At 43.3% G+C, this 115,343-nt stretch carries 91 protein-coding genes, 1 tRNA gene and 8 pseudogenes (2 of these 100 only partly in view); 59 read left to right on the plus strand and 41 right to left on the minus strand.

What is annotated here, in order from left to right; genetic code table 11:
* The 4 genes from topA to V5G28_RS30765 all read right to left on the minus strand — a co-directional run.
* Positions 1-73 carry the beginning of a type I DNA topoisomerase gene (gene topA / locus V5G28_RS30750; protein ID WP_332987178.1) on the minus strand. Its footprint begins 2,102 nt before the window's first position, so 73 of the gene's 2,175 nt are visible here — the first part of the coding sequence; its start codon is at positions 71-73; its stop codon lies off the left edge, out of view.
* Positions 74-461: 388 nt separating this feature from the next.
* Complete coding sequence (locus tag V5G28_RS30755; protein ID WP_332987179.1) at positions 462-1,601, minus strand: ATP-binding protein; 1,140 nt, start codon at positions 1,599-1,601, stop codon at positions 462-464.
* Positions 1,602-1,603: 2 nt separating this feature from the next.
* Positions 1,604-3,844 (minus strand): hypothetical protein, encoded by a 2,241-nt coding sequence (locus tag V5G28_RS30760; RefSeq protein ID WP_332987180.1) that lies wholly within the window; start codon positions 3,842-3,844, stop codon positions 1,604-1,606.
* Complete coding sequence (locus V5G28_RS30765; protein ID WP_332987181.1) at positions 3,837-5,216, minus strand: hypothetical protein; 1,380 nt, start codon at positions 5,214-5,216, stop codon at positions 3,837-3,839. The genes V5G28_RS30760 and V5G28_RS30765 overlap by 8 nt, the downstream gene beginning before the upstream one ends.
* Positions 5,217-5,602: 386 nt before the next feature.
* On the opposite strand from V5G28_RS30765, the gene V5G28_RS30770 reads away from it, so the two are divergent.
* Both V5G28_RS30770 and V5G28_RS30775 read left to right on the plus strand, forming a co-directional pair.
* Positions 5,603-5,902, plus strand: a complete 300-nt coding sequence (locus V5G28_RS30770) for a TRADD-N-associated membrane domain-containing protein (protein WP_332987182.1) — start codon at positions 5,603-5,605, stop codon at positions 5,900-5,902.
* Between the two features lie 427 nt (positions 5,903-6,329).
* The gene (locus V5G28_RS30775) at positions 6,330-6,548 is read left to right on the plus strand and encodes a hypothetical protein (protein ID WP_073636335.1); all 219 of its coding nucleotides are present in this window, start codon (positions 6,330-6,332) and stop codon (positions 6,546-6,548) included.
* A 61-nt stretch (positions 6,549-6,609) separates the two neighbouring features.
* On the opposite strand, the gene ribD is transcribed toward V5G28_RS30775, so the two are convergent.
* The 4 genes from ribD to V5G28_RS30795 all read right to left on the minus strand — a co-directional run bounded on the left by ribD (position 6,610) and on the right by V5G28_RS30795 (position 10,986).
* Entirely contained in the window at positions 6,610-7,680 is a 1,071-nt protein-coding gene (gene ribD / locus V5G28_RS30780) for a bifunctional diaminohydroxyphosphoribosylaminopyrimidine deaminase/5-amino-6-(5-phosphoribosylamino)uracil reductase RibD (protein WP_442994309.1), read from the minus strand.
* 663 nt (positions 7,681-8,343) lie between these two features.
* A complete protein-coding gene (gene mreD / locus V5G28_RS30785; RefSeq protein WP_332987184.1) occupies positions 8,344-8,961 on the minus strand; it encodes a rod shape-determining protein MreD in 618 nt (205 codons plus the stop codon).
* A gap of 141 nt (positions 8,962-9,102) precedes the next feature.
* Complete coding sequence (mreC, locus tag V5G28_RS30790) at positions 9,103-9,897, minus strand: rod shape-determining protein MreC (protein ID WP_332987185.1); 795 nt, start codon at positions 9,895-9,897, stop codon at positions 9,103-9,105.
* A gap of 81 nt (positions 9,898-9,978) precedes the next feature.
* Entirely contained in the window at positions 9,979-10,986 is a 1,008-nt protein-coding gene (locus V5G28_RS30795; RefSeq protein WP_336231487.1) for a rod shape-determining protein, read from the minus strand.
* Between the two features lie 368 nt (positions 10,987-11,354).
* Between V5G28_RS30795 and V5G28_RS30800 the strand changes: the two genes are divergently transcribed.
* Positions 11,355-11,717: a single-stranded DNA-binding protein gene (locus tag V5G28_RS30800; protein ID WP_073636330.1), complete on the plus strand. Its 363-nt coding sequence runs from the start codon at positions 11,355-11,357 to the stop codon at positions 11,715-11,717.
* A gap of 119 nt (positions 11,718-11,836) precedes the next feature.
* Here the strand turns inward: V5G28_RS30800 and V5G28_RS30805 are convergent, their stop codons facing one another.
* Positions 11,837-12,589 carry an SIMPL domain-containing protein gene (locus V5G28_RS30805; protein WP_332987186.1) on the minus strand — a complete coding sequence of 251 codons (753 nt, stop codon included), beginning with the start codon at positions 12,587-12,589 and terminating at the stop codon, positions 11,837-11,839.
* A 399-nt stretch (positions 12,590-12,988) separates the two neighbouring features.
* On the opposite strand from V5G28_RS30805, the gene V5G28_RS30810 reads away from it, so the two are divergent.
* From V5G28_RS30810 to murI, 6 genes are all read left to right on the plus strand, one after another.
* Positions 12,989-13,402: an EVE domain-containing protein gene (locus tag V5G28_RS30810; protein WP_332987187.1), complete on the plus strand. Its 414-nt coding sequence runs from the start codon at positions 12,989-12,991 to the stop codon at positions 13,400-13,402.
* A gap of 86 nt (positions 13,403-13,488) precedes the next feature.
* Complete coding sequence (locus tag V5G28_RS30815) at positions 13,489-14,916, plus strand: cation:proton antiporter (RefSeq protein WP_332987188.1); 1,428 nt, start codon at positions 13,489-13,491, stop codon at positions 14,914-14,916.
* 917 nt (positions 14,917-15,833) lie between these two features.
* Positions 15,834-15,959: a hypothetical protein gene (locus tag V5G28_RS30820; protein WP_272937151.1), complete on the plus strand. Its 126-nt coding sequence runs from the start codon at positions 15,834-15,836 to the stop codon at positions 15,957-15,959.
* Between the two features lie 197 nt (positions 15,960-16,156).
* Positions 16,157-18,154: an N-acetylmuramoyl-L-alanine amidase gene (locus V5G28_RS30825; protein WP_332987189.1), complete on the plus strand. Its 1,998-nt coding sequence runs from the start codon at positions 16,157-16,159 to the stop codon at positions 18,152-18,154.
* Positions 18,155-19,387: 1,233 nt separating this feature from the next.
* A complete protein-coding gene (locus tag V5G28_RS30830) occupies positions 19,388-21,397 on the plus strand; it encodes an N-acetylmuramoyl-L-alanine amidase (protein ID WP_332987191.1) in 2,010 nt (669 codons plus the stop codon).
* A 272-nt stretch (positions 21,398-21,669) separates the two neighbouring features.
* Positions 21,670-22,533, plus strand: coding sequence for a glutamate racemase (gene murI, locus V5G28_RS30835; protein ID WP_332987192.1), 864 nt, complete (start codon positions 21,670-21,672; stop codon positions 22,531-22,533).
* Positions 22,534-22,593: 60 nt separating this feature from the next.
* On the opposite strand, the gene V5G28_RS30840 is transcribed toward murI, so the two are convergent.
* On the minus strand, positions 22,594-22,791 hold the full coding sequence (locus V5G28_RS30840) for a hypothetical protein (RefSeq protein ID WP_096565990.1): 198 nt from the start codon (positions 22,789-22,791) through the stop codon (positions 22,594-22,596).
* Positions 22,792-23,926: 1,135 nt separating this feature from the next.
* On the opposite strand from V5G28_RS30840, the gene sds reads away from it, so the two are divergent.
* A complete protein-coding gene (gene sds / locus V5G28_RS30845) occupies positions 23,927-24,898 on the plus strand; it encodes a solanesyl diphosphate synthase (RefSeq protein WP_332987193.1) in 972 nt (323 codons plus the stop codon).
* Positions 24,899-24,973: 75 nt separating this feature from the next.
* Here the strand turns inward: sds and V5G28_RS30850 are convergent, their stop codons facing one another.
* Positions 24,974-25,447, minus strand: a complete 474-nt coding sequence (locus V5G28_RS30850) for a hypothetical protein (protein WP_332987194.1) — start codon at positions 25,445-25,447, stop codon at positions 24,974-24,976.
* Between the two features lie 204 nt (positions 25,448-25,651).
* Here V5G28_RS30850 and hetZ point away from each other — a divergent pair, with 204 nt between their 5' ends.
* The 5 genes and pseudogenes from hetZ (at position 25,652) to gmk (ending at position 30,976) form a co-directional block, all read left to right on the plus strand.
* A complete protein-coding gene (gene hetZ / locus V5G28_RS30855; RefSeq protein ID WP_332987195.1) occupies positions 25,652-26,842 on the plus strand; it encodes a heterocyst differentiation protein HetZ in 1,191 nt (396 codons plus the stop codon).
* Positions 26,835-27,812, plus strand: coding sequence for a PatU (locus V5G28_RS30860; protein WP_332987196.1), 978 nt, complete (start codon positions 26,835-26,837; stop codon positions 27,810-27,812). The genes hetZ and V5G28_RS30860 overlap by 8 nt, the downstream gene beginning before the upstream one ends.
* Positions 27,813-28,041: 229 nt before the next feature.
* A pseudogene (locus V5G28_RS30865) lies at positions 28,042-29,478 on the plus strand (DUF3488 domain-containing protein); the annotation flags it as partial.
* Between the two features lie 464 nt (positions 29,479-29,942).
* Positions 29,943-30,212 (plus strand): extracellular matrix/biofilm regulator RemA, encoded by a 270-nt coding sequence (gene remA, locus V5G28_RS30870; RefSeq protein WP_017319267.1) that lies wholly within the window; start codon positions 29,943-29,945, stop codon positions 30,210-30,212.
* A 164-nt stretch (positions 30,213-30,376) separates the two neighbouring features.
* Entirely contained in the window at positions 30,377-30,976 is a 600-nt protein-coding gene (gene gmk / locus V5G28_RS30875; RefSeq protein WP_332987263.1) for a guanylate kinase, read from the plus strand.
* 982 nt (positions 30,977-31,958) lie between these two features.
* Here gmk and V5G28_RS30880 read toward each other — a convergent pair.
* From V5G28_RS30880 to V5G28_RS30890, 3 genes are all read right to left on the minus strand, one after another.
* Positions 31,959-32,477 carry a photosystem I reaction center subunit XI gene (locus V5G28_RS30880; protein ID WP_096571231.1) on the minus strand — a complete coding sequence of 173 codons (519 nt, stop codon included), beginning with the start codon at positions 32,475-32,477 and terminating at the stop codon, positions 31,959-31,961.
* Positions 32,478-32,817: 340 nt separating this feature from the next.
* Entirely contained in the window at positions 32,818-32,961 is a 144-nt protein-coding gene (locus V5G28_RS30885; protein ID WP_332987197.1) for a Photosystem I reaction center subunit IX, read from the minus strand.
* A gap of 124 nt (positions 32,962-33,085) precedes the next feature.
* Positions 33,086-33,589, minus strand: coding sequence for a Photosystem I reaction center subunit III (locus V5G28_RS30890; RefSeq protein ID WP_332987198.1), 504 nt, complete (start codon positions 33,587-33,589; stop codon positions 33,086-33,088).
* A gap of 321 nt (positions 33,590-33,910) precedes the next feature.
* Between V5G28_RS30890 and tsaD the strand changes: the two genes are divergently transcribed.
* On the plus strand, positions 33,911-34,954 hold the full coding sequence (gene tsaD, locus V5G28_RS30895; protein ID WP_332987264.1) for a tRNA (adenosine(37)-N6)-threonylcarbamoyltransferase complex transferase subunit TsaD: 1,044 nt from the start codon (positions 33,911-33,913) through the stop codon (positions 34,952-34,954).
* A 20-nt stretch (positions 34,955-34,974) separates the two neighbouring features.
* Here the strand turns inward: tsaD and V5G28_RS30900 are convergent, their stop codons facing one another.
* Positions 34,975-35,937 carry an alpha/beta fold hydrolase gene (locus V5G28_RS30900; RefSeq protein ID WP_332987199.1) on the minus strand — a complete coding sequence of 321 codons (963 nt, stop codon included), beginning with the start codon at positions 35,935-35,937 and terminating at the stop codon, positions 34,975-34,977.
* Between the two features lie 448 nt (positions 35,938-36,385).
* Here V5G28_RS30900 and V5G28_RS30905 point away from each other — a divergent pair, with 448 nt between their 5' ends.
* The 6 genes from V5G28_RS30905 (at position 36,386) to V5G28_RS30930 (ending at position 42,555) form a co-directional block, all read left to right on the plus strand.
* Entirely contained in the window at positions 36,386-36,937 is a 552-nt protein-coding gene (locus V5G28_RS30905; RefSeq protein ID WP_096566008.1) for a GNAT family N-acetyltransferase, read from the plus strand.
* Between the two features lie 307 nt (positions 36,938-37,244).
* A tRNA-Pro gene (locus tag V5G28_RS30910) sits at positions 37,245-37,318 on the plus strand.
* Between the two features lie 918 nt (positions 37,319-38,236).
* Positions 38,237-39,085 (plus strand): Tic22 family protein, encoded by an 849-nt coding sequence (locus V5G28_RS30915; protein WP_332987200.1) that lies wholly within the window; start codon positions 38,237-38,239, stop codon positions 39,083-39,085.
* A gap of 25 nt (positions 39,086-39,110) precedes the next feature.
* Entirely contained in the window at positions 39,111-40,025 is a 915-nt protein-coding gene (prmC, locus tag V5G28_RS30920; protein ID WP_332987201.1) for a peptide chain release factor N(5)-glutamine methyltransferase, read from the plus strand.
* A 204-nt stretch (positions 40,026-40,229) separates the two neighbouring features.
* On the plus strand, positions 40,230-40,856 hold the full coding sequence (locus tag V5G28_RS30925) for an L-threonylcarbamoyladenylate synthase (protein ID WP_332987202.1): 627 nt from the start codon (positions 40,230-40,232) through the stop codon (positions 40,854-40,856).
* A 766-nt stretch (positions 40,857-41,622) separates the two neighbouring features.
* Positions 41,623-42,555: a sensor histidine kinase gene (locus V5G28_RS30930; RefSeq protein WP_332987203.1), complete on the plus strand. Its 933-nt coding sequence runs from the start codon at positions 41,623-41,625 to the stop codon at positions 42,553-42,555.
* Here the strand turns inward: V5G28_RS30930 and V5G28_RS30935 are convergent.
* The 5 genes from V5G28_RS30935 to V5G28_RS30955 all read right to left on the minus strand — a co-directional run bounded on the left by V5G28_RS30935 (position 42,506) and on the right by V5G28_RS30955 (position 47,202).
* A complete protein-coding gene (locus V5G28_RS30935; RefSeq protein WP_332987204.1) occupies positions 42,506-42,979 on the minus strand; it encodes a GNAT family N-acetyltransferase in 474 nt (157 codons plus the stop codon). The genes V5G28_RS30930 and V5G28_RS30935 overlap by 50 nt on opposite strands.
* 106 nt (positions 42,980-43,085) lie before the next feature.
* On the minus strand, positions 43,086-43,499 hold the full coding sequence (locus tag V5G28_RS30940) for a hypothetical protein (protein ID WP_332987205.1): 414 nt from the start codon (positions 43,497-43,499) through the stop codon (positions 43,086-43,088).
* Positions 43,500-43,645: 146 nt separating this feature from the next.
* On the minus strand, positions 43,646-44,626 hold the full coding sequence (gene secF / locus V5G28_RS30945; protein WP_332987206.1) for a protein translocase subunit SecF: 981 nt from the start codon (positions 44,624-44,626) through the stop codon (positions 43,646-43,648).
* Entirely contained in the window at positions 44,623-46,035 is a 1,413-nt protein-coding gene (gene secD / locus V5G28_RS30950; RefSeq protein WP_332987207.1) for a protein translocase subunit SecD, read from the minus strand. Before secD ends, secF begins: the two co-directional genes overlap by 4 nt.
* A 183-nt stretch (positions 46,036-46,218) precedes the next feature.
* A complete protein-coding gene (locus tag V5G28_RS30955) occupies positions 46,219-47,202 on the minus strand; it encodes an alpha-ketoacid dehydrogenase subunit beta (RefSeq protein WP_332987208.1) in 984 nt (327 codons plus the stop codon).
* Positions 47,203-47,692: 490 nt separating this feature from the next.
* On the opposite strand from V5G28_RS30955, the gene V5G28_RS30960 reads away from it, so the two are divergent.
* Complete coding sequence (locus V5G28_RS30960) at positions 47,693-48,880, plus strand: hypothetical protein (protein WP_332987209.1); 1,188 nt, start codon at positions 47,693-47,695, stop codon at positions 48,878-48,880.
* A gap of 141 nt (positions 48,881-49,021) precedes the next feature.
* Here the strand turns inward: V5G28_RS30960 and V5G28_RS30965 are convergent, their stop codons facing one another.
* The 3 genes from V5G28_RS30965 to V5G28_RS30975 form a co-directional block, all read right to left on the minus strand.
* Complete coding sequence (locus tag V5G28_RS30965) at positions 49,022-49,357, minus strand: helix-turn-helix domain-containing protein (protein WP_073633821.1); 336 nt, start codon at positions 49,355-49,357, stop codon at positions 49,022-49,024.
* Positions 49,358-49,725: 368 nt separating this feature from the next.
* Positions 49,726-50,706 (minus strand): porphobilinogen synthase, encoded by a 981-nt coding sequence (gene hemB, locus V5G28_RS30970; RefSeq protein WP_332987210.1) that lies wholly within the window; start codon positions 50,704-50,706, stop codon positions 49,726-49,728.
* A gap of 356 nt (positions 50,707-51,062) precedes the next feature.
* On the minus strand, positions 51,063-51,404 hold the full coding sequence (locus tag V5G28_RS30975; protein WP_332987211.1) for a DUF4870 domain-containing protein: 342 nt from the start codon (positions 51,402-51,404) through the stop codon (positions 51,063-51,065).
* A gap of 131 nt (positions 51,405-51,535) precedes the next feature.
* On the opposite strand from V5G28_RS30975, the gene V5G28_RS30980 reads away from it, so the two are divergent.
* The 3 genes from V5G28_RS30980 (at position 51,536) to V5G28_RS30990 (ending at position 56,621) form a co-directional block, all read left to right on the plus strand.
* Positions 51,536-53,173 carry a peptide chain release factor 3 gene (locus V5G28_RS30980; RefSeq protein WP_332987212.1) on the plus strand — a complete coding sequence of 546 codons (1,638 nt, stop codon included), beginning with the start codon at positions 51,536-51,538 and terminating at the stop codon, positions 53,171-53,173.
* Between the two features lie 232 nt (positions 53,174-53,405).
* Positions 53,406-55,538, plus strand: coding sequence for a zinc metalloprotease HtpX (locus tag V5G28_RS30985; RefSeq protein WP_332987214.1), 2,133 nt, complete (start codon positions 53,406-53,408; stop codon positions 55,536-55,538).
* A gap of 573 nt (positions 55,539-56,111) precedes the next feature.
* Positions 56,112-56,621 carry an RNA recognition motif domain-containing protein gene (locus tag V5G28_RS30990; protein ID WP_332987215.1) on the plus strand — a complete coding sequence of 170 codons (510 nt, stop codon included), beginning with the start codon at positions 56,112-56,114 and terminating at the stop codon, positions 56,619-56,621.
* 86 nt (positions 56,622-56,707) lie between these two features.
* Here the strand turns inward: V5G28_RS30990 and V5G28_RS30995 are convergent, their stop codons facing one another.
* Positions 56,708-57,097 (minus strand): hypothetical protein, encoded by a 390-nt coding sequence (locus V5G28_RS30995; RefSeq protein WP_096566040.1) that lies wholly within the window; start codon positions 57,095-57,097, stop codon positions 56,708-56,710.
* A 413-nt stretch (positions 57,098-57,510) separates the two neighbouring features.
* Between V5G28_RS30995 and V5G28_RS31000 the strand changes: the two genes are divergently transcribed.
* Positions 57,511-58,098, plus strand: a complete 588-nt coding sequence (locus tag V5G28_RS31000) for a hypothetical protein (RefSeq protein ID WP_442994306.1) — start codon at positions 57,511-57,513, stop codon at positions 58,096-58,098.
* Between the two features lie 46 nt (positions 58,099-58,144).
* Entirely contained in the window at positions 58,145-58,345 is a 201-nt protein-coding gene (locus V5G28_RS36935; protein WP_442994307.1) for a DUF4351 domain-containing protein, read from the plus strand.
* Positions 58,346-58,419: 74 nt separating this feature from the next.
* Here V5G28_RS36935 and V5G28_RS31005 read toward each other — a convergent pair whose 3' ends face one another.
* Both V5G28_RS31005 and V5G28_RS31010 read right to left on the minus strand, forming a co-directional pair.
* Complete coding sequence (locus V5G28_RS31005; protein WP_332987216.1) at positions 58,420-59,469, minus strand: hypothetical protein; 1,050 nt, start codon at positions 59,467-59,469, stop codon at positions 58,420-58,422.
* Positions 59,470-59,680: 211 nt separating this feature from the next.
* Positions 59,681-60,967, minus strand: coding sequence for a hypothetical protein (locus tag V5G28_RS31010; protein WP_332987217.1), 1,287 nt, complete (start codon positions 60,965-60,967; stop codon positions 59,681-59,683).
* Positions 60,968-61,558: 591 nt separating this feature from the next.
* Between V5G28_RS31010 and ppsA the strand changes: the two are divergent.
* The 5 genes and pseudogenes from ppsA to V5G28_RS31035 all read left to right on the plus strand — a co-directional run bounded on the left by ppsA (position 61,559) and on the right by V5G28_RS31035 (position 70,482).
* Positions 61,559-64,038, plus strand: a pseudogene (gene ppsA, locus V5G28_RS31015) (phosphoenolpyruvate synthase).
* Between the two features lie 357 nt (positions 64,039-64,395).
* The gene (locus tag V5G28_RS31020; RefSeq protein WP_332987218.1) at positions 64,396-66,018 is read left to right on the plus strand and encodes a dolichyl-phosphate-mannose--protein mannosyltransferase; all 1,623 of its coding nucleotides are present in this window, start codon (positions 64,396-64,398) and stop codon (positions 66,016-66,018) included.
* Between the two features lie 449 nt (positions 66,019-66,467).
* Positions 66,468-68,774: an ATP-binding protein gene (locus tag V5G28_RS31025; RefSeq protein ID WP_332987219.1), complete on the plus strand. Its 2,307-nt coding sequence runs from the start codon at positions 66,468-66,470 to the stop codon at positions 68,772-68,774.
* Entirely contained in the window at positions 68,719-69,165 is a 447-nt protein-coding gene (locus tag V5G28_RS31030) for a response regulator (RefSeq protein ID WP_332987220.1), read from the plus strand. The genes V5G28_RS31025 and V5G28_RS31030 overlap by 56 nt, the downstream gene beginning before the upstream one ends.
* Before the next feature lie 147 nt (positions 69,166-69,312).
* A complete protein-coding gene (locus V5G28_RS31035) occupies positions 69,313-70,482 on the plus strand; it encodes a hybrid sensor histidine kinase/response regulator (protein WP_332987221.1) in 1,170 nt (389 codons plus the stop codon).
* A 19-nt stretch (positions 70,483-70,501) separates the two neighbouring features.
* On the opposite strand, the gene trmB is transcribed toward V5G28_RS31035, so the two are convergent.
* Positions 70,502-71,137, minus strand: a complete 636-nt coding sequence (trmB, locus tag V5G28_RS31040) for a tRNA (guanosine(46)-N7)-methyltransferase TrmB (protein WP_332987222.1) — start codon at positions 71,135-71,137, stop codon at positions 70,502-70,504.
* 134 nt (positions 71,138-71,271) lie between these two features.
* Between trmB and V5G28_RS31045 the strand changes: the two genes are divergently transcribed.
* Both V5G28_RS31045 and V5G28_RS31050 read left to right on the plus strand, forming a co-directional pair.
* Positions 71,272-72,315, plus strand: coding sequence for a glycosyltransferase (locus tag V5G28_RS31045; RefSeq protein WP_332987223.1), 1,044 nt, complete (start codon positions 71,272-71,274; stop codon positions 72,313-72,315).
* Positions 72,316-72,850: 535 nt separating this feature from the next.
* Complete coding sequence (locus tag V5G28_RS31050; protein ID WP_332987224.1) at positions 72,851-73,951, plus strand: metallophosphoesterase family protein; 1,101 nt, start codon at positions 72,851-72,853, stop codon at positions 73,949-73,951.
* 45 nt (positions 73,952-73,996) lie between these two features.
* Here V5G28_RS31050 and V5G28_RS31055 read toward each other — a convergent pair whose 3' ends face one another.
* The gene (locus tag V5G28_RS31055; RefSeq protein ID WP_332987225.1) at positions 73,997-75,211 is read right to left on the minus strand and encodes an FIST signal transduction protein; all 1,215 of its coding nucleotides are present in this window, start codon (positions 75,209-75,211) and stop codon (positions 73,997-73,999) included.
* Positions 75,212-75,604: 393 nt separating this feature from the next.
* Here V5G28_RS31055 and V5G28_RS31060 point away from each other — a divergent pair, with 393 nt between their 5' ends.
* From V5G28_RS31060 to guaA, 6 genes are all read left to right on the plus strand, one after another.
* Positions 75,605-75,835: a Calvin cycle protein CP12 gene (locus V5G28_RS31060; protein ID WP_096566296.1), complete on the plus strand. Its 231-nt coding sequence runs from the start codon at positions 75,605-75,607 to the stop codon at positions 75,833-75,835.
* A 305-nt stretch (positions 75,836-76,140) separates the two neighbouring features.
* The gene (locus V5G28_RS31065) at positions 76,141-76,737 is read left to right on the plus strand and encodes a DUF3177 family protein (protein ID WP_332987226.1); all 597 of its coding nucleotides are present in this window, start codon (positions 76,141-76,143) and stop codon (positions 76,735-76,737) included.
* Between the two features lie 90 nt (positions 76,738-76,827).
* Positions 76,828-77,127: a DUF7734 family protein gene (locus V5G28_RS31070; RefSeq protein WP_332987227.1), complete on the plus strand. Its 300-nt coding sequence runs from the start codon at positions 76,828-76,830 to the stop codon at positions 77,125-77,127.
* A gap of 261 nt (positions 77,128-77,388) precedes the next feature.
* Positions 77,389-78,342 carry an RRXRR domain-containing protein gene (locus V5G28_RS31075; RefSeq protein ID WP_332987228.1) on the plus strand — a complete coding sequence of 318 codons (954 nt, stop codon included), beginning with the start codon at positions 77,389-77,391 and terminating at the stop codon, positions 78,340-78,342.
* Positions 78,314-78,487, plus strand: a complete 174-nt coding sequence (locus V5G28_RS31080) for a hypothetical protein (RefSeq protein WP_332987229.1) — start codon at positions 78,314-78,316, stop codon at positions 78,485-78,487. The genes V5G28_RS31075 and V5G28_RS31080 overlap by 29 nt, the downstream gene beginning before the upstream one ends.
* A gap of 401 nt (positions 78,488-78,888) precedes the next feature.
* On the plus strand, positions 78,889-80,511 hold the full coding sequence (gene guaA, locus V5G28_RS31085) for a glutamine-hydrolyzing GMP synthase (protein ID WP_332987230.1): 1,623 nt from the start codon (positions 78,889-78,891) through the stop codon (positions 80,509-80,511).
* A gap of 80 nt (positions 80,512-80,591) precedes the next feature.
* On the opposite strand, the pseudogene V5G28_RS36940 reads toward guaA, so the two are convergent.
* Together V5G28_RS36940 and V5G28_RS36945 are read right to left on the minus strand one after the other, a co-directional pair.
* Positions 80,592-80,750: pseudogene (locus V5G28_RS36940) on the minus strand (cation transporter dimerization domain-containing protein); the annotation flags it as partial.
* Positions 80,749-80,910, minus strand: a pseudogene (locus tag V5G28_RS36945) (cation transporter); the annotation flags it as partial. The pseudogenes V5G28_RS36945 and V5G28_RS36940, both read right to left, overlap by 2 nt.
* Positions 80,911-81,167: 257 nt before the next feature.
* Here V5G28_RS36945 and V5G28_RS31095 point away from each other — a divergent pair.
* Both V5G28_RS31095 and V5G28_RS31100 read left to right on the plus strand, forming a co-directional pair.
* Positions 81,168-82,001: an RNA polymerase sigma factor gene (locus tag V5G28_RS31095; protein WP_332987231.1), complete on the plus strand. Its 834-nt coding sequence runs from the start codon at positions 81,168-81,170 to the stop codon at positions 81,999-82,001.
* 148 nt (positions 82,002-82,149) lie between these two features.
* A complete protein-coding gene (locus V5G28_RS31100) occupies positions 82,150-82,497 on the plus strand; it encodes a hypothetical protein (RefSeq protein WP_332987232.1) in 348 nt (115 codons plus the stop codon).
* A gap of 433 nt (positions 82,498-82,930) precedes the next feature.
* Here V5G28_RS31100 and V5G28_RS31105 read toward each other — a convergent pair.
* The 4 genes and pseudogenes from V5G28_RS31105 to V5G28_RS31120 form a co-directional block, all read right to left on the minus strand.
* Positions 82,931-83,166, minus strand: a pseudogene (locus V5G28_RS31105) (DUF4327 family protein).
* A 333-nt stretch (positions 83,167-83,499) separates the two neighbouring features.
* A pseudogene (locus tag V5G28_RS31110) lies at positions 83,500-85,091 on the minus strand (glycoside hydrolase family 3 N-terminal domain-containing protein).
* Between the two features lie 302 nt (positions 85,092-85,393).
* Entirely contained in the window at positions 85,394-85,819 is a 426-nt protein-coding gene (rbfA, locus tag V5G28_RS31115) for a 30S ribosome-binding factor RbfA (RefSeq protein WP_332987234.1), read from the minus strand.
* An 87-nt stretch (positions 85,820-85,906) separates the two neighbouring features.
* Positions 85,907-86,113, minus strand: coding sequence for a DUF751 family protein (locus tag V5G28_RS31120; RefSeq protein WP_096566278.1), 207 nt, complete (start codon positions 86,111-86,113; stop codon positions 85,907-85,909).
* 175 nt (positions 86,114-86,288) lie between these two features.
* Here V5G28_RS31120 and V5G28_RS31125 point away from each other — a divergent pair, with 175 nt between their 5' ends.
* The gene (locus tag V5G28_RS31125; RefSeq protein WP_332987235.1) at positions 86,289-87,143 is read left to right on the plus strand and encodes a DNA adenine methylase; all 855 of its coding nucleotides are present in this window, start codon (positions 86,289-86,291) and stop codon (positions 87,141-87,143) included.
* Here V5G28_RS31125 and V5G28_RS31130 read toward each other — a convergent pair.
* Both V5G28_RS31130 and V5G28_RS31135 read right to left on the minus strand, forming a co-directional pair.
* Positions 87,127-87,615, minus strand: a complete 489-nt coding sequence (locus V5G28_RS31130; RefSeq protein ID WP_096566274.1) for a PD-(D/E)XK nuclease superfamily protein — start codon at positions 87,613-87,615, stop codon at positions 87,127-87,129. The genes V5G28_RS31125 and V5G28_RS31130 overlap by 17 nt on opposite strands.
* Positions 87,616-88,394: 779 nt before the next feature.
* Positions 88,395-89,615 carry a HetZ-related protein gene (locus tag V5G28_RS31135; RefSeq protein ID WP_096571268.1) on the minus strand — a complete coding sequence of 407 codons (1,221 nt, stop codon included), beginning with the start codon at positions 89,613-89,615 and terminating at the stop codon, positions 88,395-88,397.
* On the opposite strand from V5G28_RS31135, the gene V5G28_RS31140 reads away from it, so the two are divergent.
* Positions 89,614-89,811: a hypothetical protein gene (locus tag V5G28_RS31140; RefSeq protein WP_332987236.1), complete on the plus strand. Its 198-nt coding sequence runs from the start codon at positions 89,614-89,616 to the stop codon at positions 89,809-89,811. The genes V5G28_RS31135 and V5G28_RS31140 overlap by 2 nt on opposite strands.
* Positions 89,812-89,991: 180 nt before the next feature.
* Here V5G28_RS31140 and V5G28_RS31145 read toward each other — a convergent pair whose 3' ends face one another.
* Positions 89,992-90,654 (minus strand): L-threonylcarbamoyladenylate synthase, encoded by a 663-nt coding sequence (locus V5G28_RS31145; RefSeq protein ID WP_332987237.1) that lies wholly within the window; start codon positions 90,652-90,654, stop codon positions 89,992-89,994.
* A gap of 147 nt (positions 90,655-90,801) precedes the next feature.
* Between V5G28_RS31145 and larC the strand changes: the two genes are divergently transcribed.
* Positions 90,802-92,133, plus strand: a complete 1,332-nt coding sequence (larC, locus tag V5G28_RS31150; protein ID WP_332987238.1) for a nickel pincer cofactor biosynthesis protein LarC — start codon at positions 90,802-90,804, stop codon at positions 92,131-92,133.
* A gap of 259 nt (positions 92,134-92,392) precedes the next feature.
* Here the strand turns inward: larC and V5G28_RS31155 are convergent, their stop codons facing one another.
* Together V5G28_RS31155 and V5G28_RS31160 are read right to left on the minus strand one after the other, a co-directional pair.
* Positions 92,393-93,124: a hypothetical protein gene (locus V5G28_RS31155; RefSeq protein WP_332987239.1), complete on the minus strand. Its 732-nt coding sequence runs from the start codon at positions 93,122-93,124 to the stop codon at positions 92,393-92,395.
* Between the two features lie 106 nt (positions 93,125-93,230).
* Positions 93,231-93,773: a DUF6658 family protein gene (locus V5G28_RS31160; RefSeq protein WP_332987240.1), complete on the minus strand. Its 543-nt coding sequence runs from the start codon at positions 93,771-93,773 to the stop codon at positions 93,231-93,233.
* 678 nt (positions 93,774-94,451) lie between these two features.
* On the opposite strand from V5G28_RS31160, the gene V5G28_RS31165 reads away from it, so the two are divergent.
* The 11 genes and pseudogenes from V5G28_RS31165 to V5G28_RS31215 all read left to right on the plus strand — a co-directional run bounded on the left by V5G28_RS31165 (position 94,452) and on the right by V5G28_RS31215 (position 110,800).
* Positions 94,452-95,369 (plus strand): lysylphosphatidylglycerol synthase domain-containing protein, encoded by a 918-nt coding sequence (locus tag V5G28_RS31165; protein ID WP_332987241.1) that lies wholly within the window; start codon positions 94,452-94,454, stop codon positions 95,367-95,369.
* A gap of 919 nt (positions 95,370-96,288) precedes the next feature.
* Positions 96,289-96,501 (plus strand): NAD(P)H-quinone oxidoreductase subunit L, encoded by a 213-nt coding sequence (gene ndhL / locus V5G28_RS31170; protein WP_096571266.1) that lies wholly within the window; start codon positions 96,289-96,291, stop codon positions 96,499-96,501.
* A gap of 24 nt (positions 96,502-96,525) precedes the next feature.
* A pseudogene (locus V5G28_RS31175) lies at positions 96,526-96,842 on the plus strand (DUF3007 family protein).
* Between the two features lie 37 nt (positions 96,843-96,879).
* The gene (locus V5G28_RS31180) at positions 96,880-97,032 is read left to right on the plus strand and encodes a hypothetical protein (protein WP_332987242.1); all 153 of its coding nucleotides are present in this window, start codon (positions 96,880-96,882) and stop codon (positions 97,030-97,032) included.
* Between the two features lie 85 nt (positions 97,033-97,117).
* Positions 97,118-97,240 (plus strand): annotated as a pseudogene (locus V5G28_RS31185) (tryptophan synthase subunit alpha); the annotation flags it as partial.
* A 365-nt stretch (positions 97,241-97,605) separates the two neighbouring features.
* Positions 97,606-98,250, plus strand: coding sequence for a heterocyst differentiation related protein (locus V5G28_RS31190; protein WP_332987243.1), 645 nt, complete (start codon positions 97,606-97,608; stop codon positions 98,248-98,250).
* A 1,739-nt stretch (positions 98,251-99,989) separates the two neighbouring features.
* Positions 99,990-100,913 (plus strand): hypothetical protein, encoded by a 924-nt coding sequence (locus tag V5G28_RS31195; RefSeq protein WP_332987244.1) that lies wholly within the window; start codon positions 99,990-99,992, stop codon positions 100,911-100,913.
* Positions 100,910-104,830, plus strand: a complete 3,921-nt coding sequence (locus V5G28_RS31200; RefSeq protein WP_332987245.1) for a hypothetical protein — start codon at positions 100,910-100,912, stop codon at positions 104,828-104,830. Before V5G28_RS31195 ends, V5G28_RS31200 begins: the two co-directional genes overlap by 4 nt.
* 3 nt (positions 104,831-104,833) lie before the next feature.
* Entirely contained in the window at positions 104,834-107,182 is a 2,349-nt protein-coding gene (locus V5G28_RS31205; RefSeq protein WP_332987246.1) for an OmpA family protein, read from the plus strand.
* Positions 107,183-107,347: 165 nt separating this feature from the next.
* On the plus strand, positions 107,348-110,068 hold the full coding sequence (locus V5G28_RS31210) for an MSCRAMM family protein (protein WP_332987247.1): 2,721 nt from the start codon (positions 107,348-107,350) through the stop codon (positions 110,066-110,068).
* Positions 110,069-110,251: 183 nt separating this feature from the next.
* On the plus strand, positions 110,252-110,800 hold the full coding sequence (locus tag V5G28_RS31215) for a hypothetical protein (RefSeq protein ID WP_332987248.1): 549 nt from the start codon (positions 110,252-110,254) through the stop codon (positions 110,798-110,800).
* Between the two features lie 243 nt (positions 110,801-111,043).
* Here V5G28_RS31215 and V5G28_RS31220 read toward each other — a convergent pair whose 3' ends face one another.
* The gene (locus tag V5G28_RS31220) at positions 111,044-113,050 is read right to left on the minus strand and encodes a protein kinase domain-containing protein (protein WP_332987249.1); all 2,007 of its coding nucleotides are present in this window, start codon (positions 113,048-113,050) and stop codon (positions 111,044-111,046) included.
* 163 nt (positions 113,051-113,213) lie between these two features.
* Between V5G28_RS31220 and V5G28_RS31225 the strand changes: the two genes are divergently transcribed.
* Together V5G28_RS31225 and V5G28_RS31230 are read left to right on the plus strand one after the other, a co-directional pair.
* Positions 113,214-113,699 (plus strand): hypothetical protein, encoded by a 486-nt coding sequence (locus tag V5G28_RS31225; RefSeq protein WP_332987250.1) that lies wholly within the window; start codon positions 113,214-113,216, stop codon positions 113,697-113,699.
* Between the two features lie 158 nt (positions 113,700-113,857).
* Positions 113,858-113,980 carry a hypothetical protein gene (locus tag V5G28_RS31230; RefSeq protein ID WP_332987251.1) on the plus strand — a complete coding sequence of 41 codons (123 nt, stop codon included), beginning with the start codon at positions 113,858-113,860 and terminating at the stop codon, positions 113,978-113,980.
* A 4-nt stretch (positions 113,981-113,984) separates the two neighbouring features.
* Here V5G28_RS31230 and V5G28_RS31235 read toward each other — a convergent pair whose 3' ends face one another.
* A protein-coding gene (locus V5G28_RS31235; protein WP_332987252.1) for a dynamin family protein crosses the window boundary here: on the minus strand, positions 113,985-115,343 show its 3' portion. The gene runs 1,011 nt beyond the window's last position; only the last 1,359 of its 2,370 coding nucleotides appear in the window; its start codon lies beyond the right edge, outside the window; its stop codon occupies positions 113,985-113,987.

Consider the following 115,343-nt stretch of genomic DNA (forward strand, 5'->3'; position numbering starts at 1 on the left):
ACTCCGAACCCAGAATTTGACTGAGCTTTTTGACTTTACCGGGGGATTCGACCACTAGAAGGCGTTTAGGCATGGCACCTTAGGTTTGGATGCAATCTACACAGTAGGCTCTTAGTTTTTTATAGTACACTTGTTTTGACTTTCGTTATCTGGTTTGATTGGTTAAACCTCTTGCAAAAGTTAATCTTTTGGAAAATCAAACCACAGATGCACACCGATTAACACTAGTTATTTATCTGTGTCCATGTGTGGTTCTAAATATCTATTAAGTAAGCGCACATAATTAAACGTAGGATGTGTTAGGCGCAGCCGTAACGCATCAATTCCTTCAGCATGGGTTACGCTATCGCTAACCCATCCTACGATGGTTCATTTTCATTCCACAAACCCACTTCATCATACTTTTGCAAAAAATCTCTTGATTTCGACTCATGACTCGATAATTCCTAATCTGTAAATCATTACGAGTTACTAATTTTTTTACCCAGCCAAACCCGAAAGTGAGAATGATATAAGCTGTAAGTGGTTTCTTTGCCGACGCCCTGCTGTAGGAACTCAAGCCAATGTTCTAGAATTTCCGCCACATCATATTCATCTTCATCAATTATTTGGGTAATCGCTTTTGCTGACATTCCTGCGGTTTCCCCAGAAGTCAGGACACCCAGCACTTTCAAAGCAACATCAGACAAACCCTCACCTTTTATCTTCTGCCAATGCTGCTGGTAATAGGCAACTAAACCTGGGGGAATTCTATCAAACTGGTAGGGTTCGGAGTAAAAACCCTCAGCAATGGCATTCAAAATATGGTGCAGATACATAAAATTATTTTCGCTTTCCGTAGTGAGGCGTGCAATCAATTCTTCCTCACGTATATGTGAACTATCCCCACTTTCTACTCCCCTCTCTGCTTGCCGAGAGGGGCTGGGGGTGAGGTACTGCCGAATGTATGCTTGCACATCTTCCCGATTCTGTTCCGGATATTCCGATAAATCAAGAACTTGCGACGGTACTTCAATCAACAAACCAGATTTTTCTCTTTTGAAAGGACGGCGTGTGAGAATAAAATAGACCCCATCCGGCAGATATCTGGGAAGATAAAACAGATTTGTACCTGGGGGTTGAACCGTACGGTCAATCGCGTCTAAGGCATCAATAGCAATTATCAAGCGTTGATGGGGTTCTAGGCGATCGCTAATTTTCTGGAGTAGCAGCGAAAGAAACCAACTTCCCTCTGTGGCGTTGTCAGGTATTGGGTGTAGAGACGTTTCATCTTGTAGAGACGTTACATATAACGTCTCTACAAGGTTGGTGCAGACAGTTGTGAGAAATTCTGAAGTCCGATTTTTGCCCTCAACTTGGGCGTTGTAATAAACAACATTACTGTTTTGAGTCACATACTTGCCGAGGATAGCACTTTTGCCGCTACCGGGTACACCAACAATGGTGAAGTAACCCCGCTTGTGACGGTGGAGAAAGTCGCTGATGGCGGTGAAGATAAAAGGGCGATCGATAAAATTTTGGCTTTTTTCGAGAATGACTTGTTGAAATTGGGTTGGGTAGGAAGCGGAATTGATGGGGGTTTGGGAAGGTGGAGTATTCATAGTTACGCCTCCATGCCTTCTAGACGGAGGAAATGCAAGCGCCCGGATGCTTCGCCTGCTACAATTGTTACGCCATCTGGGGCAACGGCGCAGCATCTAATTGCACTTTCTCCAGTGAAACTGGCAATTTTTTTTCTAGAGTGCAAGTCCCAGACTTTGAGTGTATCGTCAGATGAACCAGAAACCACGTATCTGCCATCAGGAGCGAGAGCGGCTGCATTAACCGAGTCACGATGACCGCTAAGGGTAAATTTTTCTTTGCCAGAGTGCAAATCCCAGACTTTAAGTGTACAGTCATATGAGCCAGAAATTACATATTTGCTATCAGGAGTGACGGCGACTGTATTAACCGTGGAACCATGACCCTCAAGGGTACACAATTCTTCCCAGGATTGAGAATTCCAGACTTTAAGTGTACAGTCATATGAGCCAGAAATTACGTATTCGCGATCAGGAGTAACAGCGACTGCATTAACTTTAGAACTATGATCTGTGAGGGTGAACTTTTGTTTGCCAGAGTAGAAATCCCAGACTTTGAGTGTGTTGTCATCTAAATTAAAAATCACGTATTCACCATTAGGAGTGATGGCGACTGCCTTAACCCAGTTAAGATGATGCGTGTGGTCACATAAATTTTCCCAGGATTGCAAATCCCAAACTTTGAGTGGAGCGTCAGATAAACCAGAAATTACGTATTCGTTATCAAAACTGACGGCAACTCCATTTATGTTGAAATTATCCTCCGTGAGGATAAATTTTTGTTTCCCTGAGTACAAATCCCAGACTTTGAGTGTATCGTCAGATGAACCAGAAATCACGTATTTGCTATTAGGAGTGACGGCGACTGCATTAATCTTGGAACTATCCTCCGTGAGGATAAACTTTTGTTTCCCAGAGTACAAATCCCAGACTTTGAGTGTATCGTCAGATGAACCAGAAATCACGTATTTGCCATTAGGAGTGACGGCGACTGCATTAACCCAGTCACTATGACCACTAAGGGTAAATTTTTCTTTGCCAGAGTGCAAATCCCAGACTTTGAGTGTATCGTCAGATGAACCAGAAATCACGTATTTGCCATTAGGAGTGACGGCGACTGCATTAACCCAGTTACTATGACCACTAAGGGTACACAATTCTTCCCAAGATTCCAAATCCCAGACTTTGAGTGTATCGTCAGATGAACCAGAAATCACGTATTTGCCATTAGGAGTCACGGTGATTGCATTAACCGCATAATTATGACCTGTGAGGGTACGTAGTTCTTCCCAGGATTGCAAATCCCAGACTTTAAGTGTATTGTCAGATGAACTAGAGAATATATCACCTGAACCAGAAATTATGTATTTGCCATCGCTAGTAACAGCGACTACATTAACCCTAGAACTATGACCACTGATGGTACATAGTTCTTCCCCGGAGTGCAAATGCCAAACTTTGAGAGTTTTGTCATCTGAACCAGAAATTGCGTATTTGCTATCAGGAGTGACGGTGACTGCATTAACCCAGTCACTATGACCATTGAGGGTACACAATTCTTCCCAGGATTCCAAATCCCAGACTTTGAGAGTTTTGTCATCTGAACCAGAAATCGCGTATTTGCTATCAGAAGTGATGGCAACTGCATTAACCTTGGAACTATGACCTGTGAAGGTGAACTTTTGTTTGCCAGAGCGCAAATCCCAGACTTTGAGTGTATCGTCATCTGAACCAGAAATCGCGTATTTGCCATCAGGAGTCACAGCGACTGCATTAACCCAGTCATTATGACCCGTGAGGGTGCGGAGTAAGGATCCACTAGGGGGAGTTAAGCTAGCTGTCAACGTACGCAAGCAAGTGGTTTTGGTTTGCGATATCTGTTGCAGCAACCCTTGAATTTCCGGTGCATCAAAGTACAGCAAACGCCCTGACAATTGCCCTGCTAATTCCTTTGTATCTTGAATTAAAATATGTGCCGATAGTCGCAACGCCCCTTGAATTAATTTCAGCGCTTCAACAATTTTGGAGTCGTATTCTGGGTGAGTTAATAATTCTGCATCTTCAATCAAATCATAATCTTCAATCAGCGCCAGCACGCCAAATTGAGGATGATTAATTTTTGCTTCTATAAAGTCAAAATCAGTCAACAAACAGCATAATTTATTAACTTGGCCACCTTCTAACCACAAACGTGGAACTTCACCCAAGAAATGTTCTTCTTCTTCCGATGACTTTTCAGCTAACCAGGCGCGAAGATTACTCATAGCCAAAAAGTCCTTCTGTCATATTATCGGCAACTTCGGCGCTGATATTTGGTAAATTCACCCCCGCCGCCTGCACAATATCCTGGCGATGCAAAAAATCTCGGAAACTTTCGTGATAAAACCTGTAACGCGGTGGTTGATAATTTTCCTGCTTCTGCAAAAATTGCGCCCACCCATCAAGAACTTCCTGCACAATCAAGTCATTCTGCTTAGAATATTTGGCAATCACTTCACGGGAAGCAGCGCTACGTAACGCACACATTACATAGACAATCTTGATTTTATTTTTCGGTAAAGGCTTGGTTGTCATACCCATGAGTTGCCAGTGGTTTTCATAATATCCTTGTAAACCTACAGGTAATTCATCCAGAGGTTTATTATTGTAAAAACCTTCAGCGATTGCTTGCAAAACCCAGCGCAAATACATAAAATTATTTTCGCTTTTCGTCGCTACTTCTTCCACAAAGTCAGCAGTAGAAACATGGTTTTGCTTTTGAATCCACAGACTCAAACCCTGTTTATATTCTCTATCATTGAGCAATAGCCAAATATACTCTTTCACATCCTGGCTACTCCTTTCGGCGTAGTCTCTTAAGTCTAATTGCTGGGTGGGAACACTAGGTGAAACATTCAACCTTTTCTCATTCTGGTTATACGGTCTTCTTGTTAGCAGAAAGTAAACGTTTTCTGGAAGAATAGTAGGCAAATATAAAAGGTTTCCGGTCGATTCTTGGTCAACTTCATCCAGTGCATCAACAACAATTATCAGGCGTTCACCAGCAATAATTTTTTCGCTAGCTTTGGCTAGCAAAGTTGATAAATCAGCATCTGCTGCATCCTGTAACTGGTAACGACTGATCAATTGTTGGCGAATTTTTTTCAAGAACAATTCCGGGCGATTCATCCCCTCAGCACGAACATTGAAAAAGCAAATTGCTTCTGGGTTGTCTAATATGTACTTAGCAGCGATCGCACTTTTCCCCATTCCTGCATCACCTACGACACTAAAGTAGCCATTGGGGTTTTTGCTGAAGAACTCTTCAATAGCATCAAAGACAAATTTTCTACCACAAAATGACTCTGTTTTGTCTTTGATTAATCGCTCAAATTCTGGTGGAATTTGCTGCGGATACCAATCTTTTGAATCAACTATATCAGTTGGTTTAATCTTTAAAACTTTAGCAATATTTATAACTTGTCGTTTTTCAACTCCATTTGGGCAGTCTTTTGTACCTAATAAACGTTTAATTGTGTCACTAGAAACTTGTGCTTCATCTGCAAGCTTTTCTATAGTCAAACCTGCTTCTTTATAGGCATTTCTCAGTCTATTTTTGCCTTCTTCGCTAGATTGAACCTTATCGGATTGCAGCATAGATAAAACAGATTGATGAATCCAGGCATTTAATACAATACGGTTCCGTTAGTGATGTTAATCCTTAAAGATCCCCCAACCCCCTTAAAAAGGGGGCTAGATTCCCCCCCTTTGTAAGGGGGGCTAGGGGGGATCTAGCCTTATCTGAACCGTATTAGCATTTAATAAAGCATACCGAATCTTAATTTACCTGTGTAGGGCAGTTAGGTTTTATTACCTTGCCCCTTCTGCCCCAAAATATAGGGCAAATCGTAAATCTACACTCAACCTGTCTGCTCTCGAATTTGAATTGTTGCCTCTATAGGATACGAATATGCAAGTTAAGAAAAAACCTTGCGCTTCGCAGTCAATCAATAAATTGTATACACCAGAAAAGGCAACAACTCATGAACTTCAATATTTTTTCCAAACCCCAACCCAACAACAATAATAATGCACAAGAGATGGAACAAAAAATCATTGAAGAATTACTACGCCAAGCACGTCTCACTTTCAACCTTGCTTTAGGCGTAACCGCAGCATCTGCAATGATGACATTATCTGGTGTAGGACTTCTCTATTTAAATAAAGTACCAGAAGCCAGCCTCACCGCAGGTGCAGGAATTCTCGCCAGTATTAGCAGCGTTCAGTTTGCCAAAGATGCAAAAGAAGAACTGGGCGAGATGATAGACAAGTTACCGAAATAACCCCGGAAATAGCTATCTCGCGTTTTCGCGCTTAAATAGAGATGCGGTTATCCTTTGGGCGATGACGCAAAGCGATCGCCCCTAGTATCAATATATTCAGATTCCCGACTTCTTAAAGAAGTCGGGAATCTAGTTGTTCATAATCTTGCACTTGTAACCACTACCAGTTAGGTTAAGAAAACAGACCTAACTACAGATAGTTGAGATTTAGAACAACAACAGCAAAAAGTCAAGACTTAGTAGCGCACAATAACATAAATTTTTATTCAAATGTTACTTGAAGTTCTTGATTCTAAATCATTATCAATTTATAACTCAATATATTAAGTTTCCAATAACACTTGTGTCAGCTTCTACATTCACACCGGAAGCCTCGACAGAATTGTGTATCCTGAAAACAGCTAGGCTAACTTTCAATGGAGGTCTAATGACTCCCAAAATTATGCGTCAGCTTTGGTCTGTGGTGGAAACCGCGCAAGCTAAGACGCTCTTGCAACTCGATGATGCTAGCTTGGTGCAGTGGTTGGTAAAACAAATCAAAACCCAAGCTTTGCTAGATTGTCATGAAACCGATTTCCTCAGTGACTACATCCAATCCCGACTGGCTCTTATCCGTGATATTGCTCAAGAACGTCAGTATTCTTAGTCACGAGAAAATAAGTCAAGAGTCAAGAGTTACTTGACTCAGGACTATAAAATCTAGTGGACTAAAGACTTTTTTGCGGCAAATAACCTTCTACTAAACAGTCGGAACCAACTACGCGGATCGCTACACGTTCTAAGGACAACGCCTCAGTCATGGTGGTAAAACCCAAGTCACCCACAGGTGTAGGGGCATTACTACCACCAATGATTTTGGGAGCAATAAAGGCAAGCACTTTTTGCACTGCTCCTTGGGCGATCGCTCTCGCAGCTAAGATACCACCGCACTCCCACAATACGCTGCAAAATCCCCGCTCGTATAAGTACACCATTACTTGCTCTGGTGTGAGTGGTGTTAACTCCACTACTTCCACTCCCTGGTTCCGCAACAGTTCTTGAAAATCGGCGTTGGCTCCTTTGTCTGTCAAAACCAAAGTGGGAGCCTCTGCGGTTTGCCATAGGTGAGCCTTTTCCGGTAAGTTAAGAGTGCGGCTCATCACCACCCGTAGAGGATTATGTGCCCCTTCGCGATGGCTGGTTAAATAAGGATTATCTTGTCTAACTGTATTTCCACCAACAATGATCGCATCACAAGCTGCTCGCAGTTGATGAACTTCGCTACGGGCATCTTGATTTGTCACCCAAGCACTATGACCTGTTGTCGTAGCAATTTTACCATCCAAAGTCATGGCATATTTTAAAATGCCAAAAGGTCGATGGTGAAGAATGCGATGGACAAAGCCTTCATTGAGCTTCTTACAAGCTTCTTCTTCCACACCCACCAGCACTTCTATCCCCGCAGCGCGTAGACGGGCAATACCACCGCCAGCGACAAGTGCATTGGGATCAACCATTCCCACCACTACCTTGGCAACCCCAGCAGCTACCAACGCTTCCGAACAAGGGGGAGTGCGTCCGTAGTGATTGCACGGTTCCAGGCTAACATAAATAGTTGCTCCACGAGCGTGTTCACCTGCTGCCTTTAGGGCAAAAACTTCTGCATGCGGTTCACCGACACGCGGATGAAACCCCTCCCCAACAATCTCTCCATCTTTGACAATCACCGCCCCTACCATCGGATTTGGGGAGGTGCGCCCTAAAGCGCGGCGGGCGAGTTCCAAACACCGCTGCATCATAGCGCGGTCAAAGTCAGTTCCTACGATTTCCTTCGGGTTTGAACCATCCTCAAATCCTGACCCCACAACAAAAGCATCTGGTTCGACCACTGGCGAATTATCCATAATTCCTAGCAACAGAGTGAATATTTTGTACGCTAGCTACAGAATACTGTTTCATATCAAGTCCGGTTAAATACTTATCATTACCCGAATAACCCCACCCCGGTAAAGCTGCGCTTCACCTCCCCGGACCGCAAGCGGGGAGGGGCGGCGCGGGGTGGGGTGCAGTTAACGTGGAAATCATAACTAATTAACCGGACATGATATCAGGGACTTCCAAATTAAAAAATATCCAACTTTTTTTGTGGGATGGGATTCCCGCCCGTCCTATAAACTGGGCGGGCTTTCTGACCCACCCGACAACATTGGATAATTTATTTGTTGGAAAACCCTCAACTGAAACCAGCTTCTGTGATAATTGCGATTTCACATAACTCTAGCTTTAATCCATCTTGCCAGAGGATACTGAAATTCCAAAAAAATTTAGGAGTGAGGGTCAACTTATGTGACTCCTCACTCCTCACTCACTCTTTTCTGGGGGTTTAAGCCCAGATTATCCACACTCCGCACTTGGTTCTTGGTTAGAACATTTTGAATTTTGAATTTTTAATTTTGAATTGTTCACGGCTGTTCCGCCAATTTTAGCCGCCGCCACCAACGCTTTAAAGGAAAATAAACCACTGGTGCCCACAGGCTACTGAGAATCGCAGAGGCAAGGGCGACTTTCTGGAAGTATGTCCAAATGTCTGCTGCATTGCGATCGCCCATTAAAATCAATTGCCATGCAAAAATTGTCTCAGACAACACTGCCATAGCAAACACAATCAAGGCAATAGAAATAAAGTCTTCTTGTATAAAACGCTGCTTTTGTAGCATCCCAGTCAGAGCTCCTACCACCCCCAAGCTCAGAGCATGAGTTGGGTCAGGCGATGTCATAGAATCTTGAAGCAGCCCTAATACAACACCTGCAAATAGGCCTTGAAAGGCTGTGCGCTTGACACTCCAAGCAACCACCCAAATCAACAACCAGTTTGGTCCAATTCCCAATAATTCCATACCGGGGAAACGGATGAGCAGCATCAGTAAGCAGAGCAACACTGAGCCAACCGTTATCGCCCAATCAGTCGCTAAACGTAAGCGCGGATGCCAACGAGAAAGGGGGCTGATTTGAATTATGGACTTTCGCTTTGGCGATTTTGGTTTTTTGTGTTTATTACCCCGTGATTCCGGAATCCTCATTTTTTCTAAGAATTTTCATTAAATTTTAAAGAACTCAGGAGTCAAAACCGAGAATAAATAATAAGATTCTTTATTCTTTGAAAGCTCTAGCACATACTTTGGAGCAATTCTGAATTCTGAGTTCTGTATACTGTGTTCTTCTTATTGTGGTTTTGCCGAACCGATATTTTCTGACTGCTGGTTTTCTGCCTTCGGATACACTGTCACCCAATCCAAAGAGCGTATCGGTGGAAAAAGTTCCACCTTCGCCACAGATGCTGGAAGTTTCTTCAAATCCAACGACTTCACCCGTCCTACAGCCAATCCCGAAGGAAATCTCTTACTATAGGCAGATGTGGCAATTACATCTCCAGGTTTAACATTTGGGACTTTTTCATAAAATTCCAGGACTGCATCAGCAGAAGAATCTCCCCGCAAAACCCCCTTTGCTCCTGTGCGACTCACTGTGACACCCACTTGACTCTTGAGGTCACTAATTAACAGTACGCGGCTGGTATTGGGACTCACACTTTCTATTAGACCCACCAATCCACCATCAGCCTTGACAACATAACCTTCTTGGATACCTGCAAGGCTGCCGCGATTGAGGGTGACTTGTTGCCACCAGTTGTCAGCACCACGTCCCGTCACTCGCGCTGGAATTGGGCGCGATGCGAGCGGTTCCTTTTCCACATAGCGTAATAACTGTTTTAACTTTTTATTTTGGCTTTCCAGTTCTACTACCCGGGTTTGGAGTTCTAACAACCGAGCATCCCTGAAGCGTTCTTCTTGAGGTGGTGCTGTCTGCAACATCTGGATTGGACGAGTCACACCCTGGTATACCTCAAACAGAAGCGCACCTTGAGTCTGTCTAAGTACCAAAGCACTCCCAACTATTACACCTAGCAACCCTATTTGTAACCCTTTGCTCTCCCACCACCGACGTGCCGTAAACATAAGAAACCTTTTCTAGCCGTAATATTACTAAGGATATTGGATTCTATATTGAACCCAATATCTGATATTGCGCAGTTTTTGCTACAAATTGCGAGAACGTCCGCTGAAAACCCTTTCCAACTGCTTGAAATTTTCTAACACCCGACCTGTTCCCAGTACAACACAGCTTAATGGGTCAGCGGCAATGTGTGTCACAATTCCGGTTTCATGACTGATCAGGGTATCCAATCCTTTCAGCAAGGCACCTCCGCCAGCTAGCATAATTCCTCGGTCAATAATGTCTGCTGCCAATTCTGGAGGTGTACGTTCCAAAGTCCGCTTCACCGCTTCAATAATCACCGACAACGGTTCCGCCATACTTTCACGAATTTCTGGTCCCTTGATTGAGACTGTTCGCGGTAGACCAGAAAGCAGGTGCAAGCCTCGGACTTCCATCATGGCATCATCATCATCATGAGTGGGATATGCCGACCCAATGCGAATTTTGATGTCCTCAGCAGTACGTTCGCCTATCACTAAATTATGAACTTTTTTCAGATACTGCATGATGGCTTCAGTCAGTTCATCTCCAGCAATGCGTACTGATTCAGAAATGACTGTCCCTTGGAGACTCAAGACAGCAACTTCTGTTGTGCCACCACCAATATCGATTATCATATTGCCTGTTGGTTCAGCGACGGGTAATCCTGCCCCAATTGCTGCAGCCACAGGCTCATCAATCAAATAAACTTCTCTTGCACCAGCTTGAGTTGCAGCATCCATGACTGCTCTTCTTTCTACCCCTGTGACTCCACTGGGAATACCAATGACAATTCTAGGTAATACTAGGGATTTGCCCTCATTTACTCTCTGGATAAAGCTTTTGAGCATCAGCTCCGCTGTATCGAAGTCAGCGATTACACCATCGCGCAAGGGGCGCAGCGCAATCACATTCCCAGGAGTCCGCCCGAGCATTTTTTTTGCCTCTTCTCCAACTGCTAGCGCTACCTTTTCGTTTTGGTCGATCGCCACTACGGAAGGTTCTTGGAGAACAATGCCTTTACCTGATACATAAACGAGGGTGTTAGCGGTACCGAGGTCGATACCCATATCCCGCGATAAGGAAAATTTACGAAAAAGGCCCACGCGTCTCTACGCCCCCTAATTAAATACTTTTTAACTTTTACTGTTATTGAGAATTGTGCAGGATTCTATTACTTTTATTGACCTGAGTCTAGTAAAGTAGATTATGTTTTTATATATTCTTTTTAGAATCTTTAACCAGTCTCAAGCTTCTACTGTTTTATATTCTCCGACTGCATAAACGTATCCGTATCGTTTTGGAGTTTGATCAGAGTAATTTATATCATTTCTCTAAGTAATGATAATTGTTTTTTATTTAACGCTCTGCTAGTGGTCTAGCAATTCGCTATTATGGTATTCACAATACAAGTACGTTTGTACTGCAAAAAACGCACATGAGCATAAATATCGTTACCCTGATCGGTCGTGTAGGAACTGACCCGGATATGAAGTATTTCGAGTCAGGTAGCGTTAAGTGTAAATTAACATTAGCTGTTAATCGGCGCACAAGAGACAGCGAACATACTGATTGGTTCAATCTGGAATTATGGGGAAAAACAGCGCAGGTGGCTGGTGATTACGTGCGTAAAGGCAAACAAATTGCCGTCAAAGGTTCCTTAAAATTTGATACTTGGAGCGATCGCGCCACAGGAGCAAATCGCTCCACACCCGTCATCCTCGTGGATCAACTGCAATTATTGGGTTCTAAACGGGATGCGGAAGAAGCTGGAGTAGATATGAACCCTGAAAATTTTTAAGTATGGAAGAGAACTCAGAACACAGAACTCAGAATTGAGAATATTTAGAGAAATCAATACAGGAAGTTTCACTCCTCAGAAATTCTTCTGAGTACTGACTCCTGATTCCTGAGTTCTTTTCAATAACTAATTTGCAAAGTCACTGTAGCTTCCACCTGTTGCTCACCTCCAACAATAGGAGTGGAAGCGTCTTGGGAAGCTAGCTTAGCAGATTCAGCACGCAACAGAGGTCGTGGCGGTGGCGGAGGTGAACTAGCACCATTCACCTCAATACCGACCACTTCCTTAGGCTGAAAACCCAAAGCACTTAAAACAGCTTGAGCTTGTTGTTGAGCATCTTGGGTTGCTTCTGTTAATGCTTGTTGTCTTGCTTTGGCGATCGCTTGTTCGCTAGCCACAAAACTAATGCCGCTAATTTGAGTTGCACCAGCTTTGACGGCTTCATCTAACAGAGTTCCAGCGCGGTCAGTGGGAATGCGAAAACTCACGACATTGGAAGCAGCATACCCTGTGATACGCTGCACGTTATTGGTGTAACTATAAATTGGGTTAAGAGTAATACCAGTTGTTTGTAATTTTTCCACATTACGGCTCTTTAATAAAGCTACCACAGCTTCGGACCTGCGAGCAGCCTCTTGTTGTACCTCCTGTGCTGTTTTCCCCTGAACCTCCACCCCCAAACTGACTTGAGACAGAGTTGTAGGAATTGTCTCGATTCCACGACCATTGACATTTAGAGTACGCAACATCCTCTCTTTCTGTTGTGCCAAAGTAGGCTGCGTACAAATAACACATACAAGCAAGGCTAAAGATAGAATTTTCCACCAGTTCCCAGCATTTAACTGAGAACCAGACACAGCATCTGTATTCATCAAACGTTCACTCCTCTAAAAATGATTAATTGATAGAGATTAGGTTAAGTCGTGGGAAGTCAAGAGCGGTTACCTGTCACCAACAACCCTTCAGGTGAGCCACTTTGCACACTCGGGGGAACTCCCAAGGGCGCAGTGGCTCACTAACCACTCATCGCTAACAACACACAACTCACAACTCACACTCCCTAGCTCTTCCCTAAAGACACAGTTAAGAACACTGCGTCCATACAGAAGATATGTTTTTACTTTGACATGACTATAGTCAATAGTCAGAGCAGTTACATTTTTAGAAACTAAAGAAAGAAACTAAAGAATAGCTATTGGCTAACCGTTGACTGTTTACTATTGACAGTTAACCGTCAACTGTTAACCGTAAACAATTGAAGGAGAATATTTGTGGCATACTGGCTGCTAAAGACAGAACCAGAAGAGTATTCCTACTGCGATTTAGAACGAGATGGCACTACAGTTTGGGAAGGAGTTAGCAATTCATTAGCTCTCAAGCATCTGCGGACGATGGAAATTGGTGATTTGGCGCTTATTTATCACACAGGCAAACAGCGGCGAGTCATAGGTGTAGCCCAGGTCGTCAGTCAACCTTACCCCGACCCAAAATTGGATGATGCCAAACGGGTTGTTGTCCAGGTGCGAGCCGTACGAAGAGTACAAGAGCCGATAACCCTGACCCAAATTAAGCAGGACGGAAATTTTGAAGGTTTTGACTTAGTGCGCCTGACAAGACTATCTGTAGTACCAGTATCAGAGCCTCATTGGCAGCGTCTTCTGCAATTAACAAGCGGCATGAGTTAATTTATCAATGCTTTCTATAGCGCGTTTATGATAGTTGCTTTCAACAAACCTGTAAATTCAAAGAGAAGGGTTTTCCAAAATAACCGATGCACTTAGATACAATAACCTTCTCATTACCTTTGTTGGCAACCGCAACAGAAACAGCAGATAGTTCACTGATACTGGCAGCGGTGCTGCTCAGTATAGTCGTCATTTACCTCGCTAGCAAGGTAGGTGGGGAATTATTAAGCCGCTTTGGTTTACCGCCAGTCTTGGGGGAATTAGTCGGTGGTGTAGTGGTAGGCATCTCTGTCCTACATCTGTTGGTCTTTCCTGAAGGCGGGGGAGATAGTTCTAGCTCTCTCATCATGACCTTCCTTCAAACCACTGCTGGTCTCACTCCAGACGCCACTGATGCTGTTTTTACAGCGCAGTCTGAGGTGATTTCGGTTTTGTCAGAACTGGGAGTGATCATTCTGCTATTTGAAATTGGTTTGGAATCAAACATCAAAGACTTGATAGCTGTTGGTACCCAAGCACTTGTGGTAGCAGTGGTAGGGGTGGTGGTACCCTTTACTGCTGGTACAGTCGGGTTGATGACTTTGTTTGGCATTCCAGCTGTACCAGCGATTTTTGCAGGTGCCGCTTTGACTGCTACAAGTATTGGTATCACTTCCAAGGTTTTGTCAGAACTCGGGCGTCTCAATTCAAAAGAAGGGCAAATCATTCTGGGCGCTGCTGTTATTGACGATGTACTGGGAATTATCGTTTTGGCGGTGGTAGCAAGTCTTGCAAAAGAAGGCTCAGTGGATGTAAGTAAAGTCATTTATTTGATCATTAGCGCCAGTAGTTTCCTGTTGGGCGCAATTGTCCTTGGAAATATCTTCAGTAAGACTTTTGTAGCAATTGCAAGCAAGCTAAAAACTCGTGGTGGATTAGTGATACCAGCATTCATCTTTGCCTTTGTAATGGCATACTTTGCTGCCACCATTCAATTAGAGGCAATTTTAGGTTCTTTTGCCGCTGGTTTAGTCTTAGACGAAACAGATGAGCGTGTAGAACTGCAAAAGCAAGTTATCCCTATTGCTGATATGCTAGTGCCGATTTTCTTTGTGACTGTTGGCGCAAAAACTGATTTAGGAGTTTTAAACCCAGCAATTCCTAGCAACCGGGAAGGTTTGGTGATGGCGATTTTCCTGATCGTCGTTGCGATCGCTGGTAAACTCGTCACTGGCTTTAGTGTGTTTGGTCAACCTCAAATCAACCGCTTGGCAATTGGTGTAGGAATGATTCCCAGAGGCGAGGTAGGATTGGTGTTTCTTGGCATCGGCTCCTCGATTGGCATTCTCTCAAAACCTTTGGAGGCGGCAATTATTATGATGGTCATCCTAACAACCTTTCTCGCGCCTCCCCTTTTGCGGTTCGTATTCCCAGAACCAGAAACGCCAGCTACAGCAACAGAGCAACTGATTTTAGAGGATTCTTCCGGAAAATCCTTGGTCATGGAATCACCTGATTCTCAGGACACTAAATAAAAGTTTAGTGGTGTGCCACTGCTTTGTTTAAGGGGTATGTAGTGAGCGCTTAAGCGCTGTATTAAAGCAGCCTAAGTGCTTACTACATACGAGGCAAACTTGATCTCACAAACTACTAGAGTAGAGACGCAATATTTACAGCATCTGTACTTAGACCTGTACTGCGTTCTCATCAATTGCCAATATAAATAATTTGTAACTTTTCTATGACTAATGGAAACTTTTATCTCTAAATCTTCGTCCCGTAAAATTAAAATTTTCAGGAGTTTTCTTTAAACACAATCAACATTGGGAATGTTATTTTTGTTCTATCTTCCTCCTCGCTCACCCATCCAACCTTGGATATTTGTCTAGCAATTAAACAGGTGCACCCATAAGTTAATACCACATCAGGAAACAGTAGCAGCATTATCAATTGGTGCATTAACTACCAAAAATCACACAACACAAAAAATCCCTTTGTGAAGGATGAAGTGTGTAGACGCCACAAACACTTTCCAAAAGGAATAAACCTCTACACGAAAGCGTCCTCCGGAGGGCAGCTTTCTGCAAGGGTAATATGAAGTATGAACTGAAGACAAAAAAGTGAAGTATGAAGTTAAGTACAAACTATTTTTCCCTCATTCTTCTCTTCTAGACTTTATTCATGCATTTGCTGGAATTGACTAATGCTTTGAGATTTTAAATTTTAGATTGAGGAAAACTCGTGAAATTCCCAAAAAATCGGCAACTCATGAGTCAACATACAATTTACAATCTAAGATCCAAGATCTAAAAATCTGAAATGCCAGAACGGCATGAAAGACTATTAGCAACGTGCTAAAATTTGACCCCACTAAGTCATTTAAGTTCCTGATAAGGATTAATACAGAACAACATCTACCCTTAATGGTAAAACTTTAATAAGTATTAGGTAAATGGTACGCTTTCCTATCGCCCAAGTCGGATTGTATCCAAAAAATAACCACTATAACAGTGTCTTTATTAGAGCAGAAAATGATGCTTGTGGCACCAAAGCTAAAGTGTGGGCGGTGATAGTGTGAGGATTTACCGAAACTTTGACCAACAAAGAACTCAGAACTCAACCCAATACCAGCTGCAGTAAACAGTACACAGTGATTCAATAACTGATAACTGATAACTGATAACTGATAACTGATAACTCTCGTTCTGGGTTTTATGTTTTGGGTGCTTCTCCAATCATGACGGCTCTAATAAATACGAATCAGGAGAAAACACTGTGAAAACCCACTGGTTACTACCTGGTACTTTTGTAACGACTAGTTTCTTGATGGTATCGTCGCCTGCTCAAGCAGCGAAACTGCAATCCTGGCGTTTTGATGCCAATCAAAACCGATTGGAAATCAACACTCAAGGTTCGGTTCAACCCCAGGCGCAACTCGTCTTCAACCCCACGCGATTGGTTATTGATCTGCCAGGAACTGATTTTGGGCGTCCGCAGTTGACGCAGTCAGTAGGCGGTGCAATTCGCTCTGTTCGTGTTGGTCAATTTGACCCACAAACAACTCGTATAGTCGTCGAACTGAGTCCAGGTTATACCCTCGACCCGAAGCAGGTGAAGTTTGAAGGGAAAACTGCCAGTCGCTGGACGGTACAATTACCAACGCCACAAGCTGAGGGAGTTGCCTCAAGCCCCCCATCTCCAGGAACAAAAACCTCAGCAACACAAGCTGAGGAAGTCGCCTCAAGTCCCCCATCTTCAGGAACAAAAACCCCAGCAAGACAAGCTGAGGAAGTTGTCATCTCTTCTCCAAGAAATGCTTATAGCGTAGTCACAATAGACTCTGAAACTGAGAAAAAACCTGAGTTTTCTAAAGCTGTTGTCATCGCAGAAAGAACGATTCAAGTGGAGAGCGTACAAGTCACAGGAGACGGTTTTTTTGTCCGCACCAATGGTGGAAATCCTCAAACTCAGATCATTCGCAGCCGGGATCGCAAGACCATCTTCATTGACATTCCTGGTGCCACTTTGTCACCCAATTTTGGCGATCGCGATCGCTCTATAAATAAGCATGGTGTCAACCGTGTTGAATTTAATCAACTGCAAAAGACACCACCTGCTGTCCGGATGACACTGCGGGTAGACAAAGATACCCCTGACTGGCGCATCAGCACAAGCAGTTCTGGTAGTTCTAGTGGTTTGGTTGTTCTACCGAATCGTTATGCAAGTAACTTGCCCAAAAACGATTATTCTGACACCTCATCAGACAATGTTGCCAACGCTGCTATAGAAGTACCAACAAGTAACGAAATCTCCACAATTGGGTCTGTAGAGTTAGCTGCTGGTGGTACGCAACTGCTTATTAGAGGAGACCAACGTCTATCACCTGCTAAGACTGCTTGGGATAAATCATCTGGTCTATACCGCATCACGATTCCCAATGCTAAATTGGCTAGTGCCGTCAAAGGTCCAAATTTTGATGCTAGTAGCCCTGTGCTGCGCGTACGTCTACAACAACAAGACTCCCGTACTGTTGTTGTCTACGTCCAACCAGCGCCAAATGTACGAATCGGGCAAATCAATCAACTCAGCGGTCAGCTTTTGTCTTTAGGATTAGAACGTACTCGTTCTATGACACCCTCAATTGCTTTACCCGCCATACCACGACCAAACCCGCAACCTTTGCCATCAAGAACGACAGCCAGCAAGCCGCCAGCCCGTAATCCCCGTGTTAAGGGAAAAGTCGTTATCGTCGTTGATCCAGGACATGGTGGTAAAGACTCTGGAGCACTTGGTATTGGAGGAATTCGAGAGAAAGATATTATTTTGCCAATTGGCAAAAGGGTGGCAGAAATTTTGCAGCAAAATGGGCTGCAAGCAGTGCTAACTCGCGATTCTGACTATTTCGTGACCCTGCAAGGACGGGTTGACATAGCAGAGCGCACCAATGCTGATGTGTTTGTCAGCGTCCACGCTAACTCAGCAGGAGCAGATCGTCCGGAGGTGAGTGGTTTAGAAACCTATTATTATGACAATGGTCTGGGTCTCGCTCGTATCGTTCATAACAGCATTCTCCGGAGTGTGAATGTTAAAGACCGTGGCGTGCGTAAAGCCAGATTCTACGTTCTCAGAAAAAATTCTATGCCGGCAATTTTAGTGGAGGCAGGCTATTTAACTGGCCGAGAGGACGCCAGTAAACTGCCAAACAAACTGTATCAAAATCAAATGGCAGAGGCGATCGCTCGTGGTGTCATCCAGTACTTAAAGCAAAAATAAAACAATTGAGATGCCATCATAAGCAGACACCCGTCAGCAATTGCCCTGTCTTGAAAAATAGAAGCGCGAATCAAAACCTCGCAACGCTTTTTTCGCTTTTTTCATCAGAGTTCTCAACAATCCAGGAGTCATTGTAGAGACGCGCCATGGCGAGCCAGCGTTGCAGGAGGGTCTCCCTCGTGCAACGCTGGCGTCGCGTCTGTACATCTTTGTGTTTTGACTCTTAACTCTTGACGACCTTTAGCTTTTAACTATGCAAGTTTATAAGGACGCCAGCCCGAAAACCCTTGAGGATGAAATACGAAGCACAGCCGAGTGTTTCAGCCATGCTGTCTTACAAACAATCAAGGGCGGCACAAGGCGTTTACGCCGAGCGTGATGTTTGGTTTTCGTGGTTCAGCTAATAGCTCTTTTACCGGAACTTAGATTCCGGTCTTTATTTTTGTCATCGTTAGTACAGGGTGTAGGAGAACACTTTTTTAGTTCTCTTACACCCTTACCCGTGTACAGGCGCAAGGCATTGTATTCGTATGCTTCTAGACGCTTACAGCCAAACTCTGGCTACCTGGAAACAACACTTTTTGTTAAAAAAAAGTATAATCTTTGACATAATTAGTTAATTTGTTGGCGCAATTGACCAAAGGTCAGTAGGCATATGGACAATCGCCCTTTGGGTGGCACCTTTGGAGCATCAGGCTGTGCCCAAGATTATACTCCAAACAATATGCTCTCTTTACCACATCAGTTCATACCCTCTAAGATATCTAAGAATCACACAACTTAATATAGAATTCTGACGGAGTTAAGTAGAAATGACCAAGATTGACTGCTCTATTATTTTTATATTGGTGTAATCTAATGCGCATATAAACTCCATTTTCTATGCCATAAAAGCATACAAAAATCAGAGGCTCATGCCACGCTTGAGGGCTATTAACATCTATATACGAGCTAACAACTTTTTTACAGCTTAGCTCTGAGCGGTGACAGTGTGAGGATTTACCGAAACGTTGACCAACTTAGAATTCAGAATCATCCGTTGTTTCCAGGGCGGGGGAAATCTCTTTGGGTCTACCTGCAGCACGTCTTCGATAGAAGAAGGAAGCGTTTGTTTGCTTACGCTATCGTTACAGAATCCTCCGGTATCTACCTTGGAGGAATTCTCTCGTTCTGAGTTCTGGGTGCTTCTCAAATCATAACGGCTCTCATCAATACGAATCAGGAGAAAACACTGTGAAAATAAACTGGTTATTACCTGGTACTGTTGCAACTACTGCAATCTTCATGTTGTCGTCGCCGGCTCAAGCAGCGAAACTGGAATCTTGGCGTTTTGATGCCAATCTCAATCGATTGGAAATCAATACAGAAGGTTCGGTTCAGCCCCAGGCACAACTCATGTTCAACCCGACGCGATTGGTTATTGATTTGCCAGGAACTGACTATGGACGTCCGCCGTTTGTTCAACCAGTGGCTGGTGGTGCAATTCGCACTGTCCGTGTCGGTCAATTTGACGGACAAACAACTCGTATAGTCATCGAACTCAGTCCAGGTTATACCCTCGACCCTAAGGAAGTGAAATTTGAAGGCAGAACTGCCAGCCGCTGGATGGTACAATTACCAAAGCCACAAGCTGAACAAGTCGCTCCATCTTCTTCCAATAATTCTTCCAATACTTCTTCCAATAATTCTTTCAATGTTTACAGTGTGGTGAGACCTGGCTCTAACTCCACAGGGAATAAAGACACAGCTGTCAATACTGACTCTGTAGCAAATAAGAACACAGTTGTCAATACTATTGAAGGACAAACTCAAAAAGAAACAATTATTAGCAATGCTCAAGGATTGGCTCAAATTGAGAACCTACGCGTTACAGGTGACGGTTTGTTTGTCCGTATAAATGGAGGAAATCCTGAAGTTCAGACATTTCGCAGCAGTGACAAAACTGCTATTAACATCGATATCATTGGTGCAGCTCTGTCACCCCGTTTATCGCAGCAGAATCTACGAGTTAATAAGTATGGTATAAAACGAGTTGAATTCACTCAACTCAGAACAAGACCTGGTGTTCGCATGACGTTGTGGGTAGACAAAAATAGCCCCGACTGGCAAGCCAGCATGAGCAGTTTTGGCGGTTTGGTAGTTTTGCCCAATGGTGATACGAGGAATTTGTCTAGAAATACTAGTAATTCTCTTCCTAATTCAGACATACCTAGAAGTATAAACCCCCAGAACTCCAACGTAAATTTACCAGCCAGCGGCTCACTATCTACAATTGAGTCTGTGGACTTGACTGCTTCTGGGACGCAACTGCTGATTAAAGGCGACCAACCTCTGTCTGCATTTAATGGTGGTTGGGATAGAACTTCTGGTATGTTCCGCATCACCATTCCTAATGCTAAGTTGGCTGGTGCTGTTAGAGGTCCAAATTTTGATGCTAGTAGCCCTGTGCTGCGCGTACGCCTGCAACAACAAGACCCTCGTACTGTTGTCGTCTACATCCAACCAGCATCCGGCGTGCAAATTGGGCAACTCAACCAACTGACCGGTCAACTTTTGTCTTTGGAATTACGACGCTCGTTTTCTCCGTTAACTCCCCGCGTTGGTTTACCTCCCTTACCAAGAGCAAACCCACGACCATTACCGCCAATGACAAATAATCCTCTGCCCCTACCGCAGCCACTGCTACGCCCCCCGGTGCCGAATGGACGAGTTGTCGTTATGATTGACCCGGGACACGGTGGTAAAGACTCTGGCGCTCCTGGTTTGGGTGGACTGTTGGAAAAAGATGTGGTTTTGCCTATTGGCATAAGAATAGCAAATATTTTACAGCAAAATGGCGTACAAGTGATGCTAACCCGCAATTCTGACTATTTTGTGGGACTTCAGGGACGGGTAGATATGGCAGACCAAGCAAATGCTAATTTGTTTGTCAGCATTCACGCTAATTCTGTTGGTGGTCGCCCGGACGTGAATGGGTTGGAAACCTATTATTATGACAGCGGTTTAGGTCTGGCTCGTGTCGTCCACAGTACCATTCTCCAAAGTATCCCTACCCTGAGAGACCGAGGAGTGCGCAAAGCAAGATTCTACGTTCTCAGAAAAAGTTCTATGCCCTCGATTTTAGTAGAAACAGGTTATATGAGTGGTCAGGAGGATAATCCTAGGCTGGGAAGCCCAGAATACCAGAATCGCATGGCAGAGGCAATTGCTAATGGTATACTATTATACTTAAAACAAAGATAACAATGTAGTACAAGTTCCTACATAACTGCTCTGGTTTGTAGTGAATGGTGAACCACTGCGTTCTTGGAAGTTCCCCCGAATCCCGCAAGTAGCGTTCACCGTACGTCCTGCAAATAGGCTATGCCAACGCGCTTAGCGTCTTTGTTAACACTGTGACGCTCTTCCCTTGGCATACCTGAAGGGTGTGAAACTGTTAGTAGTGAAGAACTCACAACTAATAATCGCGACCATCCTGTATCTTCAAATCCAAAAACTTAAATCACTATCTGCCTGTGTTTCCATCTTCTATCTTTGAAGGCGATCTTTACGATTTTTCTCAAGCACCTCAACGTGCCCCAATTGGCATTTTTGACAGTGGTGTAGGTGGTTTAACAGTACTGCGCCAACTCTATCGTCAACTCCCAAATGAATCAATTATTTACTTTGGGGATACAGCTCGACTTCCTTATGGAATTCGCTCGCAAGCTGAGATTATACAATTTATGCGGGAAATCCTTGCTTGGTTGCAACAACAACGTGTAAAAATGGTTGTGATGGCTTGTAACACGAGTTCGGCACTGGCGCTAGAGGCGGTGCGTGAGGAATTTTCTTTACCAATCCTCGATATTATCCTGCCAGGGGCAAGGGCAGCAGTTGAGAGTGGAAAGCGCATTGGTGTGATAGCGACTCCCGCAACTGCTAAAAGCAATGCCTATCGCCGTGCTATCCTAGAGATAAATCCCGAAGTCCAAGTTTGGCAAGTGAGTTGCCCAGAGTTTGTGCCGCTCATTGAGCAAAATCGCATTCATGACTCCTACACGCTACAAGTGGCACGGTCATATCTGGAGCGATTGTTACAGCAGGAAATAGATACTTTAGTCTATGGCTGTACTCACTATCCTCACCTGGCACCCGTAGTGCGATCGCTTCTCCCCTCACACGTGAAGCTTGTTGACCCAGCAGAATATGTTGCTGCTGCTTGTGTCCAAGATTTAGACATCTTGAACCTGAGAAATACTCACTCACCTATGCCAACTCGCTTCGCCGTCAGTGGTTGCCCGCAACAATTTGCTCAGTCCTCTGTACTGTGGCTCGGTTATAATCCAACAGTTGAGGCAGTGCAGTTGACAAATACGGCACTTTATAGTACACAGTGAGCAGTTATGAGTCATTAGTACAAAGACTTTTACTAATGACTCATAACTAATGACTATGGACTAATGAAGGCTTGTTGCTTCACTCACCTTCGGCGTTACTGTAACCTCCTGCTTGCGCTTTCCTTGTGAAGCCAAAGAAGCACCCTTAGGAGTGGTTTTTTTCCCGGTTCGCTTTGCTAGTGCTAATAGTAAATAAACTGCTAACAAATAACCAGAAGCTAATATAAAAATCATCATAGGTATCTTTCCGTAAATCATTTTTTCTGCCAGCACTTCTGTCTAAGGAATATAAAATCGAATAACATAGCAGAACCACAGCTACACAAACTTATTGTTGGTACCTGTTTTTTGCATTGCAAAATGTTTGGTAGAGTTCTATCTCTCCCAGTTAAACGTTAAACTCGCTTGTATTTAGTTTTTCTTGCAAACTATGCCTACAACAGCAGTCAAATTACCAAACAGCAATTTTGAACTCCTGCTGAAGCTGTCTACCTAGTCTGCATTTTTCCGCAAACACTTTACCTTGTAGTACAAGGTATGCGCTCTCGCTACGCTAAAAAGTGCAGCTTTTTCCCTTACGGGTAGCGCATAGTTTTAACCTTAGAGGTTCGCATACCGCAACTGTGACCAATAAGATAACTCTTTTGGTCGCAGGTCACGATAGTCTATTCAGAGCCACAACACCAGATAAATAAAAATACCGAATGGTTATTTTTTTCTGGGGGTGAATATCTCAAAAATTTTAAATCCCTTGACTTTAGCGTAACACAACGACCCTGAGTTTTCAGCCAATTTTTCTGCTAAATTTGAAATTTTCTAGAGTACGTTATACAAGATTTGCCCAAATTATTCTCTAAAGGAAAATAAGTATGTGTCATAGGTGATGAGTAAGAGGTAAGAGGTTTTTCAATGTTTGTTTTCAGCTTTACTTAAACAGTTGACAGGCAAAAATGAAGTTTTTGTTAAGACATAGAGCTTTTGTCTACTGCATCAGGCTAATTGCTTTCTTCAGTATAAGTATTAAAAAGATGATATGTCCCCATAAATATACTTAAACAAGCCCAAGTATCTTTTTCTCAAGTTAGAGAACAAGATAATTGATCTCAAAGTTTTGTTAAGACTACTGCAAGTGGAGGAAGTAGAAGGCTACTAAAGTTGCTAAAAAGCTGATGTGATGACTCGTGGGGGAAGTTATCCAATGCGTGTCTATCTTCAGGCAAAACCTAAAATTTTGCGTCTTGGAGGTTTTTGGGGCAACAAATTCGCTTAGGCGTGATTAAGAAAGAAAACTCATGCTGAATGCTTTATGAAAACTTTGCGCTGGCACTGGGTTATCTTAAAATGATTATAGGATATGTAAAATTTCGTAAATAAAGCCAGAGTCTGCCCATCCATGACCCCAGCCACCTCCCTTTTTTCCCCTGTGGAAGCCGACCTGCAAATACTAGCAGACAACTTGACACAGCTAGTAGGAAATGGTCACCCTATCCTTTGTGCAGCAGCCGAACACCTATTTGGATCTGGGGGAAAACGCATAAGACCGGCGATCGTCCTCCTGATCTCGCGGGCGACAATGCTCGAACAAGAAATTACGCCCCGTCATCGACGCTTAGCTGAGATTACGGAAATGATTCACACGGCAAGCTTAGTGCATGACGATGTGGTAGATGAATCCGAGATGCGGCGCGGCGTTCCCACAGTTCACAGTTTGTTTGGCAACAGAATAGCGATATTGGCAGGAGATTTTCTCTTTGCTCAATCTTCTTGGTATTTAGCCAATTTGGACAATTTGCAGGTGGTAAAACTGCTGTCGGAGGTAATTATGGATTTGGCGTCTGGGGAGATACAGCAGGGATTGAACCGCTTCGATGCGAGCATCTCAATTGAGACTTACCTCAATAAGAGTTATTACAAAACTGCCTCTTTAATTGCCAATAGCTCTAAAGCAGCCGGGTTACTCAGCGAAGTTTCTCCAGAAACAGCCGAACATTTGTATAGCTACGGGCGTCATCTTGGTTTAGCATACCAAATTATAGATGATATTTTAGATTTCACAGGTTCGGTAGAAATTTTAGGTAAGCCAGCAGGATCGGATTTAAAAAGTGGTAATCTAACCGCACCAGTTTTATTTGCTTTAGAAGAAAAAAAATACTTGGAAGTTCTGATAGAAAGAGAGTTTGCCCAGGAAGGAGACTTAGAGCAAGCCATATCCTTGATACATGACAGTCAAAGTATTGAGCGGGCAAAAGAGTTAGCCGCTCATCATGCGAAGCTCGCTGTGGAGCATATTACGCATCTGCCACCTTCTGAATCTCGCGCTTGCTTGATTAAGATAAGTGATTACGTCCTCAGTAGGCTTTTTTAGGGTACAAGAACCAGTGATGAAGGATTAAGTAATAATTCTTAATCCCCCATCAGCAATCCCTCATAGGTGATCAGTTCATGCAATATCCGGAGGAATTTCTCTTTTTGGTCGGTTTTGCTGCAACTGCTGTTGTATTAAGTTTTGCAGGTCGGCTCGTCGGACTTCGATTGAGTCAGTATTAGTGCGAGGAGTTTCAAAAAAAACTATACTATCTACGGGTTCCATTGCTACCAATTGGAACAAAATATGAGTCACAGGGATGGGTGCAGCTACCAATTGAGGGTCAAGCCCAGCAGATGATCTGAGTGGGACATCCTGTATTGTAGGAAAAGCATAAATTACGCGCTTTTCCAACGGTGGATTCGCGCGATCGCTCAATGTAGTCAAAACCCAGCTTTGTTCCATATTTTGGAGAATATAGTACTGGGAATGGCGTAATTTCTGGGCGATCGCGCTAAGGACGGGAGCGATTGCTGTCACAAGTTGCGGTATAACACCATCTTGGGGTGCATTGTCGATCAGCAATTGAATTTGTGCTTGTAAATCCATAATGACCTGTAAACTAATGACTGGGTAGAGGCAATAACATCCATCAAGAGCAAACAATCAAACGAAATTCAGGAATCATAAATTCAGCCTAATCTTAAACACACAATTTAGGCGCGTTTGACTTGTAGGCAAAATCTTGACCCAATACCCACAGTGTTATCAGGTGGTACTTAAGTATGTTAGGGTCTTTCTAAACACTGGACTATGAATTCAGCCGCAACCACAACAATTCAGGGAGTAAGTTCTATCGGCGTAGAGGCGATATTTCAACTCCTTTTCAAGGAGCTTCAGCAATCAACCAAAGCATCGGAGCAAAATTGCCGCGATGTGGCAACACGAATTGCTGCCGAAGTTTATAGAATTTGCAATGAAAGCAAGCGCATCCAAGCGACCGGTGCAGTCGAAAGTTCTGCAATCAGCCTAGCCCGACATCGGTTGCAACAATGTCTCAGGTATTACGAGTTAGGTTCCAATCGAGGCAGAATAGAATTACACAGTACTTTGAGTGCGATTATCTATCGCTACATCAATCCTCCTCAAAGACAATTGAGCTATCAAGGACGGCTCGTCGTCATTGAAGATTTTCTGCAAAGTTTTTACCTAGAGGCATTAAACGCCTGCCGACGGGAGAACCAACTGGGTCCTACCTATAGTCCCAAAACTCTTTTAGAATTAGCAGAATACATGGCATTTACAGAACGTTATGCCAAGCGCCGAATTCCCTTACCTGGGCGTCAACAACAGCTCATTATTCTCCGAGCGCAAACATTCTCCCAACAACAACCCCCGGAAACTTGCGTAGACATAGAACAGGCGGCAGAAGGTAGTGGTAACGAAGCCGATGGCTCTTGGGAAGATCCAGCTGTGCAGCAATTGCGAAGTGCAATGGCAACACAACCAGAGCCAGAACCCCAAGAAGATACCTTACGCTCTGTCGTCGTTACTGAACTGATGAATTATCTAGAAGAGCGGCAACAATCAGACTGTGCTGATTACTTCGCCCTCCGTCTCCAAGATTTGTCAGCGCAGGAAATAGAATCGATTTTGGGGTTAACTCCTCGCCAGCGAGATTATTTGCAGCAGCGGTTTAAATACCATCTCATCCGGTTTGCCTTATTACATCGCTGGGAGTTGGTTCACGAGTGGTTGGAAGCAGATTTACACACAAATTTGGGCTTGACTCCTCAACAATGGGAAGTGTATACAGCTGGGCTGGACGAGAAACAACGGTCTCTATTACAGTTGAAACAAGAAGGTCATCCGGATGAAAAAATTGCCAAAACTTTAGGGTTATCAATGGCACAATTACAAAAACGGTGGTTTAAAATTCTGGAACAAGCTTGGGAAATTCGTAACTCCTTAGTGTCCGGATCGGGTGCATCTACTCATGAATAGTGACTCAGAATCCTTACAAAACCAGTTACTCGCTTGGTTGCTGGCAGAATATGCCCAAACAGGCGAGCCAAACTTGGTTGAGTGTGAGGAAAATGAAGGGGTAGAAAATTTTAGTGAAATCGTCGCCGCCCTAAACGGTGGCGCTTTTGAGTTAAAATCTATACCCCCAACCTTTCGACTGGGAGAAATTCCAACTGTGCAAGAACGTTTTCAAGCCGTCCTTAAACGTCGGTTACAAAGTCAAATTCAAAATCATCCACCGCTATTTCCTTGGGAAGCACAACTTACAGAGTATCCCGAGTGTCTTGACAATCCATCGATTGAATTAGTTCCGGTATGGGGCTGGGCGGCGCAGCAATCCAAGCTGAATCTGCCGATTCCACTGCCGGAAAGAGTTTTCCAGCAATTACTGGAGAAGTGTCAAGCGCTCGTTGCCTCTTCACTGCCGTTAGGGGCAAAACTTGTTGCTGCTGTGGAGAGCTTATTTCCTGAGGATTCTCAGGCACTGAACGACTTAGCCGGATTGGTGCTAAGAACTCCCTCTCGTTCTGTGGATGTAGAAACAATGCCGAATCTAGAAAGTGAGTACCCAGATTTACAGCCCCCTCAACAGATGGCGCTGTCATTGCTGGCGGCAAAACAGCTGCTAGAAAATCTGACTCTGCCTATTTCAGCTACCAATCCAGTGGTAGAAAGGCAATGGCTAACGAGTGCAGGTGTTCTTACTCTCAAGGTAGAATACCAAACTCAAGGTCAAGTGACGAAGCTAAAAGTTCAAAGTGAGTTGCCCTCTAAAGCGATTGTGAAGCTCCAGGGAGATGCCTCGCAAGCGATCGCCGATTCGTCGAGTCCAGGATGCTTGAGTGTAGAATTACACGACACGCAACCGAACCAAACTTATACCCTGGAAGTTGAGTTAAAAGAAATAGACCAAAAACCACTTTTGTTTGTGATTGTTCCCACAATGTAAATAAATCTTGCCATCGCTAGCAATCCACATTGATAAATGCCATTGATATAAAATGAATATCCTGGGAAAGGAAAAATACCCCATTTTTAAACAAGCGGTCATTAGGGCGTCTACAGAAAGCTGCTATGAGGAAGAGACTTACGAGTTCGGTTTCACCGACTCACTTTGTGTCTGTGGCGTCCATATCATCGCTTGACTAAAATACCCATAGACTGCTTTCTCCTTTGCGATGTTTAACAGATCCAGGATACGTTGGCGTCTACCTGCAAGTGTTTTCTGGCGGCAAAATATGCAGGATTCGCCGTTAATGGAAGTGGAAAATTCAATTGCCTTGCGGGTGCTCGTGCTAGCGTTGGTCATTGTCGGAATTGTGGCGACGGATACTGCTGCTGAGACTCAATTCAGTCTTTGGTCGGTACCGCTTTCAATGGTGGGCGCGATTTGGAGTTACTACCATCGCCACAATTACAATGTCTCGGTTAAGTTCTGTATCGCCATAGGAATGTTAGCAGCACTGGGGGCTTTTTTTGGGCGATTGTTTGGCGAGTTAAATGATACGCGGCTGGCATTAGCGGAGTTATTAATTCAACTCCAAGTATTTCACAGTTTTGATATGCCTCGCCGCAAAGACTTGGGATACTCAATTGTCATCGGGTTGATTCTGCTGGGTGTTGCCGCTACCCTCTCGCAAACTTTAGCATTTGCCCCAGTGCTGCTATTATTTTTAGGGATCGCTCTACCAACCCTCGTTCTAGAGTACCGTTCACGGCTCGGCTTGCAGCCGTTAAAATTGTTCTCAGGCTTTGCTTGGGAACAAGATAAAAATCAAAAATTACCTTCAAATTTTTTTACTTCTTACTTTTTACTTTTTACCCTGATTGTGGTATTGAGACTGGGGATTTTTGCTGTTTTGCCCCGGTTTCCTGCATATCAGGTGCGAATGTTTCCAGTAAGTTCTCCGATAAACATTCAAAGAGATTTTACAGGACGCAGGATCATCAATCCCGGTTATGCCCGTCAAGGTCATGGCAAAAATCAAGGCAGTGGTAACACTAATACAGGAGAAGGAAACCAAACTGGTGAACCAGGGCTATTGAATGATAATTTTTATTACGGCTTCAATAGCTCCATGAACCAAAACCTCCGAGGTGTGATGAAACCCAAAGTCGTTATGCGAGTGCGCTCGCAAAGCGCGGGTTTTTGGCGGATGCTGGCGTTTGACCGCTACACCGATCAAGGATGGGAAATTTCACGTAACGAGCAGGTGCAAACCCTGAAGCGTTCGCCTTGGTGATACCAAATCTTCCTTAGTTTAGCACCTATCTTTGGGAAGAGTCAAAAAATAGTACAAACATACACAGTTGTGTCGGATTTGCCAAACTTGATTCCAGCTTTGGCTTATCCCAAGGAAATTTACTTCCCGACACCGATGATTGCTGTGGATACAGAAGGCTCTTTGCGATTGCGCGGAGCGCAGTACCCTAAAGGGCAATCGCATGTGGAATTATCTGAAGGTTTGACATATACGGTCATTTCGGAAGTACCGTATCGCGATCGTACTTTGTTGGGGAAAACCTCAACCAAGTATCCACAGACTATAGAAAAATACTATTTACAAGTCCCACCTGAAATTGCTCATAAACTCAGGCAACACACCGAAGAAATCCGGGGGCTTCTGACCAATACTCGCTCGCCAGAACTCTTAATTTATCAAGCTTGTAGCGCGTTTAATATTAGTAGCGAATGAGTTAGTAGCGAATGAGTTCTTTTTTGGTGAGAAACACTCAATAAGCTCATGCGCTTCTATAGCCGTTCTCAATTGGGTGTAATACAGATTGTTGGTAGGGGTTGTTGTATGCCCATACGAGTCAAGCGCGACAGTTGAATGATTGGACTATTGAGTATTTTTTTAGTATTTTATGTCAAGTTTTTTGCTTGACTATCCTTTTGTTTACCTATACCTTTGGGTATATTTTCAAGAAAGTTGGCTAATAAATTGCTAAAAAAAGCATTTGTTAGTTAAAAACGAGGACAGGCGTGAATATAAGCGTTGTAACTCCTATTTTTTGTGGATAACATGGAAAATAATTCTTTCAAAGCTTCTCACACCGCGTTTAGCGTCAGTTTTTTATGGACATTCAGTTAATCAACATCGGCTTTGGCAACATCGTGTCTGCCAACCGAGTCGTTGCCATTGTCAGTCCAGAGTCTGCCCCAATTAAGCGGATCATTACCGATGCACGCGATCGCGGTCAGCTGATCGACGCAACTTACGGTCGCCGCACTAGGGCTGTCATTATCACTGATTCCAGTCACGTTATTCTTTCGGCGATTCAGCCAGAAACGGTAGCGAATCGCTTTGTCATTACGCGCGATCATCATCAAGCTGTGGATAATTGACTCAAGGTAGGTTGATACCCCCACTTTTGTTTGCACTATACCAGCAGTACGATGTGAATTAAACTGGTTTTATGTCACCCAGACTACAAAAGTTTTTTAGTCAAGAGTCATCTGACTCATGGCTAGTAAATACTATCTACTGATTAATTCACTCCGAAGAGCGGATAATGCAAGTTATATCTACCAAAAGTGCTGCTACTACTAAAGAATGCCCACCTGTGGGCAAGCTGATTATTTTGACAGGTCCGAGTGGAGTTGGCAAAGGCACTTTAATGCGATCGCTCCTACAGCGTCATCCAGAACTGCATTATTCTGTATCCGTGACGACTCGTTCTCCTCGCCCAGGGGAAATTGACGGCAAAGATTATTACTTCGTAAGCCGTAGAGAGTTTGAACAATTGGTGGCTGCTGGCGAATTACTGGAGTGGGCAGAATTTGCTGGTAACTATTACGGTACTCCTCGGGAAGCCGTCATTAACCAAGTTCGCTCTGGCAAGTGCGTTGTGCTGGAAATTGAGCTAAAAGGGGCACGACAAATTCGTGCTTCTTATCCTAGCGCCTTCAGCATTTTCATTTTGCCGCCTTCTATGAATGAATTAGAGAAACGGATACGTGGTCGCGCCCAAGATTCAGAAGAGGCGATCGCTCGTCGCCTACACCGCGCTGAAGAAGAAATAAGTGCCGCTGATGAATTTGATCTGAAAATCGTGAATGACGATTTTGAAACTGCTCTAAATACAATCGAAGCGGCTATCTTTGGTTGACACTCCAAGGGATGACAGCCACGATCATTCTTTGAGAAGGCACTCGCTATCTTAGTAGGTGTGTTCTTGATAATACTCCTACTCGCTAGGCAATGCAAATTGCCTCTACTCTGTAGGTCTAGGAAATATCTAGCCTACTTTCTTTTTCCTCAAAAGGTTGGCTATCGTTAATACACTACTTTTGCTTGCGACTTGCTTGCATTAGCTATAACTGCATCCAGAGTGTAGAGCGTCTAATCTTCCAATTTTCATCGAAAATTTGGGTCTGAAACCCCGTCCTTCTAGGACGGCTTTATATTTATGAACCATTACCGCCTTGGGGTTACTTGAATCGGTGTACTCTTGTACTGTACTTTCGAGCTTGACAATTACCATCTCGAATCGTTCACCCTGTACGCATAACGGTGTTGCTCCCCGTAGAGCCTCCCTTTCGGGGTAATGTGAGCCTAGACAATGTTATTGGTCGGTACTTTATCAAAGACACTGGCTTAACCCTCTAAAGCTGTTTAATCCTTGATTTCTAGAGCTACAGACTGGCATCACGCATCCGTAGGTAGGAACTTAAACGCTTACCAATAACGTAGTACCAAGGTACTGAGTCGGGTCAACTAATCCTAAAAGTTTGAGGCTAGAAGCCCCAAGCCGCGAGAAAGGGGTGTTGACGGTCAGGCAAAGTTTACTGCGTCTCGACCAGCTACATCTATTCTACCATTTGACAGGGGTAAAGCTCTCTCGGTATTCTCTTGTCAAAGCTAAAAGAACAAGTAAAGGACGCCAAGAAAAAGTTATGTCAACCTTTTCTTTGCGTCCTTTATTTTCTATCATCTGTCCAATGTCTAATAACTTATGACTAAGGACTCATAACCAAATAAAGTCTTAAGGATGAAGGAGCGAGGCTGAAATACTCAACACTTCACTTAGTACTACCCTACCATTGTCAAATCCCGTTAGGGGTCTCCACACTTCATCCTTCAGGTGACTTTTAACCAAACAGATTTTGAATTAAACCCCAATTGCTAGTTAAAAAGTAAGCGACTACCGCACCACCAACACCACCGATTAAGAAAGCACTGGCAAAGCCGTTCCAACCTTCTTTGGATCTAAAAGCATCTGGAGGGTTGGGTGTAGTGACAGTAACGTGTGGTTGAGGGGGATTGCTATTGCCATATAGAGATAGGCAACCCGTCAAAATGACAACAAAGCTCAAAGTTGCCAGTAATCCAGCTAAATTGGCATTAGCCGTATCGCGCAGGGGACCCAATTTGGCAAAAGGACCAAAAAGCCAGTAACCATGAGCCATACCAATTTCTAGCCCTCGTCTGAAAGGAGTATGCCCTGGGCGATAGGCGGGTAAGGCATTAATGTACCACTTGACTAGGGGTGAAGCATTAATTGGTGTTTCCAGATTACCGCGTTGTGGGTCGCGCCCTTCAGGAAAAACAACTTCGCGATTTCTAGCGTCGCTGGGGCGATTTTTTGATGCATCTACTGCTGTTGCTATATCTGCCATATTTTCTGTTTTCCTCTAGATGGAATTGTGGCATGATTTTCAAATTAATAATAATTGTTACTGGTAGCTAAATTTCATTGTTGCTCTTGAAGTTTATAAAAATTAATTTAGCTATTTTATATGTTTTGAAATATTTACAATTTGGCATCGTGTGTCCAGTATGACTCGTTTGAACGCACTATTTTTACGACTTATCGAAGTCAAGTTAAAAGTTATAACTTATAAGTTTTCAGTCAGGAGTTGGAAACTATGAAATATCAACGATGAATTATAGATTTATAACTCATCATTCATAATTCATAATTTCTAACTCCTAACTTTTATGAAGAATCTACGGTAATGGATGGAAAAGAAGGTCTGGGAAGAAGTAGTTAAATACGATCAAAATAACCGCAGTCACAATCAAATTGGCAAACAACAAGACCGGTGCCAGGGAAAGATATTGAACGAAATAATTTGGCTGATTTTGCGCCATGAATCATTCTCCTAAATAAGTTACTTCAATGAGATGATTGTGGATTGTGAATTGTTAGTTGTTAGTTGTTAGTTATCAAAAAGTATCACTAACCACTAACTCACTTCCAATCTTAAAATCCTTACTAGCGTGGGGAAATGGGGATTTCTTCATCCTTGGCTGTTAATTCACCCGACAGCAATTCTCTCAGGGCGGCTACAGGCCAAGTAAAGCCTGACAGCATAATTGGCAGTGCCTTTGCCACATCAATCTTGACTTCTCTCCATTCGACATCACCGCCTTCTTTTTTGTTTGTTTGGAGATAGGTGCGACCTACCCAACCAATCCAACCGGCGATATAGAGGAACAGAATGCCAGGAATCGTGAAGTCACCAACATGGCTGAGACGACCATCCACGATCAGATGAGGTAAACCTTCGGGACCGCACAATTGCTGAGAATAACGCTCAAATCGTTTTTCCCCGGAAGCAGGGTCAAAGTTAGTAGCACGGGCAGCTTGTACCCGTTCTAGGAAGGCAGGAGATTCGCTGCAAGGCACAAGACCTGTCCCTGGAGTCTGCGCTTGAGCAGGTGGGGCAAAGTTGAACCAAACACAAATCGTTAAAATCAAAGCAAACAAGCGTCGCATGGAATTGTTTCCTTTTATTACGAAACAAAAAGTTTTTTGTACAAAACGAGGCGGCTTGTACAATTCTGATTTGCATAACTAGCAAGTCATCATATCTCTTGCCCGTGAACCGAGTAAAGTTGAAGTAAATAAAAGTTAAAGCTTCTCAAACAAATCTTTGGGAGCGCCGAGCCATAAGTGGTGAGTCTTGAGTCAAAATTTTTCTGTTTTTCACGTAGTTTTTTGGTTCAAAACCAATTCCAGATTCTTCTGACTCAGAACTTACCACGGTTGACTCAACACTCTCTCTATCAAAACTCAGAACTTAGCATTTTTTTAGCAATGGCAACCGTTTTGGCAATTGAAACTAGCTGTGATGAAACCGCCGTGGCGATTGTTAACAATCGTGAAGTTTGTTCAAGTATTATTGCCTCGCAAATTCCAGTGCATCAGCAGTATGGTGGAGTGGTGCCGGAAGTCGCATCGCGCCAGCATCTAGAAATCATAAATGAGGCGATCGCCCAAGCCTTGGAACAGGCACAACTAGACTGGAGCAACATTGATGGGATTGCGGCAACTTGTGCTCCAGGACTGGTTGGGGCGCTGTTGGTCGGCTTAACTGCCGCCAAAACCTTAGCAATGGTACACAACAAGCCATTTTTGGGAGTTCATCACCTCGAAGGTCACATTTACGCAACTTATTTGAGTGAGCCAACGTTAGAGCCTCCTTTCCTTAGCTTACTGGTTTCCGGTGGACACACAAGCTTGATTTACGTCAAGGATTGTGGTGTGTACGAGACTTTGGGCGAAACTCGTGATGATGCTGCTGGTGAAGCGTTTGATAAAGTGGCACGTTTGTTGCATTTGGGCTATCCCGGCGGACCAGCAATTGACAGGCTAGCACTCGAGGGAAATCCCCAAGCGTTTACCTTACCAGAAGGCAAAATCTCCTTACCAGGTGGTGGATATCATCGGTATGATGCCAGTTTTAGTGGGTTAAAAACAGCGGTACTGCGGTTAGTGCAGCAGTTTGAAAAAGATGGGCAGTCTTTGCCAACGGCAGATGTAGCGGCTAGTTTTCAGGAAACTGTAGTACGCTCGCTCACCAAAAGGGCGATCGCTTGTGCCCAAGACTACGGTCTTTCCACGATTGCTGTTGGTGGGGGTGTAGCAGCTAACAGTGGTTTAAGACAACAGTTACAACGCACAGCAGAAACTCACAACCTACGCGTGTTATTCCCCCCCCTAAAATTTTGCACCGATAATGCTGCGATGATTGGCGCTGCTGCTGCTGACCATCTCAACAGAGGTCATACCTCTCCTCTCACCCTCAGCGTTCAGTCTAGGCTAGCGTTAACCCAAGTTATGCAGTTGTATCAAGGGTGATCACAGGAATGAGGAGAATATTACTCCCTCATCTCCCTCATCTCCCTCATCTCCCCCATCTCCTCTGCTTTGTAGTACTGCACAATCAGAGAGCGGATGTGAGTAGCAACCGCGTCCGGCTGTTCCAACATGGCTAGGTGCCCGCAATCAGGAATTTCGATAACATTGTCACCACAGTAGCCGAAAAGAGGGTGAAAGCTAGCTAAATGCCGCACATACTTGGGTTCCATAACCTTGTCTTCCGCACCAGTAAGGAAATAAATCGGTTGCTTGAGTTGAGAAACAAGTTGAGGCAAGCGGTTAATTTCTTCTTCTGTTGTAGAATCTAGCAGTGCTCCCAAAGCTGCTTCTGGATCTGCAACAACAAAATCAATCACCCGCTGACGCGCCCAATTGCGCTCCAAGGGGCGTGCTACACTCGCTCTGGTAAACAGTAAATCAATCAGAGGCACTTGGCTAAGCCATTTCGGGCGAAGTTGCAAAAACCGCTGACCCGCCGAGCGAAACTGCTCAAACGCTTCTTTAAGATAAATTCCACCACCTGAGTTAATACAAATCACACCTTTGACAGATTCAGGCATTTGAGCAGCACCCCAAAGAGCGATCGTGCCTCCTAAAGAGTGACCAACCAACCAAGCACTCTTAACGTTTAATTGTTGCAGGAGATCTGCTAAATCGTGAGCATAGGCAGCCGGAGTATAAGGAGAATCAAAGGGATTAACAACCGCACGACTAGATTTATCACTTAAGCTGAAATAAGTTTGTTCTCGACTAAAATCAGTTTTTAACCTAGACTGCGACTCTCCAAAACCTCTCAAATCATAGGAAAGACACTGAAAATCATCTGACAACCGAGAAATCACAGGTTGCCAGTATCCACTGCTATTGAGCCATCCGTGGATAAAAACTAAGGTGTGAGGATAGTCCGTGGGAGCCGTTAGCTCGTATGCGTGTGGAACGCCCAAGATTTCGATGGTTGCCATACTCCTATCGTACCCCGTTCAGGCAGGCAGTAGGGGAAGCAGGAAAAGCTTGGCTCAGACCCAGACACGGAGAAATTTTCTCTTGGCTGTCCCATCCCTCATCTCCCTCATCTCCCTCATCTTCCCAACAACAATTCTCAGGGCTACTGAAAATCTTCGCTCTAAATAAGAGCGGTGTGGCGAAAGCCCCCGCGATGGGAGCCGGGGGTAAGCTTACGTTCAAATACTTCTGTTTTAGTTAATTTGTCGTTGGCTCTACAACAAAATGCTAAAGTTGAAAGAGATTAGTGTGAGACACACTCTTGCTGACTACTGTCATTCAAAATCCCGCAAAAACACAAAAAACTGTCTGTGTAAGGGGGATAAAAGGTCGGTAGTTCGGTGATCCGTGAATCAGCACTCTTCTCAGTAGTAACCAATTCAGTTATAGTACCCGAACCGCGTTGGCATGGGTTTTTGGAAAACTTGGTTTAGTACATCAGAAGCTACCTCAACAACCAGAACAACACCCTTAGAAGAGTATGCAGTGGAAACTGTTGGTAACTCAAACTCTAATAGTGTTGGCGAAGTTCATCAGCAGGAAACTCGCATAGTTTTTAGTACGGAGCGAGATATCGACCTGTATGAACTAGAGGAACTATGTGATTCAGTCGGTTGGTCGCGTCGTCCTCTGCGAAAAGTGAAAAAAGCTATTGAGCATAGTTTTCTCGTAGCCTCTATGTGGCAAGTGCGAGGAAACAAAAGGCGACTTATTGGTTTTGCCCGTGCGACGTCAGATCATGCCTTTAATGCCACAATTTGGGACGTGGTAATTCATCCGGAATTTCAAGGTAAAGGACTGGGTAAGGCTCTCATGAAATATGTACTCAAAAAGCTTAGGAGTGAAGAAATTAGCAATGTTACTCTTTTTGCTGACCCCCATGTTGTAGACTTCTACCGGACTTTGGGTTTCATGTCCGACCCAGAAGGCATCAAAGGTATGTTTTGGTATCCTCATTAATTTTTAAATGAACACAGTAGCTTTTACCACAAACTCAGCTAGGATTTTAAGGTTTGACTATTAAGACGCTGTTTGCCATAGAGCGAAAAGCGGTAATTCCTTATTGGCATCACTTCCAATTAGAACGGGTAAGTGGTTGTTAATTGCTTGCAGTAGGTGAGTATATCCTACACAAAGCTTGATAAAGCAGGGTGTTGGCAAAAAGTAAAAAGCGTGGTATGATTAGAAAGCTAATCCAAAAAATTACACAAGTGAGTCAAGCACTATTAGTGTAATAAACAAGTAAAGGTTAGTTGGCTTCTGTTATCGGGATGTAGCGCAGCTTGGTAGCGCGCCTGCTTTGGGAGCAGGATGCCGCAGGTTCAAATCCTGTCATCCCGATATATAAATATTAATGAAGAAATCCTAGACCAGTAAATTGGTCTAGGATTTTTTACATATTTTTTAGCTAATACATATACCTGGTAAGTATGTAACCAGCCCTTTTCCTGTCCCAGACGCTGAGCATCGACAGGGTACGTGCGCAGAACTTACAGCAGAATTCAGGAGTCAGAAGTCAGAAGTCAGAAGTCAGAAGTAAAAAGGGCTTGATGTCTGACTTTTAGATAACAACGTTGTACTTCATTTACTTGCAATGTGCTGTATGAATATGACTTTGGACCTCGCTGGGCGCAAAACGTACCTCCAGCGTATAGCAAGCACGCAGTTGCTTCTATCGGGCGTCTACAAATGTTATCTCAATTTGGTAATGTAAATTACCAAAGAATACACATATAAAAAAATATAGTTTTTTTAGCAGAAACTATCAAAAAATCAAATAAAAAGTCAACATTTGCCTGTTTTTGGACTGTTAGTTTGATATGTAAGTGTATGGACACATAAATTGCATATTTTCCTGGAAGCTGTAATGATGCTGCATTGTGCTTTTATTATTCTCTATTAGCCAAAGTTATTTTTAAGCAGTGAGTTACTGCAAAAGTGCAAAAATCTGTAAATCTTGAAACATTTTGCAGCAGCCCTAGCAGGAACGATTTAATATTTCTTGTCGTCAACTATAGGTGAGAAAGCCAATAAAATGGCAGATGATGCCTTAGGTAAAGAGAAGATTTATCGCCGATCTTGTTAAGATACAGCAGGCATCTACACTTCTTCGTGCAATTTTTAGTAAGGCGAAATTGAAACACCAAAAACAGCACACTCAATTGGTAAAGAAGGTACTATAACTAAGACTAGTTGGTGCTGTGCAAATCCAACTATTTGTCAGACTTGATTTTAGATGTATTGATGCGAGGAGAAATCATGAATTCATTAGTTCGCTGGGGCACAACATTGAGTTTAGTTGGGAGTACTCTGCTGGCAACGGTTTTTAGCGGGAATGCTCCAGTACTCGCATTGACAGAACAACAAATTAAAGAAAAATTAGACCCGGTACCAGTGTTTTTGATTACTAACAACCAAGGTGTACCTCTAACTCGTACTGTCAATGGGCAAAATGGACAAAACGGACAAAACGCGCAAAAGAAGCAAGCCACAGTGACAGATGTTTTCATGAGTGGACAGGACGCTCAGGCTTTTATCACCCAACTGCAGAATGTCCAAGGCAAAGACCCGAAAATGGCAGAAATGTTAAAAAGCCTGCAAGTGACACCTGTACCCTTGGGGATGATTTATCAAAGACTTCGAGAAAATGCTAAGAAACCAGACAACCTCGTGTTTGCTTTTAACCCTGGAAAGCAGGATCTAGACGGGGCGGTGACATTGCTGCGCCAAAGTGGTAAAGAAGTTAAGCAGTTCCCCAGTGTGCCTGTTTTCATCGTTAGGTCGCCAGACAAGGGGTATGTATCCGTGAAACGGAAAACTGACAACAAGGAAGTTATTCCTCTGTTTTTAAGTCAAAAAGACGCTCAAGGTTTGTTGAACCAAGTCAAGCAACAAGTTCCCAAGGCTGAGATTCAGGTTGTGGACATAGACGGAGTTATTAAAACTATGCGGGATAAAAATGATCCGTGGCTCAGCCAAGTATCTATAGTGCCATCTACCGAAAGTATGCAGTATGTTATTAGCAAGCAAAATAATGCAAAGCCTGGTGGCTCTGCTCCGAATCAAACCCCCTCTGCCAAACCTTCCGCACCTGCTCCTAAAAAATAATAAAATTATGCCTTAAGATAGAGGCATGAAGGATAAGGAATCGTCAGTAACTGGTTTGCAACTTTGGCAGTGGCGGAACGCGGCAATTCAATCTGCGATCGCCACTGGAATTTCACCTGCTGAAGTAGATTGGTTACTACAAGAAGTTGCTGGGTTAGACCGATTGGCATTGCGTTTGGAATCATTTAAAGACCGAAATCAGCTTGCTTTAGAGTTATCTTTAGAAGATTTAGACAAACTCTGGCAGCGGCGATTAAATGAACACTTGCCAGTACAATATGTTGCTGGAGCGACTCCTTGGCGAAACTATAAAATTGCTGTGTCCAACGCGGTTTTGATTCCTAGACCAGAAACAGAGTCTTTGATAGATTTAGCTGTCGCGGCTACTGAAAGTGGGACAGATCCGTCTTTAAAACAAGGACACTGGGCTGACTTGGGAACTGGTAGTGGCGCGATCGCGATTGGGCTGGCAGATGTTTTCACGAAAGCAATCATTCACGCTGTTGATTACAGTCACCAGGCGCTTCTGGTTGCAATGGCAAACGCCCAAAATTTAGGTTTTGGGGAGCGCATTCGATTTTATCAAGGTTTTTGGTGGCAACCTCTGGAATCGCTCAAGGGTCAGTTTAGTGGCATGGTGTCTAACCCGCCTTATATCCCCACCAACATCATACCTACCCTACAACTTGAAGTCGTTAACCATGAACCACATCTCGCTTTAGACGGGGGTGCTGATGGTTTGGATTGCATCCGCCATTTGGTAGAAGTTTCCCCCACCTATTTACGACCCGGTGGGGTGTGGCTCATTGAAATGATGGCAGGACAAGCAGATACCGTGCAAGAAATGTTGGAAAATCAAGGTAGTTATTGCAACATTCAGATTCACAAAGATTTAGCTGGTATTGAGCGCTTTGCCCTGACGTATAAAAAAAGTACGTAATATAGCGTTTGGATTAGGGATTAGCGATTAGGGATTAGCGATTAGGGATTAGCGATTAGGGTAAGGTGTGAGTATTGTCCAGTCCCCAGTCCCCAGTCCCCAGTCCTCAGTCCCCAGTGCCCGTTAATATAGGAAAATTTTCTTCCTTTTTCCACTGATAATTAGGTATTCTGAGTTCTGAGTTCTGAATTCTGAGTTCTCTTCATGCAAGTTTCCCTAGACGCCCTTGTGGCTGGTGTACGTGCTGGTCAATTAATAAGTTTTCCCACAGATACTGTTCCCGCACTGGCAGCTTTACCAGAACAAGCAGGCTTAATTTATGCAGCAAAGCAGCGGAGTCGCGATAAACCTTTAATATTAATGGCAGCCAGTGCTGAAGAAATTTGGTCTTTTGTCACGGGTGATGACAATGAGTATAAGATTTGGCACAAAATTGCTAAGAAATATTGGCCAGGAGCGCTGACTTTGGTGTTGCCTGCTTCAGCAAGTGTACCAAAAGCGATGATTTCTATTCCTGATGGAGATTTAGACACCCAAAAGGGTCAGCCGACTGACTGCATGACAATAGGGATTCGAGTGCCTGATTGTAGGATTGCTCAGACAATTTTGACACAAACAGGTCCTCTGGCAACCACCAGTGCTAATTTATCAGGTCAGCCCCCCTTACAAACAATGTTAGAAATTTCGGCACAGTTTCCCGATGTTTTGACTCTGGCGGCGACGGAACTTAAAGACGAGATACGAGGAATTGGTGTCCCTTCCACTGTTGTTAAATGGACTGGAAAGAATTGGCAAATTTTACGGCAAGGTGCTATAAAGGTAGAGCTTTAAGCCTTGGATTCAGTAGATAAAAGAGTATTTTCTGTATGGGGCGACTGCCTAGGGCAACTATGCTCTTTGCCGAAACAGGTCTGTTGTCTACTTGAGTTGTTTACTTGAATGGCATTATTTTTAAGGTGGATGAGGCGCTTGTCCATCTTTGCCCTACTTTGAGCAATACTTCGGTAACGCTGCACGGCATCTAACCCAACTTAACAACGTTTGTTTATACATATTATGGACATTAGATGGGAATGAAAGTTCCCGTTTTGTCCTACATCCTTTAGCTTCAGTAGAAGCTTGTTAGGCTTACCGCTTTACTGTTAAGCTAAAACACATTTAGATTGCGTATTTTTGGTTCTGATAAGGGTGTAGGATGTAGTGAATTTATCTAAACCTATACTTTTTATCCCTTAATCAAATGTGCAAAGAAAATGTGCAAGAGCTTATCAACATATAAAAGGGTGCATCTGGAGGCAGGCAAATCTGAGTTCACCAGACTAAACCTGCTTAAGTAGGCTTGGTTTGTCAGATGGATGCTCCTGAATCATCAAGAGTACTAAGAGTCAGGAACATTGCAGTGTTCCGGCTAAGTGCTGTGTGTAAACAATTCCAAAGTTTTCTCTTCAACCTTAAAACTGGGTCAGAAATAGAAGAATTTTTATCTGTAGCTAGAAATTCAGGATTGCAGGACTCTGTTAAAAAGGAGTGAAATGGGAACTCCGGAACTTTGTTTTCTGCCTCTATGGTTTATTAAAAACGTGATTTTTGCCAGATTATGAATTGGAGTCACTGGGTATATTTAGGAGTAGGACTAGCATTAGGGGTGAGTGTGAGTGGGTTATTTGCGCGGCGGGAGGCGTCTTCTAACTCATCCACAGTCTCATCAGTGAATGAACAAGAGGCTACATCGGCACTCCTGCAACAGATCAAGCAAACGCAGCTAGCGTATTTTATGGCAAGGGAAATCAGCCAGTTCAAGGCAGGGTTTTTGGCGCGGACGACTCACGTATTGCGATCGCCCCTGAATGGTTTGATTGGCTTGCATCAGTTAATTTTGTCTAACTTATGTGAAAATCCAGAAGAAGAACGAGAATTTATCGCTCAAGCTCACGAGCGAGCGCTGAAGCTGCTAAAACTGATTGATGAAATTCTTAGCGTTGCCAGAATCGAACATGGTACGAGCAAATTAAATATTCAGCCTTTAAAACTAGCGGAACTGTTGCAGGAAGTTCACAACTTAACTTATATGTTGGCGGAAAACCGCAATTTTCCCTTACTCGTGATACCACCAGACCCAGAAATTTATATTTTTGCAGACCCTTTTTGGTTACGACAAGTCTTAGTAAATTTGGTGGAAAGTTGCATTGGTCTGATGGAGGAAGGCAGTATCTGTATTTCTGCCAAAGTTTCCCAAACAAGTGATTGTGTTCACATTTGGTTAGATGTGCCAATTGATGCGGCTCCCCAAAGTGAGCCGATAGATTTTATCACATTACAAGAAAATATGCCTGAAGCTGATGGGAAAAAAGACATTTTCATGCCTGGAATGAAGCTATTACTCAATCAAACTCTTTTGGAAGTCATGGCGGGAAAGTTGGAAATCGTTCCCTTTCCCACCACTGAGGGACAAGCCGACGATGTGAGGAGGCTACAAATATCTATCCCCCGAGTGATTCCTGAAGCTGAATTTCCGCTGGAAGAGAACTAAAGTTAGGTTGATTATATAGCACCATTGTGCTGGTGGAATTAGCTTGGAAACCAATCCTTTCGTAGAACCGCTGCTTGTGAGTAGTCATTAAGTAGACACGCTCAACGCGGTTCATACGGGGATGGCTCAAAACGGTTTCTACCAACTTGCTTCCCAGTCCAACACCACGAAACTCTGGATCGATGGCAACATCCCAAATAGTAGCGCGGTAGATGCCATCGGAAGTTGCTCTAGCAAAGCCAATCAGCCGTTCTCCATCCCAAACGGTAATCACAGGGTCACTGTTGGCAATGGCTATGCCCAAATCTTCGATGCTGCGACCTTTTGCCCAAAAAGCAGAAACGTTTAATAGCTGCTGGATCTGATAAAGATCGATTTCAGACTTGCGATCGCTAAATCGAATCTGAGTATGACTATCATTCATGGATTTTACCGAATTGCACGAGTATATCCGCTATCCTTTATCGGATTTAGTAAGATAGCGGTTGATTTGTATCAATGATAAACTTTAAAAAAATTAATACTTTAATTTAACTGCAAACCCATCTCCATAAAGGATGACTTGGTCCTTGCTGGCGTATCCGACAAACCTGTTGTTCTAGGCGTTGCTTTTCCTGCTGTGGTAGTCCTAGTAGGGCATTGCGACTTTGCCAAATCAGAACAGCAAGGGTGATACCGAGACAAAAATATAGACCAAGAGTAGCCAAGGGATGATAGTATAGCCCGTATCGCACAGCTACCCAGGTAAAGTATTGTCGCCACAGTGCAATTTCAGAACGTAAATCCCACACACAAACAGGCACAACAGTGAGCCACAAAAAACCGACAAACAACCACCTGCTATATACTTGTAGCTGGTGCAGCTTTTGTACTTGTTTAGCAAAAGACGGATCGCTTTCGTCAAGATACCAGCTATTTGATGATGGTTGTTCTGGTTGAGCCATAAGTGGGTAGGAGATGGAGGGGAGAGAAGGGGCAATGAGATAAAGAGCGTATCCCTCACGGGACGCTTTGCGACGAGCGCGAGTATTGGGGAAAAAATGAACTATTTCTTATTCTTAACTCCTAACTCCTAACTCATCACTCATAACTAACTATCAACTGAAGCATCTATTGATTCGGCGCGATTGGGTAGTACTGAGTCGCCTTTGCGCTCTCGCCACCAGGCAAGGAGTGTACTAGCTATAAAAATACTGGAATAAGCCCCAGCTGCAAAGCCAATAATCAATGCTAAAGCAAAATTTTTCAGTGTTTCTCCTCCAAATAGGAAGAGCGCAAGTAATGTCAGTAACACGGTTAAGGTTGTGTTTATTGACCGTGTTAGGGTTTGGTTTACCGCATCATCTACAATATCGGCAAAGCGGCGTTCAGGATTAGTTTTGATAGTTTCGCGAATGCGGTCATAAATGACCACAGTATCGTTAACCGAAAAACCTGTAATCGTCAGCAGAGCGACGATGAAAAGGCTATCTACTTCTGTCCCTAGTGTCAAACCCAAAATCGAAAAAATCCCGACCGTGATGAATATATCGTGGAATAGAGCGACGATCGCAAAAACGGCATAGTCTAACTGGAAGCGAAAAGCCATGTAGACAACAATGCCAATGAAGGAAACTATCAGAGCGAGGATACCAGACCTAAATAGATCTTGCCCGACGCTAGGACCCACCGTGTCAATTTGGTTTTTCTGAGGGTCAAAAGCGCCTATTTTCTCACTGATGGCGTTTTGCAATTGGGTACGCTGTTCGGGAGTTAAAGTTTTAGTCCGAATTAATACACCGTTTTCTTTCCTTGTCTCCTTATCGGCAATAATTTGGATACTGCTATCACCCAGCCCTTGTGCTCTGGCTACTTCCCGGACGACGTTAACATCAATCGCTTTGTCGCAGTTACCTGGTTTGGTACAATCTCGTTCAAACTGCAGGCGCGTACCACCGATAAAATCCAAACCGGGACGCAGGGGAGCACCAAGTTGTTGCCAAGAAATCACCATTGAGATGATACCGGCAAGGATAATCGCGGAGGAAACAATCCACCAAAGTCCTCTTGATTTGTTGATACTGAGTCTCATCGAGCCACCTCTGCCTTATTCGTCACTGGCAGGTTCGGACAGAAAAGTTCGGTTTTGCGCAGCGAAGGGAATGAAATTGCGAAAAACATAAGTGTGCGACTACAGGTGATTGCTGAAAACATACTGACAGCCACACCCAAAGCTAAGGTGAGAGCAAAGCCTTTCACCAACCCAGATCCGAGCCAGAACAGCGCCGCACAGGCAATCCATGTTGTGACGTTGCTATCTAAAATACTAGAAAATGCTCGGTAAAAACCGGATTCTACAGAACGATACAGAGATTTGCCTGCTCGTAATTCTTCCCGTGTACGCTCAAAAATCAGCACGTTAGCATCAACCGCCATACCAATACTGAGGATAAAACCAGCAATACCTGGTAGTGTTAGGGTAACGCCTAACAAAGCAAAGCTTGCCCAAGTTAGGAGAGAGTAAATCACAAGAGCTATATCCGCAATCAGTCCCGGTAATCGATAGTACACCACCATAAATATCAATACTAAAGTCAAACCACCGATGCCAGCATAGATGCTGCTTTGTATACTATCTTTACCCAATGTCGCCCCAACAGTCCGGATTTCTCCAATTTCTACTGGTACGGGTAACGCGCCACCGCGTAGTTGCACGCCTAAGTCGTTGGCTTGTTGTGCAGTAAATCGACCTGTAATCACAGCAGAACCACCAGTAATACCCGTGCTAGCTAATTCTGGTCCTACGGTGGGAGCACTAATGAGTTCGTTGTCCAGAAAAATACCTATGCTGCGTCCGGTACCGGCGAGTTGTTTCGTGAGTTCAGCAAACACTTCACCGCCCTTTTCATTAAAGCGAATAGCAACATGCCAGTCACTTCCTTGCGTTGGTTCGCCGTAAGCGTCCTTGAGGTATTTACCTGTGAGTGCTGGGTTTGTGCTTTCAAATAATTCGGCAATTGCTTTAGTATTGTTTTGCAGTTCTTGTTGATTTTTCTCTATAGCAGCTTTATCGTTGCTCTTCCTCAATTGTTCCTGCTTTGCCTTCAGTTCTGCTCTGGATGCTTGAAGAGCAAACACTTGAGTTTCTGTATTTGGCTTTTGCTTGCGAAACTCTAATTCTGCCGTACCTCCCAGCACTCGTTCTGCTTGCTCTGGGTCATTAACTCCGGGCAGTTGTACTAAAATTTTGTCAGTACCTACCGTTTGGATGACTGGTTCAGAAACGCCCAAACCATTGATCCGACCTTCAACGACGCTTTTAACAGCATCCAATTCTCGTTCGGTAATTTGTTGAATTTCTGGTGTGGTTTTTACCTGAATGGTAAGCTGTGAACCTCCCCGTAAGTCTAACCCTAGAGGTATAGGAATTGTGGCAATCACCGTAATGGCGGCGATTACCAAGATTAAAATCAAAGCTAATAGCGATCGCTGTCTTTGCATACCCTTACTCGCTGCGACAAAGGCTATGATAGCGCTCTTTGGAAGAGTTGTAGAGACGCGCCATGGCGCGTCTCTACATTTGTTAGTAGAAAGGCACTGTTTGAAGCGTCTGTACATTTGGAGCGTTGCTAGTTATTCTTTACGAATAACTACTAACGACTACCCAAATTCTACTTTGCAGTCCTAGACGCGCAAAGCTACCATTTTTTCCACAGCTTCAACAATTTGCTCTGGTTGAACAATCGTCAATCTCTCCATATTACCGTTGTAGGGCGTGGGAATATCTTGGGAAGAAAGCCGGAGTACAGGTGCATCCAATTCATCAAACAAGCGTTCATTGATAGAGGCAATTAATTCTGCTCCAATGCCTCCTGTTCTCATGCCCTCTTCGACGATAATCACTTGATGTGTTTTTCTTACTGATGCACCAATTGTATCAAAATCTAATGGCTTGAGTGATATCAAGTCAATGACTTCTGGGTCATAACCTTGCTTTTCCAATGTTTTTACTGCTTGCATCACATGATGCCTCATCCGCGAATATGTCAATATTGTGACATCTTTTCCCCGCCGTACAACTTCTGCTTTATCCAAAGGCAGTAGGTATTCTTCTTCTGGTAAGTCTTCTTTCAAGTTGTAAAGCAGAACATGTTCAAAAAACAACACCGGGTTATCATTGCGGATAGCCGATTTTAGCAATCCTTTGGCGTTGTAAGGAGTAGAGCAGGCGACAATTTTCAACCCTGGTACGGCTTGGAAGTATGCTTCTAGGCGCTGGGAGTGTTCTGCGCCAAGCTGTCTTCCCACACCTCCAGGACCGCGAATCACCATTGGAATTTTAAAGTTACCCCCGGAAGTATAGCGCAGCATACCCGCGTTGTTAGCTATTTGGTTAAAGGCAAGAAGCAAGAAACCCATGTTCATGCCTTCAACGATTGGTCGCAACCCGGTCATTGCTGCCCCAACAGCTAAACCTGTAAAGCTGTTTTCAGCAATAGGAGTGTCTAGAAGTCGGAGATCGCCATATTTTTTGTATAAGTCTTTAGTCACTTTGTAGGAACCGCCATAATGTCCTACGTCTTCACCAAGAACGAAGACAGTTGCGTCACGCGCCATTTCTTCATCAATGGCTTCCCGCAAAGCGTTGAAGAACAGTGTTTCTGCCATTTGACCAATATTATCGATTATTGTTCTTGAATCTTATCGCGCATCTGCTCTCCAAGACGGTGAGCAATTGCACGAGTTGCATCTATAGTCATAAACCGTAAAAAGTTCAGAGGACAACACAGACACTATTATTACGGGATTTGGTAGTTTCTCGCCCTTTCCTACGGGGAATTGACCTAATTTATGAATCAGTGACACATATCACGTGGTTTGTACAAGGCAGACCTTATTGTGGAACCACAACGCGTGTATTAACTTTCTTGATGAGAAATTCTTTTCAGTCGGGAATGTTCTCAGTGATAAGCTAGAACACGTTGAAATGACATATTTCGTTGTGGGAAATTTTCAGATTTTTTCCAAAATTCTATTTGCCTATTGTAACTTTTAAACTTTAATTAAGCAATTTTCTGACTTGAATAAATGTCTTATACAATACCAAAGAATTTACCTGTTACCCGATTAACCTTTAAAAGATAATGGGAGTATGTCAATGAATCTACCTGTTGTTTTCGATATTGCTCTTGGCTTAGTTTTTATTTACTTAACTTTGAGCTTGATCGCTTCTGAAATTCAGGAATTAATATCTACCGTTCTACAATGGAGAGCTAAACATTTAAAACAATCAATTGAATTGCTCATGGCAGGTGGTAGCCAAACTGGATCAGAAGAAATCGAAAAGGCAGTGGAGTTGGTAAAGGAACTTTATGGAGACCCCATAATTAATACTTTAAATCAACAAGCAAAGGATGGAATAGAAAAGGGATTCCGAGACGTTACTAAAACCATTCACTCAAAAGTATCAAAAGAAAAACAAAGTGCTCCTTCCTATATTCCTTCCGAAACATTTGCAATCACTTTATTAGAAACTTTAAAAATTCCCCACTTAATTGAGTATGTGAAAAATCCTAGTACTCAAAATAACTTGCGCATGATACTATCCACTTATAAAGAATTGAAAACAGGTATTAATGACAAAAATAGTGAAAGCTACCAAAGAATCGAAGCAATATATGGAGATATTGAGCAAAACCAAAAATTTAAAAATCTTGTTAATAGTTTACCTGAACACGTACCTGATAAGTTAATTAATAGTCTTACTGTGATTGCTGACAGGACTAGGATAAAAATTGATGACCTCAAAGAACAAGCGAATCAGTTTAAAAAAGAGGTTGAAACGTGGTTTGACCGCTCAATGGATAGGTCAAGTGGTGTTTATAAGCGCAATGCTAAAGGAGTTGCTATCTTAATTGGGATAGCAATTGCTATATTAACCAATACTGATACATTTTTCCTCCTCAACAGACTATCACGGGATTCGGCTATTCGCTCTGTAATTACTCAAAGAGCAATTCAGCAAGCCGAATCTTATCCTAATGATATAAATGTCATTAGGCAAGCTCAGCAGGATTTAAGGGATGCTTCTGTACCCATTGGATGGCAAAACATCAATCAACAGCTTGATCTTGAACCATTGAATACTAGTCAAGGCAATACTGCTAACGCTGTCTTGCGCAAAATTTGGAAGGTTATAGCTATATTATGCGGTTGGGTTGTAAGTGGTTTAGCTATTGCGATGGGTGCGCCTTTTTGGTTTGATATCCTTAATAAAGTTGTCAATGTGCGTAATGCTGGTCCAAAACCTGAGTCGTATACTAAGGATCAGCCGCCTTCACAATAGTGTTTCACTCCGGAGTTTCCCCTCTTCCTCCACTGTTTCAACTCAGATTGAACTCACATCACTCGCAATTTTTGGCTCAAGTTATCTCACTCGTCCTTTGAAACTGAAAAACTGGGGCTAGCAACAGGCTATGAATTGAATTTAGTATCCAGCCTCTCTCAAGTGCAAACTTGGCGAATCGCTGACTTGAGTCACCTGATTCATTTGAGGAGGTTGATTGACCTGATTTTCCGGAAATCTTCTAGGTCTTCCTGGTTTACGCTTATGTCGTTGATTTATTGATTTTTCGCTTGCAGCAGCCAGTTCTTCTGGTGTACATTTAAACAGCCGCAATGCATCTAAATATTTTTTAGGTGTCATGGTAGGCTCTGTACGCCCAGCTTCCCAGTTGCGAACACTAGTTTCACTAATTGCAAGCCTGAAGGCAACCTCTGCACGGCTAAGTCCCGCACGCTCTCTCAGGACTTGCATATCCATACCCAATGCTCCCTTTCTAAAACTATAGTACTTATTTATTAAATCAATTGACGTAAAAAAGCCAACTGAGGATTATTTCTTAACTATATTATTTTATAATCTATTGCTTACGTATCTGGCAAACGGGCGATAGCCCTCACCCCCCATAGTTAGTCTTTTTCAAGCGTTTGGGAAGCTGCCTCTGTTTTATAGTGTATTTTTATCTGTCACCCAAAAAGTCTCGGCGATCAAATTTATCTCTTAAGTAGAGGATAATCTCATACCCAGACACAAAGACACCTAGATTGGCTCTGCGCCCTTGCAGCTTGGTGTGAGATTATCAACAAAGTTACCAAACTTAATGATTTGGCACTTGAGGCAATCAGCGTCTAGCGCAACCAACGCGCCGCATCTTTAGCATGGTAGGTTAAAATCAAGTCTGCACCGGCGCGTTTAAAGCCGATGAGAGTTTCCATTACCACACGTTGTTCGTCAATCCACCCATTCAAAGCTGCGGCTTTAATCATAGAATACTCACCAGAAACGTTATAAGCAGCAACAGGCAAGTTAGTCGCTTCCTTAACGCGCCAGATAATATCCATGTATGCCAAAGCTGGCTTCACCATCAGCATATCAGCACCTTCGGTGATATCCAGTGCAATTTCTTTGAGGGCTTCCTTGGCGTTACCAGGGTCCATTTGGTATGTTCGGCGATCGCCAAACTGTGGGGTTGAGTCTGCTGCATCCCGGAATGGACCGTAGTAAGCCGAAGCATATTTCGCAGCATAAGACAAAATCGGGGTATCTTGGAATCCAGCCTCATCCAAAGCGCTGCGGATGGCTTGCACAAATCCATCCATCATTCCGGAAGGCGCAATGATATCTGCCCCGGCTTTTGCTTGGGAAACCGCTGTTTTGCCAAGTAATTCTAGAGTTGGGTCATTCAAAACCCGTCCGGTTAAGTCACCGACTTGCAAATAACCGCAGTGTCCATGACTGGTGTACTCGCACAAACAAGTATCAGCAATCACAATTAAATCAGGTACTGCTTGTTTGACAGCGGTTGCTGCTTTTTGAACAATACCGCAATCATGCCATGCGCCAGTCGCATCCACATCTTTATCTGCAGGAATGCCAAATAAAATAATGGCAGGAATTCCCAGGTCGTAGACCTCTTTTGCCTCTTCCACTATTTTGTCTATTGAAAGTTGGAAGACACCAGGCATAGATCTGACTTCGTTGGCAATTCCCTCACCTGGTACGGCAAATAGAGGGTAAATTAAATCATTTGTGGTTAAAACAGTTTCGCGTACCATTCGGCGCAGTTGTGGATGGGTACGCAAACGGCGGGGGCGATGAATCGGAAACATAAATTTTTGTAAATTTAATAAACGATGGACACAAAACAAAGCGTCACAAACGCACAGTAAAAACGCTATGTAGTTAGACAGACTACAAAAAGCGCTTAACTATCACGCCACTTGCGAGACTCGGGGCAAACGAACACGCAAGTGGTTCTTCTCCCCTAATGCTTATGACGCTGTGGGGTAATTTTGTATTTTACAGGTATATTGCCGAGCAAAAATATTAAAAGTTCCGTCAAATTGTACATCTGGACGTCATTAAAAATTAATGGTGATGTGCGCGCAATTAGTCCAGAATGAATAATTCATCAACCGATAGTTTTTTGATGAATGACTAAAGGCTAATGAAGCATGACTGATGACTAAAAAACCCGGAAAATGAAGGGATAGCGGAAGGGTTTATCTGGATCGGTAACAACAGAGAAAATTGCCCAAATTGTCAGTCCCCAGTGGACTAGAAACCATAAACCTGCTAGTGGTAACAGCAAACCGAAGGTTATCCAAGTTAATCCTGTTACAATCGCTCCATAAAGCCATACATTAAAGTGGAAGTTGATTGACTCTTTAGCATTTTCCTTAACAACTGGGTCTTCAGACAGAAACAGTATGGCTATGGGTAGACCTACAGACACTAAGGTAGCGCTTAAGAAAATTGCGCCATGACTCAGTGCTGATAGAATCTTCCGTTTGTCTGAATCGTACATTCTTTTTTTTCTCCCTTAGTTTAGCGTGGTAATTATACAACGACCCTATCACGAGCATTGTTATCTTAAGATTAAAAGACTCGCTAAAGTTGGAAAAAGTTAAGTTAAGTTACAAGCAAGCAAATCACAGTATGTCTACTGAAATACAGTCGGAATTGCATCAAGCAGTTGATCATCGTCGCAACTTTGCGATTATTTCTCACCCAGACGCGGGGAAAACGACACTAACAGAAAAGCTTCTGCTGTACGGAGGAGCAATTCATGAAGCTGGCGCAGTGAAGGCAAGACGGGCGCAGCGCAAAGCCACCTCTGACTGGATGGCAATGGAACAACAACGAGGTATTTCGATTACCTCTACAGTGTTGCAGTTTGAATATCAGGACTGTCAGATAAATTTGTTAGATACGCCTGGACACCAGGATTTTAGCGAAGATACTTATCGTACCCTGGCAGCAGCAGATAATGCCGTGATGCTGATTGATGCGGCAAAAGGTTTGGAACCGCAGACGCGGAAGTTGTTTGAAGTGTGTAAGATGCGCGGTATACCCATCTTCACATTTGTGAACAAACTTGACCGTCCCGGAAGGGAACCTTTGGAACTGTTGGACGAGATTGAGCAAGAATTAGGGTTGCAAACCTATGCTGTGAATTGGCCCATTGGTATGGGCGATCGCTTCAAAGGGATTTATGACCGCCAAGAACAACAAATTCACCTGTTTGAAAGAAGCGCCCACGGTAGCCGCGAAGCTGTGGATACAGTAGTTGATTTAGGCGATGCGAGAATAGAAGAACTTTTAGAACAAGACCTCTACTACCAACTGAAAAACGATATAGAACTCCTAGAAGGGGTGGGACCAGAATTAGATTTGGAATTGGTTCATCAAGGCAAAATGACACCCGTTTTCTTTGGTAGTGCGATGACCAACTTCGGGGTAGAGTTATTCCTAAAATACTTCCTTAACTACGCCCTCAGACCTGGTTCCCACAACAGCACTGTTGGTGAAATTCCCCCTACCAACCCCGATTTTTCTGGATTTGTCTTTAAACTTCAAGCAAACATGGACCCGAAGCACCGCGATCGCGTCGCTTTTGTGCGCGTCTGTACGGGTAGGTTTGAAAAAGATATGACAGTGAATCACGCCCGCACAGGCAAAACTATTCGCCTGTCCCGCCCACAAAAATTATTTGCTCAAGAACGCGAATCAATAGATGTCGCTTATGCAGGTGATGTCATCGGTTTGAACAATCCTGGTGTTTTTGCTATAGGCGATACTATTTATACTGGGCAAAAACTGGAATATGAGGGAATTCCTTATTTCTCGCCCGAGTTATTTGCAGTTCTCCGGAACCCCAACCCTTCTAAATTCAAACAATTCCAAAAAGGCGTTTCCGAATTGCGAGAAGAAGGAGCCGTGCAAATAATGTACTCAGTGGATGAAGCGAAACGCGATCCAATTTTGGCAGCAGTCGGACAGTTGCAATTTGAAGTGGTACAGTTCCGGTTGCAAAACGAATATGGAGTCGAAACTCTGCTCGAATTGTTGCCTTACTCTGTCGCCCGTTGGGTTGAGGGCGGATGGGAAGTGTTGAACAAGATAGGACGCTTATTCAATAGCACAACAGTGAAAGACAGCATGGGACGCCCAGTGTTGCTATTCCGCAATGAATGGAATTGTCATCAATTGCAGGAAGACCATCCAGAATTGAAATTGAGCGCTATTGCCCCAGTCGTTTCTGGACAACAACCGATAAATGATTCAAATAGTTAGTTGTTAGTGGTTAGTAATTCCTACCAACTAATGTACAGACGCGACGCCAGTCGCCTAGGTCGGGAGACCAACGCCAGTCACCTACGGCGGGAAACCCGCCTGCAGTGCTGGCTCCTCCTGCAGCGCTGGCTCGCCATAGCGCGTCTGTACAACTACTCACTATTTAAGAGCGAAGTGCTTGAAAAAGCTCATAGATGGGTATTTTAAAAAAGACCGGAGTGAGAAAATTTTTATGCCTTCACATCCTGAACCATCTTTGGAGGCAGGATTATCCGCAATTAAGCAGGGTGATTTCCAAAGCGCGATCGCGACTCTAGAAGCAGTAGCTGCAACTGACAACAGCAACACAGTTTTGCAAGCGCAGATAGGGTTAGTCGTAGCTTATGCAAAAAGCGGTAATATCCCAAAGGCGATCGCCTTATGCGAAACTCTCACTCAAAGTCAAAATCCCCAAGTACAACAGTGGGCAAATGGCACTTTAGAGCAATTGACACTCCCTCAACAAAGTAGTGAAACATCAATAACTGATGTCACACGTTCTGTCCCGATTGAACCGGACAAAAGGAACTGGGGAGATGAGGGAGCAACATCCTCCTCATCCCCTCCTCCAGTCAGTCGCGAAAAAGCTAAACCACTGACAATTCATTGGCGACAAGCAAGAAGAGCACAGTCTTGGCAACCCCTGCAAAAGCTCAACTTAATACCCTTTCGGCTGCTGATAGCAGGAACATTCATCGCTTTATTTTGGGTGATGCGGGAATTGCTCGTGTTGGTAATGCGATTTATCAACGATATCCTTAGTAAACTACCATATTTGCAGCAAATACAGCTTTTCTCGGCTAATCCTACTTTATTCTTACTATTGCTACTGCTCATTTTGATAGGCTTTTCTCCCTGGTTACTAGACCGAATACTTATAAATTTTTACGGTCATAGAAAATTGGAGAGAGATACCTTAAATAGATACAGTAAAGAAGCTGTTCGGGTGCTGCAAGGCTGTTGTCAGCAGAGAGGCTGGGAGTTACCAAAACTTGGTGTTTTACCTTTGGCAGCACCTTTGGCGCTGACTTATGGGAATTTACCGCGCACAGCCCGAATTGTGGTGAGTCAGGGGCTGTTAGAGCAACTGGCAGATGATGAGATAGCCACAATTTATGCGAGCCAGTTAGGGCATATTGTCCATTGGGATTTTGTCGTGATGTCTTTGGTGCTACTCGTAACAATCCCAATATATAAAGCATATCAGTATTTTTCTCAATGGGGAGACACAACAACAGCGCGAATTTGGCGTCCTATTATGGGTATTATGGCAAGCCTGACCTATGGAGTTTGGTGTTTGCTGACTGGAACAAGCATATGGTTGTCACAGTTACGGCTTTACTATAGCGATCGCTTTGCTGTTGAAATCACTGGTAATCCTAATGGTCTTGTCCGTGCCTTACTCAAAATTGCGATTGGTATTGCTGATGATATCCAAAAACAAGAACATACCAGTTGGCAGTTAGAAAGCTTAAATATACTAGCGCCTGTGAGCCACCAGCAAAGTATTTGTTTGGGTAGTATTGCTCCTCACACGACGTTTGAATCGTTTTTCATGTGGGACTATCTTAACCCTTATCGCTGGTGGTTTGTAATTAACAATACTCATCCTTTGTTCGGCGATCGCTTGCAACGTTTGGTATCAATAGCCCGCCGTTGGCATTTAGAAACACAATTGAATTTGGAAAGCCAACAGCCTTTGAGAGTGAAGCCTCAATCTTTTTTATTTCAAATCGCTCCCTTTTTAGGAATTCCCATAGGTGCTGTGTTTGCCGTTCTAATTTGGCTCATTTGGCAAACGGCATACGCACTTAAGTTTTTGAACTTAAAGTGGATATACGATGATTGGTCTTTTGTGACAGGTTGCGTACTGATTGGATTTAGTATTGGTACATTATTCCGGATCAATTCTTTTTTTCCTGATATTAAACTTACCACTGCCCAAACTGATGACCGATTGCCTAACCTCTTATCCAACCCAGCCGTTCTTCCATCTGACAGCATAGCCGTGCGCTTCGTCGGTAAGTTATTAGGTCGTCGAGGTGTAAGTAATTGCTCGAGCCAAGATTTCATCCTGCAATCCAACACGGCTTTGGTGAAATTACACCACATTTGGTGGATAGGGCAACAGGTCAATCTTCAGGACTTGATTGGTCGCCAGATTACAGTCACAGGTTGGTTACGGCGAGGAGCAACGCCTTGGATTGATATCCAAACTTTGCAAACTCAAAGCGGTACAACTATCTACAGTCCTCATCCCATTTGGTCTACAGTCTTGGCTGTTGCGGCAGAAGCTTGGGGAGCGTACATCCTTTTAAGAGGTTAGTCAACGGTATGTAAATAAAAGTTGCACAAATCGAAATAAAATGTTACTTTTAGTAATATTAACAGTAGCAACCGATATAACAAGAAAACCTAAAGTTAATTATCTGTGCGACTGGTTGCGCTAATATATCCCCTTTTCCCAACACAGCAGTGAATCAGCCAGCCACAGGCTGGTTTTTGTTTACCAAAAAGCAAACTTTAAGAAAAAGTGTACTTTATGTTACTATGCGATTATGAGATCGCTGGAAATGTCTAAGATGAACTAGCTAGGTGTAAAATAGCGTGATAACCTAAGGAATAGTGTTTGATTGTTCGGAAAAAAAGTGCAGAAGAAGTTTCCAGTGGCAAGCAGTAGGCTGTAAAATTTAAAATTCTTAGAATAAAGGTGTTATTAGCGTTGTGCGCTTTTGTATTATGCAAGCTTTATCCTGGTAAAAAACTGTATTGTATTGGTTAACAGTTTGGAAAAAAAAATTGGTTTGTGGCAGCGTTGGTCAATGGTATCTATTGAAAGCCAGACCCAAGCTAGTGTTTTTTGCCCGGTCGTTTTCACTCAACTCATGGAGGTGTAGTTATGTCCGTTCGCCTATACATAGGCAATTTGCCTAAAGAAGAAATAGATCGTCAAGAACTGCAAGCAGTTTTTGCAGAAGAAGGCGATGCAGTTACCACTAAACTGATTAAAGACCGAAAAACAGGCAAATGTCGTGGATTCGGTTTTTTGACAGTAAATAATGACGAACAAGCAGACCAAATTATTGAAAAATACAATGGTCAAGTGTTCAAAGACTCTACTATAAAACTCGAGAAGGCATTACCTCGTACAAAAGGAGAGGAAAACAACGAGGAACTACCTAGTAAACCTACTCCGAACCCTGTAAGTAGCACCCCTACTCCTACTCCAGTAAGAGAAAACAATCGTAGGGAAAAAAGTTCTTCTAACAAGAAGTCTCGTCGTGGTGGCGGTGCTAGGGAAAATACACCAGTCGCATCTGGTAGCGATGACACGATTCGTCCAGATCCTCGCTGGGCTAATGAGTTGGAAAAACTCAAGCAAATGCTTGCGGCACAAACCACAAGCTAATGCGCAAGCAAGAAAGATTAAAAATTAAAAATCAAGTTTTTTTGATTTTTAATTTTTAATTGTTATGCCAAAAATGGCTGAGCTATCTAGCTAAAGGGAAGTTGTAACCATTGTTGTAAGTGCGATCGCAACTGTTGGGTGAAAAGCGATCGCTGGCTATATTTTTCTGAGCGAATAGGCTTGCGTTCTTGATCTAGTGTCCAACCATAATCGCTACTCAGGCGCAGCCTGTCTTGCCAGTCTGAAATAGAAACGACAAGTCCAGATGCAGGGCTGTTGTCTACACCTTGTACACGGAAGACATAGTTAAATGTATTCTGTTTACCAGGAGCGACGGTAGAAGGTTGACCGCATTCGACCAAAAGTCGCGATCGCACTTGTTCGACAAGACCCGGTTTTTGCAAATCTTCGAGAGTCCGAACCCCTAAAGTTAGGGCAAAGTAAAAATCTTCAACCGGAATAAATTCTAATTGCATAGAATCTCTGTGAGAGTTCGACATTTTGCTAGTGATTGAGAATGTAATCAAAATGGTAAAACATAGCAGGGACACGCAACCGATCACAAGCTTCGTACAGCACTCTCTCTTCAATATTGTCAGTGATGGCAAGTGCTGCAGCTGTATCTATTTACAACAATCTACACTGAAGACATGAATATAGAGAAAAACCTATGGGTGTAATTATTGGACAAGGAAATTTTTACCGATGTCACTGCTGGTGAGTCAGCGCTGCAGGAGGGCTTCGCGGCTCGACTGAGCTCACGCCGAAGTCTTCGCGGAACGTCCGTGAGCGCTCAGCGGCTCGAGTGAGCCTTCGCCGAACTGCGAACGGTTTCCCGACCTAGGCGACTGCGAACCCGAAGGGTGAGCAATATGAACCTGATTTACTGGTGAAGGCAGGATTCAGAGAGCAAGAGTCATTTTTTCTGATTCATATAGAAAACCAAGCTTATTCACAAGCAGATTTTGGGCGACGGATGTTTCGCTATTTTGCTCGAGTGTTTAAAAAATTTGCGCTTCCTGTGTATCCAATTGTCATTTTTTCCTTTGATACTCCACATACGCCTCAACCAAATATATATAGAGTGGAGTTTCCCGACAAGGTGGTTTTAGAACTTAACTACGCGGTACTTGAGCTAAATCGTTTAAATTGGCGGAATTTCCTCAAGCAAGAGAATCCAGTTGCCAGTGCGCTTATGGCTAAAATGAACATAGCTCCGGAAGAACGCCCTAGAGTCAAGTCAGAATGTTTGCGGCTGCTAGCTACTTTGCGACTTAATCCAGCACGGACAAAAATGATTTCTGGGTTTATCGACACTTACCTAAAGCTCAATGCTCAAGAGGAAGAGATTTTCAAAACAGAGATAACGAAGTTTGAACCAGTTCAACAGGAGGTTCTTATGGAAATCGTTACCAGTTGGCAGTTATACCATTTTACGAAAAGGATGATACAAATCGGTAGTGTAGAGACGCGCTGAATGAAAGCGTCTTTACAGAATTTCAATGTATCGCGATTAACGTGAAATGGTATTACAAGGAAGACTGGAAGGAGAATTGGCAGTCATTATGCGCCAACTCAATCAACGAATTGGTACAGTTGAAGCTGAGTTACAAGAACGCATTCGCCAAGTATCGCTTGCTCAATTAGAAGATTTAGCTGAAGCGTTGTTGCATTTTTCTAATGTAGAAGATTTAATTGCTTGGTTGAATAAACAACAGGGGTAGAATCAGCGCAGTGTCTTATAATAAACTGCCACGCCTCTACCCCTGTAGTAAAAACTTGTAAAAGTTTGTTAACCCTAAGTAAAGTCAATGGTATCAACGAAATTTAACAAATTATCCTTGATCCCCTCGGCTTCTTCTTCAATAGAACCTGGTTTTTCTCCATCAAAAAAGCTGCGCTGGTGGCTGACGACATACAAAAAGTCGCCATAGATAAATGACACAAGCCCTCGGTATGCATTCAATTTAGTAGCAGTACCGTTATTTCCTGTTTTGGAAATTTTTGAACCTTCGGGCATATCAACTAACACAAAGTAAGCCCCCTCTAATGCGTCTTCCAGATATTCGGTATGTTTTATCTGAGCATCTGGCAAATTCGCAACAATTGTTTGAGGCACATACTTGTTAAGGAGAAGTGAACGCAGATATTCTTCCTGTCCCACGGAATCTATTTCCTCTGCTTGTTGAGAGGAGATAGGGGAATAATCGATTCTCAACAAAGTGCCATTGTCATCAGAAAAGTTGACTAACCCTTCTTGAGTTTGAACTCTACCACCTTGGTGAACGTCCACAGGAATGAGAACTGTAAAATTACCGGAGGGTGAGTCATATACATTTGGGCTTGAGGCTTCCTGAAGTACTGTATCATCCTCGTCTTCTGCAAATTCATCTTCTACCTCTTCAAAGGCGGCGATCACCTCGTCTACAATGTCTTTAGCTTCTTCATCATCAATTCCCAAAGCTTCTTGGAGCTTTTTAAGCAAAGCCGTTTTGCCTTTGGGTATACGCACTTCATCTTCGTCTACAAGTACACTCACCCCCGCAGCATAAGCATCCAGCAATAAGTCTTCTGTCAAGGCATTGTTTGCTGCGTTATATAGCGCTCCAAGTCCATCTTCCTCTGCAATGGCTATGACTTTATCAAGTGTTTCTAACAACTCGTCATCTGAGTATTCTTCAAAAACCTCGAGTCCCCACAGGGTATCGGCTAAAAATTCTGCATCCACTTCTTCTAATGAAGAATCAGCACCAGCAGTGACAACTGCGATCGCCGCTACTGCTTCTTGTGGACTCAGTGATTGTTTTGATGTCTTACCTGAGCTAAAAATCTTGTCGTACTTGCCCATGACTGCTCCCTCCTAAATGGCTTGCTGGTAATAACACAAGTCTAGTGCCAATGGGTAGTTTACCAATCGAGCGAGTCTCCTCTGTTCTATCTTCACACAAAGCCTGTCTCCAGATGTATACTGACACGCGATCGTGAACCGAGGAGAGCAACGCTGAAACATGACTTACATAGAGTATTGGAGGTTGCAAAACATATAGAGGAAGTGCATATCAAGCGTCAATTAACCCTTGCTGCAATTCAATATGTTGCCCCAACTCCTGATTGACACCATGCTTACTTGCAGCATACAGGAACCGCTTGGCAATGTCTTCATAAAAATTTGCATCTGTCCAGAATCCCATATGCGCTTCGATTCCCCAAGCGGCATTGTATTTCATAAGAACATTATCTACGTTTTCGTAGTAATCCAAGTGACCGCTAATCGGGTCTTGCAAATGATAGTAATTGACCCACTGAACATGATCGAGCTGGCAATCCACGGGACTTTTAGTGAAGTATAGATTTTGGCGAGCAACTTGCGGTTTTACACGGAAGGAATTGAGGTGCTCTAAAATTGAGGAGCGAATGTACTGTTGCTTCTGTGCTTTTTCTTTACAGAAAAAGGCAATTTTATCTAGTGGTGAACCAAAGGTAACTAGCCCCTTAATCTTATCTAAGAATAGATTTTGACCCTTGTTTTTAGAGAGACTTGCCTCAATACAGAGAAGATTTAGGGTGTCGTAAGCAATACAGCTGCCGAGAGAATGCCCAGCTATTATGACTTGGTCGTAATTGGCTTCTTTATCCCTAACAATTGCTTTCAATAATGTTAATGATTCTGTGAGTATCTGCTCTCTAATCCTTTCGTAAGGAGATTTTACATCGGTTGTGGTGTATACAGCCACATCACCAACTAAATTAACCAATGGCGGAGTCACTAGTGTTTTACTAAGTGTCCAAGCTGATTGCAGAAAACGACCACTGAGAAATGGACTCAATAAAAATAGAATGAGCCAAAGTAAGAGCCGCAAAACGGGGTAGATAATATGGAACAGACGCAGGAATATTGTCAGCCAACGTAGGCGAAATTTAAAGACGTTGTTGACATCCTGATTTTCCAAAATTTCATTTAATAAAGGTTTATTTTCCTCCGTGTTATAAAAATTGATTGTGCCACTGAGTGTCTGCTCTGTCCACTGCAAAATCTCAGACATACCGATTTGGTGTGATGTCTGATTTGCCCAGTAATATTCATGAATATCAATTAACCAGTCTTGTTCGGGGTCTTTTGAGGTGAAGCGAACAAAACTTTCTGTCCAAATATAGCCATTGGCTCGTCTTCGCTTAGCAACTAAGTGTTCTACTAGCACTGGTAGGTTCTGCTCTTCAAAATATTTAATAAAATTTTGGGCAGAATAATCCACAGTTTCAAAAGGGTTTTGCTCGCCGATTCCGTGGATGATAAAAAATGCAGTGCGACCTTTGAGACATCTAAGATCGATATGTTCCTGAGTCATTGTAGTTACTACTTTTGTGGACATGGCTTTGCTTTCCATAACAGATCCTGACGACCTACCCGCCATTATTTTAGAGAAATTCAGCAGATAGTCTTGTGAAAGTTATGAAACAAAGGACTTGTTACTTTTCCTTAAAAAGCAACAAGCACCTAAATAGCTTTTTCCATAACCCGTTTAAACATAACAGGCACCGTGTTGTAAAGGCTAAAGCGATATAGATATTGCTCCAGCAATAACACACAAAATTCCGGAATAGTTGAATCCCAAAAAGTAGTTATAGATGCATTATCCTGTTGTACTCATCCACAGTGTCATATCTATGATGCTGGTGAATGAAAACAAGTAGGTGTATACCAATTGCAAGCGTGGATTTCACCAAGCCAAGTCTATGTTTTCGCTCTCGTTGGAGTGGGAAACAGACTATGACAACTAGTCAATCCAAATTTTGGATGATTTGTCAGCCCAAAACCTAAAATTTATTATCCAAAAGCTAAAGATACTATAAAAACGTTTTTGATTGGATGTGATATACCTTACATAGGGCAAGCAATATTGGTACAACCAGGGCATCAAATAGGGAGGCAAATACAGATGGTTACGGTAGCAACAAATACTTTATCACAATCATCCTCCAAAGAGCGATCGCTTATCCTTTGGTTTAATGAGGTTGGCATTACCGACATACCCTTAGTTGGTGGCAAGAATGCATCTTTAGGCGAGATGATTCAACAACTCGTGCCCAAAGGCATCAATGTTCCGATTGGATTTGCTACCACAGCTTACGCTTATCGCTATTTCATTCAATCTGCTCTCTTAGAAGAAAAGCTGCGCGCTCTCTTTTCTGACTTAGATGTAGAAGATGTCAAAAATTTACGAGAACGAGGGAAAAAGGCGCGATCGCTCCTGATGCACACACCATTTCCCAAAGAATTAAGAGAGGCAATTGTTCAAGGATACCAAACTTTATGTGAGCGATACAACCCAGACACAGACGTCGCAGTACGCTCCAGTGCTACCGCTGAAGACCTCCCTGATGCCAGCTTTGCCGGACAGCAAGAAACTTATCTTAACGTTACTGGTATAGAAAGTGTTTTAGCCGCCTGTCATAAATGCTTTGCTTCCCTATTTACAGACCGTGCTATTTCCTACCGCCACACTAAGGGATTTGACCACTTTAGCATTGCCCTCGCTGTTGGCGTGCAAAAAATGGTGCGCTCCGACTTAGCAACCTCTGGAGTCATGTTCTCCATTGAAACAGAAACAGGCTTCAAGGATGCTGCACTGATCTCAGCAGCATACGGTTTAGGAGAAAACGTTGTCCAGGGGTCCGTCAACCCAGACGAATACTACGTTTTTAAACCAACTCTTAAAGAAGGTTTCCGCCCAATCATTGATAAAAGATTGGGTAGCAAAGAATTGAAAATGGTCTATGACGACGGCTCCAAATTCACGAAAAACGTAATAGTTTCTGAGAGTGAAAGAGGCAAATTCGCCCTAAGCGATGACGAAACTTTACAACTAGCGCGTTGGGCGTGTTTGATTGAAGAGCATTATTCCCAAGTCCACGGAATTTATACCCCAATGGACATCGAATGGGCGAAAGACGGCATTACAAATGAATTGTTTGTCGTGCAAGCGCGTCCAGAAACAGTGCAGTCTCAAAAGACGGAGAATGTCTTGCGGACTTATCGCCTCCTCAAGACAGATGAAGGAGCAAAATCCCCCTCATCCTCCTCATCTCCCCAACCTCTACTTACAGGACGTGCTATTGGGGAAGCCATTAGCCAAGGTAAAGCCCACCTAATTCTCATAGATGTCCATAAAAAATTGATCAGTTCCAAGCAAGGGGGAAATCTATGATTACAGATAGAACTGATCCCAACCGGGAACCGATCATAAAAAGAGCAAGCGCGGTGATTACCAACCAAGGTGGACGCACCTGTCATGCGGCAATTATTGCGCGAGAATTGGGTGTACCTGCAATTGTTGGATGCGGAAATGCTACAGAAGTTTTGAAAAATGGTCAAGAAATAACAGTCTCTTGCGCTGAAGGTGAAGAAGGGCGGGTTTACGCTGGGTTATTGCCTTTTGAAGTTAAAGAAGTTCCCCTAGAAAACTTACCCCGCACTCGTACGCAGATCTTAATGAACGTGGGCAATCCCCAAGAAGCACTGAGTTTGTCTGCTATTCCCAATGATGGGGTAGGTTTAGCACGAACTGAATTTATCATCGCTAACCACATCCAAGTCCATCCAATGGCGTTGATTCACTATGACCAACTAGACAATGAATTTGTTAAAGCTAAAATTGATCAAATTACCGCGCTTTACGACGACAAACCCCAATATTTTGTTGATAAATTAGCTCAAGGGATTGGTAGAATTGCTGCTGCGTTTTATCCCAAACCAGTTATTGTGCGGATGTCCGATTTCAAGAGTAATGAGTACGCTAACTTGTTGGGTGGCAGACAGTTTGAACCCGAAGAAGAAAACCCGATGCTAGGCTGGCGAGGGGCGGCGCGCTACTACGATGAAGGTTACAAAGCAGCTTTTGCTTTAGAGTGCAAAGCCCTGAAGCGAGTCAGAGACGAAATGGGATTGACAAATGTCATCGCCATGATTCCCTTCTGTCGCACTCCTGATGAGGGGCGTCTAGTGTTGGCAGAAATGGCAAAAAATGGCTTAAAGCAGGGTGTGAATGACTTCCAGATTTATGTAATGTGCGAGTTGCCCAACAATGTCATCATGGCTGAGGAGTTCGCCCAAGTTTTTGACGGGTTCTCGATTGGTTCCAATGACCTCACTCAGCTGACACTTGGTATAGATAGAGATTCAAATTTGGTAGCGCGGTTGTTTGATGAACGCAGTGAGGGTGTCAAGCGGATGGTGAAGTTAGCAATAACCGCCGCGAAAAAGTACAATCGTAAAATCGGTATTTGCGGTCAAGCACCCAGCGATTATCCAGAATTTGCCCAGTTCTTAGTTGAACAGGGTATTGACTCCATCAGTTTGAATCCGGATTCTGTTTTAAAGACTATGCTAGAAGTGGCAAAAGTCGAACAGCACATTTAAATAAGTTATCAGTTATCAGTTATCAGTCCTGACGGCTTATGGTGGGGGATGCGCTCACCGCCACCAACGCATAAAGGTGCTCTTGGTGGGGGACGCGCGACCACTCGTATTTAACTGATAACTGCGTAGGTAGCTGTTCACTGTTAAAGTTAAAAGGCTACCTTTACCCAACGCTTGTGTTCACCTAGTTCATGGTATCTCTTGTAAAAGTCAACAAGAATGAAAATAAAACCACAGATGGACACAGATGCACACAGATGAGTTATCTGTGTTAATCTGTGTGCATCTGTGGTTCCAAATATTGGAATATTATGTTTGCAAGAGGACTATTGACTATTGACTAGTGACTAGTGACCAATGAATAAAAAATGGTTTCGGATTGGCATGGCGGGTGTGTTGTTACTATCACTCGCCTTGCGATTTTGGGGACTAGGGCGATTTAATACCTTTGTCTTTGATGAAGTTTACTACGCTAAATTTGGTAATAATTATCTCACCCATACACCATTTTTTGATGGTCATCCACCACTAGGTAAATACATGATTGGGCTGGGGATTTGGATCAGTAGCCACATTCCCTTTTGGCAAGATGAGGTGAATGGGTTTACAGGTTCAGTCATGTCACCCATCAGTTACCGTTGGATGAATGCCTTTTCTGGTTCATTTATCCCTATAATCGTCGCCGCCATTGCTTATCAAATAAGTTACCGTCGCAGTTTTGCTTTACTTGCGGGTTTGTTTACGGCTTGTGATGGCATATTTCTCGTAGAATCTCGCTATGCCCTGATCAACCAATATATTATCATTTTTGGGCTACTAGGACAGTGGTTTTTATTATTAGCATTAGCAAAACAAAGACAACAACGCAACTTCTGGTTAATACTTTCTGGAATAGCTTTTGGTGCCTCAGCCGCTACTAAGTGGAATGGTTTATGGTTTATGCTAGGTGTTTATCTCATCTGGATATTAGCTTGGGGAATTCGTTGGTTGCAGTCTTTTAGCTTGATTGGTGAAGAAAATCAGCCTCAACTCCAACAGGAATGTGTTTCTCATCCTTCTCTTACTAAAGATGAAAAAAAACGCATTAAAAAAAATTCCTTATCTTCCTTAACGCTGTTTACCTCTAGCTTCTCTAAAAAGAGAACATATAAAATTTTTCCTTATAGAGTCAGCTTGGGTACTTCCAGTGAGAACCGACACAGTCAAATACCATTGCAAAATTTAACTCAACTGAATCTTGTTCATATTATTATTTATTTAGGTATTACCCCTTTCATCGCCTACAGTTTGATTTGGATTCCACACCTACTATTAGATAGAAGGTATGGATTTATAGAAATACACAGGCAAATTTTACTGTTTCATGAACGTCTTGGCGGCAATAGTCCCAAGGTGCATCCTTACTGTGCTGCTTGGTATAAATGGCCCTTGATGACTCGACCAATGGCGTATTTTTATCAAACAGCACAAAGTACTGATGAAGCGCTACCTGTGATGGGACCTCCTTTGCCTTCCGGTACCGGCAAAATCATTTATGATGTCCATGCAATGGGCAATCCCTTTTTGTGGTGGTTTGGCCTTGCGGCGCTTTTATTTTTAACAGGAATGCTGGTGTGGCAATTCGTTATTCCTTGGGTGAGGCAAAGGCGCTTTTTTCTTCCTACGATGCTTTGTGTTGATACTTGGATTGCCTTGTATTTGGTAATAAATTATGCTGCTAATTTACTACCTTGGGTGAAAGTAAACCGTTGCGTTTTTATCTACCACTACATGACCGCTCTGGTGTTTGCATTTTTAGCAATTGCTTGGCTTGTGGATCAGTGTTTACGCAGTTATCGAATTGGACTGCGCGCCCTTGGTGTGAGCATTACCTTTATGATTGTGATAGCTTTCGTTTTTTGGATGCCTATTTATTTAGGTTTACCTCTCTTACCTTTTGAATATAGACCCATGCGGATGTGGTTCAATTCTTGGATTTAGGATTTGAAATTTCATTGGTAGGGTGCGTTCGGCTCATAATATTATTCATAAATTTTGCCAATGACACAAATTTCTTTGCTGTAAGTACCGATAATGAAGGCTGGGTTTTCAAATTTTGTTTACAAACCTAACTTTTCTCTTGTACTTAACAAAGCTACATATTATATAACGTAGGTCAGTACATTTTTTTAACATTTATTATCATAAAGTCAGATATGTTACCTGTTAGACTACTGTAGTATGCAAGAAAATTATCGCGAGCGTGTAAAAAATATTGAAATCTGTAGCTCAAAAGAGAAAATCAACGCTTAAACGTTATTCTGACTATTTATTAAGTAAATTTGTAAAGTGTTAAGAAACTGCATTAACTGAGAGTGTAACTCTTGATAAGGTGTTAAACCATATTAATATTTAATTTTGAAGAATCCTGGAAAAGCAGGAGAATTGTGATGGTGAGCGAATTACAATTGCAAGGCATAAATTTGACTAACTTGAAAGAACCACAAATTCATATCCATAGTCAAATTCAGCCTCATGGGGTACTTTTTGTCCTGAAAGAACCTGAATTAACGATATTACAAGTTACCAGCAATGTATCTTCTGTTTTCGGCATATCTCCCCAAAATCTGTTGGAAAAAAAACTAGAAGATTTACTCGACTCTTTTCAAATAGAGAGAATCAAAGCAGGACTATTCGAGGGAAATCTCGATTTTATCAATCCAACTAAACTTTGGGTCAGAAAAAAGGGTGATGATTACGTAGTTTTTGATGGAGTTTTCCACCGCAATCCAGAAGGATTTTTGATTCTGGAATTAGAACCTGCAATTTCTCAGGAAAATATCCCATTTTTAAGCTTTTATCATCTCGCTAGAGCTTCCATCAACCAACTAGAAGCAACCGCAAATCTCCGGGATTATTGTCAAATTATTGTTCAAGAAGTCAGGAAAGTGACAGGATTTGACAGGGTGATGCTCTATAAGTTTGATGATGATGGGCATGGCTCAGTTATTGCTGAAGAAAAACTAGAAAGCCAGGAACCCTACTTGGGTTTGCATTACCCAGAGTCGGATATACCCAAACCAGCAAGAAAATTATTTATTTCCAATTGGATTAGATTAATACCGGATACTCATGCGAGTCCTGTAGATATTATTCCAAATAATCATCCGGAAACTCAACGTCCGGTTGATTTGACCAACTCCATTCTTAGAAGTGTGTTTCCTTGCCATATAGAGTACTTGCATAATATGGGTGTGGGTGCTTCTTTAACCATTTCTTTGATTAAAGATGGAAAACTTTGGGGACTCATTGCTTGTCATCATCAGACACCGAAGTATGTTTCTTATGAATTGCGAAAAGCATGCGAATTTTTGGGTCGAGTGATATTTTCAGAAATCTCTGCGAGAGAGGAAACTGAAGATTACGACTATCGTATGCAATTGACATATATCCAATCAGCATTGGTTGAATATATGTCTCAAGAAGAAAACTTTATTGATGGGTTAGTCAAACATCAACCAAATCTCCTCGATTTAACTGGTGCTCAAGGTGCGGCTGTATGTTTTGGTGGTAACTACACCTTGATTGGCGAGACTCCTAAAGAAGAAGACTTAATTTTTTTAGTTCAATGGCTAAAGAATAACGTTAAGGATGAAATCTTCTATACAGATTCTCTACCGCGCGTATATCCAGATGCTGAAAGGTTTAAGAATGTCGCCAGTGGAATGCTCGCGATTCCCATTTCTAAGCGAAATTATGTTTTGTGGTTTCGCCCGGAAGTGATTCAAACTGTCAATTGGGGAGGTGATCCCAACAAGGCGTTTGAGTTAAGTCAGTCAGAGGGGAATTTACGCTTGCGTCCGCGTAAATCATTTGAACTGTGGAAAGAAACAGTTCGTCTCACCTCTTTACCCTGGAAACCAGTGGAAGTAAAAGCAGCACTGGAACTGCGCAAAGCAATTGTTAATATTGTGCTGCGTCAGGCAGATGAATTAGCACAGCTTGCACACGACTTGGAACGTTCCAACGCGGAACTGAAAAAGTTTGCTTATGTAGCTTCACACGACTTGCAAGAACCACTTAATCAAGTGGCTAACTACGTGCAGTTGTTGGAGATGCGCTATCAAAACCAACTTGACGAAGATGCGAATGAGTTTATTACCTACGCCGTCGAGGGAGTCAGCCTGATGCAGACGCTGATTGACGACGTGCTGGCGTACTCTAAAGTCGATATGCAGGCAATTGAGTTTCAACTGACTGAGGTAGAAACAGCTTTAGAACGCGCCCTAACTAATTTACGCAAACGCATTTCTGAAACTCGGGCTGTGATTACTTACGATGAGTTACCAACTGTGATGGCTGACAGCACTCAGCTGATGCAGTTGTTCCAAAACCTGATTGGTAACGCCATCAAGTTCCGCAGTCACAAACCACCAGAAATTCATGTGGGAGCGATTCGGACTGAAGATGAGTGGCTATTTTCAGTAAAAGATAACGGTATTGGCTTTGATCCGCAGTTTAGCGATCGCATTTTCGTGATCTTTCAGCGCCTGCACACGCGGGATGAGTACCCAGGTACAGGTATGGGTTTAGCTATCTGTAAGAAAATTGTGGAGTGCCACCGGGGGCGGATTTGGGTAGAGTCACAAGTAGGTGAGGGCGCAACTTTCTACTTTACGTTTCCAGTTGGAGGACGCGATCGTGAGCGCAGAAACGGACGAAAAGTACAAAACAATCTTTTTGGTAGAAGACAATAAAGCCGATATTCGTCTCATCCAAGAAGCATTGAAAAATAGCTCGGTGCCACATCAGATCGTGACGGTTAGAGATGGCATGGATGCTATGGCATATTTGCGCCAGGAAGGGGAGTATGCTGAAGCACCTCGCCCCGACCTCATCCTGCTGGATTTAAACTTACCCAAGAAGGATGGTAGAGAAGTCCTGGCGGAAATAAAAGCTGATCCCAATCTCAAACGCATTCCCGTAGTCGTGCTGACAACATCACATAACGAGGATGACATTTTCCACAGCTACGACTTGCACGTGAATTGCTACATTACCAAATCTCGTAACCTTAGCCAGCTATTCAAAATAGTCAAAGGGATTGAAGAGTTTTGGTTGGAAACTGCCACTTTGCCATCGGAATGAAATCCAGGGAGATAGGGAAGTTCCTCATAAAGTTGGGATTAGGGGCAGTGGGAAGAAAATATCACCACCACACCCTACTACCCCATCTTTTAATAAACTGGTGGACTTTCAAGACAAGGAGAAATGGGGGGGTGAAAACACAAGACTATGGCTGCAAGCGACTCAGTAAAAATCCTGTTAATTGAGGACAATCTGGCAGAAGCTAGATTGTTACAAGAGTTTCTGAAGCAAGCCAAGTCCCATGAATTTAGTTTGGTTCATGTGAAGCGATTGGGGGAAGCCCTCCAAGAACTACGTAGGGCTACCTACCATGTCATCTTGTTGGATCTGACGCTACCAGATAGCCAAGGATTAGCATCCCTCGCGCCTTTGATAAGTCAAGCCCCTTGCTTGCCAATTGTGGTACTTACTAATACTAATGATGATGCACTTGCCTTAGAAGCAGTGCGGCGGGGAGCGCAAGATTATCTTGTTAAGCGACAAGTCAATTCAGATTTACTCATTCGCTCCCTAAGCTATGCAATTGAGCGCAAACAAGTTTTAGAAACATTACGCGCAGTCAATGAGACGTTAGAAATTCGGGTTCAAGAACGAACAGCTGAACTGGTCAAAGTCCAAGAAATCAGCCAGTTTAAATCGGAATTTGTCTCAATGATCTCTCACGACATTCGTAGTCCTCTCAATACAATCCAACTGATTGCTGGATTGCTACAAAACAGCGGCGACAAATTGCCTAAGGAAAAAAAAGTTTCGCATTTCCAGCTTATTCGTTCAGCCATTAAAAACATGGCTCAACTATTGGATGAAGTTTCATTTATAGGTAGAGCCGATTCCGGTAAACTTTATTGTGAATTTCATCCGCTGGATTTAGAAAATTTTTGTCGCCAACTTGTTGAAGAAGCTCAACTAAGTACGCAGCAAAAGTGCTTAACTCTGATTTTTACTAGTGTTGGCGAATTGGGTGAGACGTTGTGGGATGAAAGCTTGTTACGTCATATTTTGAACAATTTGCTCAGCAATGCGATTAAATACTCACCATTAGGTGGTACAGTGCGGTTTCAACTCATTGAGCAGCAAAAAACAGTCGTTTTCCAGATACAAGACGAGGGAATTGGTATTCCTAAAGAAGACCAACAGCGACTGTTTCAGCCTTTCCATCGTGCTTCAAATGTGGGCAAAATTCCTGGTACTGGCTTAGGGCTGGCAATTGTCAAAAAGTGTGTAGAGACACTGAACGGAGAGATTTCAGTTCATAGTGAAGTGGGGGTGGGTACAACATTTGCTGTCACGCTTCCTAAGAAAAATTATGAATTATGAATGATAAAGTTTTCAGAAATTATAATTTCTCAAACACCGCACGATAAACAGGTTCACCCTTGTTCATAGTCCCTATCTCCCGTTCTGTAGGCACTGGTAACGGGTTTTCTGCTAACCATTCTCCTGCACCACGTCTTTGGAAACGAGGATGTTCCGCAAAGCGATCGCGCATTTCCACCGCCACAAACTCAATATCCGATTGCAAAAATACAATACCCCCAGGTACGAGAAATTCTGCCAGTTCTACAACTAATTCTGGTTGTACGATTCGCCGTTTAGCGTGACGGTTTTTAAACCAGGGATCGGGAAATTGAATTGTGACGCGCTGTAAACTACCCTTGGGTACAGAAGATAAAAGCGATCGCAACGAGTTATTTACATTGCAAAACAAATAATGGAGATTTGTCAGTCCTAACTCATCGCGCCACTTATTCGCTTCTATCACTAACGGTTCGCGAATTTCCAAACCCAGAAAATTCCAGTTAGGTTCTATCTTTGCCATACTCAACAAAAACCTTCCCCTAGCGCAGCCAATATCTAGGTGTAGCTGCTGGTTTGGCTTGGCGTAGATTTTTTCCCATTCAATGGGATTCAGCGGTGTTTGATACTTTTGCGAAAGTGGGTTGACGTGCTGACGGACTCGGACAACTGCCAAAATCAAATCTCCTATCATTAAATACTATATCTGTCAACAAATATTCCGAGAAAATATATGCCTACTGAGTAGCCAATTAGATAGAGTCATAAAGTAAAGGCTATACTCTCTAGCGGAATAGTTTCTCAGCTACGATGACAGACAAATTACCACCTATTTATTTTTACATTCCACAAAAACAATGGCCCCCTGAGCATATACTAGAAAGCCCTGATGCTTACTGGAAGTGGCAACAGTCTCTTCGTTACGGTCAAGGGCGGTATAATTGGACTCTGCAAACCTATCTTCACCTCAAACATCAAGAATTTCCATGTCAACTTGTAGGAACAATGCCTACGGAGGGCATTGTCTTGGCGCATCGAGACTTTCTAAAAGACAACCTACAACCCACACCAAAATTACTGATTGTTTGTTTGCAAGCAGATAGAGATTCCCATCCTTACGCACAGCTTCATGTTATACAAAATACTCAAGATGAAATGACAAGCCAGTGGGGAAGTCTTTGGCAAAGCTACTATATGCCCCATTGGCGTCAAGCTATGCTCATTCCTCGCGATTCTACCCGTGGTGATAAATTTGAGAACGTTGCCTTTTTTGGTGTGATCGGAACTTTGGCACCTGAACTGCAAACAGATCCTTGGATACAGCAGCTTAATGCCTTGGGTTTAATTTGGAATGTGGTGGAATTTCAACGCTGGCACGACTACAGCGATGTTGATGTGGTTGTCGCCGTGCGTAGCTTCGATGGTAATAAATATACTAATAAACCTGCATCCAAGTTATACAATGCTTGGTATACAGGAATTCCTGCTATTCTTGGCTGTGAATCTGCTTATCAACATGAGCGTAAAAGCGAACTTGACTACATAGAAGTCAGATCGATGGATGAGGCGATCGCCGCACTTAAACGCTTGCGTGACAATCCTCAAATGCGTCAGGCGATGATTGAAAATGGCAGAATCCGCGCCAGAGAAACAGATAGTACCAGCCTGACTGCACGGTGGTGTCACTTCTTAACAGATGTTGCGACTCCTGCATACTATCACTGGTGTCAGGCATCTAGTTTGCAGCAAAAAGTCTTTTTGATGTCCCGCTACTTAATATTGAAACTGAAAAATGTGAAAAATCGCTGGCGTCAGATCTCATCACGCTTCAAATTTCATCACGTTTCAGATTAGCAGTTATACCAGTTTTCAATTGAGTGCAGTACAGACGTTTGTAGGGACACGGCAATCCTCATACGTGTCAACAATCACGTTGAAACGTTTATTCCACGTTGATTTTACCCCACCCCCAACCCCTCCCCGCAGGCAGGGAGGGGCAGTAGTTTCCCCCCTTCCCTACAACTACCGTGTACACACAAGTCGGAGTGGCTTGTTCAACCCGCGTTTTACCCCCCTTAATCCCCCCGATGTATTGGGAGGAAACTGGAAAATCTTGTTCCCTCCCCTTTGCAAGGGGAGGGTTAGGGTGGGGTAATTCGAGGACTGGTAGTGATTCAATCGCTTGTGTGTACACCGTAGCTTCCCTACAAGGGAAGGGGGCTAGGGGGTTAGCTCTGTTTTATCCGAGAAGTATTAACCCACTACCCACTCACCAATTTTGTGTATAAATGTTAAGCGGGATCGCTGGTACGCAGCGTGATCGAGCAGGGTTATACTCTTTATAAAAAGAGTTTTTTTACACCCTGCTTTTAAAATTGTTATTACCTCAATGACTTCAAATTTTCGCTTTGCTGTAGTCAGCGACTTGCATCTTGCCCTTCCCCATACAATTTGGAATCATCCCAGCCGTTTTCATTTGGTGGAAGTCAGTATTCCTGCATTTGAAAGTGTACTAAAACATTTAACACAACTTAATATAGATTTTCTTTTGCTACCAGGAGATTTAACTCAGCACGGTGAACCAGATAACCATGCTTGGTTACAAGAACGCTTAGCACAGCTTCCTTTTCCTGCCTATGTTGTTCCTGGTAATCATGATGTTCCTGTTGTCATGGCAAATGAGCAATCAATTGCTGCCTGTGATTTTCCTCATTACTACCGTCAGTGCGGCTACAGCAATACCGACCAACTTTACTATACTTGTCAGTTACTGCCGGGTGTTAGGCTCATCGGTCTGAATTCTAACTCTTTTAATGAGCAAGGACAGCAGATAGGACGTTTGGATACCCAACAACTACGGTGGTTAGAAGAGGTCCTAGCAGCAGCTGGTGATGAATTGGTGTTAATTATGGTGCATCACAATGTTGTGGAACACCTACCCAATCAGTCACGCCACCCAATAGCAAATCGTTATATGTTAGAAAATGCACCAGAACTCTTGCAGGTGTTACAGCGCTACGGCGTTAGCTTGGTGTTCACAGGACACTTGCACGTTCAAGATGTTGCGTATTGTGAAGGTGTATACGATATCACAACAGGTTCTTTGGTAAGTTATCCTCATCCTTACCGAATTTTGGAGTTTCATGAGGATAATCACGCAAGGCAATGGTTGCAAATTTTATCTTATCGCGTCAAATCAGTACCTGATTTTCCCAACTTGCAACATACATCAAGAAAGTGGATGGGCGATCGCAGTTTTTCGTTCTTAGTCAAGTTGCTCACTTTACCTCCGTTAAACCTGCCAATGTCGCAAGCAAATGAACTAGCTCCCAGTCTACGCGAGTTTTGGGCAAATATGGCTGATGGAGATGCTGTGTTTGATTATCCTGACTTTCCACCAGAAGTGCGTCGCTACTTTGAGAAGTATGGCGCGATCGCTCCTAGCGGAACTCCATCTCTCATCGATAACAATACTACGTTGTTGCTTTAGGAAAGATAACCCAGATAACGGAGAAATTTAGCTGCCTCATCCCCCTCATTTCCCTACTGCACGGCAAATTCCAAATACGGAAGTATAATTGTGTAGCAAAGTACTGCCACCCACAGGACCGATTTCACCGCCACAGAAGAAACCTGCTAAGGGGATATCTTTGAGGTAGCGCCTAAAGAGCTGAGAATCAAAATTGGGTTTTCCGTAGAGTCCTTCACCTCGCCCGACACAAGAAAACATGAGCGCACCAACAGCAGACGGTTTTGGGGCTTGTTGTTTTTGATAACTCTCCAGAAGGAATTCCAAGTCTTCAGCAGAAGCTTGAGCATCGCGCAAGTGGAATTGCAAACGCTGTCCTGGTCGAACGTAATCTGCAATGGCAATTGCGCCAGCTGAAGGGTCTACCCCAAGGATGCTACGAATTAAAAAGTCTCCCTGGAGCAAATCTTGCTTGAATTCATCCATTGCCAACCCGACAAACAATGAGTGTTGTGCCAATATCCTGTCTTCTTCGCCCAGATGCGAAATCAAATCTCGCAAGACAATCAGCGGTACTTGCTCATCCAACTCCAGGATGATGTTGCGATCGCCTTTTGTGACTTGGCATGGCTTCCCAATCGGTCGGCATCCTTGTGCCACAATGGTTTCTAAGACAATATTGCCACTCAATGCTATGCCAAGCGTTCCCTCTCTATACACTTGGTCATTGTGAAATAGAGCGATACGACCTCCCATCCCGCCGCCGCTTGCCTGTCCTCCGATTGTGACCGAACCGGGATAAGCAAAATCTATTCCTTGTAATAAATCGTTAATTCCAGAGGAGAATGCCCCGGACAGCAAGATGAACTGAGGTGCAGGCGATGGTGGCACACCTATCAAATCAATCCAATTATCCGGCGCACTGTCCAAGTCGGGTAATTCTTCAGGAACAACATGAAAGGCTTTAATATTCACTTGTGGCAGATGCGCCAAAGTCAAACTTAGGGCAGGTTCTGCTTCCAACTCTTGGGTTTGTCCCCATTCAGTTGTGCCAATGACACCGCCACCACTACAGCCAATCAGCACAGGCACTGAGAGTCGCTCAGCAAGTAGGGGCAATAGCCGGGAATACTCACTTGTAAAGGCAGACGAAATGAATACCAGCCCTAAATCAGCAGGTGCTGTTAACGACGAGACAGCCTGTTGTACTACATCTGCAACAGCCGCTTCCAAAGAAGGACGGGTTGACAAGGCATTTGCCCACTGCATTTGGTCTGCCATGAGTTTTACACTCTTTCTCTTGCTAGGCTAATCGTTTTCTAATTTCTATCCTGTGGAATAGTATTTGCATCCTACACCAATTGATGCAATCCCTTTGTATCTCCACTCTCCTCAACTGTCCATCTGAGGAAAATACGCCTTTCATCTCCTGCTACTTGCGTCTACAAATATTGTATAATTTATCTTTCACACTAGAGTCTGTAAAATATTAAAAGATCAGGACAAATAGAGTCTTCGTGGTACGGTTCACTGTATTAATGATGAAGTGTATCCCCACCTACTGGTGAAACTAATTATAAGCAAACAACAGTAAAATGGGGAATGATGGTACAAAAAACTATCATTTTTGAATTTTTTCTATACTTGTATTGAAAACACAACAAGACTAGTGAAATGAGCAACATTCAAGACATTCAAGACAAAATCCAAGAAGAAGTTGAACAAGCTCGTGCTGCGTGTGACACTTCAGGTAGCAACTCCCCTGAATGTGCAGCGGCTTGGGATGCAGTAGAAGAACTGCAAGCGGAAGCCTCGCACCGAAAGCAATCCAAGCCCAAGAACTCTCTTGAGCAGTATTGTGATGCCAACCCAGAAGCAGATGAGTGCAGGGTTTACGAAGACTAAAAATTGGCTCGACCAATTTTATTGCTCGCTGGTTTGCAAGCAACCAAAATCTATTTACTGAGTAGCTTGCACTTTGCCGACGTTTTTGTCTAAAATCTCACTCCAACCTTTTCCATCCTGTGTAAAAGACGGGAAATCCAGGTAGCGAGTGAGATTTTCTTGTGAACCTGCGTCCAATCAAGAACTGTTTCTTTCTCCAGAATCATATGAAATAGGGAGATGAGAAGATAGTCTGAAAGTCAATGCAATAGTCATATACCTATTGACAATTCACTAAAGTTTTTAATTTATCATCAAAAAAAAATATGAATAATGAAGTCTGGTTTCGTCCCCTTGTTTGGATGGACTACCGATTAGCAGTATTATTTACGGTAATTATTCCCATAATTCTCCTAATTTGGGCATTTGTAGAAAAAGCCGAAACGATACAACGGTTGCTGATGATTTACTGGCGAGTATCCAGCTTGCTGGCAATTACCCTTTATTTGACCATAGGAGGGTTTGGAGTTAGTTTTATCTCTGGACTGATGGCTCGTATCCTGATACCCATTTCGCTGTGGTTCTGGGTAGATCTGAACGATGAAATTGAGTATCAGCCAAATGGACCTCTAAAGTTGCTTTTCACCTCGTGGCGTTGGGCGACAACCGTCTATTGTATTTTGGGCGCGCTTGCTTTTATACCTTTTTTGGTTTGTGCTTTTTCCGAAAATGCGATCGCCACTCCCTATTGTGCCGTTTGGTTGGAGGCACCGTTACTTTTTAAAGACTATTTCCATGCCAACAGCAAACCCGCATTTCTCGGCTTTCTGGGGATCGTTGGTTTAATCATTTATGTAGTTTACTTAACTTACTTCGTCCTCGTCAAACTAGGCAAGCAAGGACGCTCAGCGACACCGCAGTAGCGAAAAAGCCATTAGTAACAACAGTTCAACGCAACGAGCAATCAAGAGCCAGCCTTGGCTCCTAGGCATTCAGTACTCACCACTTTTTCAATGAACAGTTCTATTAGCAAGCGCTTGGAACAATATACCGCCAAACGCCCGCAAGAAGTTTTGATTGTAAGTGTGGAAATTGCAGATGAGCAAGACGAAATTGCCATCTTTAAAGGCTTTTCCAGTTCTTTAACGCGCCCAACCGCATTTGATCCCGATGTGCCTGTGTTGCCCCCTCAGGCAAAAATTATCAAAATTGACCGCGTCGCAAGTCCTTACAATCCTGAAACACCCCGCTATATCCAACAAGGACTTTCTTGGGACGATATGCAAGTCTTATTGGCAAAACTAGGAGTGTGAAAAAGATCATTCTTGCTTATGTGAATCTATAAAAAATCATTTCAACAACCTCGCCCTGAAAGGGACGAGGATTGTCCGAACCAATTGGGACAACGTAAGCGTTGAATAGCCCATTGAGACTCAACTTGGTACAGACTTCCGAATACTTCCCTAGTTCGGATTCACTCTAAGCCTGATTGGTTCAGGCGTTGGGTTAAGCCAAGACATTCTAGTTGAGTTGGGCGAAGGGACTCTCAACAAGTCATTGGGTTATACCACTGAATGCGAATTCCAGTTGTCGATTCCAACCGTCAGCCACTCATGCCCACTACACCAGCACGGGCAAGGAAGTGGATTCAATCGGGTAAAGCTGTTAAACGCTGGTCGGATTGCGGTCAATTTTACGTGCAACTGACTATTGTGCCATCAGGCTACGCCACCCAGGATATTGTTATTGGGATTGACCCTGGTAAAAAATATTCGGGGATTGGCGTTGTATCCGCCAAGTTCACGCTCTATACGGCTCACCTGGTTTTGCCATTTCAAACAGTGCGCGACCGGATGGACAATCGCCGATTAATGCGGCGAGGGCGTAGAGGAAGACGAATCAATCGCAAGATTGAGTTTTCCAAACGCGCTCACCGTCAGAAACGGTTTGCAAATCGTCGGCAAGGCAAGCTTGCGCCTTCGATTCGTGCTAACCGTCAGCTAGAACTCACAATTGTATCCGAACTGTGCAAAATCTACCCAGTCATAGAAATCAGGTACGAATACGTTCGAGCAGATGTAGATAAAAGCAGCGGGCGCAAAAAAGCAAGAAGTGGTAAAGGTTTCTCGCCTGTGATGGTTGGTCAAGTTTGGATGCTCAAGCACTTAGGGCAGTTTGCGCCCGTAGTTAAAATCGAGGGTTATCAAACTTCTCTTACTCGCAGCCATCTTGGATTGACCAAAAATAAGGTAGATAAGTCAAAGGCAGAGTTTAACACTCACGCAGTAGACAGCGTTGCTATTGCGGCAACGAGCTTTGTTGAGTATCGCAAATACCACACAGCCAATATGGACGGGGCAAATTGGTTTGGCTCGGTTACTATCACCCCCGCTTCGTTCTTCGTTATTCGTCGTCCTCCCTACAGCCGCCGTCAACTACATTTGATGGTTCCAGCTAGGGGTGGAGTCCGGCGCAAATATGGAGGCTCTACAACACGTCATGGCTTGCGAAAAGGTGACGCGCGTTAATTCCCCGAAAGGAATCGGCTTCGTCAGTGGTGATACCGAAAAACAAATATCTGTCAGCGATGCTAACTGGAAACGCTTAGGGCAGATAGCGTCTAGCAAAGTAACTTTAATTCGGCGTTCTACTGGTTTAATTGTTGCTTGTTAGTTTATAAAAAGCCGTCCTACGCTTCGCGGTTATGACGGGGTTTCAGACCCAATTTTTCTGATGAGTAGAGCAACAAAGCATACTTGCCCTTGGCTGTGTCCTATTTACTCGCCACTGCCAAATGATTGTAAAAAGCAAGACCGCTTTGTATGTTAATGGCAAAATTATGTTAATTTAATATGAATAATCTTAAGAACTGAGAATCAAGCTATAATTTGTTACCAATATAGGGTAAGTTTTTCTTCTTAATACCATTTACACATACGATTAGCTAGGCAGACGCGTTTAAGGTCGCGTTTGGTGACGGTTTATATTACCATCACAGCTAAAGGCGCATAGCAATGGTATTGTTACGGACCTGATAAGCGACGATTTTTCATTACACTCACACCTTCCCTGTCATGAATACTGCGGTGACTCTACCAACAGAACAAGCGCCTCAAAAAGAGGAATATTTGGGGCAGCTCAATCGTCAAATGATTGTAATTCTCGATTTCGGTTCTCAATATTCAGAACTGATTGCCCGCCGAATTCGTGAAACACAGGTATATTCTGAAGTCCTTTCCTATCGCACCACAGCTGAACAATTACGTCAACTCAATCCCAAGGGGATTATCTTTTCTGGAGGTCCCAATTCAGTTTATGACGGTGGCGCTCCCCACTGTGATTCAGAAATCTGGAATTTGGGAATTCCGATTCTAGGTGTATGTTACGGTATGCAGCTGATGGTGCAACACTTGGGTGGGGAAGTTGCAAAGGCTGACAGAGGTGAGTATGGCAAAGCGTCACTATATATAGATGATCCCACAGACTTGCTCACCAACGTTGAAGATGGCACGACGATGTGGATGAGTCATGGAGACTCAGTCACTCAAATGCCAGAAGGGTTTGAATTGCTCGCACATACAGAAAATACTCCCTGTGCAGCTATTGCTGATCACAACAAAAAACTCTACGGTGTTCAGTTCCATCCAGAAGTGGTGCATTCTCTTGGTGGTCTCGCTTTAATCCGTAACTTTGTATACCATATCTGCAAGTGTGAACCTACCTGGACGACTGCTGCTTTTGTTGAACAATCAATTCGAGAAATTCGCGCGAGAGTCGGCGATAAACGGGTGCTGTTGGCGCTTTCTGGAGGAGTGGATTCTTCAACCTTGGCATTCTTGCTACATAAAGCAATTGGCGACCAGTTGACTTGTGTGTTTATCGACCAAGGCTTTATGCGAAAGTATGAGCCAGAGCGATTGCTCAAACTGTTCCAAGAACAGTTTCACATTCCGGTAGAGTATGTCAACGCTAGGGAACGCTTCATTTCTGCACTCTCTGGAATCACTGACCCGGAAGAAAAGCGTCGTATAATTGGACGCGAATTTATCAGTGCTTTTGAGGAAACATCCAAAAGCCTTGGACCGTTTGATTATTTAGCTCAAGGCACGCTTTATCCAGACGTTATTGAATCCGCTGATACCAACGTTGACCCGCAGACTGGGGAACGGGTAGCAGTAAAAATCAAAAGCCATCATAACGTTGGTGGATTGCCCAAAGACCTGCGATTCAAACTGGTGGAACCGTTGCGGAAACTGTTTAAGGATGAAGTCCGCAAAGTAGGGCGTTCCATTGGCTTGCCAGAAGAAATTGTCCAACGCCATCCTTTCCCCGGACCAGGTTTAGCGATTCGCATTATAGGTGAAATTACTACTGAGCGGTTAGAAATTTTACGCGACGCTGATTTGATTGTGCGTCAAGAAATTAACCAACGCGGTTTATACCACGACTACTGGCAAGCATTTGCCGTCTTACTACCAATACGTAGTGTTGGTGTTATGGGCGACAAACGTACTTATGCTTACCCCATCGTTTTACGAATTGTGACCAGTGAAGATGGTATGACTGCTGATTGGGCGCGTGTGCCTTACGATGTCCTGGAAGTCATTTCCAATCGGATTGTGAATGAGGTCAAAGGCGTTAACCGAGTGGTATTCGATATCACCTCTAAGCCGCCTGGAACCATTGAATGGGAGTGATAGATTTTAATTTTCATAACTTTTGTAGAGACGCGTTATTTGACGCGTCTCTACAGATTAGAAAATCATTCTAATCACAGCTAAAAGGAAATATGGTTGGATTGGTATGCAGGTGGTTCGATATAAATCAAAATTCTGACTGGGTTGAAGCGTTCTTCTAATCCCCTTTCGACTTCCTCAGTTATGCGGTGTGCTCTTTCTACGTCAGGTGCATCCACTATTAAATGCATTTCGATGAATGTTGTTGGCGCTATCGGTCACACTATGTAAAGCATCAGCTAGCAAGCTGAGACAACCTGTCAAATTGGCTACTACAGCTTTCAATACCATGACAAAGATGTTAAGTAGTAGGGTAATAATTAAAACCTTCCGCACTGCGGCGCGGTTATCTGAAGTCATAAAGTATTTTTTTACTCAGTTCTATGACTTCTAATGTAAAACTTTAAACATCAAAAAAATATTTCAAATCCTTATCCAAATTAGGTTATAAATTTTGAATTGACAGTTTCTAGCCCCTCAAAGCGCAAAGTCTTTGCTCATATCATTTGATAACTCAGTGCATGTAACTTTTCACCATTTAGCCCCCGCTTGTTGGTACAAGTAACCTTTTCTCTTGACTTTGCCACTATTAAGTAGAGTCGTTCAGCGAGGAAGGTGTGTCAGAGCAAAGTGATCTGGAGTTAATTTTTTTAGCACGACAGGGAAATAAAGCTGCATTTGGTCGGCTTGTGTTGCGTTATCAGCCGATGGCACAACGCATTGCTAAGCGAATGATCGGCAATGAGGATTTGGCTCAAGAGCTTGTGCAAGATGCCATGCTGCAAGCTTATCTTTCATTAGAGAAACTTCACGAGCCAAAGCGCTTTAAGAGTTGGCTATATGGCATTGTGCTCAATATTTGCCGCAACAATTTGCGTCGTCGTAAGGTGATTTTGTTTTCCCTTGAAGCAATGGTGGGAGATTTGGCTGCTGAGCCGTTACCGATTGATGAGAGTTCACGCGACCCTCAGCAAGTGGCGGAACATAAAGAACTCCGCACTGCTTTACTAGAAGCAATCGATACTCTGTCTCACAATAATCGTCAAGCAACTTTGCTGTTCTATCACGAACAACTCAGTCTACAAGAAGTAGCAGTTCGCTTAAATATTTCACTCAGTGCAGCCAAGGGCCGTTTGCACAAAGCTCGCCATCAACTTAGAGAACGATTGCTACCTCTTCAAGCTCAAATTCAACCTATTTCATTTAAGGAGTCTAAGACAATGACCACTAACACCAATGCCCAAATCAAGCCAGAACTTTGCTGTTCATTTTGTAAGAAAAGTAGTGAACAGGTTAATCTTCTGATTGCAGGTCCACCACTGGGAAATGTCACTATTTGTATTTGCAATAAGTGTGTGGATATATGTAATCAAATTATTAGTAGAGAAATTCCTCCGTTGACACACCAACAAGTTGAGTCCTTCAATGACTTAGGCGAAGTGAGTGGCTAAAACTACATGAATTCGATAGATTTTTTGGCTCCATTGCCATGCTGTCCGTGAAGAAATGATGCTGCAGACTGTTTCCACCTCCGTGCTACGGAGGTGGCGCATTCCAAGGAGAATGGTATATGTAGCAAGATGTTTTGATAAATAGCTCATGCCCAATCATCTGACATTGAACCTGGTTGAAGGTTCTGTCTCTTTTAGTTTTTCACCCGAAGCAGCACGGGAATTCAAAGCAGCACTCAATGAATTGATGCAAAGCCTCAAAGCTGTCGCCGCTAAAACCTCTAGTGGCGGTAAACCGAGTCCCCAGCGTCCAATGGAATATCGTTACACGGGAGAGGTATTTTTAGAAATTTTTTGTAATCCCAATATTTGGCCCACTCCCTTTGCTGCCAAAGTCCTGTTAACCGTCCGCGATGCTACTATTCGCTTAACAACAGAAGCTGAACTGACCCGGGTTATTGAAGATATTAACCAGTATCTGGAGCAAGTAGGGTAATTTACCCGTAGACTGTAAAACATTGTAAAACATAAAAATTACCGGAGCAGTTTCTAAAATTGAACTGCTCCGGAATCGACACGCCTAATTATGGTATTCACACCGCTCAATAAAATCTAGAGAAATCTAGAAATGTCCTTCAAACGTGGCTTCCCACGTTCAGGGAGAAACCAGCCCCCTTATTCCCTACTTCTAACATTAACCGCACAAAAGGCTGGAAAACGGATGTAAGCTAGAAAATTCCCACAAAACACTTTTGGATCGATTTAGAAATGGGATATTTGAGATTCCGCGCTGGGAATGGCTCTTAGAAAGCAGAGATTATCCTTGAGAAAGCGATCGCACTTTGAGCGTTAAATCTCTTTTTGTTTAATCCATTCATCCAACATAGATTCCCACTCCGAAATCGAAAATCACGCAACAGATGAAATAATTAGTCGTTGTCCCACTCTTCGCGACCAATCAGATCGGCAATGCGATCGCGCAGCAAGAAATCACACTTTTCCAGTTCGCATTCAATGCATACCCACTCTCTAGCCGGGATATATTGGCACAAGGTATAGATTGGCTGCTGTCTGCTCACCAAGCCTTTTTGCACCAGTCGCCGTGCTTCATCTTGTATCACGTTAAAGAGTAGTAACTGATAGAAGGCACCGTATTCACACTCATGGTTTTTGCTCACAATTTAACACGTAAGTAGTGTTCCCAAAATTTAGCAGGAACGAACATGCTAGAAATAGAAACAGTCGTTGAAGTTTTGTAGTTTTATATACGGAACTATTTTCATTTTGACGCTACATATCCTCAAATTATGTGAAGAAATATGAAGAAAATCAACAAATCCTGACATTTGCTTATATTGTATTGCATACAAACAAATAGTGGTAGTTGATTATTTTTGCTTATGCGGTTGAGAGACTTATTTGGTACTAGTCTCTGATAAGCACTCACCATTTTAGGCACTGTTTTGCATAAGTCAGAAGTCTTTACCAAACAGATGAGTTAGATACCAAACAACGTACGTAAAGCGCAGTCTTGTGCCGCTGGCATTTGTCCATAGGAAAATATGCCGGGAATATCCGCCTTAAGCAAGGGTATAAACTGCTGCAAAACATAAGGGCTACCGTACAATACAAAGGCTTGTAAATCATCCGTCGTTAATAATTTCTTAAATAAATCTTCTGCTGCCTTGGTCAGTTCTGCACTTGAGCAAAGGGATTCCCTCGGATAAACATTTGTAGCAAAGTAGGATGATTTCCGTCTAAGTTGCTAATAGCTTGAGTATGGCAATCAATGATTTGAGTCTCATATCCCATTTGGGCGGGTAGTGTCATTGCTGGTGCCAATTTGTTCAAAAAATCACAGAGAAATAAGTCATCAACAACAATCAGGTTGCGTAGAACTCGTGCAGACTTATCACTAAGTTTGATTGTGTTTATAAGTTTATCTAATGATAACGCAGAGCCATGAATGATTTGACTATGTTGCAAAATCTCAACAGTAGTGTTGAGAGCGTCATTTTGTGCTGTGGACTCGATAAAGGCTGCGGGATTGACTGGCTGATGGGATTTGATTTTTGCTTGCCAAATACGCTCAACAGAGTCTCGAATACGCGATCGCGGAATCCGACCACTTTCAACAGCCGTGCATACAGCGTTAATCGCCTCTTGGGGATCAACAGGCATCAGCAAAATATCGGCACCTGCTTCCACTGCCATCACAGGAGCAACCGAAGCCCCATAGCGGTTGGCAATAGCACCCATTACCAAGGCATCTGTGGTGATCAAGCCTGAAAATCCTAGTTTTTGGCGCAACTGCCCTGTTAAGATTTTGTGTGACAAGGTTGCTGGTAGTTCTGCATCCCAAGAAGGGATCAGCAGGTGAGCGGTCATGACTGTATCCACACCCGAGGCGATGGCACAAGCAAAAGGTGGCAATTCCACTTCTGTCAGTCTGTCTGTAGACTGTGGGATGAGCGGCAAATCCAAATGAGAATCAACAGCTGTGTCCCCGTGTCCAGGAAAATGCTTTGCCGTTGTTAGGACACGATGAGTTTTTGCACCACGAATAAAGGCACAAGCCAAATGACTCACCTCATCAGGCGTTTCGCCAAAAGCGCGAACGTTGATAACAGGGTTATCAGGATTATTGTTCACATCCACCACGGGAGCTAATACCCAGTTAATGCCAATGGCTAAGGCTTCTTGTGCAGTAATCGCTCCCATTTTTTCGGCATAATCCAAAGCCAACTTTTGGTCTTTGCGGAAAATAGCACTCAGTGCCATTGGTGGCGGAAACCAAGTTGCCCCTGCAAAACGCTGTCCGACGCCTTCTTCGATATCAGCGGCAATGAGTAAAGGAATTTTTGCCCAATTTTGCAATTGTTGTGTTCTGATAGCTAATTCCCCGGCACTAGCCCCCAGCAAAATCACTCCACCAACGCCCAAATCTTGCACCCAATGTTGGAGTGTTGCTGCTGGTGGTTCCCAAACAGGATATTGAATTTGGTGGTCAAATAAAAAACCAGAGGCACGAACAACGACCATCTGGGCTACTTGTTCGGCTAGGGAGAGTTTATCTATATCGGGCAGCATAAGCAATTCAAAATTCCAAGTTTAAAAAAGGAAAACCCCGCACAACAAGCATTTTAATTCTGTAGTGAGGACTTTAGTCCTGAATTTTGAGAGCGCTCAAGCGCTCACTACCAAATCATCAAAATCAATGGATACACTACTTAGCATTTTGGAGTAGACACCAAAGGACGAGTAAATATAAAGAGTATATTTTAACAGCCCTATCCCTAAGCCATGTATTAGGCATATTTAAACAGACGCAACATGGTCGCGTCTGTAAAATGCTTGGCTGGCGTACGTTAATTAATTGTTGTTTACGTTACTTAATCTTTTGCAGACAATTCTTCATCTTGATTGAAGCTGTGCTCAGTTTCTTGTGCCAGATTTTCTGGCTGACGTTTTTGCTCGAGTTGACTTAACAGGGTTAGCACCTTGCTACCGCGTTCTATAGAACGGTCTTCAATAAATACCACCTCTGGCGTACGACGCAGGCGAACCCGCGCACCGAGTTCACTGCGGACGTAAGGAGTCGCTGACTTTAAACCTGCCATTGTTTCTGCCTTGGCTTCCTCTGTGCCATAGATGCTGACGTAGATTTTTGCATGTTGCAAATCTCCAGACACATCAACGTCAGTAACACTTACCATTCCTGTCCCCACACGGTCATCCTTAATACCATTAAGTAACAGTTGGCTAACTTCCCGTTTAATTAATTCAGCAACGCGGGAAACGCGGCGATCTGTAGCCATAAAAATTTGCCTCCTCACAGAGGATTTACTACACACTACATAAATACGACTTTGTCACAGGAGTACACCTCCCACTACAGTCATAGTCTAAATTGTACTCAAGCCAAGCATTGCACGCAGGGTGAGAGCTATGAAGACTAGAGCACCTGTAAATAAGCCCAAGACAGCTATTGAGGTGACTGGGCGTTTGAAAAGCGGTCCCAAGGGCGCAAAAGCATTTAAGAACACGCCTAAGAGGGTTGTAATGAAGTAGCGAAAGTAGCGAAGAACGTTCTCCCAAAATCCGTCAAACATCTAGATTTAGACTACCTTGTTATAGACTATAGGTTTTTTTTGATGGCTTTGTTTATTTAAATTGTAATATAAACAGGAGATATTTTATCATTTAATATAATATTTAATATAATATAATATAATATATATTTTCTTCATTATAATGGTGAAAACTAATTCATTAAGTTGCTCTTGAATGTTAAGTGAAATTCATATGCAAAACTTACCACGTCCATTTTTAAAATGGGCTGGAGGTAAAGGTAGATTAATTCAGCAATACATTCCCTACTTCCCCAGTTATTTTAAAAATTACTATGAGCCATTTCTTGGTGGTGGTTCTGTTTTTTTCTATCTACAGGAGCGCCAAGCACCTAAAGCTTTTTTGACTGATATCAATGCAGAATTAATTACCACTTATCGATGTGTTAGAGATCATGTTGAAGAATTAATTTACCTGCTTAAAGAACACGAAACTCAACATAGTAAAGATTATTATTACAGCATAAGAACTACAATCGAGAGTACTGAATTAAAAAAAGCTGCTCGTTTGATATATTTGAACAAAACTTGTTTTAATGGTCTTTATAGAGAAAATTCTAAAGGTGAATTTAATGTGCCAATGGGCAGATACAAAAAACCTAATATTTGTGATTTATCTAATTTACGTTTAGCATCAGTTGCTTTGCAATCAGCAGAAATTGAAAGAAGAGGCTTTGAAAAAGTGCTAAGTTCTGCTAGCAATAGTGAAGATTTTGTCTACTTTGATCCACCTTATTATCCAGTCAGTACGACCAGTAACTTTACATCATATAGTCGTTATGCCTTTAATGAAAATGAGCAATATAGACTAAGGGATGTATTCGTAGAACTTGCTCAACGTGGTGTACAAGTGATGCTATCTAATTCAGATACTTCGTTTATTCGCAACCTTTATAAAGATTTTCATATCCATACTATATTAGCAGGAAGGGCAATTAATTCTAATGCAAAAAAACGAGGCAAGATTAACGAATTATTAGTAACTTCTTATTCTATTAAAGATTATTGTTAGTCCAGGCAATAAAAGTACTTAAGTTATGAACAGCTAATAAATTTTGATTTTGAGTTACTTGAGATTTTAACCAAGTAATTGCTTTGGGTTTCATTCCTCCACCGTCAATCAAAACAATAGTTGCTGCTGGATAGCAATTTTGAATATTCAAGTTAACGTAAGGAAGTTTTTCATCAACAGAGCCACCAGTTTGCTGCCATTTACATTCAATGATTAAACCAGAAGGAATTGTTGCTGAACCAATGATGTAAAAGTCTACATAAATGTCAGTACCATAAATTCCTGGTCCTATGTAAACCTGTCTTGCATATCGTTTTGTCAGGCTGGTGGAGTTTATAAGATATCCCAAACGCTGCTTCTTTAGTACATTACCACCGATCAGCTCATATCCATGCCCTAGCAAGGTTCCTTCTACAGTTCTTTCCAAAACGTTACCAGACTGATTTGCTCTGCCACCTTGAGTCCTAGTCATATTGCATCCTTCTTACCAACAGCGCATAGATTCTAGGATTTCATGGAAGCAGTGGAAAATGTTCAGTTACTTAACATCAATTTTCGATTTAGGACGCTAATATGTAGAAAGTTTCCCTAAAGAGTACAGGTGTATTTAATACAATTGTATTAAAGCATTGCGGTTTTTCTTTATGTGGAATACACCAAATTATAGAGGCAAACAGCCGTGTGCCTGTACATACAGCACCTTGTTCGTGCATGAAGTACAACGCGCTTTGTTTAAAAGCCGAGACACTAAGCCCTTTTTACTTCTGAGTTCCTAGCTGCGGTTTCTGAATTCTGCTATATCTATCGTATTCAATTAAAAACCGCGAGAAATTGTATTGCGGATGAATTCTGACATATTTGAAAGTAGAAGTTAATTAAGTGTAGTTCCTCGCCTAAGGAACACCGCACGAATAATTTACCTTTTTTAATTGCTGAAAGTCTTGTAAATCAAGGCTTACATTTCTTAAAACAGGTAAGTTATTTCTGTGCGGCTCCTAATGTTCATTTACTTTTTGCTGGAACATTTGATAACTCTTTAACCCTGCTACTCTCCGTTTATTGTCCTCATTATCCTCCTCTATCCTCCACAGGCGGAGGGAAGAGAAGGAAAAATTTTTTTTAGGGAGGACAGAAGTAAATTTCTTAGTTGTAAGAAGTAAGAAATAATTTATGTTTAACATTTAAACAAACAGGATAAAGTCTGGAAACTAGATAACGTTGCTTTCTTTGTTGATACAAGTTACCAAGACTTTAGCCTATCTGAATTTCAGTGTTACCGTTGCGGATTGTCCATGCCATTTCTAACATTTGAGTCCAGCGCTTTTGGAGCTGTTTAGGAGTGCATTTGATTGTTTTGGCTATTGCTTGATCACTGTATTTTGCAGTTTTAAGTTGCAAGATTTGCTGCTGCTGTTCAGAAAGTTGGCTCAAAAATTTTTCCCACTGTTGGGAAGATAAACCCAACTTCTGTTCTAAACCTGCGCCCAACCATTGATGTACTAACTGCCAGTGGTGTTGCTTGGCGAACTTTTCTACATGATATTTAAAACGCTGTTGCAGATAATCGCGCTGGCGGCTAGTCAAACCCAAAAGTTGGTCGATTTCTGGTGCTGAGAAATCTTGGAGTTTTAATGATAGATAGTCTACGCAGTCAGATTGACCTTGAGCTTCTAGATATTTTACTAGTTCTGAGACGACGCGATCGCGCTCGGACTCTTCAGCAGGATCGAATTTAGGTTGTGCAATCATTTGAGAGCGAACCTGTTGAACTGCTGAGTTGCGCTGATAAGATTCTGCTTCTTCACTCTTAGCGGACTCAACAGCCCTTTCGATATCTACAGTTGTTTCCTGAGGCAAACGACGGGCAAAACCTTGGGCACGCAATATAACTAACTGCTGGTTATTACCGCCAGGTAAATTGATGCGGCGCTTAGCATACTGCTCTGTAAACCCCATGTATTCTGCGAGTTCCAATTGAGTGCGCGGGGTGTAATCCTCAGGTAGTTCGTTTTCCCGCCGGAAAGCCTTAATAGCTTCCAGATAAAATGCCTGTAAAAAATCTTCAATCAGGTTGTAACGAGCCTCAAACCCTAACTCGGACTTTGATGTCGTAATGTGCCGGTAAACCATTGCGCCGAGTTGGCTATGTAATTCTACGCGACCTTTTTTTGAACCCAATTGATAGTAACGCAGGCATTTTTGTAAACGATGCCTTGCCAAAGTCACCAGCCAAGACTTAATTTCTCCTGATGTTTGGATACGGGAGCTTTTGTTGCAGATCCGTTCCACTTCTTTAGCTATGCGCTTTGCTACAGCTTGCACGCACCTAGGTGCTGTTTTTACCTGAAGTTGCATTTCCTTACACAGCAGTTGCACTAGAGCATCAGCATCTACCTGAACTGGCTGTTCAGTCGAAACGTGGCGGTTTAAAGAGGGTGTAGACGTGGCTAGATTGGCGAGGTTTGCTTTCATGACTTTTCTACAAGTGGTATTGCACCGTAACGACAATGCACAAGACAGCACTGCCAAGGCATACGCCAGTAGGCGAATCTGTTCGATGATTTTCATCCATCAAGAGTCGCCCTCAGCACTGCTCACACATATGACTGTAAAAGATCCGAAAAAGTTACAGTGTTGGCAGTGTGTCGGTTTTTTCACAAGCCACTAAAAAGTAACTTGCACACGGATATCCGCCATGACGCAAAAGTACTCCAAATGCTTACTGCTCCTAGGTTTATCGCAATTTAAGTCATACCTCCTGCCAATGTAGTAGGTATGACAATCTGAAAACTGGAGCCACTGGCTTTCTTTTTGCGAAATTGACAGATGAGCGTGTGTAGTTTAATGTTTATACCCATGCCGCTGCTTTTTCCCAGCCTAAACCCTGCCGCACAATAATTGGTCTTTCTCCTGTTAAGTCCAAAATGGTAGAAACTTCATACTTAGGTTCCTCACCAGTGTCCACAATCACATCTACCAATTTGTCCAAACGGTCAAATAGTTCTACCCGGGATAAGTAAGGTTCGCTTTCCATCCCATTGGACTCATCATCTATTTCATCATCCGGTGGTAAATGTGCCGAAGTCGAAATAATCGGATTTGCTAGCGCTGACAATAAAGCTTTACATACGGTATGATTTGGTACTCTAATTCCAGTCGTTTTACGCTTGGGATTTTGCACGAGTCGTGGCACCAACTTGGTAGCAGGTAGCAAAAACGTATATGATCCTGGAATGAGGCTTTTCATCATCCGATAAGCTGTATCGCTTACATAAGCATAAGTCGTTACATTAGAAAGCGAGGGACATAAAAATGTCAGTGGTTTATCATTTGCCAGCTGTTTAATTTGTCGCACTCGCTCTACTGCTGATTTAGCATTTAAATCACAACCAATAGCATAAACTGTATCCGTAGGGTAAAGCATCACTGCGCCACGTTGCAGTGCTGCTTGTATTTCCTCTATACGCCGGACTTGGGGATTATCAGGATGGACTTGGAAAATTTTTGCCATAAAAGTGGGAGAGGAAGTTAGTGGTTAGCGGTACTTTTTAACAACAGATGGGCTTTGGAATCCTCTCTGGGGTTGGGGGAAACCCCTAAGGACGCAGTCGCTCACTAACAACTAACAAACAACTGACAACTGACTAATGACTAAATTATGACTAAATTAGCTTATCTTCAATGTCCGACGGGTATTTCCGGTGATATGTGCCTGGGAGCCGTAGTTAGTCTAGGTGTTCCCTTAGAATATTTAACTGAAAAACTGAACTGTTTAGGGATTGAGCATGAGTATCAATTGAGAGCAGAACTTGTTCATCGTAATGGTCAACAGGCTACTAAAGTTTATGTAGACTTAATAAACGTGAATCATCACGACGATCACGATCACAGTCAGCATCACGCACGCCACTTGCCAGAAATCGAGCAGATGATTCTGAAAGCTGGGTTGCCATCACGAGCAGAAGCTTGGAGTTTGGCAGTATTTCGGCAACTAGCAGTAGCAGAAGGGGCAGTACACGGTGTAGCACCAGAAAAAGTTCACTTTCATGAAGTCGGTGCTGTTGATGCAATTGTAGACATTGTTGGCACTTGTTTGGGTTTAGATTGGTTGGGTATTGAGAGCAATCATAAAGGATTACCTTTACTGTACTGCTCACCGTTACCAACTGGTGGCGGAACAGTGCGGGCGGCGCACGGTCAGATGGCAGTACCAGTACCAGCAGTTTTGAAGTTATGGGAAATGCGGGCTTGTCCAGTATATAGTAACGGTATTGAACGCGAAATGGTGACACCAACCGGAGCTGCGATCGCCACAACCCTTGCCGTAGACTTTAGTTCTCCACCGCCTATGACCGTTAAACAAGTAGGATTGGGAGCCGGTTCAATTCATCTACCCATTCCCAATATTTTGCGCTTGTGGCTGGGTGAAGCAACAAATTTAACAAATTTAACAGATAAATTAACTGTTGGTTTCACAGATAAATCCGCAACAAAATCCGTTGCCAAGGATACTAGCCCGACCTTGGAAAGTATCTCAGTTTTAGAGACCCAAATTGATGACCTCAGTCCACAGGCAATAGGCTATGTGTTTGAAGCATTATTTGCTGCTGGTGCTTTGGATGTGTTCACTCAATCTGTAGGTATGAAAAAATCCCGTCCGGGAATTCTGCTGACAGTCATTTGTCATCCAGAAAATCTACATAACTGTGAAGCAGTTTTATTTCGTGAAACCACCACTTTGGGAATTCGTCATTCAACTCAGGAACGCACTATTCTCCAACGGGAAATTCAACAAGTAGAAACTGAATATGGTGTTGTCCGCCTTAAGGTTGCTTGGACGGGACAAGCAAACGATAAAGTGATAGCTAACGTGCAACCAGAATACGAAGACTGTGCAGAACTGGCGCGAAAACAGAATGTTGCTTGGCGAGAAATTCAGCGGCTCGCACTACAGAATTGGTACACGCAAAAAATAAAATTTCACTCTTAACCTCTCCCCACTTGCGTAGAACCAAAAGAGGACTAATGGTAAGAACGCATTAGTTTTGAAGGCTTCCTAGTGAGCGTTGTCTTCGCTTAAAGAGTCTAGGACTAAAGTCCTTACTACGAACTTATACAACCATCATAATTAATGCAATCAACTACTAGACTAATAGCTAAAAATAGCAAAAAAGCCCGCTTGGGCGGGCTTAGTTCGTGTAGCCCCAGACTCGAAGTCTGGCAGCACATAAAGGTGGATTGATTATGAACTAATCAACAGCATCTTTGATTGCACTACCAACCTTTTCCAAAAAATTGCCAGAATTTTCAGCTGCCTGTTTACCTTTTTCCGCAGCATTGCTATTGGCATCTTTCAAAGTTGTGTTCACTGCTTCGCCTGCTTTACTAGCAGTGCGCTGAGCATTGAATTTTGCATCCTCAGCTGTACCCTGAGCATTTCTCGCCGCACCCTTAGCAGCATCGCTGGTGTTGTCTTTGATATTTTCAACGCCTTTGCTGGTTCCTCGGGCAAAGTCAGTAGCGCTGCTCTTAGCTTTATCTGCTGTCTCTTGAGCATTTTGCTGCAGATTCTTGCCTATTTGTTCAACGTTGTCCCCTTTCTTATCCAGGATACGGCGGGTGTTTTCTCCGATGTTGCTTGTTTCGTCAATGACGTTTTGTTCAGCATTTTGCTTAAGAGCTTCAGCTTTGGCTTTTACGTCGGCTCCCTTTCTTCTAGGATCTACATCACTGAAATTGTTCATCCCGCCTTCATTAGGAGAAAGGATGTTACTTCCTTTTGGAACGTAAACTTCAGAATTAGGGGATGCATGTTGCTCCTCTCCTATAATTTGACGAGGTACAGTTTGACTAGGCGTTGTTGCACCTACAGAATTGCCAGAATTGCAAGCTTGTGTAAAGAATAGGAAAACTCCTGCCAAAAAAACTGTTAAAAGTTTCAGTGGACGAATGTTTTTTAACAAAGCAACGACTTTTTTCACAGTGCAACTCCTTGTGTTTTTATGACAAAATCAAAGATTAAGCAAGAACTAACTCAGTAGTTTTGTCCTTGGATTTATTTCAAATCCGGAATCCAAAAAATGGTTTCTATTTACCCACGGCTGGATTCTTTTGCAATTCCGGTCTAGCAGCTGCTTCATCTGCCTTGTCTTTCAAAAACCCTGAAGCATCCTGAAATGCTTTCCCAACAGTTTCAAGCCGGTCTTGAATTCGCTCGCCAACATCTCCCTCACGCTGAATCAAGCCACCTGGTTCAGGCTTCTCTATGTTTTTCTCAGTTTTGATGGGCAATTCTGATTCTACGTATGCTCTGCCTTCTGGTGTTTCAGCGCCAGGGTAAAGTTTCCCTTCTTTATTAACAGCAGTGGCAATAAGTAATTGTGGGTCTAGTTGTAAGCTAGTTTGGTCGAGTCCAGACTTGGACATCTTCTCGTTTGTATACTTGTCCCCACCACCTTTATAGGGATTATTTGCACCACCAGCTTGTACAGCAGGATTATTTGGATTTGCACCTTGAGCATTTGTCGCGCCATTACAAGCCGTGCTTACTATCAACAATAGCCCAGCGAAAAATACAGTCAGAAATTGACGTAGACGCAGTTTTTTTATAAAAGAAGTTAAGCTCTTCACCGATTCCTCCTAATCAACAACAAACAAGAAAAATATTTTCAACAAGCAAAATTTTCGCTTAACAGCTTTGTATGGTTCTGTTTAGCAGGGAAGGCATCATCATACTTTTGCTTGCTTCAATTTTCTAATATTTGACCAACAATTTCTAAGACTACAAAGCCAAGAGCAAACAATGCCTCTAGCAAAGGTCACATTTTTGTTAGCACTTTTTGACTGTTACTATCTAACTTTAGAGAGATATAAGTTACTATAATTAACTTTTAATTTACTTATGCCGATTCTGCTGACTTTAAGTAGTATATGAATATTTAGTTATTAATTTATGCTAGTGATATTAACTTGTTAAAGAATAATAATTGTACCATTTTAATACTTTTGGCTATATTTATTTAAGCTAATTTTTAGAAAACAAAATAAATGCTAACTAATATATTTATACTAACTTATCTCTTTACAAAAATTAACATTTGGAAAGCAAAACTTATCAGTCAATATAACTTTTTCATTCATGTAAAAATTGAAATCATACTTGGTGATGCTGCTCAGTCAAAATAGCTACATATATTTAACTCATGCCTTAGCGATTTTTGCTGAAGATATTGGGATATACGGCTGATGTCCTCTATGATTTGATGTATTTACACATTCAGCAAATTTATAAGTTAAATCACTAAAAAGATGAAGCAAATTTTACGCTGGGTAATTTTAGGTGGGACATTGTTTTTTTTGGCAAAAGCCCTTAAGGATAACTGGCAAGAAGTGACTAGCATCCATATTGATGCAGTAGGATGGGCAATTCTTTTGATCGCCACAGGTATCACTTTACTGGCACATACTTGGGCAGGTTGGGTATGGAGTTGGGTTCTTAAAGAATTAAATCAACCTGTTAACTCTTCAGAATTTATTCAAGTTTACCTAAAAACAAATATTGCTAAGTATATACCAGGCAATATCTGGCATTACTACGGAAGAATTGTGGCTGCAAAAAATGCAAATGTTTCTAGTGGCGCAGCGACTCTCAGTGTATTGCTAGAACCTCTACTGATGGCAGCTGCTGCTTTAATTATTGTCCTAGTAGGCAGCCAATTTATGGCTGAGAAAACCACCATCATCCTGCTCATACTACAACTACTGGGTTTGCTGGGAGTGCTATGTGTTCTCCATCCCAGGTTTTTGAATAGAGCAACTCGCCTATTACACCGCATAAAAGCAAAAAAGTCTACGAACGATACCCCCCAAGCAGTTCCCTTGAGTCTTGAACAATATCCTCTGCGCCCTTTACTAGGAGAATTAGGTTTTTTGGGACTGCGCAGTACAGGATTTATGTTAACTTTGTTTGCCTTGAGTCCTTTGAACTTGAGTCAAATTCCTTTATTACTTGGTGCTTTTAGTTTCGCGTGGTTGCTGGGGTTAGTGGTTCCAGGCGCACCTGGTGGCTTGGGTGTGTTTGAAGCCACTGCGATCGCACTCTTACAGCAACAGTTTCCTACGGCGGTGCTGATCAGCGCAACTGGTCTGTATCGTCTGGTGAGCATTCTCGCGGAAACTGCTGGTGCTGGCTTAGCTTGGCTCGACGAACACCGTCTTCAATCGTGATTTCTGACAAGTCAGTACGGTTTTTATCCGGAATTCCTTTTGAATTCTGAATTTTGAATTTTGAATTTTCTAAATGGGGGTGGAGGGACTTGAACCCTCACGACCTTTTACGGTCAACGGATTTTCATTCTCCCGCAGCTTTCACTACTGCCTTACAGGTTAATTCACCTAATCAGGCTTTGAGAATTGGACCCTCCCTTTACCCTCGACTTTACGTTAGGGTAGCTCCCGTCGGGCCTCTGCACCTTCCTTAAAAAGAGTCAAGAGTGATGAAGAGTGAAGAAAGAATAAAACTTTCTATCTTTTATCTTCTGTCTTCTATCTTTCTTTTTTCGGCTTGGCTCAGGATTGCCATGTCTGTTACCAGATTTAGGTTTCCCTGAGTTTGAGAGCGGTCACTTGGCGGATTTCTCCATCAAGGCTCAGTTATCTAAGTCCGTAGCGTCTACCATTCCGCCACACCCCCTAACTTATTTAGGAGTCACTTGTTTTGTGGAGGTACCAAATAACCTCCTCATCTATTCCAGCATTAAATGTGTTTTTTGTCCAATTTTGCACTTTTTGCTGGAAAATTTGAGATTTTTGAGATCAAACTGCGCTTTTAGGTTTCAGGGACACTTTGTTGAATTCGGGGAACGCCCCTAGCCAACTGTTCTGCCTGACTTGCGTCTTACATTTTTTTGTCGCAACTTTACAGATGCTTACTCAAGTACTCATTTGTTGTGCATCCTAGCACTGGTTGTTTATTATAGCATCATTTTTAGAAAAAAGAGCAAAAAAAACAAGGCAGGTGAAACAATTTTTTCTATCTTTATTATTTAATCTTCCTGGGGGCAACAATGCTTTCAACAGCCCAGGCATTCAGCCTATGATGGAAAACAGCACCAACAGGTCTTTTCTACTTAAGAACCAAGAAATTATGGTTGTAGCGCTAGTGTATCTGATTTTGGCTGGAGCATATCTTCTGGTGGTACCAGCAGCCGTCCTGTTTTACTTAAACCTACGCTGGTATGTGGCTAGCTCTGTAGAACGTGCCTTTATGTACTTTTTGGTATTCTTCTTCTTTCCGGGTTTGTTGCTTTTATCGCCGTTTGTGAACTTGCGGCCCAGACGGCGACAAATTGAAGTCTAACGAAATTGGTAGGTCATAACTCTCATGCGACGCATTGACGCTATCGGAATTGGCTTGGGAATTTTTGTTGCCGGCGGCTCGGCATATGTCTTACTGCGATTAGTAGGCGTAGATAACTTGGAAGCTGGTACTTGGAGCCAAGTTTTATTATTTGTTGGGTTGATTGGCTGGTTGCTAAGCTATGGTTTCCGTGCTGTGGAAAAAAAATGACCTACCACCAACAACGCGAACAATATGAACAAGCCTACTTCCAGAAACGTTTGGAAGACCTCACTCCCGAAGAACTGGCGAAAATTCAAGCCGAAATAGAACAAGAAAAGCAGGTAGGGAATAGGGAGTAGGAGTCAACAGCAGCACCTTCTCCAACCCTTAACAACGTTGGAGAAGGTGCTGGAAATCCTGAAAGCGACGACTCCCAGTTGGCGATTGGCTTTGCCACTGCGCAATTGCCCGAACGCGACTAGGGAAGTGCGATCGCCTCTGGCGGTTCCTGTGCTTGAGGCACTTTGTACCTCCCCTGAACTCCGTTGAGGGAGCGAGTCAGAGGCTGGCTCGGTCTTGAGGGCGATCGCTTTCAAACAAGCGCAAGTACCAGATTTTCAAAAAGCATATTTGTCGTCTGACTGATAAGCCGATTCGTGTAGGCTTTGGTATTTCCCAACCAGAACAAAGTCGTCAGGTAGGAGATTGGAGAGCAGATGCAGTTATAGTAGGCAGCGCTTTTGTCAAAGGTTTAGCAATCATACACACCGCAACACTGACTAAATCCCATCTGTTGAATTTTGTCAAACTCTCAAGCAGCCATAATTACAACTTAATCTAAGCTTAATTACTTAGGTTGCTCTATCAAGGGAGGTAGATTAAAAAGTAGATTAAGAAACTGTAACAGCGAACTTTTCTTACCTTACTTGGTAGACAATTTAACCAATATCGTCTTGAATATATAAAGCACATATTTAGCGGTAAAAAACTGCCTTATACCGCGACTAAAGCTTTAGGTATTATGTGAAAACAAGTAGGTCATAACTTTTATGATTTTTATGAGTGTGAGAGAGTGTCAGGCAGCGATAGCTGTAGTATCGTCGCATTTTAGGGGAAAAGGCGATGAGTGAGAGTATGGCATTTATCGGTGGAGTTGCCGTAGCTGGACTGGCAGCTCTGGTGTTACTCAAGGGGGCAGGAGGGAGTTCCCTGCAACCTAACTATACAGTTACCTCACAATTACCAACGACTGTGGTAGCGCCTCCAGCAATGATGCCGCCAACTGCGACTTATCCTGGGCAACCATATCCTAACCCAATGCCAGTCAGCCCGAATACTGAAGAGCGCGTGCAAATGGAACGCGTCAGATTGGAAAATGAGGGACTAAAAAACGAAAACAATAATCTCAAAACTCAAGTCCAACAACTCCAGTCCCAACTTCAGCAAGTTTACAACTACCAAGTTCAATTAAATCAGCAGCAGAACCAAAATGCAGCACAGTTGCAGCAGCAGTCTGAAAATCGCTGGTGGTCTTCTCCTGTTGTTTGGGCGGTGGGAGGCATAACTCTCACGATAGGCGGTGGCATTGTGGTCGCTGGTGTCTTGGCTTTGTTTTCACCAAAAGACCGTCCCACTCGTACCGTACAAGTTATTCATCCCTATAACGGTCCAACTCCACCGCTGGCTCCCGTACGTCGCACTGAGTTTCTGCCTCCTCGTACCGAAGTCAGACGAGTTGAAGCACCAGAATATGACGATACGTATTAAATTAAAACTGTCAACACTTAAGAGCTAACACTGATGAATAAAGAGCTATTGATTATAGGCTATTGACAACCCTATAAATTTGTGCTTATCCTACAACGAGCGCAATGTGAATTGAAGCGCTGTTATTGTGGAATTATCAAGGTGATATCTGCCACGATAATATTTTGTGTTTTTAAAGCAAGTGTGGCTCTTGATTCCAGAAAAAGTAAAATGTCTTCTCTTGCGTGTCAAGGGTTATTAATTATCATAATTCTACAAAAAGGTCAATAAACTTGGACAAATTTTAGCACACAATTGCTGTTTAACCAGTTTGTGCTTGAAATCGCAACCGTATAACAGATATATAAATCAGAGTTTTCTATGAAAACAGCAAAGATTAACAAGTGATTTGTTTATAACTTTTATGTTTTTCTGTAAAGATCCGGATACGGAAAAGACCGAATATAAATTTTTATATCCCTGATTGCTTCGGGCGATGCTTCTAGAGAAAGCCGCGCCTTGCGCAAACGCTTTTTGCGTGCCATGCACCGCATTGGCACGGAGTGCACCTGGAGGAGGCAATCGCTAAATCATATTATTGATGTGTTGCTTAAAAATGAAGATTCGATTAAAGAAACTGGTGCATCGTTTCCCGTTTACTGTATTATTCTTCTAAAACGTATTTATTCACTGAGAAATCTGATGATTCTCTTGTGCATGAATTAGGTTTATGCTGGGCTTTACCAGTCACCTAATTCATGCTGCTTTGAGTTGCCCATTCTTCTAGAATTTAATATTTTGAAGATATTATTTGGGCAGATTGTTGACATCTGGGTAGCACAGCAGAAAATAGCACTCTTTGTGCAGGTTGTTTTTGTGTTTTTCACGCAATTCCTGCACAGCTAGTTCTATGATATCTGCGTGAATACATCTCACTGGGATCATCAATGGCGGTCATCTGCTAAACCTGATAAAGCCAGAAACTTGTGTGTTTGCGCAGGGAAATGTTGCACAATAATGTTGCATAATTATGCTCTGGTAGGAAAAAATTAAAGACTTTGCAAAGCATAATAATGAAAAAAATGCAATGGTATCAACAGCAGGTTAATAGCCAGCCTCTTGTCTTACAAAAGCAAAAGATAAGGCATAAATCTCTTAGGAGATTAACAAGCTGCTTTCAGCAAAATGTGAGCAAATACGGAAGAATATAGTCATCTACGTACGGTTTGCTTAATCATTTTGATGTACTTGTTGCGTGACACTGTAATACCTGCATAAACCAGATTTCATAGGATCATTTGTGGTGTTGTTTGAAAACAAGCCCAATATCTGTAATGAAATCCTGATTTCGAGGTATGTGTATATCTTTGAAAACGAAAACTGCAATTGCTGTGATAGCAAAAGTTGGTTTGGTGATTATTGACAGACTTTTTTTGAATTATGCTCCCCCCAAAAAAAATCTATTTAAAGATTTTGTGAAAAGAATCGTGAAGAAACAGCAATTATACGGAAGTACAGATAACCTTAGTGGCTTTTACTGATACGATGCATTGGGAGCAAAGAAATTTGAAAGTTACAGGAAAAACAACAGACTTGTCGCTTAAGAACCTTTTCTTCGCTTTAGACCTCAATAAATCAGGGGCTTTGGAATACAAATTCTTATTTGGCGACAACTCTAATGTTGTTTGGTTAAAAACCTAAACGTGTTTGGTTGAAAACCCAAACGTTAGACAAACCTCTGCTGTTGCTTGATGCCTTCAATGACATCTATATCCTCATGGCTGAGGCATAGGAGCCTCTTTTTAGCCTTTACCTTTTTAGGTGCTTTTACCTATAAAATTATCCCTTCTGTTGCTCAAACAGGGGTAATCTCAAACACTGCAAATGGTGGTGCAGACAATCTCCCACAAAGAGTAAATTCTAATCCCGTCACTTTTAGAGCGGGTCAAGCTGCGTTGGAGATTATCAAAACAGGTGATAGAGCTGCAGCCGAACCAGGCGACACAGTCGTTTATCGCCTGGCGATTAGAAATACAGGTCGTTCGGCGACAACGAATTTGACGATTACAGACAGACTTCCTCTAGGTTTACGATTTGTCTCCAAGTCGCTTAAAGGTTCTATAGGAGATAGACCTGTGCCTTTGAGGGTGAACACTGCTTCAAATCGGACGGTGACAATCACCTCACAAGAAGGACTCCAACCAAACCAGACTTTGAATGTTGTCTACGCCGCCGAGGTCACACCAGATGCGGTTCGAGGAACTGGAAGAAACTTGGCACAAGCCAGTTCTGGGAACTTGACAAGTAATCAAGCTAGTTATCTGTTGCGGATTCGACCAGGTATTTTGTCTGATTGTGGCACCTTGATTGGTCGGGTGTTTGTCGATAAAAACTTTGACGGAGAACAGCAACCGAACGAACCGGGAATACCAAACGCCGTTATTTACATGGATGATGGCAATCGCATCGTTACCGATGCAAAGGGTCTGTTCTCCTTGCCAAACGTCATCTCTGGTTATCGGTCAGCAACGCTGGACTTGAGTAGCTTACCAGGTTACGCACTGGCACCTAACTTGTACTTCATAGAAAAGAATAGCCAGTCACGCCTGGTGAAATTAGCACCCAGCAGTATGGTTAGGGTGAATTTTGGGGTTACACCGGCGTTTTCAGAGGGTAAGCGATGAAAACAAGAAAGCTAGGAAAAACATTTACCAAAAAAATTGGCAGTGGCGACAACAGCCAAATTTTGTACCTTTCCCTAGTCACTAAGGGGAGTGCAGGCATTTTACCAGCATTGATAGCAGTCACTTTACCCTCTTTTGTTGGCACAGAGGCAAGGTTCTCCAACGCTGCTTTAGCCAGTGCGCCAACGGAAGATCAAGGGCAGACAGTAACATCATTCCAACTAGGGGAATCAGAGGGACAAGGGGACAAGGAGCACAAGAAGGACAAAGAGCACAAGGAGGACAAGAAGGAATTTACTTTGTTGTCTCCTGCACTCCCCAATTCCTCATCTCCCTCATCATTCTTTTTGTCCCAATCAATTGAAGCTTTCCCGGCTTCCCCATCTCCCTTATCTCCCTTATCTCCTTCATCTTCCCTTACTTCCCCAACTCCCTCATCTCCCCTTACTTCCCCGACTCCCCCGACTCCCTCCACTTCACAAACCCCTCCAACGGGGAATAGTGCGCCATCTGTACCTTCACAGCCGATTACCCAGAACAAAGTCAAAATTGAAATTGCACCTGTAGCCGACCCGCGCGTCCAAGCTGACGGACGCTCTACGATTCAGCTTTCTGGGCAAATAACCGATGAAAACGGTCAAATCATCCGCGAAGATGTGATGGTGACTTTGACCACGAGTGCAGGGAAATTTGTTGGAGCAGACCAAGATAAAGACCAAGGTGGATTTCAGGTGATGGCACGGGGTGGTGAGTTCACCGCCACACTGCAATCAGACATCAAACCTCAACAAGTCCGCATTCGCGCAGCGGTAGACAGTATTAGAAAACAATCCCCAGCGCCCAGACAACTGGAGATTCTGGGAGATGCACCATTTGAGCAACAAACAGAGACTTCTGTATTCAACAACTTCAAAAAGACCCCAATTGAGGCTTACACCCAAGTAGAATTTACGACTTATCTCCGTCCATCACTGGTAACAGGAGTCGTGAATTTGCGAATTGGTGCAGGTGGCACTGATTATTGGGGGAGTTTTCGGGATTTTCTTGACCCAGAGAAAATAAATGATGGCACAACGGTTGATTTCAAGGCTTCTGTCTTCGCCACGGGTCAAGTAGGGGAGTGGTTATTTACAGGAGCGTTTAACAGCTATCGCCCAATTAACGAAGACTGCGAAGGTAGAAACCGCTTATTTGGTGGTACTCAGTTTTGCGAACAACCTTATCCCGTCTACGGCGATAGTTCCACTTCTACTGCTACCACTCCCTCTATAGATAGTTTTTACGCTCGCTTTGAGCGTACACCCTCCATAGTGGGGGCAGAACCAGACTACTTTATGTGGGGGGATTACAGCACAGCAGAATTTGCCAGAGGGTCTCAGCTATATACCGCCACTTCTCGGCAGTTACACGGCTTTAAAGCAAACTACAACTTAGGCAACTTCCAGATCACTGGGATGTATGCCAACAATATTGAGGGCTTCCAACGGGATACTTTTGTACCTAATGGCACCAGTGGTAACTATTTCTTATCAAAACGTCTCCTGATTCCAGGCAGTGAAACCGTTTATGTGGAAGCAGAAGAAATCAATCGTCCTGGGACGGTGATTGAGCGTAAACAACTGTTTCGCGGTCCTGATTACGAAATTGACTACGATCGCGGTACACTTCTGTTTCGCCGTTCTATTCTGGCAACCCAACTCGACCCGTTTAATCGCTCTTTGGTGAGGCGAGTTGTTGTCACCTACCAAAACGAAGGCGGTGAAGACTCCAGCCTTTATGCTGGAAGATTACAATACAACTTCTCTCAAGCACTGGAAACCAAATCGTTCCTCGGTGCGAGTTACCTACTCGAAGACCAAGGCGCTCAAGATTTCCATCTGTATGGAGCGGATTTCCTTCTATCTTTCGGCAATACAGGTAGGATTGTCGGGGAGTTTGCTCGTTCTAACAATGACCTGGTGACTGGTCGGGAAATCAATGGTAATGCTTACCGCCTAGAGGCTGTTGGTAACTTTGGTGGTTTCCAAGCGTCAGCCTACTACCGCGCAGTTGAGCCAGGCTTCGCCAACAATGCCACCTTTAGTTTTGTCGCCGGACAAACGCGCTACGGAGCGTCAGCTCTTGCCAAGATAACTGATACCACAAGCTTGATAGCAGCTTACGACTACGAAGAAAACTATGGAACCTCTCCGAGTCGAATTGTAGACTTTTTTGACTTATTCAATCCCCAGCCACAAGCACGTCCTGGTGAAAGCGTCAATAACGAACTCAGAACCTTCAGCGCGGGAATTCTACAAAAGCTGGGTGCTGCTGATTTGAGTTTGAGTTATGTTAACCGTTCTCGTGAAGACCGTGTCAGCGATCGCTTTGATGGCGATGCCGATCAGTTGGTATCCCGTCTGAAGCTGCCATTAACTCAAACTTTGACCTTCCAAGCTCTAAATGAACTGAATTTGGGCGACTCTGACCCACTGTATCCCAACCGTACAACTTTTGGACTGGACTGGAAAGCCTTTCCAGGTGTGACATTACGATTGGCTCATCAGTTTTACGATGACACCAGCTTAATCCGAGGCAACTCGATCACCACCCTGGATACGATTGTTGACCATAAGTTTTCTGAGGATACCGCTCTGACAGGTCGTTATTCTGTGCTATCAGCATACAACGGCTTACAAGGTCAAGGCGCTCTGGGACTAAATCACAGGTGGGCGATCGCTCCTGGTTTACGAGTCAACGTCGGTTACGAATACATCTTCAAAAATATCTTCAACGGCACCGCTGCAGGTTCTCAGTACGAGCAATACTATGCGATCGGTCAATCAGCATCTACCCTAGGACTGTTTGCCGGTTCTGTTTACAGCCTCGGACTGGAATACACTGATAATCCCAATTTCCAAGCAAGCACCCGATTTGAATATCGAGACGGAAATGAAGCGAATAACCTCGTTATCTCAGCCGCTGCTGCTGGTAAACTCACCCCCGCCTTAACTGCGTTAGTCCGTTTTCAACAAGCGGGTGAGGCAAATGTCTTTCTGCCGACTTCTGCTGGTATCAACGTCTCAGGAGTGAGATTTCAAGAACTCGGAGACACAGCCAACCTGAAAGTTGGTTTAGCTTACCGCGACCCCAGTAATGATAAATTCAATGGTTTGCTGAAATACGAATGGCGTCAAAATTATGACTCAATTCCGGAAACTCAGCTCACAGGCTCCACAGCAACAGGTCATGTCTTTTCCGCAGAAGCCATTTACGCTCCTAACTGGCGATGGGAATTCTACGGCAAATATGCCCTCCGCAATGGTGTCACCTTCTTAGATGGCGAGAGATACGACGGTAGTGTCAACTTGGCACAACTGCGGACAACTTACAGGCTGGGTTATCGCACCGACTTAGCCGTCGAAGGACGTTGGATTGGTCAAAATTCCAATAGCGGCACTGACTACGATGAATTTGGAGTTGCTGTAGAAGGTGGGTATTATTTAACACCAGATTTGCGGATTGGTTTGGGCTATAGCTTTGGTAGTGTGGATGACCGCGACTTTACCGGCTACCGTTCTGAAGGTGGTTTTTACGTGAATATCAGCTTGAAGTTGAATGAGCTTTTGGGCGGTTTTGGATTGCAAAAGCCTGTACCCAAGCAGCAACAAGAGTCTGAAGTGTCACCAATATCTCAGTTACAACCTGACACGAGATCACAAACACCTCAGAGCAAACTCATTTCACGTTTGAAACAAACACAAGCGCCATCTGCAACTGAATCTCAGACACCTCAAAACCAACTTATTGAGCGTCTCAAACAGATACAAGCGCTAGCAGTTCCCCAAACCAATTCACAAAAGTCCAGAATCCTACAGCTAATTGACAGCCTTAGAAAACACCAGGCTCTAAGCGGTTTTCGAGGTGGAGAGGAGTGAGTGATGACCAATTTGAAAGTTCAGTGGCTACCGAATGTTAAGGGTGCTTTTAGTAAAGTCAGGAAGAATAAAAGAAAAATTCCCAGGCAAATTTTTTATCTACTTCCCGTGAGTTTTTATCTTCTACCTTCAGATGTTGCATTCAGTCAGACACCCAAATTGGGGAATGGGGAAGGGGGAATGGGGAATGTTTCACAACAACTACCCCCCTCATCTCCCTCATCCCCCTCATCTCCCTCATCCTTCCGGGTTGTAGTTAACAGCAATCAAGATGGTGATGTCAAACCGGATGAGCAACTGACTTTGCGGGAAGCAATTGAGGTTGTCAATGGTACGCTACCAGTTGAGCGACTCAGCAGTGGAGAAAAAGCGCAGATCCAACCAACCACTGGGGGGAGTCGCATCGAGTTTAATCTCCCTGCGGGTGCGACGGCTATCCAGTTACAGAGACAACTGCCAGATTTGGCATCTCCAGGATTAGTCATAGATGGTTCGACTCAGCCTGGATACGATGCTTCAACTTCAGCAACTGCTGAAATTGCCATCCCCGTTCCGCTGGTGGCGATCGCCCCTGCACCAAACACAGAAATCTTTCGCGGTTTGACTATTGTCGCAGATGGCGTAACCATTCGCGGCTTAAACCTTTACGGTTTCAATGCTAGCCCGATCAAGCAGCAACTCGGAAACCTGCTGATTTACGATGGCGTTCCTAAGCCAGTGACGCTGACGACACCGCCTGGGGATATTGTGATTTCCCATCGTTTCCCACCTCCCAATACCAAGAGACAGCAGCCCCCCAACGATGACTTTCCTTTTTATAACAGGGATGTTCCTCCGAAAAACGTTGTCATTGAAAACAACTGGTTGGGGCTGACGGTTGATGAAAGGTTCCCCGATAACACGTCGGCTTTCGGAGTTTACGTTTTTAATTCTCAAGGGGCAACAATTCGGCGCAACCGTATTTATTACCACGAAGGCAGCGCGATTATTACTTCAGTACGTGGAGAAAATACGGTAGTTACCGAAAACATTATTGTTGGAAATGGACTAGCTGGAATGCCGGATGCCTTACGTATCGAAGGCGTCGTTAACAAGTCCCAAATTACAGGCAACTTGATTTGTGCCAACGATGGTGCTGGAGTGTATTTATTTAAACCACAAGGAGATGTGCGAATCCAAAATAACCGGATCACCTATAATGGCAGGCGTTTACGGCGAGCAGCGGTTTACCTGATGGGCAGCAACCATCAAGTCCTAGGTAATCAAATTGACAATCAAACGGGACCTGGGGTTGTCGTGTCGGCTTTTCCCAATACCAAGAGTAATATTATCCAAAACAACGGGTTTGCCGCACTGGAAGGCTTGAGTATTGACCTCAACACCGAACGAGATCCGGAGGACGTATACGACTTTCAACGGGGAGATGGTCCCAATCCTAAGCGAAATTCCCCTAATCGCCGTCAGGATACAGGTAATGCTGCCATTAACGCTCCGGAATTCGCCACAAGAACGTTTGTTCCTGCTGGTAACAGTGTGACATTACAAGGAAAAGCTGACCCCAATTCTGAGGTGACGATTTATCGCCTCAGCGATTATCAAACAGGAAGACAGGCACTTTATCAACAAGGTTACGGGGCGCTAACGACTCCACTCACGACTACAAAGGTGGACGAGAAGGGTAATTTTAGCGTGACGGTAGAAAATCTACAGGTTGGGGATATCGTGAGTGCGATCGCCACCGACCCCAGATACGGCACATCTGAACCCGCTGTTGGCGCCTTTATTGGCACAACAGGTGGCACAACAGGCACTTCACCGAACTCCGCCCCAGCAGGCAAACCACCGCAGATTCTGCCTCCGCAGTGTACTTCACGCCCTGCACCACCTGAACCACCAGCACCTCCGGAACCACCACCAGAAGCGCCAGCCGAACCAATCCGGCTACGGGTACCGCGCAATGTTCACTTTGCTCTAGACAAATCCTTTATTAGTCAGGAAAGTGCAGCTGTTCTTGATAGAGTGGCAGAAGTCTTGCAGCAATATCCATTCATCGTTATCGAATTACAAGGTCATACAGACCCCCGCGCCAGCGACGCATACAACCAAGCGTTGGGTAGAAGACGGTCATTGTCTGTGAGAAATTATTTACTGCGTAAGGGTATCGCACCAGAACGGATGACCATCCGCTCGTTTGGCGAAAGCCAGAGGAAGGTTCCGGGGGGTACGGATATTGTTGATTACGCGCGCGATCGCCGTGTTGAAATCATCTTTAGAGATGTCAGAGGTATTGAGCTGATTATTGAAGAACAAGAAGATGATTTGCAGATCGAGAGGCGACGAGGGAGAAGATAGTCCAATTTATATAGCACTTCTCGTTTGGATGAAGTCATTATTTATCTGTGTCCCATGACTGTCCCATGAGTGGTTCTTATTTCTTGATGTACTGCACTCAACACCAGAACCGCTATAGTCCAAACTCCATAGTTCACAGTCCACACGTCCAAAATCTAGAAGCTCATGAAAGCTTTATTTCAGCATTTAAAAGCGATCGCCCGTAAGGGCAGTGCGCTCCGCGCAATCGCTCCATCTTCCCGTTGGCTTTCGTGCCAAGTCTTTGAAGTAGATAGGCTGTCGGCAGGACATAGGGAATTTGCTGTGGCTCATGTATTAAATAAAACCAATAAAAAAGTTGTGCGTCTTCTCACTTTCAAGACTACGCTTGCTACTGTGCTTTTTGCCTTGCCGCAAGTCCCAATAGTAGGGAACTTTTCGGGTGGGAAGGCGTTGGCACAACAATCAGGCAGTTGCCCAGCTGGAACAACAGCACAAACCCTACAATGGACTCCAACCAGCAACCTTGCAGGAATTGTTAGTCAGAACCTGAGCATTAACGGAATCAGCGCTACCCTCAGCTTTACTGAAAGCACCCCTGGTGAAGTTCTTGATCCAAACCAAACATTAATTACCAACGAGACGTATGGTGGCCTTCCAGGACCAAATTTGAGGTTTAATATAGGTGTCGGAAGGAGTGAAGATCCAAACTCTCGTTTTGACAGACCAGCGCCAGTAGGTAGTAGTGCGACGCTCACCATTAACTTTTCACAACCAGTTACCTTAGCTTCTCCCCTCACCTTGTTGGATGTTGACCGATCTGGCGCACGCGATACTATAGGTGATATTGCGTACATTTACCAAGATAGAGTTACGGTAACAGCTTTTAATGGCAATGCACCTGTTGGGGTAACTCTTACGGCGATTAGTCCTAGTAATGTCAGAGTGACTGGCAACGTTGCAGAAGGTATCGTTGAAAATGCTTTTCCTACAGAAAGCTTTGGTAACGTCACAGCTACGCCATCTGGTGCGGTGACTCGAATCCAGATTCTCTACCAACCAGGAACAGAATTCGGTAACCCTTTGCAGGATGAGACGATTGGTCTTGATCGGATACAAATTTGTGTGCCGACGGGAACAGGTACAATTGGCGATACAGTCTATAACGACACCAACGGAAACGGCGTCCAAGACGCAGGAGAACCTGGAATCAGCGGTCGTACTATCTCCTTAACAGGCGCAGGACCAGACGGTCAATTTGGCACAGCAGACGACATTACCAGCACCGCCACCACCGATAACAACGGCAGATACAGTATCCCCAATCTGCCCGCGGGAAACTACAGAGTCGCCGTCACTAACCCACCAGATGGCTTGTCTCCCACTCAAACTCCCCCCACGACCATTACCCTAGCAGCAGGTCAGAATTTAGACACGGCTGATTTTGGCTTCGCGCAGCCCGGTACAATTGGTGATACAGTCTACAACGACACCAACGGCAACGGCGTCCAAGACCCAGGAGAACCTGGAATCAGCGGTCGTACTATCTCCTTAACAGGTGCAGGACCGGACGGTCAATTTGGCACAGCCGACGACATTACCCGCACTGCTACCACTGATAACAACGGCAGATACAGTATCCCCAATCTGCCCGCGGGAAACTACAGAGTCGCCGTCACAAACCCACCCGATGGCTTGTCTCCCAGCCAAACTCCGCCCGCTACCATTACCCTAGCAGCAGGTCAGAATTTAGACACGGCTGATTTTGGCTTCGCGCAGCCCGGTACAATTGGCGATACAGTCTACAACGACACCAACGGCAACGGTGTCCAAGATGCAGGAGAACCCGGAATCAGTGGTTCTACGATTTCCTTGACTGGTGCAGGGCCGGACGGTCAATTTGGCACAGCTGACGACATTACCCGCACTGCTACCACCGATAACAACGGCAGATACAGCATTCCCAATCTGCCTGCTGGAAGCTATAGAGTCAGCGTCACAAACCCACCGAATGGCTTGTCCCCCAGCCAAACTCCGCCCGCTACCATTACCCTAGCAGCAGGTCAGAATTTAGACACGGCTGATTTTGGCTTTACGCAGCAGCAACTCGGCACAATTGGCAATACTGTTTTCAACGACAGAAATAGCAACAACGTTCAAGACCCAGGAGAACCTGGACTTCCTAACATCACCGTTACTTTGACGGGTGCAGGACCGGATGGTCAATTTGGCACAGGTGACGACATTACCCGCACCGCTACTACCGATAACAACGGCAGATACAGCATACCTAATCTACCTGCAGGCACCTACAGAGTCGCCGTTACCAACCCTCCGGCTAACTTTACTCCCACTCTGACTCAGCCCAATCCCATTACCCTAGCAGGTGGTCAGAATATCAATACGGCTAACTTCGGTTTCAATGTTCCTGCTGTAGGCGCAGGCGAGACAAATTTGCTGTTGGTTAAGCGAATTACCAACGTCTTGAGAAATGGTCAGTCCATCCCAGGCACTAACTTCACCACCTTTGATGATGGTCCTGGGAATGATGACAATCAAATCAACCAGTCACAGCCTGTTCGTGGTGTTCGCGACTTACAGACGCCTGTGCAAAGCGGCGATGAAGTGGAGTACACAATCTATTTCCTTGCCCAAGGAGTGAACAATGTTAGGTTCTGCGACTTAATTCCAGATGGTACAAGTTATAGCAACAACGGTATTTCCGTGTCTGGGGCTGGTAATGGTGCAGATCAAGGAACATTTTTATCACCTTTGGCACCTTTGCCTGCAGGTAATACCTGCCAAAATCAAACAAATAATAAAGGTGCGGTGATTGTTAATTTGGGTACTTTTAATATAAGCAGCGGAAACCCCGCTTTTGTTCGCTTCCGTGTGAGAGTCGATTAAAGCGTTTTGTTTGTTGGCGAGGTGGGGAGATATTTCGCTATCACCCCAGCAGCCTCCACGACTCACCTAACTTGGTATAAAAGTTTTCAGATGTTCAGCATACAAAAAAATTGAAAGTCAATTAGGTATTATTATTATTTTTGTTTTCGCCTGAATCGTTACGAACTACTTTATTAAATTGCAATGCAAAAAACTCAGTTAATCAGTTCAGTGCTTACCAGTGCCTTACTATTGTCCTCCTTATTCTCCTTTGGAGGGAAAATTGCTCAAGCACAACGGGCACAGCGTCCTGTCTCGCTGCTAAATAGTAAATGTGTAAACAGTGGACTTGGCACTGTTCGTCAGGAGAACCTTGATGTTTCTATAGGCAGAGCAGTTTATACGAGCAGGTTTTACCTCGGACCAGGTAACCGTTCTGCTTCTCTAACTTGTAACATCAAGCCAGAAAAGAGTTCTAAACCCCCGTTTCAAACCCTCAATCTGGGTTTTGGAATACGTGACAATGATACAAAAAGTCCAGGGGTTGAGGTGAAGGTTTACTTAGATGGCAACCAAGCTGAAACCCGTACTGTTGCCCCTGGACAGCAAACTTCATTAGCATTTGATGTTAGCAATGCCAGCAACGTTGCTATCGAGGCTGTTTGTACTAGTCAAAGCCAATATTGTGACCGAGTTTACTTCTTCAACGCTGCTTTAGAGCGGCAGAGCGCCCCCGCACAACCGAAAAAATAGCTCGACAACCTTAGTATGGAATGTATAGAGATATTGACTGCTAATTGTTAAATGTTAGTTGTTAGTTGTTAGCTTTTTAGTAATAGCTAACGACTAACGACTGATTAAAAAGTATAGCGGTTCTAGTGTTAAGTGCAATACATCAAGAAATAAGAACCACTCATGGGACACAGATAAATAATTACTTCATCCAAACAAGAAGCGCTATATTAGCAACAACCCAAGGTTGATTGATAGCTTTTATTACAGTTTCTTTTCTAGTTCTAGAATTTCCTCTTCAAAAATATCGGTATAATCATAACTATTTGTCGTGTCAGGTTGATTATCCAAACTGGAATTTGGATGTTCCACTTTGGGTTTATTGTAATTGCTAAAGTTCCCTAATTCAGGAAGCTGTTGTTTTGCTAAATTATCAGCAGCTTGTTGAAATAATGGCTCTACTTTATTTCGCCAGTACTGAATATTGGGTAATTTTTCTGGATGGTCTTTATAAGCCAATACTTTATCCCATTGTCCCTCAGCAAATGCTGTGTCGAGGTCTTTAAATAAAGCTTCTGCTTTAGTCCAATCTTGCTGCCAGTGAGATATCATCTCTGTTGTCTCTTTGACAGCAGTAGGATTTGAAGTTATTGTCCTTAAGAGCGCGATCGCACCTTGTAAATCTCCTGATTCGTACTTATTCTTGGCTTTTTTCACAACCTGGTAACCGTTGTCATTATAAGCTGAAGGTTGTGATTTTCCTGATTGTTCTGACTGTGACAATGAAGTGGGTACATCAACCACAGGTTTTGTTTTTGGCTTAGGCGCTGGGCGATCGGCAATCAAGTTATTATCATCTACTGTTTTGATTGCAATGCCCTTGTCTCGCAGGCAAGAAACCCATTCTTCGTTATTTTTAATAACTTCTGAGTTGGCCCAACCCTTCTGTGTGGGATCAAGTTTAATCTGTACCCAACCGCGTTTTGTCCGCATACCTGTCACCTCAAATTTACTATTTTTAGTAACAGTTTCTACAATAGAATCATCGTTAATAGGACTTGGCTCAGAACGGATATTAGAATTTTCCTTGACAATAGCTAAACAATTTTGTGCTAATGTCGCTTCACTATGTGAGTTCGCGTTATTAATAGCAAAATCGGAAGCCAAACCTTGAACGTTCTTGACCACAGCTGGGCTAACAACAGCAGCGCCACCAACCAAAACCGCCAGAATTAATAGCTGTAATAAGTCAGGTCCACTAGAACCTTTGGGGGTGGATTTAGGGGTTGCTGCTGCTACTGGTTGGGCGACAAGATTTGCCGGAGCAACTGCGAGCGTTTTTTGTCGAGACTGTGGAGATAAGGCAGATGAGGACTTGATGATTTGGTAACTGGGAGTGTTTGAGTACTCTTCGGGTCTATACCTTGAGGAAAGCGGTTGCAATCCTTGCAGTGCTTCTGATGCACTCTGGAAGCGATCCTTGAAGTGATAACGCACCATCTTGCTTAACACGGCTTCCAAGGCGTTGCTTACAGGTACGAGATGTTGCCAAAGGATTTCCCCAGTGTGAGGATCTTCTTGCAAATCCATTGGCGCTACTCCCGTCAGCGCTTCAATGGCAATGATGCCAAGAGCATACATATCACTGTTTGGGCGGGGTTTGCCTTGACCTTGTTCCGTGGGCATATAGCCAGGAGTGCCAATAGCTACAGTTGCAGAGTGATGACCCGCAACTGTAAACATTTGTGTTCGCGAAGCGTATCCAGCAGACACTCGCAATTGTTTAACAGCTCCAAAGTCTACAAGAACGAGTTTGTTATCCGAGGCGCGACGGATGATGTTATCCGGCTTGATGTCGCGGTGAATCACACCCTGTCCGTGGACAAATTTCAGAATGTCTAAAACTTCCAGCAGCAAACCAGTCACTTGGCTTTCATTCCAGCGCTGATTGGGATGCAGTTCCTCACTTAGGGGATGCCCTTCAATAAATTCTTGTACTAAATAAAATTCTTGGTTTTCGTCAAAGTAAGCTAGAAGTCGAGGAATCTGGTTATGGTTGCCCAGTTTTTCTAAAGTTTCCGCTTCACTTTGGAACAAACGCTTAGCAGTGTCAAACATTTTTGCCTCGGAATTAGCAGGCTTAAGGTGCTTGACAACGCAAACGGGATTACCCGGTCGTTTGGTATCTTGGGCAATGTAAGTTTCACCAAATCCTCCTGTAGCAAGGACTCTAATAATTTTGTAACGATGATCCAGTAATTTGCCTATCATATTCACTCCCCAGCGATAACACCCAATTTTAAAGAGGGTAATAAATATCTCCAAATTTTTCTCAATGAAATCCGCTATCTTGAGAAAAGATTTGGATGTAAAACGTAGTTTTTTAATAAATACACATTGTTAATTTTTCTTTCAATAGCCCTTGTTAATTCCAATGCCACCTAAAATTAGCAATTCAGTAGCATGGCAGCAGGCGGAACTCCTCATGCAACCTGCTTTCATTCGCGTTGTCGATAATATTCGCAAGTTGCTTGATGTATCTTCCTGGACGGGGACTTATCAAGATGTCCTGATTTGGCCTACTGGCACTACTGATGAAACCAAAGCGATCGTGACCAAGCTCCTGCAAGACCTGGAAGCCGTAACACCGGAGCAAGCTTTGGAAATCAGAGAAACACTCTCGCGTCTGCCAATGCCCCATCCAGGATACCATTTATGTCTACAGCGTCAAGACCAACAAATCAGTATAGATTTATGGGAATTGTGTTATCAAGTGTGTTTTCGTGAGTACATACCGGGGAATGAAACAGTTAACATTGATACGAGTTTACTCGATGAAAACGGCGAGGTGGACTGGCAACGCTTAGAGGTTAAGACAAAGGAGTTAGTTGAACAAGTGTTTGCAAATTTACCAGAGTAACCTCACCAAAACAGTGCTAAGTACTAAATGCAAATTATTTAGGATATAGCACTCAGGACTTTAATTGCCAGTGATCAACAAAGACGGTAAAAAGTGCCGTGAGGTTTCCGACTTGATAGTGTACATCAAAAGGTCGCAGAATAGCATTCTGGGGCTAGATGAACAAAGCCCGCAGAATACAATTCTCGGGCTATACAAACAAAGCTGTGATTAGCAGGCTAACAGAAGAGGTGAAAAAGGCGATCGCTTTTGCAGCTAGTATGGGGTGGCAAGTTACCTAGCCGCCTACCTGACTACCTGTACTGGCTTCCAAGTATCTAAAGATGCTCTAATAGCTGTCAATTCACGTAGATATTCATTCAGCGTTGCTTTTTGAGAGCCAAGCATTGCAAGAATCTGAGGAGCCTCTTCTTCCTTCGTTTCCCGTTCTTTGAGCAAGTGGTCAAACAAAGATTGAAACCTGTTGATATAGTCGTTTATTTGCTTTTCAGCACTACTAAAATCCGCTTTAAGCTGCTTTTCAATGACTCGCTGTAGAAGCTCTCGGCTTCCAGATGCCTGATTATCTATTTTTAGTTTGATTGCTTGTGCTGTTTCGCGCAAGTCAACTTCGTAGAAGGAATGCTTCTCTTCTACTTGGATGTCAACTTCATATGGGACTGATTCTATGTAAAATTCAACTGGCTTGCATAAGCTATCACCTAGTCGCATTCTTAGTTCTGGGCGATTTTCATTTTCTTTTTTATACCTCATATACACTTCAACTTGATATTGGATTTGGGCATCAATGCCTTCAAAGTCAAAACTGGGAAACTGAATAGGAGTAATGTTTAGTTCAACTTGCAAAGCTTCTCCTAGATAACTAGATAGTTCATTAGATACATCTTGAATTTGTTCTTGGATTTCTTGTACCAATTGCTGTCGAATCCGTGTACCTTCTCTAACAAGTTCATCTTGTGTATCTAACCACCAACTCTGGATGTGAGGAGTACAAAATTCGTTAATAGTGCGTTCAATTTCTTGAGCCTCTTCTTCGGCATCAACCCTAATTTTATATGGATCAGAACTTTTATATTGAGAATACTCAGGACTCTCATAGTGTTTTGGAATAACTCTCCCAACAGCTTCCACTAGAGGATGTTGCACCTTGAAGGAAATTGAAAAGCCACCTAGTAGAGGAACAGCATTAGGTAAGGTGAGAGCTAGACTCATGTTATTACTGGGAATTTCTTGGCTTGCCTGTGGTTCAGCCTTCTGATAAACTTCGGAGTTTGCAGACTTAGTAACTCTAGAATCGGCAATTTCGTCAATTTCATTTTGTATCTTGGATTTAGTACCTTCAGCAAAGGCGCTGATTCCTTGGCTAAATCTGCTGATTAACTCCTGTTCTCGTTTCTTTACAGATTCTTTGACAGCCTCAACCTTTTTTCTAGCAGACTCAGACCGCCTACGATACTCTTCAACTATGTGTTTGAGTTGTTCAAGTTTGGTATTCCAGCCAGTCATCTGTCCATTCAGTGAATTCTCAATTTCCCTTGCTGCCTTATTAAGTATTAATAAAACCTCACTCAAAAGATTCCAACCTGCATTCTGTGTGATGGTTTGAATCACTGTTTCTTGAATAGTAGGAATACCACTATCTTC

Source organism: Scytonema sp. PRP1, from assembly GCF_036697665.2.
Taxonomy (GTDB): Bacteria; Cyanobacteriota; Cyanobacteriia; order Cyanobacteriales; family Nostocaceae; genus Kalymmatonema; species Kalymmatonema gypsitolerans.

Excerpts from the sequence above, each read along its gene's own strand:
- V5G28_RS30755 (WP_332987179.1), bottom strand. The coding sequence starts at position 1,601 with ATGAATACTCCACCTTCCCAAACCCCCATCAATTCCGCTTCCTACCCA.
- V5G28_RS30955 (WP_332987208.1), bottom strand. The coding sequence starts at position 47,202 with ATGGCAGAAACACTGTTCTTCAACGCTTTGCGGGAAGCCATTGATGAA.
- V5G28_RS31165 (WP_332987241.1), top strand. The coding sequence starts at position 94,452 with ATGAAGCAAATTTTACGCTGGGTAATTTTAGGTGGGACATTGTTTTTT.
- V5G28_RS31075 (WP_332987228.1), top strand. The coding sequence starts at position 77,389 with ATGCGAATTCCAGTTGTCGATTCCAACCGTCAGCCACTCATGCCCACT.
- V5G28_RS30905 (WP_096566008.1), top strand. The coding sequence starts at position 36,386 with ATGGGTTTTTGGAAAACTTGGTTTAGTACATCAGAAGCTACCTCAACA.
- V5G28_RS30985 (WP_332987214.1), top strand. The coding sequence starts at position 53,406 with ATGCCTTCACATCCTGAACCATCTTTGGAGGCAGGATTATCCGCAATT.
- V5G28_RS31025 (WP_332987219.1), top strand. The coding sequence starts at position 66,468 with ATGGTGAGCGAATTACAATTGCAAGGCATAAATTTGACTAACTTGAAA.
- hemB (WP_332987210.1), bottom strand. The coding sequence starts at position 50,706 with ATGTTTCCGATTCATCGCCCCCGCCGTTTGCGTACCCATCCACAACTG.
- V5G28_RS31035 (WP_332987221.1), top strand. The coding sequence starts at position 69,313 with ATGGCTGCAAGCGACTCAGTAAAAATCCTGTTAATTGAGGACAATCTG.
- ndhL (WP_096571266.1), top strand. The coding sequence starts at position 96,289 with ATGGTTGTAGCGCTAGTGTATCTGATTTTGGCTGGAGCATATCTTCTG.
- V5G28_RS30900 (WP_332987199.1), bottom strand. The coding sequence starts at position 35,937 with ATGGCAACCATCGAAATCTTGGGCGTTCCACACGCATACGAGCTAACG.
- V5G28_RS31200 (WP_332987245.1), top strand. The coding sequence starts at position 100,910 with ATGAAAACAAGAAAGCTAGGAAAAACATTTACCAAAAAAATTGGCAGT.
- rbfA (WP_332987234.1), bottom strand. The coding sequence starts at position 85,819 with ATGGCTACAGATCGCCGCGTTTCCCGCGTTGCTGAATTAATTAAACGG.
- V5G28_RS31210 (WP_332987247.1), top strand. The coding sequence starts at position 107,348 with ATGAAAGCTTTATTTCAGCATTTAAAAGCGATCGCCCGTAAGGGCAGT.
- V5G28_RS31055 (WP_332987225.1), bottom strand. The coding sequence starts at position 75,211 with ATGGCAGACCAAATGCAGTGGGCAAATGCCTTGTCAACCCGTCCTTCT.
- V5G28_RS31215 (WP_332987248.1), top strand. The coding sequence starts at position 110,252 with ATGCAAAAAACTCAGTTAATCAGTTCAGTGCTTACCAGTGCCTTACTA.
- V5G28_RS30995 (WP_096566040.1), bottom strand. The coding sequence starts at position 57,097 with ATGCAATTAGAATTTATTCCGGTTGAAGATTTTTACTTTGCCCTAACT.
- V5G28_RS31145 (WP_332987237.1), bottom strand. The coding sequence starts at position 90,654 with ATGGCAAAAATTTTCCAAGTCCATCCTGATAATCCCCAAGTCCGGCGT.
- V5G28_RS31125 (WP_332987235.1), top strand. The coding sequence starts at position 86,289 with ATGTTAAGTGAAATTCATATGCAAAACTTACCACGTCCATTTTTAAAA.
- V5G28_RS30765 (WP_332987181.1), bottom strand. The coding sequence starts at position 5,216 with ATGCTGCAATCCGATAAGGTTCAATCTAGCGAAGAAGGCAAAAATAGA.
- V5G28_RS30930 (WP_332987203.1), top strand. The coding sequence starts at position 41,623 with ATGAATTGGAGTCACTGGGTATATTTAGGAGTAGGACTAGCATTAGGG.
- remA (WP_017319267.1), top strand. The coding sequence starts at position 29,943 with ATGGACATTCAGTTAATCAACATCGGCTTTGGCAACATCGTGTCTGCC.
- sds (WP_332987193.1), top strand. The coding sequence starts at position 23,927 with ATGACCCCAGCCACCTCCCTTTTTTCCCCTGTGGAAGCCGACCTGCAA.
- V5G28_RS30915 (WP_332987200.1), top strand. The coding sequence starts at position 38,237 with ATGAATTCATTAGTTCGCTGGGGCACAACATTGAGTTTAGTTGGGAGT.
- V5G28_RS30795 (WP_336231487.1), bottom strand. The coding sequence starts at position 10,986 with ATGGGTATCGACCTCGGTACCGCTAACACCCTCGTTTATGTATCAGGT.
- V5G28_RS30935 (WP_332987204.1), bottom strand. The coding sequence starts at position 42,979 with ATGAATGATAGTCATACTCAGATTCGATTTAGCGATCGCAAGTCTGAA.
- V5G28_RS30860 (WP_332987196.1), top strand. The coding sequence starts at position 26,835 with ATGAATAGTGACTCAGAATCCTTACAAAACCAGTTACTCGCTTGGTTG.
- V5G28_RS31020 (WP_332987218.1), top strand. The coding sequence starts at position 64,396 with ATGAATAAAAAATGGTTTCGGATTGGCATGGCGGGTGTGTTGTTACTA.
- V5G28_RS31230 (WP_332987251.1), top strand. The coding sequence starts at position 113,858 with ATGAACAAAGCCCGCAGAATACAATTCTCGGGCTATACAAACAAAGCT.
- V5G28_RS30960 (WP_332987209.1), top strand. The coding sequence starts at position 47,693 with ATGAATCTACCTGTTGTTTTCGATATTGCTCTTGGCTTAGTTTTTATT.
- V5G28_RS31045 (WP_332987223.1), top strand. The coding sequence starts at position 71,272 with ATGACAGACAAATTACCACCTATTTATTTTTACATTCCACAAAAACAA.
- V5G28_RS31225 (WP_332987250.1), top strand. The coding sequence starts at position 113,214 with ATGCCACCTAAAATTAGCAATTCAGTAGCATGGCAGCAGGCGGAACTC.
- V5G28_RS30770 (WP_332987182.1), top strand. The coding sequence starts at position 5,603 with ATGAACTTCAATATTTTTTCCAAACCCCAACCCAACAACAATAATAAT.
- V5G28_RS30980 (WP_332987212.1), top strand. The coding sequence starts at position 51,536 with ATGTCTACTGAAATACAGTCGGAATTGCATCAAGCAGTTGATCATCGT.
- V5G28_RS30800 (WP_073636330.1), top strand. The coding sequence starts at position 11,355 with ATGAGCATAAATATCGTTACCCTGATCGGTCGTGTAGGAACTGACCCG.
- V5G28_RS31220 (WP_332987249.1), bottom strand. The coding sequence starts at position 113,050 with ATGATAGGCAAATTACTGGATCATCGTTACAAAATTATTAGAGTCCTT.
- V5G28_RS31100 (WP_332987232.1), top strand. The coding sequence starts at position 82,150 with ATGCCCAATCATCTGACATTGAACCTGGTTGAAGGTTCTGTCTCTTTT.
- ribD (WP_442994309.1), bottom strand. The coding sequence starts at position 7,680 with ATGATGCAGCGGTGTTTGGAACTCGCCCGCCGCGCTTTAGGGCGCACC.
- V5G28_RS30850 (WP_332987194.1), bottom strand. The coding sequence starts at position 25,447 with ATGGATTTACAAGCACAAATTCAATTGCTGATCGACAATGCACCCCAA.
- V5G28_RS36935 (WP_442994307.1), top strand. The coding sequence starts at position 58,145 with ATGGTATTACAAGGAAGACTGGAAGGAGAATTGGCAGTCATTATGCGC.
- V5G28_RS31140 (WP_332987236.1), top strand. The coding sequence starts at position 89,614 with ATGACTTTTCTACAAGTGGTATTGCACCGTAACGACAATGCACAAGAC.
- V5G28_RS31135 (WP_096571268.1), bottom strand. The coding sequence starts at position 89,615 with ATGAAAGCAAACCTCGCCAATCTAGCCACGTCTACACCCTCTTTAAAC.
- V5G28_RS30840 (WP_096565990.1), bottom strand. The coding sequence starts at position 22,791 with ATGATTTACGGAAAGATACCTATGATGATTTTTATATTAGCTTCTGGT.
- hetZ (WP_332987195.1), top strand. The coding sequence starts at position 25,652 with ATGAATTCAGCCGCAACCACAACAATTCAGGGAGTAAGTTCTATCGGC.
- tsaD (WP_332987264.1), top strand. The coding sequence starts at position 33,911 with ATGGCAACCGTTTTGGCAATTGAAACTAGCTGTGATGAAACCGCCGTG.
- V5G28_RS30940 (WP_332987205.1), bottom strand. The coding sequence starts at position 43,499 with ATGGCTCAACCAGAACAACCATCATCAAATAGCTGGTATCTTGACGAA.
- V5G28_RS30820 (WP_272937151.1), top strand. The coding sequence starts at position 15,834 with ATGGTACGCTTTCCTATCGCCCAAGTCGGATTGTATCCAAAAAATAAC.
- V5G28_RS30805 (WP_332987186.1), bottom strand. The coding sequence starts at position 12,589 with ATGAATACAGATGCTGTGTCTGGTTCTCAGTTAAATGCTGGGAACTGG.
- V5G28_RS30975 (WP_332987211.1), bottom strand. The coding sequence starts at position 51,404 with ATGTACGATTCAGACAAACGGAAGATTCTATCAGCACTGAGTCATGGC.
- V5G28_RS31130 (WP_096566274.1), bottom strand. The coding sequence starts at position 87,615 with ATGACTAGGACTCAAGGTGGCAGAGCAAATCAGTCTGGTAACGTTTTG.
- V5G28_RS30760 (WP_332987180.1), bottom strand. The coding sequence starts at position 3,844 with ATGAGTAATCTTCGCGCCTGGTTAGCTGAAAAGTCATCGGAAGAAGAA.
- V5G28_RS31050 (WP_332987224.1), top strand. The coding sequence starts at position 72,851 with ATGACTTCAAATTTTCGCTTTGCTGTAGTCAGCGACTTGCATCTTGCC.
- secD (WP_332987207.1), bottom strand. The coding sequence starts at position 46,035 with ATGCAAAGACAGCGATCGCTATTAGCTTTGATTTTAATCTTGGTAATC.
- guaA (WP_332987230.1), top strand. The coding sequence starts at position 78,889 with ATGAATACTGCGGTGACTCTACCAACAGAACAAGCGCCTCAAAAAGAG.
- V5G28_RS31120 (WP_096566278.1), bottom strand. The coding sequence starts at position 86,113 with ATGTTTGACGGATTTTGGGAGAACGTTCTTCGCTACTTTCGCTACTTC.
- V5G28_RS31065 (WP_332987226.1), top strand. The coding sequence starts at position 76,141 with ATGAATAATGAAGTCTGGTTTCGTCCCCTTGTTTGGATGGACTACCGA.
- V5G28_RS30925 (WP_332987202.1), top strand. The coding sequence starts at position 40,230 with ATGCAAGTTTCCCTAGACGCCCTTGTGGCTGGTGTACGTGCTGGTCAA.
- V5G28_RS30885 (WP_332987197.1), bottom strand. The coding sequence starts at position 32,961 with ATGGCGCAAAATCAGCCAAATTATTTCGTTCAATATCTTTCCCTGGCA.
- mreD (WP_332987184.1), bottom strand. The coding sequence starts at position 8,961 with ATGAGGATTCCGGAATCACGGGGTAATAAACACAAAAAACCAAAATCG.
- V5G28_RS31205 (WP_332987246.1), top strand. The coding sequence starts at position 104,834 with ATGACCAATTTGAAAGTTCAGTGGCTACCGAATGTTAAGGGTGCTTTT.
- V5G28_RS31190 (WP_332987243.1), top strand. The coding sequence starts at position 97,606 with ATGAGTGAGAGTATGGCATTTATCGGTGGAGTTGCCGTAGCTGGACTG.
- V5G28_RS31195 (WP_332987244.1), top strand. The coding sequence starts at position 99,990 with ATGACATCTATATCCTCATGGCTGAGGCATAGGAGCCTCTTTTTAGCC.
- secF (WP_332987206.1), bottom strand. The coding sequence starts at position 44,626 with ATGAGACTCAGTATCAACAAATCAAGAGGACTTTGGTGGATTGTTTCC.
- V5G28_RS31010 (WP_332987217.1), bottom strand. The coding sequence starts at position 60,967 with ATGACTCAGGAACATATCGATCTTAGATGTCTCAAAGGTCGCACTGCA.
- V5G28_RS31005 (WP_332987216.1), bottom strand. The coding sequence starts at position 59,469 with ATGGGCAAGTACGACAAGATTTTTAGCTCAGGTAAGACATCAAAACAA.
- V5G28_RS31070 (WP_332987227.1), top strand. The coding sequence starts at position 76,828 with ATGAACAGTTCTATTAGCAAGCGCTTGGAACAATATACCGCCAAACGC.
- V5G28_RS30890 (WP_332987198.1), bottom strand. The coding sequence starts at position 33,589 with ATGCGACGCTTGTTTGCTTTGATTTTAACGATTTGTGTTTGGTTCAAC.
- V5G28_RS31060 (WP_096566296.1), top strand. The coding sequence starts at position 75,605 with ATGAGCAACATTCAAGACATTCAAGACAAAATCCAAGAAGAAGTTGAA.
- larC (WP_332987238.1), top strand. The coding sequence starts at position 90,802 with ATGACTAAATTAGCTTATCTTCAATGTCCGACGGGTATTTCCGGTGAT.
- V5G28_RS31080 (WP_332987229.1), top strand. The coding sequence starts at position 78,314 with ATGGCTTGCGAAAAGGTGACGCGCGTTAATTCCCCGAAAGGAATCGGC.
- V5G28_RS30775 (WP_073636335.1), top strand. The coding sequence starts at position 6,330 with ATGACTCCCAAAATTATGCGTCAGCTTTGGTCTGTGGTGGAAACCGCG.
- V5G28_RS30815 (WP_332987188.1), top strand. The coding sequence starts at position 13,489 with ATGCACTTAGATACAATAACCTTCTCATTACCTTTGTTGGCAACCGCA.
- prmC (WP_332987201.1), top strand. The coding sequence starts at position 39,111 with ATGAAGGATAAGGAATCGTCAGTAACTGGTTTGCAACTTTGGCAGTGG.
- V5G28_RS30990 (WP_332987215.1), top strand. The coding sequence starts at position 56,112 with ATGTCCGTTCGCCTATACATAGGCAATTTGCCTAAAGAAGAAATAGAT.
- V5G28_RS30965 (WP_073633821.1), bottom strand. The coding sequence starts at position 49,357 with ATGGATATGCAAGTCCTGAGAGAGCGTGCGGGACTTAGCCGTGCAGAG.
- mreC (WP_332987185.1), bottom strand. The coding sequence starts at position 9,897 with ATGTTTACGGCACGTCGGTGGTGGGAGAGCAAAGGGTTACAAATAGGG.